This window comes from Polaribacter ponticola (assembly GCF_026191475.2).
Taxonomy (GTDB): domain Bacteria; phylum Bacteroidota; class Bacteroidia; order Flavobacteriales; family Flavobacteriaceae; genus Polaribacter; species Polaribacter ponticola.
Map to the genome: position 1 here is coordinate 1,524,728 of NZ_JAOSLC020000003.1, position 115,343 is coordinate 1,640,070.

The following is a 115,343-nucleotide window of genomic DNA, read 5'->3' on the forward strand; positions in this document are numbered from 1 at the left end:
TATGGAGAAAGAGACATTTTATATGTAAGTATTCATTCACTTCATAAAATTTCTAAATTCAATGGAAAAGATGGTAAAGCACCTAAAATATACAAATTAGGTTCTGGCGCTTGGAAAAAAATCAAACAAAAAACCAAGGCTAGAGTTAAACATATTGCGTTTAATTTAATTCAATTATACGCAAAAAGAAAGCTGCAAAAAGGATTTGCTTTTGGTCCAGACACACATATTCAGCATGAGTTAGAAGGTAGTTTTATGTATGAAGACACTCCAGATCAATTTACAGCAACACAAGATGTAAAATTAGACATGGAAAAAGAGCAACCAATGGATAGATTGGTTTGTGGTGATGTAGGTTTTGGTAAAACAGAAGTTGCTGTTAGAGCAGCTTTTAAAGCTGTAGATAACGGTAAACAAGTTGCCATTTTAGTACCAACAACTATTTTGGCTTTTCAGCACTATAAAACGTTTTCTGAGCGTTTAAAAGATTTCCCTGTACAAATAGATTATTTAAACAGATTTAGAACTGCTAAACAAAAAACCGCAGCTATTGATGGTGTAAATAAAGGAGAAGTTGATATTATTATTGGAACACATCAACTAACAAACAAACGTTTAGAATTTAAAGATTTAGGTTTATTAATTATTGATGAAGAACAAAAATTTGGTGTTGCAGTAAAAGACAAATTAAAAACTTTAAAAGAGAATGTTGATACGTTAACCTTAACAGCTACTCCAATTCCGAGAACTTTACAGTTTAGTTTAATGGCCGCAAGAGATTTATCGGTTATAAAAACACCACCTACAAACAGACATCCAATAGAAAGTAATGTTATTCGTTTTTCTGAAGAAGTAATTAGAGATGCTATTTCTTATGAAATTTCTAGAGGAGGACAGGTTTTCTTTATTCATAATAGAATAGAAAACATAAAAGAAGTTGCTGGTTTACTTCAAAGATTGGTTCCTTCTGCTAAAATTGGCATTGGTCATGGTCAAATGGAAGGCAAAAAACTAGAAGCTTTAATGCTTGGTTTTATGGATAATGATTTTGATGTTTTAGTTTCTACTACAATTATTGAAAGTGGTTTAGATGTACCTAACGCAAATACTATTTTTATAAATAATGCTAACAATTTTGGATTATCGGATTTACACCAAATGCGTGGAAGAGTTGGACGTTCTAACAAAAAAGCCTTCTGTTATTTCATTACTCCTCCTTATCATATGATGACAGATGATGCCAGAAAAAGAATTGAGGCTTTAGTTTTATTTTCTGATTTAGGAAGTGGAATTAACATTGCTATGAAAGATTTAGAAATTCGTGGTGCTGGAGATTTATTAGGTGGTGAACAAAGTGGTTTTATAAACGATATTGGGTTTGATACGTATCAAAAAATATTACAAGAAGCTATTGTAGAATTAAAAGAAAATGAGTTTAAAGAATTATATCCAACCGACACTTCTAAACCTAAAGAATATGTTAAAGAAGTAACTATTGATACTGATTTCGAAATTTTATTCCCAGATAACTATATAAATTCTATTACAGAAAGACTAGCTTTATACACAAAGTTAGGAGATTTAATTAAGGAAGATGAATTACAAATTTTTGAATCTGAAATAATTGATAGATTTGGGGAATTCCCAACTCAAGTTGAAGATTTATTAGATTCTGTTAGGATAAAATGGCTAGCTAAAGAACTTGGTTTAGAAAAGATTATTTTAAAGCAAAAAAGGATGATTGGTTATTTTGTTTCTGATCAGCAAAGCGATTTTTACCAAACAGAAGCTTTTTCTAAAATGTTAAAATACGTACAACAAAACGGAAAAAGCTGTGTAATGAAAGAGAAAGAAACTAAAAATGGTTTACGTTTACTAATTACTTTTATTAGAATTGATTCGGTAAAAATAGCTTTAGAAATATTAAAGAAAATTTAATGGAAAATTCGCATTTGAAAAATATTTTCGGCCTTTTAATTGCAACATTATTTATAAGTACATCTGGCGTTTTAGGTAAATATATTGCTATGCCAACAGAAGTTATTATTTGGTTTAGAGCATCATTAGCCATGGGTTTTCTTTACATTTACAGTAGATATAAAAAAATAAATTTAACCATAAAATCGTCAAAAGATTATAAACCTTTTCTAATAAGTGGTATTTTAATGGCTGCTCATTGGGTAACATATTTCTATGCTTTAAAGTTATCTAATGTTGCTTTAGGGGTTTTGTCTCTATATACTTTTCCTATTTTAATCACTTTATTAGAACCTTTATTTTTAAAAGTAAAATTTAATCCAATTTATATTCTTTTCGGAATAATGGTCTTAACAGGATTATACATTTTAACGCCAGAATTTAGCATTGAAAGCTCACAAGTAAAAGGAATTCTATTTGGTGTTTTATCTGCTTTTTGCTACGCTGTTAGAATTTTAATCCTAAAACAGCATGTAGCAAAATATAACGGGACAGCACTAATGTTTTATCAGACTTTAGTAACTACAGTTTTATTATTACCAGTATTATTTATTATGGATTTATCTGCATTAAAAAATCAGTTTCCATATCTACTGTTATTAGCGCTTTTAACTACTGCTATTGGTCATAGTTTAATGCTACATTCTCTAAAATTCTTTTCTGCATCAACAGCAAGTATAATTAGTAGTTTACAACCTGTTTTTGGCATTATATTAGCCTTCTTTTTTTTGAGTGAGACCCCAACAATAAACACTTTTTTGGGTGGTATTTTAATTCTACTAACTGTTGTTATTGAAAGTTTTAGAAGTAAAAAATAGACATTTTTACAACAAAAGTAGATGACAAAAAAAGCCAAAAAAACTACTTATAAAAATAGCATAACAGAAAGCAAATAAATAGTTTTAGCCCCGATTGAAACGGCATCCTTTTTATAACTTAAAGGTAATTCAATTTTTAATAAAGATATTGCCACATCATGCAAAAAAAGCTTGACCCGCAATGACAGTTATAAAAAGATATAGTGGAAAGCGGGAAATAGCTTCAAAAAAATTAAAACAACTCTTTATTACTAATATCTAAATAGTTACGTTTTACAAAAGCTAAAATAGTTTCTAAAATTTCACCCATATTTTTACAATCTTTAAACTTTACATCTCCAACATATTTTATTAGATGCGTTTTTAAAAGCTCTACATTTTCTGGAAAAGAGATTGTATCTGCTTTCATACATTTTATTAAACGTAAAGTTCTTTTTGGAGCTGTAATCATTCTTTTAGCCATAAAAGAACGTTCTTCTATTTTATATTGCTGTATAGAATCGTTTTGCAATTTTTTACCAACCATTTCTGTCATCTTAAAGTTCTCTTTCATAAACTGTAAGTTATATACTTTTAAGTTGCCTTCGAAAGACTGCTGATCGAAATCTATAGCTCTAATTTTATATACTATATGATCAAAATCGTGCGTTGGTGTTATTACATAATTGTAAGAACGCATATCTCCCAATAAACGAACCAAACAACGTTCTTTAAATTTTACAAACTCTTTGGCTATTTGTGCTTTTTCTAATTCTGTGCATTTTGGTAAAAAATCTCTAATAAAATCATCTCCTGGAATTCCTGCAATATGTTCTTCTATTAAAGTGTCTTTATAAACCAGAAAATTCATATTATGAGGAGATAATATATGCTCTAGTTCCAACCCATAAATACGAGATGCATCCGTTTTTTTCACATAAAAATATGTGTAATTATCATTTAAAATATTACGAATTTTAATTCTAAAAGGTTTGGAATTTCCGAAAGTACAATAATCAATTGCATCAACATTTAAAAAAGGAATACTTTGGTCATTACCATCGGAATGTAACATAGTATAAATCTTTTTTAGATTTCTATCTATTTCTTCTCTATCAAATTGAGAATAATACGTTCTTACCCACAAAGTATCTTCTTCATTTTTATCATAGACTGTAACAGAACCTTGAAAACGCAATAAATCATCATAATAAATTGAATTTTTAATATTTCTATTATAATTTTTTAAATAGGCATTTAACATTTCACTAACTGGAAAGGCTGGTTTCTTTTTTGACATTAATTTTTCTTCTGAAGCCATAAGATGTAATTGAATATTATCAAAAATAAGAATAAACTTTATACTATTTCGAACAATTTACCTGGTAATGGTTTTGTAATTCCTTTTAATTCCATTTGCAACAAAATGGATGAAAGTTGGTATAAAGGGATTTTGCAACTTAAAGCAATTTTATCTAACGATTGCTTACCTTTTAACTGTAAATAATCATGAACTTTTTGTTCATCTATAGACAACTGAACAAACAACTGTTTTTGTATTGGCTTTTTAACTCTCTCTTTTATGTCCCAGTTCAACATTTTTACAATATCTTCTGATGAAGTTAATAAAGTAGCTCTATTCTTTTTAATTAAACTATTACAACCTTTACTGTAAATATCTGTTGCTCTACCTGGTACAGCAAACACGTCTTTATCATAAGAGTTTGCAATATCTGCGGTTACTAAAGAACCTCCTTTTTCGGCACTTTCTATAACAATTGTAGCTTTAGATATACCAGCAACAATTCTATTTCTTTTTAAAAAATTTTCTCTTAAAGGTTGTTCATCGTGCCAAAACTCGGTTATAAAACCTCCATTTTCATTTACTTGATGTATATATTTTTTGTGAACTTTTGGGTAAATTAAATTAAAGCCATGCGCTAGAACTGCAATAGTTTGTAAATTATTTTTTATTGCTGCTTTATGAGCGCAAATATCTACACCATAAGCAAAACCACTTACAATAATAGGGTTATAAACAGCTAAGTTTTCGATTAAATTGTTGCAAAATTCGCGCCCGTATGCACTCATATTTCGAGTACCAACAATTGAAATTATTTTATCGTTTTGAAAATTAATCTTTCCATCTTTAAAAAACAATATAGGACTATCGATACAATTTTGAAGGTTTAAAGGATAATTGTCATCTAAAAAATATGAATACTCAATTTTATTACTTTTAATATTGGCTAGCTCTTGTTCTGCAAGAATTATATTCTCTTTATCTAACAAATGCTTTACAGCGTGACTTCCTATACCATTAATTTTTAATAATGTAGCTGCTTTTTCTTTAAATACTTGCTCAACATCACCAACTGTAACAATTAGTTTTTTAGCCAAAATATCTCCAATTGCTTTACACTTTTGCAAGCGCAAAACAGAAAGTAACTTCTCTTCTTTCAATCAATAACAATTTAAGTACCAATATATAAAATAATTGCTGAAAAAAATTCATCAATTTAGTTTTATAAAACATCTAATTCTTTATATTTGTTAATATGAATTTAGCTAGCTACATAAACGACTTACTTTATAGATACAATTGTGTAATTATTCCTAATTTTGGAGGTTTCGTTACTAACAGAATTGGTGCAACTATTGATAAAAATTCTCAAAAATTTTATCCTCCTGCTAAACAGGTTACATTTAATAGTCATTTAAAAAGTAACGACGGTTTATTAGCAAACTATATTTCTTCTTCTGAAAACATCTCTTTTGAAAATGCAAATAACGCTATTGCATTGACTGTAAATAAATGGAGAGAAGAGTTACAATCTAAGCCTATACAGATTAGTTCTGTAGGCTCTTTAATGTTAAATGAAAATGGTCAAATAATTTTTGAACCAAACAAAGAAATAAATCATTTAGCTGAATCTTTTGGCTTAACTTCTATAAACTCAAAATCTGTTATTAGAAATAATACTAGAGTAAAGCCTTTAGTAGCTATAGCTAAAAAAGAAGAGAAAAAAGGAATTCCTGCATTTATTAATGCTGCTGCTGCTGCTGCAATACTGTTAACTCTTGCTCTTGGCGGTAATAGTATTTATCAAAAAAATCAACAAAAAACATTTTTAGCTAGTCAGGAAAAAGCGGTTGAGAAGAAAATACAATCTGCGACGTTTGTAATCTCTAACCCTCTACCTACAATTGAGTTGAACGCTGTAAAAGAGAAAGCTAAAACCATAGCAATCGTTAAACCATTTCATATTGTTGCTGGAGCTTTTCAATTTCCAGAAAACGCTCAGAAAAAAGTAGACCAACTAATAGAAATTGGCTATGGTGCAAAAATTATTGGAGTTAATAAATGGGGTTTAACACAGGTTTCATTTAATAGCTTTTCAGATAGAACAGAAGCAATCAACAACTTAAGAAGTATTCAAAAAACGGTTTCTAAGGACGCTTGGTTATTAACAAAAAGTAATATTTATTTAGGCGCTATTCTTATCTTTGCAGAAATTTTTAATAAAAATGGAAGCAAAAACACCTAAAGATTCCTTAACAATTCTTACTGATTTAGTTTTACCTGGAGAAACTAATTATTTAGACAATCTTTTTGGAGGAGAACTGCTAGCAAGAATGGATAGAGCTTGTAGTATTGCTGCAAGACGTCATTCTAGAAGAATTGTAGTAACTGCTTCTGTTAACCATGTTGCATTTAACAAATCTGTACCAGTTGGTAGCGTAGTTACCGTAGAAGCTAAAGTATCGAGAGCTTTTAAATCTTCTATGGAAATTTATGTTGATGTTTGGATAGAAGACAGACAATCTGGACAAAGAACAAAAGTAAATGAGGGTATATATACATTTGTAGCAGTTGATGAAACAGGTAAACCAGTAACAATACCACAAATAACGCCAGAAACAGATTTAGAGAGAGAACGCTTTGATGGTGCTCTTAGACGTAAACAATTGAGCTTAATTTTAGCAGGTAAACTAAACCCTAATGAGGCTACTGCTTTAAAAGCTCTTTTTAAAGTATAAATTATGATTGAATTTTTTAGTGATTTCAAAATTTTATGGACTATTGCAATTTTAGTAATTGCTTTTTTTACGAGACTTTTTATTACACAATCTCTTAAAAAAATTCAATTAAAGTTTGGATTTCAACAAGTAAGAATAATAGTCACTAATAAAATAATTACAATATTAATTTACAGTTCTACAATTGTTATAGTAGCATTTATTTGGGGTGTAGATGAGAAACAGTTATTAATTTATGTATCTTCTTTTTTAACCATTTTAGGTATTGCTTTTTTTGCGCAATGGTCTATACTTTCTAATATTACAGCAGGTATTATTCTTTTTATTAATTACCCTGTTAAAATTGGCGACACTATTACTATACTAGAAAAAGATAATAATATTACAGGAGAAATTAGAGATATTGGTGCATTTTTTATAACCCTAAAAACTCCAGAGAAAGAACTTATTACAATGCCTAACTCTGTTATTCTTCAAAAAAATATTAAATACTTTCCTCAGCCCAATTAAGCTTTAACTAAAATTAAAGTATATTAAAAAAATCCTATCTTTTAAGCATCCATAATGCTGGATTTAATCGGGTAGTATTCTTAAATAATACAAAAATAAGTTTAGTTTCCTTAGATAGTTTATCTGTAAAAATTCTTCCTATTTTTTGTCCGGTAACAATTTTATCACCTTTTTTTACAAATGAATTTTCAAGATTATTATATGAGGTAATATAATTACCATGTCTTACTAAAACATTCTTTGTGCCACCAGAACCTATTAAAATATTTAAAACTTCTCCATTAAAAATAGCATTGGCAAAAGTACCATTATTGGTTACAATATGTAAACCTGTGCCATTTATTGTAATTCCTGGAAATGCAGGGTGAGGCTGTTTCCCAAATCTTCTAACAACTAAACCTTCTTTTATAGGCCAAGGTAACTTCCCTTTGTTTAATTCAAATTTTACTGCTAAAGCTTTTGCTTCTGGACTTAAAATAAACTCATTTTTCTTAACTTTTTTAGATTCCTTCTTTAGCTTAGCCTTTGCTAATCTATTAGCTCTTGCAATCTCTTCTTTTATGATTTTATCTATTTTGCCAGCTACAATTTTTTCTGCTTTTATTTGCTTTTGTAAATCGGTCTTATATTTTTTCTCTTTCCCCTTAATTTTTGCAATTAAACTTTCTTGATTTTTCTTATCAGTTTCAATTTCTTTTTTTCATTTTTTTCTGATAAAATTAATCTATCTTTTATTTCTTTCTTAAGCAATAAAGAATCTCTAGACTTCTTAATTAAATTTGTTTGAACCGTAATTTCTTCTCCTTGTTTTTTTCTAAACGATGTATACTGCTTCATATACTCTAAACGCTTATAAGCTTGATAAAAATTTTGAGAAGACAACAAAAACATTGTTCTACTTTGTTGCGATTTACTTTTATAAGATTTATAGATCATATCTCCATAATCTTTCTTTAAATCTGCTAAAATTTTATTCGCTTTTTTAATTTCATTCTCGTTTGTTTTTATCTCTTTTGATAAAATTTGAGACTCTAAATTTATTGTAGAAATTAGCTTATTTCTAACAGTTATTTTTCGTTTAATATCTCGTAAATCTTCTAAAGCACTTTTTCCTTTTTTCTGCTCATTAAAAAGTAATTTATTTAACTTTTTAATTTCAGAATTATATTTTTTACGCTGAGTTTCTAACTGTTTTCTAGTTTGACTTAAAGCAGATAAACTCAAAAGACAAACTGACAATAAAATGATATAAAACTTACTCTTGCTCATTAAAATTCTAATCGTTTATAGCCATTAGGTACATTAAATGACATCTTTACATCCGTATCGAAAAAAACTGATTTATAAGACAAATTAATATCTGTTATAGACTTTTCATTTTTGGCTTTAATATTTATTTCTGAAGGAAAAACCACTTTCTCAATTAAATTATAAGAAGGATATGTAACATCTAATCGTAGACCTTTACTAACGTTTACAATAGATTGTTTGTCTAATTTAAAATGGGAAGGATTAATAGTGAAGAAAATATCGAATAACTCTGCTTGTTTTTCTGGAAACAAAATATATCTATTATTTTCAATTTTAACTTCTTGTTTATTTTCTTTTACATTTAACAAAGATTGCCCCAGAAATAAGTTTTGCAATTGTTCAAAATTAATTTCTACCCCTAATAAATCTTCAATCATTGAAAAATCACCTTCAAAATAATTTTTAAAAACAGGCGAATAGTAACTAACTGATGTAGGAGTTATTTTGGCTTTAAAAACGGTAATAAACTTAGAACCTTTTAACCAAATAACTTCATCTTTAATAATTTTCATATTAACAGTTAAACTTTGTTTCGTCTTTCCATTATTAAAATTTACTTTCAACTTCGCATCAATCGTTTTATTATCAAAATTAGCTGCTATATGTTTTTTTGCTACTTTTTTTGCCGAAATTTCCTTGGCAACTGCATTGGCATCAATCATATTTTTTTTGTTTTACAAGAAGTTAAAACGATCGTAAAAAGGAGAATGTATTTTATAAACTTCATAACTAACTCTTCAGTTTTTTTGCTTTTTGAATATATTTCTGTTCTTCTTTAACTTTACCTAAACCTCTATATGCTTTAGCAATTTCTAAATAAAAACCAGCTTCCATTTCATCATCAATTACAAAATCTACACCACTTTGTAAAATAAGTAACGCTTTTTTATAGTTTTTCTTACTATTTAAAGTTTTTCCATTTATTAAGTACACATAAGGTTGTGCAGGAAAAAGTGTTATGCCTTCTTCACTAAATTTTAATAAATCGCTATTTTTAGAAGATTTATTTAAAATTTCCTCTAAAATTTTATAAGATTTATCTGTTTTAAATTGATTTATTAAGGTTAATAAATCTGAACCTTTTTTATTTTTAACTTTTGTTTTAATAACATTTCTTTTACCTAAATTAAGCTTTAATCTTTTAAGATAAGATGATAATAAATTCTCTTTTTCAAGAGTATTTATTAAAGTGAGTGATTCTTCGTATTGTCTATTATAAGCATAAAGTCTTGCTAAAAACTCTCTTTCTTTTGAATTTAAATTAACAATTTTTTTTGAATTTTAATAGCATCATTATAATTTCTATCCTTCTGATAAATTTTAACATAATGCTTTAGCATCCAAATATTGTTTGGATCTTTTACTAAAGATCTTTTTATATATTCTTTAGCTAACAAGGTATTATTTAAAAGTAAATAATTTTTTGAAAATTCAAAAAAAACAGAAACATCATTAGGTAGAATTTGATTACAACTTTCTAAATTTTCAATAGCTTTTTGGAAGTTTCCAATCGATTTTTCTGATAAAGCTTTAAAAAAAACTTTTGAAATTTAAGTTCAGATTCTTCAGTTAAATCTTTTTTTCTGGAATACTATCTTGTGAAAGAGTTTTATAACTATTAAGAAAAAAGAGAAAAGAGAAAAGAGCCAATTTAAAATAACTAAACTGCCTCTCTTTTTTAATTTTGTTTATCTTTTTTCTGTTCTTCATTTATGTTAACTCTGTATAATCTCCAATACTAACAGAAGTATATTTCCCATCATACTTTGCATGGTTTCCAATCATAGCATTATCTAAATTAGCATTAGATATTACTACATTAGTTTGTATTAAAGAGTTTACAATTATAGAATTTTCTACAACACTATTTTCCCCAATAGAAACATAAGGTCCTATTTTTGTGTTTTTCAAAACTACATTTGCCCCTACAAAACAAGGTTGAATAATCTCTGAATTTTCTAATATAACATCTGCAGAAACTAAATTGTTACCAGCAGCGTGTTCAAAGCTTAAAGTTTGTTTGTTTGTATCTACTGTTGGATCTTTTTTACCACAATCCATCCAAGTACTTACTGTACCAGGAATAAATTTAGCTCCTTGTTGTTTTAAAGATTCTAGAACATTTGTTAATTGATATTCGTCGTTTTCTTTTAAATCGTTATCAATTAAATATTGAATTTCTTCTAATAGCTTTTCTCCGCTTTTAAAATAATAAATTCCAATAATTGCTAAGTCAGAAACAAAATCTTTTGGTTTTTCTATAAAATCTGTTATAAAACCGTCTTGTAATTTAACAACACCAAAAGCACTTGGGTTTTCTACTTTACTTACCCAAATTGCTCCATCTGCATTAACATCTAAAGTAAAATCAGCTTTAAACAAAGTATCTGCATAAGCAACTACACACGGCCCACTTAAAGATTCTTTGGCACAATAAATTGCATGTGCTGTACCTAGTGCTACGTCTTGGATATATACTGAGCCTTTAGCCCCTAACTCTTCTGCAATTTTCAATAATTTTTCTTCTGTATCTGTTGGAAAACCTTTTGCTGTTGTACCAATTACAAATGCAATTTCATCAATTTCTTCATCAATTACAGAGGCAATATCTTCTACTAACCTTTGCACAATTGGCTTACCTGCAATTACTGTTAATGGTTTTGGTACTGTAAGCGTATGAGGTCTTAAACGAGATCCAATTCCCGCCATTGGTACTATAATTTTCATTTATTATTTTTTTCAATTATTTTATGCAAGATAGTATTAATTAAGAGATTTTAAAAATTGTTTTAACTTAATAACTTAGCCTTTTATTAATATAGAACAGTGTTTTTCCTCATCAAAAAAGGGGATATTTCTCCCTGTAAATAGGGAGATAAAAATTTCATTAAAAAAGGGGATTGACAAGTCTTTAAATTTCGTTTACATTTACTACAACCAAACAAACAATATTAGCCCCCAACTTATCATTCATAGAAATGATGCAAAAACCCAAGTTAACGCTTGGGTTTTTTGTTTCTTTGCAAAAAATAATACTTGTGAACTATTTATCTGTAGAAAATATTTCTAAATCTTATGGAGAACGTATCTTATTTGAAGATATCTCTTTTGGAATTAATAAAGATCAAAAAGTTGCTTTTGTAGCTAAAAACGGAAGTGGAAAAACTTCTATTTTAAATATTATAGCTGGTTTAGATGTTCCAGATTCTGGGCAAGTGGTAAGTAGAAAAGGAATTTCTATTGCTTATTTAGCTCAAAAGGATGACATAAATCCCGATTTAACCATTGAAGAAACCATTTTTGCTACAGATAATAAAATTCTTTCTATTGTTAATCAGTATGAAAAAGCATTATTAAACTTAGATGATACAGATGCATACCAAGCTGCTTTTGAACAAATGGAGCAATATAATGCTTGGGATTTTGAAACACAATACAGACAAATTTTATCTAAATTAAAATTAGATGATTTATCGTTAAAAGTTGGCGCACTTTCTGGAGGTCAAAGAAAAAGACTTTCTTTGGCAATCGTTTTAATTAATAAACCCGATTTATTAATTTTAGATGAACCAACAAATCATTTAGATTTAGAAATGATAGAATGGTTAGAATCGTTTTTTGCAAAAGAGAAAATAACATTATTTATGGTTACTCATGATCGTTATTTTTTAGAACGTGTTTGTAACGAAATCTTAGAGTTAGATGAAGGCAAGATTTATAAATACAAGGGTAATTACTCTTATTACCTACAAAATAAAGAAGAACGATTAGCACTAGAAGCTACTAATTTAGGTAAAGCGAAAAGTTTATTTAAAAAAGAATTAGAGTGGATGCGTAAGCAACCAAAAGCTAGAACTACAAAATCGAAATCTAGAACAGATGATTTTTATCAAATTAAAGAGAAAGCACATCAACGTAGAAAAGACCATCAAGTCCAATTAGAAATAAATATGGAACGTTTAGGGAGTAAAATTCTTGAGCTTCATAAAGTATATAAATCTTTTGGAGATAAAAAGATTTTAGATGGTTTCGATTACGTTTTTAAACGTGGAGAACGCGTTGGTATTATTGGTAAAAACGGTACAGGTAAATCGTCTTTTTTAAATATTATTACAGAAACAGCTCCGTTAGATAGCGGAAAAGTTGTTTTAGGTGAAACTGTAAAGTATGGTTATTACACACAAGTGGGTATAAATGTAAAAGAAGGACAAAAAGTAATAGAAGTTGTTAAAGAATTTGGAGAATTTATACCCTTATCTAAAGGACGAAAAATATCTGCTTCTCAACTTTTAGAACGTTTTTTGTTTGATAAAAAGAAACAATACGATTTTGTAGAAAAACTGTCTGGAGGAGAACAAAAGCGTCTGTATTTATGTGCTGTTTTAATACAAAATCCTAATTTCTTAATTCTTGATGAACCTACAAACGATTTAGATGTTGTAACTCTAAATGTACTAGAAAACTTTTTGCTAGATTATCCTGGAAACTTGTTAGTAGTTTCTCACGATAGATATTTTATGGATAAAATTGTAGATGCTCTTTTTGTTTTTAGAGGAGAAGGTGTTGTAGAAAACTTTCCTGGAAATTATTCAGATTTTAGAGCTTATGAAGCTTCTGCTCCTAAAGAAGCAAAACAAGAAAAAGTTATTGAAAAGGTTGAGAAAAAAACACTAAAAATGCTTTAAATTTTAACGAAAAAAGAGAGTTTGGTACTTTAGAGGCAGATATAGAAAGGCTACAAAGAAGAAAACTTGCTATTGAAACACAATTTTTAAATGTTGAAATTGCATCTGAAGATATTGCTAAAAAATCTGAAGAGCTGCAAGAAACAATAAAAAATCTAGAGCAAAAAGAAGAGCGTTGGCTCGAACTTTCTATGAAGTTAGAAGATTAATTAACTCTAATAATATTTTCATCTTTTAATAACATTTCGTTATTAAAACGCAGTAAAATTTGTGCAACTGCAATTGTATCTTTTTCACAATAAGTTACAATTCTTTGTAAATCTTTTTCTTTATAATAAACACTAGCAACTTCACTACCATCTATATCATCTTTTGGTGATGGAATGCCTAAGATATTTGTTAATAGTTTTAAAGAAGTATAATGTTTAAAATCGCCAAATTTCCACATTTCTAAAGTATCTAAATGCGGAACTTCCCAAGGTTTTTTACCAAATAAATTTAGCTTTTTTGGCAATTCTATTTGATGTACAATCATTCTTCTTGCAATAAAAGGAAAATCGAATTCTTTTCCGTTATGAGCACATAATACATTTGCTTTTCTTGCAAAATGCTTATCTAATAAATTTTTAAATTCAGTGAGTAATTTATGCTCATCATCACCAAAGAAAGAAGTAAGTCTTAATTGTTTTTTAGAATCTTCTAAAACAAAATACCCAACAGAAATACATATTATTTTACCAAATTCTGCCCAAATACCAGCTCGTTCATAAAACTCTTTAGCTGTAAATTCTTCTTTTCTTTGATAGTGTGTTTTTTGCTCAAAAAGATCTTGAGTTGTTTTAGAAAGCGATTCCCAATTTTCTTCTTGCGGTACTGTTTCAATATCTAAAAACAAGATATTGTTTAATTTATAGGTAAGATTCATAGTCTTAATTTTTCTTTTTCAGTTGAAAGATACTGAAAATAAAAAAGCTCCGAAATTAATTCGGAGCTTTAAATATTTAAAAAAAGAAAATTATCTAATTACCAATTTCTTAGTAGCAGTTTTTCCGTTTTCAGTTACTTTTAAAATATAAATTCCTGCAGAAACTGCAGAAACATCAATTGTAGACTTTACACCATTAAAACTAGATGAAAGTACTTTTTTACCGATAACGTTAAAAATTACTACTTCTTTTTTATCAGAATTAGAACTCGTAATTGTAAATCTGTTATTTGTTACAGGGTTTGGATATGTTGCAAAACCTTCAATTGAGTTTTTAGCAATGCTTAAAACAAAACTATTAGCTGCACCAGGTGTTCCTAAATCTCCACCAGAAGTAATTTCTTCTGTTGCTTCTGCCCAATTCTCACCAGAATCATTATCTGTTGTAGAATATTTATTTGTTGCTAACTCCATACTTTTACCATTAGGATCTGGAAAAGTAGCTCCATTATCCCAAGAAATAGAATCTACAATTGTAGAGCCACAGTCTAAAGCAATAGAGTCCGAACTATTTCCTAAGAAAAAATTAGATCCGTATTGGTAATCTACAGCTACTCCTCCATTTGCACCAGAATCAGAGTTTATACCTAACACAGCATAACCATTTGCAGGTACAATTAAACTACTTGCTATTACATGGTCTTTAGACGAAGTAGTTAAAGACTTAATCATCCAACCTTGCATATCAATTGCTGCTGCTGTTGTATTATAAACTTCAAAATACTCACCAGAATCATCATTTACAGACTTTGGATTTTGCATAACTTCAGTAACAATTATTGCTCCTACTGCAGGACAAGTTGGCGCAGGCACACAAGTTGGACTATTAAAAGTTCTAGATAAGTTACAAGAACTACTTGCATCTCCAACAATAGTTATATCGGCTGTTGAACCTTCTGAAATTCCTGAAAAAGTAATTGTCCCAGAAGCTGAAGTACTAGGATCATCACCTCCAACTGTTACACCAGATGGCGCAGTTATTGTATATACAGCACCTGCGCCTCCTGTATAGGTTATTGAACCTGTATAGGTATCAGTACCGTTTGTTAATGCATCACAAGTAGTAGTCATTTCATCTAAAACTAAATCACAAGGTAATTTAACAGAAAAAGTAACTGTTGCTTCTACTTTAGGTGATAATGATGCTCCTGAATTATCTACTAACTCAGCAGTTACAACATAAGTTACTCCAGGATTAATACTTTCTATCAATGAACTGTTAGAAAAAATATTTTGGGTACCGTCTGCAACACCATCTTTCATTAATGAACCTACAATATAACCATCACCTGCTCCATCAGTAGTTTCAGTATCGCCAACTTCACCAGAAAGAGTAAAGTTTGTAACTGAAAAATTGATAGGTATACTTGTTACTGTTGATTCAAATTCTTGGTTATTTGACGGAGAAGTGATTACTAAATTTGGAGTGCTAACAAAACCATCAACAACTCTAATATTATCTACTGCAATATCTTCATCACCTGCGCCTAAACCTACAAAAACTAATCTAACATCAACTAAATTTCCAGTACTTAAACCTACAGTAAACTCAGTAAAGACATCGCTTAAAGCATCACCATCTCCTATTCCATCTAAATCTGTATCTTGTAAAGGAGCAGATACATTAAATCCAGAAGTTGCAGATGTTGCAAATTGTAAAACCTTTGTAAAAGTACCAGAATTATCATAATCTACTTCTATATAAAATAAATCTCCACCGTCCCAATCAAATTTTCCATCTGAAGGTTGGTCTTCTGCTAATAATAAAGCAAGCGTAAGATTGGTTTTAGAAGATATGTCTATATCATCAAATGTAAGCGTTTGTGTTGCCATTGTACAAGGCGAACCATCTGTATCCATTGCTGCAAAGAAGTAGTCTCCATCTGCTCCAGAAACTTCATAAGAAGATGTTATATCTGTACCATTAGTTCTTGTAAAGAAATCTCCGCTATTATCGTTACAATCTTCAGATGTTGTTCCAGAATTTCCAGTTTCAAAAGATTCTTGAAATACTGTTGTTTGCCCAAAACCTAAAAAGGCAAAACAAATGGTTAAAAATAAAGTTAAAATGTAATTTTTTTCATACTTGATTTGAATTAAAAGTTGAACGTAAATATAAGAAATATAAATTTTATTAAAGAAAGTACATATTAATTAAACATTAACTAAATAAACCTCAAAGGAAGTCTTTAATGTTACCAAAAAGTAAAGGATTACATACTAGATTAAATGATTGTTAAGAACTTGTTCTGTTTTAAGATTTATCTGTATTTTTGATTCTTATCATATAAAAAATTATGAATAAAAAAGATATTAAGATTTTATTGGTTGATGACGAACCGGATATTTTAGAGATTGTTGGATACAATTTAAAAAACGAAGGCTACCAAATTTTTACTGCAGAGAACGGACAAGAAGCTATAAAATCGGCTAAAAAAAATACTCCACACTTAATTTTACTTGATATTATGATGCCAGAAATGGATGGTATTGAAGCTTGTGAAAAAATAAGAAAAATTAAATCTTTAGAAAACGTAATAATATCGTTTTTAACTGCAAGAGGAGAAGACTACTCTCAAGTTGCAGGTTTTGAAGCTGGAGCAGACGATTACATTACTAAACCAATTAAACCAAAAGTTTTAGTAAGTAAAGTAAAATCTTTATTAAGAAGATTAAAAACTGAAGAAGAAAGCGGAGAATCTCTTAAAATAGGTGATATTATAATTGATAGGGATGAATATGTAGTTTATAAAGCAGGAAAAAAGATTTCTCTACCTAGAAAAGAATTTGAACTGTTTTCTTTATTAACCTCTAAACCAGAAAAAGTATTTAAAAGAGAAGTAATTCTAGATACTGTTTGGGGAAATGAAGTTGTAGTTGGCGGTAGAACCATTGATGTACATATTAGAAAACTTAGAGAAAAAATTGGTGATGACCATTTTAAAACAGTAAAAGGAGTTGGTTATAAATTTGTTTTAGAAGATTCTGATAAATAATTAAGATTGAAACTAAAAAAAACATATTCTTACGCGCTATGGTCTGCAGTATATTTAACAATAGTATCTGTTGGTATTGCTGCTATATCATATTTTATCTTAAGTGAGCATTTAGGATATAGCATTATTATTATTTCTATAATAGCGCTATTTTTAACTTCTTTTTTATTATTCAATACAGAGCAGAACATTTTATATATAGAAGGCTAAAAAAAATATATGAAGAAGTTTCAATCTTAGATGTTAATGATCTTAAAAAAGAAACAACTACAACAGATATAGATAAGCTTTCTAAAAGAATGCAAAGATATGTTGAAGGTAAAAGACTCGAAATAAAAAGCTTAACAGAAAGAGATTCTTTTAGAAGAGATTTTTTAGGCAATGTAGCTCATGAACTGAAAACACCTCTTTTTACAGTACAAGGCTATATTTTAACTTTATTAGAAGGTGCAGTAAATGATAAGCAAATACGAATGAAATACCTAGACAGAGCTAATAAAGGTGTTGAACGTTTGGTTGCTGTTATAAAAGATTTAGATATGATTGCTAAATTGGAAAATGATGGAATGAAACTAAATGTTGATGTTTTTAATATTCTAGAGGTAATTCAAAATGTGATCGACTTATTCGAAATGAAAGCTAAAAAAAGAAACATAAAATTAAAATTCGATAAAATTTATGAGTTTCCAGTTTTTGTTAAAGGTGATGTTGAAAAAATAGAACAAGTTATTATTAATCTAGTTGTAAACTCTATTAAATATGGTAGCCCTAATGGCACAACTATAATTGGAGTTGAAGATTTTAATGACAAAAAATTTATACTTAAAGTTATAGATAACGGAGAAGGTATTAAGAAGGAGCATATTTCTCGTTTATTTGAACGTTTTTATAGAGTAGATCAAAGTAGATCTCGTGAACAAGGAGGATCGGGCTTAGGGCTTTCTATAGTAAAACACATAGTAGAAGCTCATGATGAGAATATCCTTTTAAAAAGTACTTACGGTAAAGGTTCTGAGTTTTCTTTTACAATAGAAAAAGCAAGATAATTTTTAAACTTACACTAAATCGAAGCCAATATCTTTTCTATAATTTATTTTTTCAAATTTAATTTTACCGATACTTCTATAACTTTTAGCTAAAGCCTCTTCGATAGTATCTCCAAAAGAAGTCACAGCCATAACTCTACCTCCATTGGTTACAACTTTATTGTCTTTAATTGTTGTACCTGCATGATATACAATAGATTCATCTATTGTATCAAAACCAGTAATTTCTTTATTCTTTTCATATGCTTCTGGATAACCGCCAGAAACTAACATAACTGTTGTTGCAGTTTTATTTGTAACAGAGAACGATTTTTCATTTAAAGTTTGATTTCCAACTCCCTCAAACAAATCAAATAAATCTGATTCAATTCTTGGTAATACAACTTCAGTCTCAGGATCTCCCATTCGTACATTGTACTCAACAACAGAAGGGTTTCCGTTATCATTCATCAATCCAATAAAAATAAAACCTCTATAATCAATACCGTCTTTCTGTAAACCAGCAATTGTAGGCTTTACAACCAATTCTTCTACTTTATCTAAAAATGCTTTATCTGCAAATGGTACAGGAGATATTGCTCCCATTCCACCAGTATTTAGACCTTTATCTCCTTCACCAATTCTTTTGTAATCTTTTGCGGATGGTAAAATTTTATAATTTATACCGTCTGTTAATACAAAAACTGACAATTCTATTCCTTTTAAAAATTCTTCTATAACAACGGTAGAAGATGCTTCTCCAAATTTTTGATTAGATACCATTTCTTCTAACTCAATTTTAGCTTCTTCTAATGAGTCTAAAATCAACACCCCTTTACCTGCTGCTAAACCATCTGCTTTTAATACAAAAGGCGGCTCTAATGTTTCTAAAAAGGCAAAACCATCTGTTAAATTATCTTTTGTAAATGATTTATATTTTGCAGTAGGTACGCCATGTTTTTGCATAAATTGTTTAGAAAAATCTTTACTACCTTCTAATAATGCTCCGTCTTTTTTAGGTCCAATTACAGGAATATGCTTTAAATCTTTATCAGCTAAAAAGAAATCGTGCACACCTTCTACCAAAGGTGCTTCTGGTCCTACAACAACCATTTTAATCTCGCTTTCTAAAACTAATTTTTTTACAGCTTTAAAATCAGTAGGATTTATATTAACATTTGTTCCTATTTTGTCTGTACCAGCATTTCCTGGAGCTACAAAAAGGTGGTTAATTTTATTACTTTCAGATAATTTTAAAGCAAAAGCGTGTTCTCTACCTCCAGAACCTAAAATAAGTACATTCATGTTTATTGTGTTGTGTTGTTGTAGCTGCAAATATATTTTTAAAAAATGTAAGAAACTAGAAACCCCACTTTAAAAAATATTTAATTGCAGATGAAAGGTGATAAAAAAATAATTTTATACTTTTTGAGGATCCTTTTTGATGCTGATGTGTAATTTCTACTTCAGGAAAGTAAAGTATTTTTTTATTTGTTACTTCTATTTTTCTACAAATATCTGCATCTTCCATATATAAGAAATAGCGTTCATCAAAACCTTTTATGTCTTTAAAATCTTTAGTTTTAAAAAGCATAAAACAGCCATGAATAAAATTAGGACAAAAGGATTTAGTTAAATCTTGATCTCTGTATTCATTGGTTATCGTCATATTTTTAGAAATCTTTAATTTTCTATTAATTAAATCTAAAAAAGTTGGATGTTTTCTGCAGATAAACTGTAAATCTCCATTAGGATATAATACTTTTGGGGTAATAAAAGAAACGTTCTCCTCACCTCTTAGTTTGTTTATTAAATTTGGTATAACATCACCTAAAAAGACAACATCAGGATTTAATATTAAGTGAAAATCAGAATCTAACCTTTCTAAAACTAAATTATGACCTCTACCAAACCCTAGATTATCATTTACAAAAATGTATTCAATTTCTTTATCTTTAAAAAGATTTTCTAGTTTATTAGTTGGTGAATTATCAATTAGAAATATTTTTTTTAATAGATAACTTTAAAAATGAATCAACGGTTTTTTTAAGTGTATCATACCTTTCATTATACAAAACTATCGAAGCAGTAATCATAATTAGTAGGCTTTTTCTTCTCCCTGAAAAACATTCAAGACAGTTCTAATTATAATTTTAAGATCTAACAAAAAAGACCAATTTTCTATATAAAAAATATCTAACCTGACTCTGTTTTTTATGTCTGCCTTAGTTTTAATTTCTCCTCTATAACCACTAATTTGAGCTAAACCAGTAATCCCAGGCTTAACTATATGTCTTTTTAAATAATCATCTACGTCTTTTTGATACTCCAAAGACAAACTTTCTAGGTGAGGTCTTGGACCAACTACACTCATATCTCCAAGAAGTACATTAAAAAACTGTGGCAATTCATCCATGCTTGTCTTTCTTAAAAAAGCACCTAATTTTGTTACTCTTGTATCGTTTTTAGTAGCATGCACTTTATTAGACAAATCATTTATTTTCATAGATCTAAATTTATAACAAACAAATTCACTACCATTTATACCCTCTCTCTCTTGTTTAAAAATTAAAGGCCCTTTAGATTCTAACTTAACCAATACCCATAGAATAGGTATTAACCAAGAAAGTAAAAAGATACAGACAAAAAGTGAGAAAAAAATATCAAAAATTCTTTTTACGTAAAAATTTTCTGCAAATTCAAAAGGGAGTTTATTTACATTTAAAACCATTAAAGTATCGTCGTAAAATTCTACACTCTGGTTTTTACTATATAACTCATTTGAATTAGGAATTAATTTTAAGAAAATATTTTTTTCTATTGCAAATTTATTTATTTCCTTGATCTGATTTGCTGTTAATTGTGTTAATGAACAATAAATTTCATCAACATTATTTAGAGAAACAAATTCAAACACACTTTCTATATTACCCAAATAATCCTTATTCTTATAAATTTTATTAGAAAAGAAACCCAAATACTTATACCCTAAGTTAGATTTGCTTTTAAATAATTTAATAATATTTTTAGAAGAGTCATCAAAACCAACAACAATCGTTGTTCTAAAGTTTTTACCAAAAGATCTATATTTTTTTAATAGAAAAAACCACAGGAACTTAAAAAAAGTAATACTTAAAAAAATAGAACTTAAAATTAGAAACTGATTGTTAACAATATCTCCTTCTCTAAATATGCCGAAATAAGCAAAATAACCTAAAATAAAAATTAAAAATTGTTTTGCTAAAAGAGTATATAACCTTAATGTTCTAGTATATCTATACACTTTATAAAACCCTAAAAAATAGGAAGTAATTAACCAAAAAAATGAGATATAAGATAAAAAATAAAAGTTTAGATATTCTTTATCATATATGAAGTAAACTATTGCGTTAATTAAAAATATATCGATTATTAATTGCAATGGTCTTATTAAATAAGAGTATCTTTTTTTCAAGTTTGGTGGTTTATTAAAACAAATATATTGTTTTAACGTAAAACTTTCTCTATCATTTTATCAATTGTAAAAAACTTTTTTGCAATAACTTTTTGATGCTTAAAATCAATCGATTTTTCTAAAAGAGCTTTCAAGGCTCTAATTAACTCATCTGTTTCCCATGTTGTAACTACATGGTGTAAATTATTGTTATTAAATAGTTTTTGAAGTTCGCTATTTAAATCTGTAATTAAAAATATTTTACAATTAGAAGCTAATAAATTAGGCAACTTAGAAGGCAATGATCCTTTAGAAGTTCCTTCTTTTTGTGGTACTATTTGAATATCACTTTTTTGATATAATTCTTCTAAATTTTCTTTTTTAACTAAATCGTGAAAACGAATATTAACGTTCTTGTTTAATTCTACTAGTTTATTAAACTCTTCTCCCTTAGAAAAAACATGAAACATAACGTTCTCTATTTCTAAAGAAGCTTCTTGAAAGAAATTTAATAATTTTTCTGGGCTTTGCTTTTCTCCTAAAGCACCTGAATACACAACATGTTTTTTATTTTTATCAAAAATGTGGCCTAAATCATTTGTAATATTACCCTTTACGGTTATAAACGGATATTGAACTTCCAATTTATTTTCCGCTAACCCGTATAACTCTTTCGCCTGATCTTTCATTTCTTTAGAAAGAAAAATTAATCTATTACAGCTGTTATAACATTTTTCTTCAATTTCATGAATAAAATAACGAACTACTTTATTCACAATGCCCTTTTTACCAATAGAATATACCTCTTGTAAATCGTGTACCATACCAACTTTTTTAAGATTACGATTTAAGAATGGTAAAATTGATAAGAAGGCAAAACTTGGTGGAAAAATAGGCATTATAATATCCTTATTCTTTTGGTGCTTTCTAATTTTGCTTAGAATAAAAAAAACAAAACTAAGTTCTAAAACTAGTCTTCTAACAATCGTTTTTTTGAAAAAAATAAATACTTTCCTCCTCTAATTATTTTAATTCCATTTAATTGCTCCTTGCTTTCTTTTATTTTCCATTCAGGATAAAAAGGATGATAACATAACATCGTTACATTATGTCCGTTATTTTTTAAAGCTAGAGCAAAATCTGTATTAAACTTTCCTGTTGATATAGGTTCAGGAAAAAAAAGGAGATATTATTAATATGTTTTGTTTATGACTCACGTATTCTTTCTCTAATTATTTTTGCCGGATTACCAATACAAACTTTATTTGAAGGTAAGTTTTTATAAACACTACTTCTAGAACCTACAACTGTACCATGTTCTATTGTAATACCTGGCGCAACAAAAACATCTGTAGCCAACCAACATTCGTCTTTAATGGTAATTTTTTTTGCAAAAATAGGGAAATTAGACTTTAAATAATCATGAGAACCTGTGCATAAATAAGATTTTTGAGAGATAACAACATTTTTACCAATTTCTATTTCACCTAATGAATATAAATCTACATCATCACCAATCCAAGAATAATCGCCGATAGAAACTTTCCAAGGATATGTAGTTTTTACAGATGGTCTAATAATTACATCTTTACCAATTTTAGCTCCAAATAAACGTAATAAAAAGCGTCTAAATGCATACATAAACTGTGGCGAATTTTTAAAAAGTATAGATTGAACAAGCCACCAAAGCTGAACTACAAAAGCATTTCTTCCTCTAAAATTTTCAGGAATCTTAGATGTGTTAAGTTTTTGCATTTGATTTTAAGATTTTTAATAACTGTTCACTAAAAGTAGTAATAGTAAAGTTCTCTGCAAAATACATTTTATTGTAATTACTTATTTCTAAAATCTTGGATTTATTATCATTTAAGAAAACAAATTTATTAGTAATACTTTCTGAGTTCTGTTTATCTACTAAAAAACCATTTTTATTATTTTCTATGATATCGATAATTCCTGCATGGTTAGTAGAAATTATTACGTTTTTAGTGGCTAATGCTTCTAAAATAGAAATTGGTTGTCCTTCCATTTTATAAAAAGTAGGCAAAACAAAAACATTACTCCAATTTAGTAATTGTTTCTTATCATCATTATAAACAACACCAACATAACTTGTGTTTTTAAGTTTATCAATTTTGTATAGAATATCATCTTTTAAACTAGCGTCTATATTACCTGCAATTTTAGCTTTATAGTTTATTTTTTTATTTTCTAAGTCTTTTAAAGAATCTAAAAGTTGAAAAATTCCTTTTTCTTCCATTAGATTACTTAAATATGATATTTTTAAAATACTATTATCAACTTTTAACTTATTATCAATTAAATAATTTTGAGCAAAATTATATAATACATATATGTTTTTCTCGTCTAAAAAAGGAGTCAAATTTTGTTTTAAAGAATCAGACAATACAATTCCTTTTGTGAATTTGGAAACTAAAAAAAAGAATAATTTCTTTTTAAAACCTATTAATTGTTGGTATTGTGCTCCTAAAAAATTACCATGAACATGAATGATTAATTCTTTTTTTAAAATTGAAGAAAGCAAAATAAATAAACTATATTTTGTAATTCCAAAAAAGTTTGACCTGGTGTTATATAAATAACATCATTTTTAAAAACTTTAAAAACACTAAAATTCATTTTTAAAAAGAAAATTAGTTTTTTAAATGAAAAGCTACCCACTGCATCTTCAAAAACTGTGTAAGAAGTATTTATAAAATCCGACTTAAAATCTGCAGAAGTATCTAAAACTTCTTTTACAACTTTGTTTGCTAGAGAAACACCAGATATCGGTTTTGGAAATGGCCCAATTGTTAATACTTTTTTCATTCTACTTTATTTATTTTGTTATAAAAAGAGAAATAATTTATAAAAATTGAAAAATAGATAATTCCGTTTTGTCTATCTAAAATATTTTCAATAAACATTAATGCTATAAATAATAATACAATAGATAATTGTTCGAAACTTCTAAAAACTATTAATTGTAAATTTTTGAGTAGAAAAAAATAAATAACAACAAGCCAATAATACCTGTTGCTAAAGTGGTATTTAAAAACTGATTATGAGTATTGTAATACTTGCCTTTAAAAAAAGAATTTTTGTCTTCTAAAGCGCTTAAAACATCTTTAGTATCTCCAATTCCATAACCAAACAAAGGTTTTTCATTAATAGCATTCAGAGTAGTATTTATTAAGTTTATTCTTAAATTAGTAGATGAAGCTTTGGTGTTATCAAATAAAACCGAAAAATCATTAAACCTATTTGATATATCTGGTATAAATTTGATTGTAATAAAAAACAACAATAAAACTAAAAAAACAAAGAATGTTTTTACTTTAATTTTGATTGCTTTATTAAAAATAATAAAAACAAAAAAAAGAACGCTCATAATTATAATTGCACTTTTTCTTGAAAGTAAAATTAAATTTAAAACTAAAAGAATGTTTCCTATAATTATTAACAACTTGTACTTTTTTATTTTAAATAGACTTATCGAAAAAATAATTGAAATAGAAGTAATTAACGAAGCATAAATTGGATGCATTGAGTACCTACCTAATTGCCCAATAATTCTGTAACTGTAATTAAGAAAATAATTTTCTGTTACAAAGCCTCTAAAGTAAAAGATAAAAAAAACTACTACAAACAAGATAAGGGTACTTATATAAAAATACAATTTTGCTTTTAAAAATAATTTTACAGAAAAGATAGTTTTGCTTTCCCTTAAAACAAAAAAAGCTATTGGAAATAAAAATAAAGGCAAAGATCTAAAAATATATTTTAAGCCAAAAGATGTATTGTTTGAGTACAATAAACTTACTACTAACATTAGAAAAACCGATGTATTAATTACTAAAAGGTTTTTAAATTTTATTGCAGAATTAAATACACAACTTCTCTTTTTTATTAGGGTATATATTGCTGTAATAAAAAACAATACAACAAATGTAGGTTTTACATTATCTGGATAAATTGGAAATAAAAAAAGATTTAAAAAAACAATTTCTGTAAATCTTTTAAAAGTTAATGTTTTAAAAGTTACCATAGTTTTATTCCTTTATAGAGGTAAAATATTACTTTTGGTATTACATAAATTCCAAAAGAAACTAAAATTAATTGAGAAAAACCATTTGTAAAATCTCCTCTTAAAAAATAAACCATATGAATTGCAATAAAAAAAGCAAGTGTTTTTTTTAAGTAATCATCAGATTTTAATAATTGTAATGCTTTTGTAAAAAAGTAAGCAAAAATAAAAGCGAATAAAATAACACCAAAAACTCCAAAATTTAAATATCCTTCAGAAATAAATGGATTTGATATATTATTAAACCAAAAATCATGCTTATCAATTAAATAATTACCAATATACTGACCCGATGTAATTGGTTTAGCCTCCCAAACAGATCTTGGTACAAAAAAGAAAATTGCACTTGTTAATTGTTCTCCAAAACTAAATCCATAATCTGAAACATTTTCTATAGTTGCCAAAAAATTAGCATACGCATCAAAATTAATAGTATTAAAATTACTTAGTAAAACATCTTCATTTATAGATTCTGTAATTAATTTAGGGTTAGAAATCACTTCGGAAAACGAAGCGTTTACATGCGTAAATACAGACAATATTGGCATTAATAATATGAGACTAAAATATAAAATTAATGTAGTTTTAATGTTAGTATTAAATAACTTAGGCCAAAAAAGAAACAAAATACAAAAATAAATAGGTCCTAATCCAGATCTTTTTTCCATAAATGGATTTTTAAAAACCACAATTAATAATAAGAAAATTAGAAGCGTAGAAACTACAACTATTAAGTTTATAGATTTCTTACCCTTTTTCTTAAAATACATTATACACAATGCTATACCTGCTAGTGGTACAGAAAACAAAACCTTAGAAATAACAATTTTAATTGATTTTGCACTATCTAACTGAAGTTTCCAAGTTGGTGTAGATAGTTTTTGCTGTATGTAATCTAAATTAAAAATTAAAATTATAATAGAAAGTAGAAGTATTACTAAGATATCAAACGGAATTTCTTTTCTTATTTGATAAGGTTTTACAAACTTATTTCTTTTTTTAAAAACAAGATAACTTATAAAAAAGACAACATTAAAAATTAAGATATAAAGATTTGCTGTTATCGTTTTTTGCCAATTATATGGTAAATTATTTACATGTATTTGTAGCTGCGGATCTATCTTAGAAATTTGCGCTAAAGGAGCAATTATAAAAAATAAAATATTAAATATTAAAAATGCTGATATAAATGGAGAAAATTCTTTTTCTAAAAAAAATGATAATACATAATTACCATTAAAACTAAATAGTTTAAAAAGAAAAAAGAAAGCACAAATAGATTAATATCAACCAAAAAAAACTGAATTCCTGTGACTATAAAAAACAATAAAAAAACAAAATTTTTCAAATTAGCTTAATTTATGTATAACTAATGTTTTTCTTTTAAATGAATAATATAGTCTTATAAACGCCATTAAAACATCTCCAAAAATTCTTAAATAAATTAAATTCCAAAAGTTTATAGTATCTGTAAAATATAAAATTACTAAAACTAAAATATAAACGACTGAAGTAAAAATTAATGAAAAATTATATTCTTTAAAATACCCAAATGCTACTAACGAACAGGTTCCTAAAATAAACGTTAATGCTACAAAAGGGCAAAGTATCGTTAATAATTTTAAAGTGGGAGAAAATTGAAGCATTTCTTCACCACCAAACCAAATCATAAAATAATCTGCCATTAGATATATTATAAAACCTATTATTGAGCCTATTATCAAAGACAAATAGACCAATTTTTGTAATAGTTTTTTATTTTTTGTTCTAGATATTGTTGGAAAAACTGCTTGTTGCAACATCTCGAACGGAATAACACCTAACATGATAACTTTTAAACTTGTATCAAAACCTGTAACTTGTTCAAAAAGGCAAAATTCGCCAATAAAAAATATTGTTCCAAAATTAAATACTAAAGATAAGAATCTACCAATAAAAAAAGGCAACGATTCTGTAAAATACATTTTAAGTTTTTTAATTGATAATAATGTAAATTTTATCTTATAATATTTAAAAAGATAAAAAACACCGAAAACTCCCATTAATACTGAGGAAATCACAAACAAAGAAATGTATGCTATTAGGTTCTGTTCAGTTGTTACAAAAATAATGGTACCTATTAACAGAAAAAGCCTTGTAAGAAAAACAATAATAGTTGCGGGTTTTAAGTTTTCTACACCTTGAAAAAACCAAACAGGAAAAAGCACCTCTCCAATACCGCAAAACATAAATAATAAAAGTAGTTGCTTGTAAGCCAGAAATGTTTCAAAATTTCCTAAAATAAGAATACAAATTATAGAAAAAATGAATAACAATCCTTTAATAATAAATATTGATGAAACAATTTCATTAATTTTAAGTGTGTTTTCCTTGTTTTCTACAATATACTTAGCTGCATAAATATTAAAACCGAAGTTAACAATCATTAAAAAATACTGAATTACAGAATCTAACCAAGTGACTAAGCCATATTTTTCGTTTCCTAAAACCCTAATTAAATAAGCTGCTAAAATTACTTTAATACCAATATTAAAAAACTTCATCAAAGTTAAATAGGAGAAGTTTTTAAGTATTATTTGAGTATTTGAATTAATGTTTTTAAGCATTACTTTTTTATAATTGTATTAAAAACGTTTTGGGAAAAATTATTTTTTGATTCGTGAAAAACCTCTGTAATTTTCTTTCTTTTTTCTTTGTATAAATCTTGTTTATCAATAAACGTTTTCTCTAAAAACGGAATTAAATCTTCTTGTTGTATAATTATCTCTCCAGGCATAAAATCTATAGGTTTATCAAATACAAATCCTCTTGAGTTTTTATATTGGTCAAAATCTGATACTAGAAACGCTATTGGTTTGTCTAATAATAAATAATCTATATAAATTGACGAAAAGTCTGTTAACAATAAATCCGTTTGATTTAACACTGAATATAATGAGATTCCTTTTTCTTCAAAAATACTATTTTCTAAAAAACACAAATTTGAATATTGATTAAAATCTTTAACTTTCATAAAATCCATAGGATGCAACTTTACAAAACATATAGAATTAATAGATTCAAAAAAAGTATTTAATTTTGATAGTTGTTCTTTTTCAAGGAAATTATTCGAATCACCTAATTCGCCATCAACTCTAACATCTCCTACTATAGACTTTCTATAAGTTGGCATCCATAAAATTACTTTTTCAAAATCTTTTTTCTGTTTGTTTATTAGATCTAATAAACTAAATTTATTAGAAAAAATGAAATCGTTTCTAGGTTGACCAGAATTTATAACATTCTCCAGATCTAAATCGAAAGCTTTACTCATAATTTCTTGAAACAATTTTGATGTTGAAATTACATAATTCGATTCTGGAACTCTCTTGTTGTTATCTAAATGACCAATATTTTTTAAAGGCATACCATGCCAAAGATTTACATTTACTTGTTTTTTTGATAAAGAGATATTATTAAAAATACCATGTGTATGAAAGATATACTTAGATTTCGAAAAATAATACAATCCTAATAATGATTTCTTTTTGTAAATTTTAAAATTTTTAGAAGTAGTATAATTTGATATTAATTTATAAAACCTCTCTTTATCATCATCATTTATTACCCAAATGTTTTGATATTCTGGATGATTATTTATTACATAACAAAAAAAGAAAAACTATTATCTGAAAAATCTGGAAAACTATGAAATAACAGCGTATTCTTTTGTGGCTTAATAAATAACCTAATAATTTTTATTAGTAGTTTTAATATCAAATTATTATTATTTATTATTCATAGCTACTTTTAATTTTGTTGTAGAAATATCAATTGTTCTAGGTAAGTATATAACTTCGCAAAATTCTTTTAAATCATCAAATTTACCTTCCCAATCATTTCCCATAACAAAAATATCTGCATTATGATTTTTAACATCTAAAACTTTTTGATCCCAATTAGATTCTGGGATAACCTCATCTACAAAGGCTATAGACTCTAATAATTCTTTCCTATTTTTATAAGAAATCTTACATTCTTTACCCTTAACTAAGTTAAACTCATCTGTAGATAAACCAACAACTAACCTTTTACCAAGTCTACTAGCTCTTTTAAGAATTTCTATATGTCCGTAATGAAGTAAATCAAAAGTTCCATAAGTTAAAACTGTTTTATTATCATTTTCTACATTCTTAGAAAACTCTTTAAAAGTTTTTAATCCTTTATCTTTTTCAGACAATATAATTTCTTCTTCTTTTAACTTCCAATCAATATTTAGTTGTGGATCATTATACAAAACACCTTGTTCAGAATCTACATTGTAATAATTATCACATTTATAAGATACAACTGTGTTATTTTCTAACACAGAAAAACCATGTAAGAATCCTCGAGGAACAAATAATTGTTTGTTATTTTCTTCTGATAAAATACAAGAAAAATGTTGCCCATAAGTAGGAGAATTTTTTCTAACATCTACAGTAACATCTAAAATTTTACCCTTTACAACTCTAACTAATTTTGCTTGTGCAAACTCTCCCCTTTGTAAATGCAAGCCTCTTAAAACACCAAATTGTGATGTAGATTGATTTCCTAAAACAAAATCAACATCTAATCCTGTTTTTTCTTTAAATTCGTTTTTATTATACTCTAATAAAAAACAACCTCTATTATCTTTAAAAAAGGTTGGTTCTATTACAAAACAATCTTTTAAATGTGTTTCTTTTACAATCATTTAATATCTAATAAATTTTTACCATAACCACTTTTTAACAAGGGTTCTGCTAATTCTTGTAATTGTTTTTTATTTATAAAACCACTAGCAAAAGCTGCTTCTTCTATAGAGCCTACTTTTAAACCCTGTCTTTCCTCAATAACCTCAACAAAATTACTTGCTTGCATTAACGATTTAAAAGTACCAGTATCTAACCAAGCAGTACCTCTATCTAGTATTCTAACAGAAAGATTACCTTCTTTTAAAAACACTTTATTAATATCTGTAATTTCTAATTCTCCTCTCTTACTTGGCACTAACTTCTTTGCTTTTGTTATCACAGAATTATCATAAAAATAAATTCCAGGAACTGCAAAATTAGATTTTGGTTTTTTAGGTTTTTCTTCAATTGAGATTGCGTTGTGTTGCGCATCAAACTCTACAACACCATATCTTTCTGGGTCATTTACATGATATGCATATACAATTCCGCCTTCTAAGTTCGTGTTTTCTCTTAATAAGAGAGACAAACCTGCGCCATAAAAAATATTGTCTCCTAAAATAAGTGCTACTTTATCATCTCCTATAAAATCTTCAGCAATTAAAAATGCTTCTGCTAAACCATTAGGGTTTTCTTGAACTTCATATTGAAAATTACAACCAATTTTATTTCCATTTCCTAATAACTTTTTAAAAAGAGGTAAATCTTGTGGAGTTGAAATAATTAAAATATCACTTATTCCAGCTGAAATTAAGGTTGATAACGGATAGTAAATCATCGGTTTATCATATATAGGCATTAATTGCTTACTTACAGATAAAGTAAGTGGATGTAACCTTGTTCCAGAACCTCCAGCTAAAACTATTCCTTTCATTACTTATATTTTTCTAAATACCAATTTATGGTTTTTGTTAAACCCGAATCAAAGCTTTCTTTAGCATTCCATTCTAATTCTTTTTCAATTTTTGATGCATCTATAGCATATCTAAAATCATGTCCTAATCTATCTTCTACAAATGTTATTTGTTTTTTGTAAGAGTAATTTTTGGGCAGAATATCATCTAATATTTCACAAATCTTAGTAGCAATATACAAATTATTATATTCGTTTTTACCGCCAATATTGTAAGTTTCACCGGCTTTTCCGTTTTTATAAGCTAGCTCAATTCCTTTACAATGATCCATTACAAATAACCAATCTCTAATATTTTTACCATCACCATAAATGGGAATATTTTCTCCTTCAATTGCTTTTCTAATAATAGTTGGTATTAGCTTCTCGTTATGCTGTTTAGGACCATAATTATTAGAACAGTTTGTAGTTACAACATTTAAACCATAAGTATGAAAATAACTTCGTACTAAAAAGTCTGATGATGCTTTTGATGCACTGTAAGGACTGTTTGGAGCATAAGATGTTTTTTCTGTAAACAACCCTGTTTCTCCTAAAGAACCGTAAACCTCGTCTGTAGAAATATGATGAAATCTTGCATTTTTAAACGCTGCTTTATATTGATTTGAATCATCAAGCCAATAATTTTTAGCGGCGTCTAATAAATTAAAAGTTCCAAAAACATTCGTTTTAACAAAAGCATCCGGATTTTTAATTGAATTATCTACATGAGATTCTGCTGCAAAATGTATAACACCAGAAAAGTTATACTGTTTAAAAAGTTTTTCTATTAAACTTCTTTTACAAATATCTCCCTTTACAAACGTATATCTTGGGTTGTTTTCAGCATCTTTTAAATTACCTAAATCACCAGCATACGTTAATAAATCTAGGTTTACTACATGTACTTTTTTATTATTCTCTAAATAATATGAAATAAAGTTTGAGCCAATAAAACCTGCTCCTCCAGTTATAAGAACTGTATGCATGTTTTATTTTTTATAGTTTTCTAAAAACTTATTTAATTTCATAAGAAGTAAGAAAACAATCATTAAAACCGATCCAACAATCCCTAATAAAAAAGCTTTATTTTTAGTAATCCCTTTTATCTCATAACCTACAGATTGAAAACTAGAAATAACATTAATAATTTTAAAATTAGTAGATTTTTCTGCTGCTAAACTCTTTAAGTCATAATTTAATCTTCTACTAGTTTCAAAAAGAGCCATCTCATTAGTCCCTTTCTTTTTATCTCCTAAATCTATACTTGTACCAGTATTAGATTTTTTAGCTTCTTCTAGCATTACTTTCATATAAACTCTTCTTAAAGAATCTATTTGAATTAAATTTTGTCGATATAAAGAATCTGTTCTATTTAAATTTTCGTTTGTTAATTCTTTAATTCTTTTAAAATAAGTATTATTAACCACTGATGAAATAATTACATCATCTAACTTATCAAAAACATTGTTCTTTTCTGCAATAACCGTAATCTTATGAACTTTGTAATCGTACTCTGTAAATGAGGTTTTAAAAACATCATACTCATAACTTTTAATAGCTAAAGTATCTATTGATAAAATCAATTCGTTATAAGCATTAATCTTATCACTATCTATAACTAAAGGTTCTATAGTAAACTTCTTTAAAGAAGCTGCCGATTCTTCATCTAAACTAAAAATAGTTTGTAAAGCAATAATGTCTTTCTGTTTTACTAAATCATTATAATAATTTACATTATCATATAGCTGCCTAGCACTTTTAAAATTTGGCTCTACTAACAGATCAGAACCATATTTTGAAGATGAATTAATTTCTAAAAATATACCAGCGATTAAACCAATAATACCAGTACCAACAATTTTTAAAAAATTTTCTTTTAAGAATAATAAAATGGAAATGATAAAATGGAACAACCCTTTAAAAATAGATCCAATAAAATGGAAAAAATTAGAAAATCCTTTTCCTATAATTACAAACAAAGAACCTAAATCTACTTCTTCTTCGTTATTTTTTTGATTTGTTGACATTATTTTAGTTTGGTTAAAAAAATCAGTCTGTTAATTAAAAAATTTGCTCTAATATTCTTTGAGTAATAGCGTATGTTGGTGTTACACCTGTCATACCTAAACCACCAGAAGCTAAAGTTGCACCTGTTTCTAAAGGATTATCAGAAGCATAATATGCATATCTTACTTTTACATTTTCAGAAATATTACCCCTAATTCTTGAGGCAGATTGTATTGCTTTTTGATAATGTGCACCTTCCATCTCAAGACCTATTACATTCCAAGTAGAATCATGAAAAAACTTTAATAAATCTTTATTTTGTAAAGACGTACCTAAAACAGAAACCATAGATCCATCAAAAGATTTTACTCCAAAACCATCTAAATCTTCTTTAGATAGTTCGTTTTTAAACGGATAATTATCCGCAGTTCCTTCAAAAATATGAGCATTAGGAATCATAATATCTCCTTTTCCTCCTTCTAAAATACCTGCTTTTCCCATTATAGAAACAGACTTTACGTCTAAGTGAATTTCATCTTTCTTATCTCCGTATGGTTTTAACAACTCATCCATCGTTTCAAAAGCTTGCTCACCAAAAGCATAATCCATTACAATAATAACAGCGTTTTCTTCTAGAGAATTTTCTCTCTTAAACGGTGAAACATCAAAATTTATTTTATTAGTGTCAATTATTTGTACATTAATATTCGTACCAGAAGTATCTTTTACGTAAATCAACCCATTTTCTGATGCATAATCTTTTACTTTTTTCTGTAATGGTTTGCTATCTGCATTACTTAATAATTGATATAACTCAAACCCAGCATACTTTTTAGTTTCTTCTGGCAAAGCTCCCTTTGCGTATATCGAATTTAAAACACTATGCATATTTGCACTTATAATATGAATTGGTCTTTTTAAAAGATCGTTATCATTTAAAATTGACTTAATATTATTTGCCCAAATATCACCATAAATATGATGTCCAATTTCTTCAATTAAAACAGTACTAAAAGTTACTGTTCTTTTCTTATTTTCAAAAACTTCATTTATTGCTAGTCTACCTAACCAATAAATTAAATTGAAAAATTTATGAGGATTTTCTTTTGAGCTAAAAACTTTATAAATTTCAGAAACCTCATTATAAGTTCTGCCTAAAATATTCCCTAAATGAACAATTAAAACTTCTTTGTCCTTATCAGAAATTACTTTCTTATTTAAAACAACATCTTCTAAATTTAACCATTCTCTAGTAAAATCTTCTCCATCATTTAAAGAAACACGTTCTTGAATTTTATGAGATTCTACAAATAAAAAGGTTAAATGCGTTAAAATATCATAAATTTCAGACCTTCCTCTTGTAATCTCTATATTCATTTGATCCTTATCTATCCGATAACAATTTCTCCTTCTTTTTGGTGGAATAATAGCTTTAAAATGTGAGTTTTTATACCCTTCATCTGCAGTTAAATTTATAAACTGACATTCTTCTATACCTTCTGGTAGCCTTTCAATAACATACACTAAACCGTCTAACTCTGTTCTATCTTCTGCAATAGAACCATAAATTTCTGGTCTTAAAAGCAACAAAGATTTACGTAAAGTTTCTCCTGAAACTCCCATTGGTTTGTAAAAACCTCTACTAAATAAATGACGCATAGAAATATATAATTTTTCTATGGCATTTGTAGACTCTTGTGCTCTTGTTCTTTCTATATTTTTAATTTGTGACATTTGTAATTTTAAAATGTAAAGGTAAAATTATTTACCCGATAAAATTTGCTTGTATTTACTTTCATTTTTAAGCAAGTTAACAGCTTCATAAATGGTTTTATCATTTTTTAAATGATGCTTATAAACACCTTCTTTGTAATAGAATTTTTCTAAAATCTCTTCTTCTAATAATATTTTTAAAATGTCTTTGTTTTTAGAAACATCCTTTATTTTAACTTCAATTAATTTTTCTTTAATTTCTTTATATTCTTCAGAAATGTTATTGTTTTTTGATGATAAATAAGCCTTTTTAAACAACTTTTCTTGTTCGGTAACAAAAGTTGTATCAACTTTTAAATAGTTTATAAAATCATTAAAATCTTTAGCAGAAAAATGATAGTCTTCTGCGTTTTCTAATTTCGAATTCTTGTAAGAATAATCTGTTGCAAAATTAAAAATTGCTTTAGATTGCAGTAACGTCTTAGTTGCTTCTGTTCTTTTAGATACTTTTATTTTTACATCTGGTGTAACTCCTCCTCCATCAAAAACTATTCTTCCGTTTTCTGTTTTAAACGTATTAATACCTTTATCAGAAAACTTTGGAACCTTACCTGTTTTTGCATCTCTATTTGTATAATCTAGTTCCTGAATACATCTACCACTTGGAGTATAATATTTAGATATCGTTAACTTTAATTGTGTGCCATAAGTTAATGTTCTATAGCGTTGCACTAATCCTTTTCCAAAAGAACGCTCTCCCATAATTACAGCTCTATCATAATCTTGTAAAGATCCACTTACAATCTCTGATGCAGATGCCGAACGGCCGTTAACTAACACAACAATAGGAATTTCTAAATCTAAAGGATCATTTGTACCTTTATAAGTATTACTCCATTTTTTAATTTTTGCTTTCGTAGTTACTATTACTTTACCTTTAGGTACAAAGAAATTAGAAATATTTATAGCTTCTAAAAGAGAACCTCCGGGATTGTATCTTAAATCGAAAACTAGTTTTTTCATCCCTTTTTTCTTTAAAGCTCTAAATGCTTTTTTTACTTCGGATGAGGCTTTATTATTAAAACGTGTTAATGTTATATAACCAGTTTCCTCATCAATCATTTCATAAAAAGGAACAGGATTTACTACTACTTTCTCCCTTGTTAATTGTTTTGTAATAATATTTCCTTGTCGTTCTACCTCAACAGATATTGTACTATTTGGTGCTCCTTTCAAAAACATAGAAAGTTGCTCTCTTTCCATATTTTTTAACGGTTGACCATTAACAGATATAATAATATCTCCAGCCTTTAAACCAGCTTTATCTCCAGAAAAACCTTTGTAAATTTCGCGAATCTGTATTCCTCTTTTGGTATAATAAACCGCAGTTCCAATACCAGAATACTCTCCTTCTCTTCTTATTTTTGCATCTTCAACAGCTTGTTCGTTATAAAAATTAGTATAAGGATCTAAATCTTTTAAAGTATTTTTTATTGCTTTGTTTGTAAATTCAGCCGGATTTATTTCATCTACATAATACATATTTAATTCCTTAAAAAGTGTATTGTAAATTTCAATTTGTTTAGCTACTTCAAAAAATTTAGATTTGAATGAAAACGATAAAAAAATCGTTCCAATTAAAAAAATTACAACCGTTTTCTTTTGTATTTTAAAGTGCTTCATTTTCATTTGTATTTACCTCGTCTATAAATAGATGTAAAAGTTTATTCATTTTTAAAGAAAGTTCCTCGTAAGATTTCTCTTCTTTCCCAATATACGAAATCATAAAAATATAGGGTTTTTCTATAGCGTCGTATATAATATTTTTTTGCAAACGATACGTTTCTCGCATTAATCTTTTTAACCGATTCCTATCTGGCGCTCTTTTAAAATTTCTTTTACCAACAGAAACCCCTACTTGTGCAGGAAAATTAGACGTATGTACTGTTTGCAAATAAACCATTCTAAACGGAAAAGCTTTAACAGAATTCCCTTCATTATAAAGCTTTTCTATTAATTTTTTACTTTTTAATCGTTCTTGTTTTCCTAAAGTAAACTTCATCTTTACAAACTTAAATGAAAACTATAACTTTTTAAAGCTTTACTACTATGAACTTTAAAAATTATGTATTTTTATTAAATCTTTATGTATTTAATTTTTGTTATAAAATTAAACAATAATTGATATATTTGTTAAAAACTATACAATTTAATAATTGATTTTTAATTATCAATTAAAAAAATAAGTACTATTATGAAACCAGATTTATTTCAAGCACCTGATTATTATAATTTAGATGATTTACTAACGGATGAGCACAAATTAGTTCGTGAAGCTGCTCGCGATTGGGTAAAAAGAGATGTTTCTCCTATTATTGAAGAATATGCTCAAAAAGCAGAGTTTCCAAAACAAATTATTGGTGGTTTAGCAGAAATTGGTGCTTTTGGCCCTTACATACCAGAAGAATATGGTGGCGCAGGTTTAGATCAAATTTCTTACGGATTAATTATGCAAGAAATTGAACGTGGAGATTCTGGAGTTCGCTCTACAGCTTCTGTACAATCTTCTTTAGTAATGTATCCTATTTATACGTATGGTAATGAAGCACAACGTAAAAAATATTTACCAAAATTAGCTTCTGGTGAATGGATGGGGTGTTTTGGTTTAACAGAGACCTAATCATGGCTCAAACCCTTCAGGTATGGAAACCAAATTTAAAGATATGGGAGAACATTATCTTTTAAATGGTGCAAAAATGTGGATTTCTAATGCTCCTTTTGCTCAAGTAGCAGTTGTTTGGGCAAAAAATGAAGAGGGTAGAATTCATGGATTAATTGTAGAACGCGGTATGGAAGGTTTCTCTACTCCAGAAACTCACAATAAATGGTCTTTAAGAGCTTCTTCTACTGGTGAGCTTATATTTGATAACGTAAAAGTGCCAAAAGAAAATTTATTACCAAACAAATCTGGACTTGGAGCTCCATTAGGCTGTTTAGATTCTGCGAGATATGGAATTTCTTGGGGTGCTATTGGTGCTGCAATGGATTGTTATGATACCGCATTGCGTTATTGTAAAGAACGTGAACAATTTGGAAAACCAATTGGTCAATTTCAACTACAGCAGAAAAAATTGGCAGAAATGATTACTGAAATAACAAAAGCACAATTATTGGCTTGGAGATTAGGTAATTTAAAGAACCAAGGTAAAGCTACTTCTGCACAAATTTCTATGGCAAAGCGTAACAATGTAGATATGGCAATTAAAATTGCAAGAGAAGCTAGACAAATGTTAGGAGGAATGGGAATTACAGGTGAATATTCTATAATGCGTCATTCTATGAATCTAGAAAGTGTAATTACCTATGAAGGCACACATGATATTCACTTACTTATAACAGGATTAGATGTTACGGGTTTAAATGCATTTAAATAAGTATAAAAAACTTATACATCTTATTGCTAAAGCAAATTTAAGATGCTTTTTGCAATAAAATATTAGGGCATCTCTTACAGTTGATGCCCTTTTTTTGTACTTATTACAACACTTATTTTTTGGTTTTATACAATTTGATGAACAAATACTATCGCAAATAGAAATACTTGTATTTGGTTTAGAGATTTGTATATCAGAATAAAAAACTATCATAATTAATATTTATGGCGCAAATATAAGCTTTTATTTAGAATAAATAAAAATAACAAATTAAAACTACGAGACCTATTAACACAAGTTTTTAAAATAAAAGGAATCTAAAAAAGTGAGGTCAATTAATTACTAATAAATAGTACTTTTTTATTGGTTTTAATAATCTCGAAAATTACTTTTGCAAAAGAAAATAGAAATCTTGTTCAAAAGAATAACTCCTTTACTATTTGTATTTTTATATATGCTAGCCATGTTAAGGCCAATAGCACCATTTGTTGAATATGCTATTAATCAAGATTACATTGCAAAGTTTTTATGTATAAATCAAGATAAGCCAGAAATGCAATGTAATGGTAAATGCCATTTATACAAAGAAGTAAAGAAACAACAAGAAGAAACGCCAGTATCACTACAAATTTCTTTAAAAGATTACCCAATTGGTTTTGTTAAAATCTTAAACATTAAAAAGAAAAAAGAAGTAAATTTTATTAAAAAAGAAAATTATACTTACTCTAAAAACTATAGCTATTTATTTTCTGAAGTTATATTTCATCCGCCTATATAATAAATAATTTACAATTAAAATTTATCAGAAATCTTTTCTGATGTAATCACTTACAAATTATTTAAACAAAAAATAAAATAGATGAAATCAATAAAAATAATTGGTTTAGGAATTGTTATGTTCCTATCTCAACAAATTACAGCGCAAGAAAAAGAAAATCAAAATTGGTCTAGTAACAGACCAGATGGTCATGCACCAATATCTGTTATGGCAGATCATTATCATGGTAAAGGTGGTTGGATGTTTTCTTATCGATTAATGAACATGAATATGGAAAGTTTACTTTCTGGTAAAGATGCAATTTCTAACACAGATGCTCATGATGCTGGTTACATGGTAACTCCTTTAAAAATGCCAATGCAAATGCACATGTTTGGAACAATGTATGCACCTTCTGATAGAATTACTTTATTAGCAATGGCTAGCGTTGTTAAAAATGATATGGATTTACAAATGAGAATGGCATCTGGAATGATTGTTCCTTTTTCTACTTCTTCTTCTGGTTTTGGTGATATAAAACTAGGAATGATTTATAAATTCATCAACAAAAACAAACAATCTTTACATGGTAATATAACTTTTTCTTTGCCTACAGGTAGTATCACAGAAACAGATGTTACACCAATGAGCTCACCAAACGAGGCTTTACTACCTTATCCTATGCAAATTGGTAGTGGTACTTTTGATACTAATTTAGGAATAACTTATTTAGGACAGAAAGAACAAGTTTCTTGGGGAAGTCAACTTACTACAACTTTACGTTTTGGCAAAAATTCTGATGATTATGCGCTTGGAAACAAGTTATCATTTAACAATTGGTTTGCTGTAAAAGCAAAAGATTGGTTAAGTTTTTCGGCAAGATTAGAAGGTAAATTTGTAAACAAAATTAGAGGAACAAATTCTAATTTAATGCCAATGATGGTTACAACTGCAGATACAGATAACTCTGGCGGAACTTACATGAATGGTGGTTTAGGGTTTAATTTATTAGCGCCAAAAGGTACATTTAAGGATTTACGTTTAGGTTTTGAATATACTACGCCTTTATATCGAAAACCAAATGGAATACAATTAAAAAACAAAGAAACAATTACAGTCGGTTTGCAATACGCTTTGTAAAACACATCTTGTTATTTTAAATCATTAAAAAAAGGAGTTATTTAAAATAGCTCCTTTTTTAAGAAAAAAAGACGATTTACATACTCTTAAAGTTGTCTTAAAGTTCTGTTAAATAGGCTTTATAATTATAGATTAAGTTAAACCTTTGCAAAAAAATTAGCTCAATAAAATCAACCAATAATATTTAGTCAATAATGAAAAAAATATTTTTTCTAACTAGTTTATTTTTTAGTTTAATATCATACTCACAAGTTAAAGACTTTGAAGTAAAAGGAATTATTAATTCTTCTGAAGATAAAGACTTACTTGAATCTGCAACAGTACATGCAGAAAGAATTAAAGATAGTAGTATTGTTTCATACACAATTACTAATGAAAAAGGTAAATTTAGCCTTGTAGGAAAAACATCTGATTCTAAAATTAAACTTGTAGTTTCTTTTATCGGTTTTACACCTTACACTAAAATAATTGATGTTAAGAATCAAAACGTAGGTACTTTATCTCTTAAAACAGCAAACGTTCTAGATGCAGTTGTAATAAGATCTAGTGCGCCAATAACTATAAAAAAAGATACCTTAGAATTTAATGTAAAATCTTTTAAAACAAAAGCAGATGCGAATGTAGAAGATTTATTAAAAAAATTGCCTGGTGTAGAAGTAGATGACGAAGGCGCAATTACAGTAAATGGTAAAGCTGTAAATAAAATATTAGTTAATGGTAAACCCTTTTTTGGTAACGATCCAACTATTACTACAAGAAACCTTACGAAAGATATCATCGAAAAAATTCAAATTACAGATACAAAAACGAATGCTCAGGCATTTTCTGGCGAAGATTCTGATGGAGAAAACAAAACCATAAACCTTACAATTAAAAAAGAAAATAATAAAGGTTATTTTGGAAAAGTAGCTGCTGGAGCTGGAACTGATGAAAGATACGAATATGCTGGTATGGTTACTCGTTTTAAACAAAGCGAAAGAATTGGCTTGTTAGCAGGTGGTAATAATATTAATTCTCCTGGTTTTAGTTTTGGTAATCAACGTTTACAGTTTGGCGGTAACAATAGAAGTTTTGGAGGCGGACAAGGTATCGTAACATCAAATAACTATGGTGTTAATTATATTAATGTTTTTAAGAAAATTTTCGAAGTTTCTGGAGATTACTTCTATAAAAACAGTGAATCTGATAATAAATCATCTTCAAATAGAGAAACTTTCTTATCTGACGGAACTAGCTTTTATAGAAATTCTGAAACTACTTCATTAAATGAAAGTGATAGCCATGATGCAAGTTTAGATTTCGAAATTGAAATCGATAGCACGTTTAGAATAGATATTGAAAGTGATTTTAATAAAAACTTAAATACCAATATTTTTAATAGTGACTCAGAAACATTAGACAATAGTAAAGTTCTAACAAATGATTCTAAAATAAACTCTATTGCAGATTTTGATAGAGAAAATTTTGAAAACGAAATTAACTTAACAAAGAAATTTGGTAGCAAAGGTGCTTTCTTAAGAGTTGAATTAACTGCCAACCTTAACAAAACTAACACAGATGATTATGTTAAGTCTGAAACGAATATTTATGGTACGAGTCCAGATCAAATAATTAGAGATCAATACTCAGACGGTATTACAGAGGTTAAAGAACTTGGTACAAAACTTACGTATAGATTACCTCTGAAAGCTAAAAAATTATTTTTAGATATTGCTTATAATGTTGGTAACACAAATACACAAAAAACAAGAAATACATTTGATTTTGATACAAACACAAATGATTATTCTAGTTTTAGCACTTTATTAAGTACAGATTTCGAATACTCTAACAAAACAAGTAAACCTAGTTTAGAGTTAGAATATAGAGATCAAAAATGGTCTGCTTCTGCAGAAATTGCATACATAAACAGAACTTTAGAGAATACAGATTTTCTAAGACCTCAAACAAATTTAGTTAGAGAGTTTAATAATGCGGAATATGGTTTTAGTGTTAGATTTAGAAAAAGCAGAACAAGTGGATATCGATTTAGATATAATTTTAAAAATTCTGCTCCTAGTTTATCTCAATTACAACCTTTTAGAGACGAATCTAACCCGTTAAATATTATTACTGGTAATCCTACACTTTCTCCTTCTAAAACTCATAATATAAGATTTGGAGCTTCCAACTTTAATTGGCAAAAAAGAACAGGTTTTTGGTCTTTTGCAAACATATCTTTAACAGATGATAGAGTTGTAGCTAATACTGTAATTAATCCTAATACATTAACAAGAGAAACTACTTATGCTAATGTAGATGGTTTTGTAAACATGCGTGCAGGAGGTAGTTACAGTAGTACTAAAAAGTGGGAAGATTTTGGTAGTTTAAGAACAGAATTTAGAATTTTTGGGACCTATAATAAGAACATCAACTTTAATAATGGAGTTCAATACTCTAGTAATATTACAGCACTTTCACCAAGAATTGGTTTCGATTTTTCTTGGGATAAAATATTATTAATAAGACCTACATACACTGTTAACTTTAGTAGAAACACTTATGACATTGCTAGTTTTAGTAATAAGAATTTCACAAGTCATGATGTAACCATTGCAACAACAGCAAACTTTTTAAAGAAATTTGAATGGCTTAATGATGTAAAATATAATTACAACCCAAATATTGCAGATGGTTTTCAAAAAAGTGCTTGGTTTTGGAATACTACCTTAAGATACTCTATCTTAAAGAATAACGGAGCAATAAGTTTAAAAATCTATGACGTTTTAGATCAAAACACCAATGCAAGAAGAGTAGCAACAGAAGACTATATTCAAGATTCTTCTAGTACCGTTTTAAACCAGTATGCAATGCTAAGTTTTACTTGGAAATTTAATAGTTTAGGAAAAGCTGGTAAAAAGTTTGAACCAAGATCGAGAAGATATCGTCATTAAGTTAAAACATGACAAAAATCATGTTAAATATCTATTATAAATCTTACTTTTATACTGTTGTTATAAATAAACACAAAAAATTAAACTTGAAACTAAAAGCTCTAAATATTATCTCCCCATTAATATTTAGAGCTTCACTATTTTTACTTTTTAACTCCTAATTTCACTAAAATAGATTCTAGTAAACACAATTTTGTAAATGCAGATTGAATCATATTTACACCAATAAAAACTCCAAACCACAACCAATTTAAACTTACATAATATGTAAGAAAAACGGTTAACAATACCATAAAACCTACAATTACTCTAAAATATTTATTTAACATCTTTTTGATTTTTACTTATTTATAATTTTTCTTCTCTATCATATAATACACCAAAGGCACAACCAATAAGGTTAATACTGTAGAAACAATTGTACCTCCCATTAAAGAGATTGCCAATCCTTGAAAAATTGGATCAAATAAAATAACAAATGCTCCAATTACAACTGTTCCTGCAGTTAATAAAATTGGCGTAGTTCTAACTGCTCCAGCTTCAATTGCAGCTTGTTTTAATGGCACTCCCTCTTCTAACCTAAGGTTGATAAAATCTATCAATAGAACTGAATTTCTTACCATAATTCCTGCTAAAGCAATCATTCCAATAAATGATGTTGCTGTAAAAAAAGCGCCCATAATCCAGTGTCCTAAAACAATTCCTATTAATGATAACGGAATTGCTACCATCATTACAATTGGTGCTTTAAAGTTTTGAAACCAACCAACAATTAAGATGTAGATTAAAATAATTGCTCCTAAAAATGCGATTCCTAAATCTCTAAAAACCTCTAAAGTAATTTGCCATTCTCCATCCCATTTTACAGTATAATCGTCTTCAAAATCTGGTTGACCTAAATACATTTCGTTTAATTTATAACCTTTTGGAAGCTCAATTTTATTAAGCTTTTCTTCCATTCCTAAAATTGCATACGCAGGACTCTCTAATTCTCCAGCCATATCTGCCATTACATAAACCACCCTTTTCTGATTTTTTCTGTAGATGCTTTTATCAGCAATTGTTTCTTTTATTTCCACTAAATCTGCAATCGGAACCATAGTTCCCATTTTAGATTTTACTTTTAATTGAGAAATATCAGAAATGGTAGATTTTTCTTTTTCATCTAAACTCAACACCAAACCAACTTGGTTTACAGCATTTTCATCATATAAAGTTGTAATTGCTCTATTTGAAAGAGCCATATTCATAGTGTAAGCAATTTGCTGTGGCGCAACTCCGTACAACATTGCTTTTTCTTTATCTATTTCAAATTGATACTCAGTTTGATCGTCTTCAACCATAAAATCAACATCTACAACATCATCAGTATTATTTAAAATATTCTGAACATCGTTTGCAATTCTAATTTGTTCTTTATAATCTGGTCCATAAACCTCAGCAACAATTGTAGATAATACTGGAGGTCCAGGTGGTACTTCTACCAACTTTACATTGGCATTATATTTTGCAGCAATTCGTTGTATTTCTGGTCTTAATAATTTTGCAATTCCATGACTTTGAATTTTACGTTCGCCTTTATCAACCAAATTTACCTGAATATCTGCCATATTAGATCCTCCACGTAAATCATAATGACGTACCAAACCATTAAATGTAATTGGTGCAGAAGTACCCACGTAATTTTGATAATTTACTACTTCTGGTCTTGTGGCTAAATACTGTGCAATTTCTTGCGTTACAACGCCTGTTCTTTCTAAGGTTGTACCTTCTGGCATATCAATTACCACCTGAAACTCGTTTTTGTTATCAAAAGGCAACATTTTAACAGCCACAGAATTCGTAAAAAACAACACCATTGTCGCCATTAAAACAAAGAATGTTCCTCCTAAAAACAACCATCTTTTAGTTCCGTTTTCTAATAATGGTCTTTCTAATTTACTATAAACTCTATAGATAAAAGTTTCTTCTAAAGGTTTCTCAGCTTTTTCCTCTACTCCTTTTTTATCCTTTTCTCTTAAGAAAATATAACCTAAATAAGGTGTAATCGTTAACGCTACAAATAATGATAAAATCATTGCAATTGAAGCTCCAATTGGCATTGGCGCCATATAAGGCCCCATTAAACCAGAAACAAAAGCCATTGGTAAAACAGAAGCTATTACTGTAAATGTTGCTAAAATTGTTGGGTTTCCAACTTCGTTAATTGCATACAAAGCAGCTTGTTTAAAAGGCAAGCGTTTCATCTTAAAATGTCGGTGCATATTTTCTGCAATAATTATAGAATCATCCACCACAATACCTGTAACAAAAACCAACGCAAAAAGTGTAATTCTGTTTAAGGTATAATCTAACATATAATAACTTAGCAATGTTAAAGCAAATGTAATTGGCACAGATAAAAACACTACCAAACCTCCTCGCCAGCCCATTGCTAACATTACAACCAATGTTACAGCAATGATAGAACCAATAAGGTGTAATAATAATTCTGACACTTTATGAGAAGCTGTTTCACCATAATTTCTGGTAACTTCTACATGTACATCATCAGGAATTAAAGTGGTACGTAAATGATCTACTTTATTTAAAACTACCTCAGCAATTTTCATTGCATCTGCTCCTTTTCTTTTCGCAACAGAAATTGTTACTGCAGGATATTCAGATTTATAGGTTTTTGATTTATCACTTGCTTGTCCAAAACCTAAAGACACATAATTTTGTGGAACTTCTGGTCCATCAACAATTGTAGCAATCTGTTTTAAATAGATTGGTTGATTTTGTTGCATACCAACCACCAAATTTTCTACATCTGTTACATAAGCTAAAAATTTACCTGTATTCACTAAAAACTCAGTATCATTTTTATCAAAACTACCAGAAGATAATTGTGTGTTATTGGCTTTTATCATTTCAGAAACCGATAAGAAATCCAATCCGCTTGCGGCTAATTTATCTTTATCTAAAACCACACGCAATTGACGGTTTCTTCCACCAATTTTATGGGTAATAGAAACATCATTTACCTTTTTAATCTCCGACTCTAACTCTTGTGCCATTTGGCTTAATTGATAATCGCTGTAGTTTTCACTCCACAACGTTAACCCCAACATAGGTACATCATCAATAGCACGCGTTTTAACTAACGGAAACGTAACACCTTGCGGCATTTGATCCATGTGTTTGTTAATTTCGTTATACAATTTTACAAATGAACGCTCAATATCTTCGCCCACATAAAACTGCACAATAACCATGGCTTTTTCGTTCATAGAAGTAGAATACACATACTCCACACCTTTAATATTCGAAATTAATTTCTCTAAAGGTTTTACAACTCTGCTTTCTACTTCGGTAGGACTTGCCCCTGGATATCCTACAAAAACATCTGCCATTGGCACATCAATTTGTGGTTCTTCTTCCCTCGGAATTAAAAACGAAGCATACACACCAACCACCATAAAAACGATCATTAGCAACACTGTCAATTTAGATCCAATAAAGACTTTTGCAATTTTTCCAGCTAAACCTTCTTTCATATTTTTTTATATTTTGGGCGTTTTAACAGGCTATCCATTTCAATCTTTTTTTGCCATTAATGGCAGTAAAAGGATTTCCATTGCTATCCTTAACGCTAAATTTTAGTTATTGAATTGTAATTTTCGCTCCGTTGAATAATTTTCCATCCGCAGAAACGATGTAAGATTCATCTGCATTTAAACCCGATAATACTTCAACATTATTTCCATACATTCTACCTAAACGTAACCAACGTAATAGTGCTGTATTACTTTGGCTTACAGTGTAAATTCCAGATAATTGCCCATTTTTTACAATTGCTTCTGTAGGAATTAAAACCAAATCCGATTTTACTTTTCTTTCTACCGGAAACTGAACGGTAGCAAACATTCCAGATAAAATAGCAACATCCGTATTCTCTAAATTTATTTTCACTAAATATTGTCCTCCAGTATTTTTAGCAGAAGTACTTACCTCAGCAACTTTCCCCTTAATAGTTTTATGTAAAGATTTCACCAATACATTTACAGATGTTCCTTTTTTAATTTGAGAAATTTCTGTTTCTGGCACCATTGCAACAACCTCAAACTCTTTAGGAGTTTCTATACTAATTAAAGGCATTCCTGGGTTTGCCATATCGCCAGTTTCTATATTTTTACTGGTAATTACACCGCTAAAAGGCGCTGTTATATTAGAATAAGCAAACTGAGCGTTAATCTCTTTTTTCATCTGGTTAGCCGACTCTAAACCTGCTTTTGCCATTTCGTAATTTGCAGTCATGTCATCCATTTCTTTTTGAGTAACACTTTTACTATCAAATAAATTTTTAAAACGATTGTAGTTTTTTTCAGCATTGTTAAAAGCAGTTTGTGCTTGTGCAATTCCTGCGTTTACTTGTCCTTTTTTAGCTTGTAAATCTGCATTATTAATAGATATCAGCAATTGGCCTTTTCTAACCTTATCGCCAACATTTACATGCACATTTTTAACAAACCCCATTATTCTAGTACTTAAATCTGCGCTATTAGATGCTTCAATTTTTCCGCTTACAGACAAAAATGGCGTGTTGTTATTTACAACCACCGCACTAACTTTTACTGCAATTGCTCGTGTAGTATCTACTGCTACTTTTTTGTCTTCACTTCCACAACTCGTTATTATTAATGAAGCTGCAAATAATGCTATTATGTGTATGTATTTTTTCATTTGAATTTGGTTTTTTTATTAGGTTTCGACTGCGGTCCACCTGACAATAAGATGTCTCCTCGAGCGCAATCGAGAGGTTTTATTTCTTCGTTAAAAACTCTAAATAAGCTTTTGTAAAATTATATAGATAAATGGTTTGATAATATTCTAATTGTTTCTGTGCAAACTGTGTTTCTGCTAGTAATAAATCAGACGTTTTTTCTAAACCTTCTTTAAATCTATTTTTTCTAATTCGTAAAGACTCTTCAGATTGTTGCACTGCTAAATCAGTTAATTCTAAACTGTTTTTTGCATCTACTAATTGACGTTTTACTTTGTTCAATTCTAAATTACTTTTAGACACATATTGTGTATATGCTAATTTCGATTTTTCCAACTCAGCTTTACTTTTTTGTACTTTCCCAAAACGTTTAGAACCTTGAAACAAATCCCAACTTAATTGCGCGCCAATTAAATAACCACTAGCATCACCTTTAAAAAATTTGTTATCATACATTTCATAACTTCCAAAGGCATTTAAACGCGGTAAAAATGCCATTTTATCTGCTTTATTCATAGTTTCGTAAGCCTTAGAAGCTAAATGCATCGCTTTAATATCTGCTCTGTTTTCAGAAATCTTTTTGCCATCAACATTAAAATTTGCTACTATTAATTCCTCTGTTGGTTTGTAAACAACATAGCTTTCATCATTCATTAAAAAGGATATATAATTAGAAGCATTTTGCACATTACTCTTTGCGGTTTGTAATTGATTTTTAACCTCTGTAACTCTTATTTCTACATTTAAAACATCAGCTTGCTGTAAAAAACCTTGTTTAAAGCTATTGTCTGCCATTTGTTTATTAGCATTTGCAGCGTTTAACGCCTTTTCTAAAACGGCAACCGCTTTATAAGCCAATTGCAATTGCATATATGCTTTTTCAACTTCAAAGGCTAAATAATCTTGTGTTCTTGCTGTTTTTAAAGACATGGCTTTCATTTTAGTTTTGGCAGCTTTTCTTTGATAAAAACCATCTAAATTAATTAGTGGTTGCTGAATTTCTATCTTCGTAGCAAAGTTTCTAGTAGCTGTAGGATCGTTTAATAAAGCAGGGTTAAAATCATTCTGAGTTAGTATTTCCTGATTTAATTTAGCCCCAAAAGCCGTTAACGGGTTTGTGGTTGAAATACCAGTATGACTTGCCGTAATGTTTGGTAAAAAAACTGCGTTTGTTTGTCTATAATCTGCTTTTGAAGCATTAAACTCTTCTTCAGAAATTTTAATAGTTGTGTTTTTTTCTTTTACTTTAAAAAGCACATTCTTTTTGGTTATTAAAACAATTTCTTGTGCATTTAAGAAAGAAATAAATAGTAATAATGACAGAATGAGGATTGTATTTTTCATCTTTAATCTTCAATTAATTTGAAGCAAAATTAAGGTGTTAAAAAGATGTGTTCGGTAACAAAAGTTACTTACAAAAAGAGATTAATCTTTAAATTACTTTGTTCTGTTTGCTTTACTTTTGAAAACTATATGGACTCATTAACACAAATTATTTTAGGGGCTGCAGTTGGAGAAGTTATTCTTGGAAAAAAATGGTAATAAAGCAATGCTTTATGGAGCAATTGCTGGAACAATTCCAGATTTAGATATCTTTTCCTCTCATTTTACAGATACCGTTTCTGCCTTAGAAATTCATAGAGGTTTTACACATTCTATCTTTTTTTCTGTGCTTTTTGCTCCCATTTTGGGTTGGCTTGTTTCTAAATATGAATCACATAAAGGTTTTAAAGATTGGTCTTGGCTTTTCTTTTGGGCATTTTTTACACATTCGCTTTTAGATGCGCACACAACTTGGGGAACACAACTCTTTTGGCCTTTTGATATTAGATTAGCTTTTAAAACAATTTTTGTAATAGACCCGCTTTATACTTTACCTTTTTTGGTATTTTTAATTTTTACAATGTTTCAAAAACGTACTTCTAAAAAACGAAGACTTTATATTAGTTCTGGGTTACTAATAAGCTCCCTTTATTTAGTACTTACTTTCTTTTTAAAATGGATAGCTTTAAATCAATTTAAAACGGCTTTAGAAAAACAAGAAATTGACTACTTAGAAATTGACACTAGACCTTCTCCGCTAAACACGATTCTTTGGAGTGCAAATGTGCAAACAGAAGATACTTTTTTATTAGCAAATTATTCATTTTTCGATTCGCAACCTATCACTTTTAAAAGTTATGCTAAGAATCATCATTTACTTGGTAATCTAATCCAAAATGAAAAAGTTAAACAAATGATAGCTATATCTAAAGGTTGGTTTACCATCAATAAAAAAGGTAAAAATCTTTATTTTAACGATTTACGTTTTGGACTTTTAAGTTTAGAACCAAAGGCTAAAAACTTTGTTTTTAAATATAAAATTAAAGTTGATCTTTTTGGTAAAGTAACTTTTACAGAAGAGCCTAAAGATAGGCGAGATGGCAAAAAATTAATATCTGATTTATGGGTTCGTTTAAAAGGAAATTAAATTTCTAAAATTACTTTTTCTTCATTTTTACAAAAAGTTCCATTCCTTGTCTATTAAAAAATGAATTATAACAAGGTTCCATTTTTTCTATATTAAAAAAAGCCTGAAAATAAGGTAAATACTCCTCTTTGTTTCCGCCAAAAGGCGGATGATCTTCGTTTAAAACAGCATCAAACATTAGTCCTACTAATTTACCTTTTTCTTTTAAAGTGCGATTCATTTTTTTAGCATATTTTGGTCTTAGGTCTGGATTTATTGCACAGAAAAAAGTTTGTTCTATTATTAAATCGAACTTATTTTCTATATCAAAAAAATTAGCATGAATTAAATGAGAATCAGGAAATTCTGGAACTCTCCTTTTTAAGTTTTCTAACGGAATTTTAGAAACATCAACCACATAAACATTTGTAAAACCTTGCTTAAAAAGAAATTCTGCTTCATGAGAGTTTCCTCCACCAGGAATTAATATTTTTATATCCTTATTTGTTAATTGATTAAAATATGTTTTTAAAGGAGGAGAGACTTCTCCTAAATCCCAACCAATTTTATTTGCTTTGTACTTGTTTTCCCAAAAATCTTCGGATAATTGTATCATTACAACTCTAAAACTTTAATACTATTTCTAAAAAGTTGAATTTTACCTTCGTTTTCTAATTTTTTTAAAAGTCTAGAAACTACAACTCTTGATGTATGAAGATCTTCTGATACTTGTTTGTGCGTAGTAATTAATTCATCATTATTATTTACCATTGCTTTGTCTTTTAAATGTTTAAAAATACGTTCATCCATTTTTAAAAAAGCAATTGTATCTACAGCTTCTAAAAGTTCGTTTACTCTGTTATGATAGCTTTCTAAAATAAAAGATTGCCAACTTTTAAAACTACTTAACCAATCTGTCATTTTTTCTTTAGGCAACATTATAAGCTCTACATCTGTTTCTGCAATTGCTCTTATTTTGCTTTTAGTTTGCCCCATACAACAAGATAATGTCATTGCACAAGTATCTCCTTTTTCTAAATAATACAAAACTAACTCATCTCCTTTTTCGTCTTCACGTAAAATTTTTATAGCACCTTTTAGTAATAAAGGCATCGACTTTATGTAATCACCAATTTCAATAATAGCAGTATCTGCTACAAATTTTTTGTGAATACCAACTTTATTTATTTCACTTATAAGTGCATCTTCAAATAAATATCCAAAATTTACAGTAAGCTGATTCATGAAGTTTATTATTATAATTATTTTATAAAAATAATAAAACAAAATCTAAGAATAAAGGTTATCTCAATTTAGAATAACTAATTAAGAAATAAGAATACATTAACTGAGCTACTTATCTTTTAAATAAGCTTCTTTTATTTATTTTTCAGTCTCTTTTCTTTTATAAAAATAACAATAGAATACAGCAAACCAATAACACCCAACACAAATACAAGTTTCATAAATGAATTAAATGTAAAAAGGGCTAAAACTATAGTTAAGAAACTCATAATCAACATTTTTTTCCAAAAATAAAATCTATTAAATTTCTAAACAATGATAAATATCATATAGTGTTCTTGTAAAAGTTTATACTTTTCCAGAATAATAATTTCCTTTTCACATAAGTTTATTTAATGTGAAAATTATTAAACTCCATAGATTGATAGGGGGCAATCTATGGAGTTATTATATCTTCTTTTCTATAGAATAAGTTAATATTAGCTTTTCTAAATATTTAATTAATTTACTAAATAATAGACAATTAAAACAACAACAAAAGCCCGAGATAAACTCGAGCTTTTATTAAACATAAAAAGAGGTTTTTATTTTACTTTTTTATCTGTACTCATTAAAAGATAAACAGCAACAACCAAACCAATAACAACCAATGCAAAAACACCTATCATAATTGTACCGTTTACCCAAGAAACAAGTGGTAAGTTTAATAATCTCATCTTTTATAATTTTAGGTAAAAATATAAAAGATCTAAAGTTTAAATTATGATAAAAATCAGTTTTTAAAAACTCACATTTAAAATATCTCCGCTAAGTTGTAAAAGTTGTAATTCTATTAATTTTGCATCAAATTTAGCGTTGTTTAATGCTGTTTTTAAAATAAAAAATCACCTAAAGTTTAATTTTTAGATGATTTTTAGTTGGTTTATAATTAACTTTTATTTTCTAATATAAACTTCTTTGTAAGTACCAGAACTATCTGTAGTAGTTATAGAAAAGGTATTACTTTCAAAAATAATTTTTACATCTTGAGTTTCTCCATCAAAAGTTACTCTGTAAACACTATTACTTATGTTTTCCCAAGTTCCATTTTCTGTCCCTCCTAAAACACAACTTCCAGTACTACCATCCATATAATAAATAGATACAGTATAAGTTCCATCAGAGTTTACAATAATGTCGTTTTTCAACTCACATTCATCTAATTGTTCTTCAACTCCATCTTCAAAAATCTGATGAGTTGTCCACTCTCCTATAAATTGGTCAATAGGTTCGGAATCTGGAGTACAAGACGAAAATGTTAAAGCAAAAATGCTTAAAAATAAAAATACTTTTTTCATAATAAAAATTTTAGGTTGATAATTAAGTTTTAACACTTATCAATGATTGTGCCGCTTCTTAAAAAAAGTCAATATTTTTTAGGTTATTTATAATTTGACAAGAAAAACCTATTTTAAATACGGAAAATTTCTAATAATTTTCTTATTTACATCATCTATTATATTTGGTATACTTTTAGATTTCCAATCAACTTCAAAAGTTTTAGAAATATTAAAAAGATTACTTCCATCATTTTCATTTATAATATTACTTGTTACAATAATATCATTTGTTTTATTTTTTACATTAACTCCTAATCCTTTTAGAATTGAGTTACCAAGTTCAATACCAACAGAAGCAAGGTCAGACATATATCTTTGTTTTTGAACTGTACTAGATACAACTGCATCTACTTTTAATATTTTTGCTAACTCAGAAGGATTTATATCCACAGCTTCAGAAATTGAATATCCATTTTCTTTTAAAATAGTATTTGTAGTTTCTTTAGATAGAACTTCTACTTTTAAATTTTTGCTCTTTCTTTGAGCATCTTTTCTTAATAATTGATTAATTAAAGATGTTTGAAAAAGTACAGCTTCTTCTTCTTGAATTTTTATAGTTTCTGCTTTTGATATTTTTTTTGGAAGGTTGCCTGTAGTTATAATTTTAAACGGTAAAACAGCAATTTTTGTGTGGTTTGCTGTTTTAGTATTAAAATCGTTATGTACATAAGCACTTTTACAGTTGAACAAAAACAAACTTAACGTAAGAATAAAAGTAATTTTTAATAATTTCATTTTTTAATAAATTTAAATTAATAGTTGACCAACCTAAACAAATGTTGTGCCAATAATTAAAAAATGAAACTATTATTTTTGAAAGTGAGTGCTTGTTGAATTAAAATTTTACATTCAAAATATCGCCACTTAATTGTAAGAGTTGTAATTCAATCAATTTAGCATCAAATTTTGCGTTGTTTAATGCTGTTTTAGAGTTGATGAAATTAATTTGCGCTTGTCTAAACTCTATAGAGGTTACTTGCCCAAGTTTATAACGTTCTTGTGTTCTATCAAAATTATTTTGAGTGGTTAAAACGTTTTTTTCTTGAGCTTTTAAAACAAACAATTGATTGTTATAATTCTCCCAAGTATTTTTAAGATTATTCTTTATCGTAACTTTTTGTTGCTCTAATAAAATTTGTTGATTCTCAAAGGCTATTTTGGCATTAGCAACATTTGTTTTTGTGCTTCCACCATCAAATATATTCCAAGACAAGCTTAAACCTGCATTTAAACCATTAGATGTTGTTGATTTTGGCTGAAAAGCATTCGCAAGATTTTCGTTATCATTCTGGTTCCAACCATAAGAAGTACTTAAACCCAAAGTTGGCAAATAGTTTGATTTATTTATTTTGATATTAAACTCACTAATAGCAAGGTTTTTTTCGTTTTGTTTTAAAGTAGCGTTATTTGCAATTGTCTTTTGTTGCAGCTCATCAAAACTCATCATATTCATAAATTCTACTTCTGTATCTACCACATAATTCACTTCTTTTTTAACACCTAAAATAATATTTAAACCACGCTTAACATTACTTAATTGTTGGTTTGCACTTATTAAAGTAATACTATCATTATTTACATCTACCTCTGCATTTAACAACTCTAACTTGGTAGATTGCCCATATTCATATTGGTATTTTGCTCGTTGTAACCTTTGTTTAGAAATTGATAAAGCTTCATTTAAATTTGCTTTATTTTCTGTTAATCTTGCAATTTGAAAATACGAAGTAAACAATTGCAAATACGTATTTTCTATCGTTTCTCTAGCCTGTAATTCTGTTAAATTATAGGTTTCTTTTAATTGCTGATAATTATATTTTCTACCCAAACCATCAAAAAGAGTGTAATTTAAACCAATACTTGCATTATAAGATTTGGTTACAGCACCTGTTGTAGATGTAGCATTTCCTGTTTGTGGTGTATTTGTTTGGTTATTTCTACTATAATTTGCACCAGAAGAAATAGCTGCAGTTGGCAAAAAACCTGTATTGTAAATACTTGTATTGTTTTTTGCTACCTCTAAATTATTGTTCGCTATTTTAATACCAAAGTTGTTTTCTAACGTAATTTCTAACGCTTGCTTCTTTGTTAAAATTTCTTGCGAAATCCCTTGTAAAGTCGATAAAAAAACGACTGCTACTATTGTATTTTTAATGATCTTCATTTTCATCAAATTTAGATTCTATGATTGCTCTTTCTACTTCTTCTTTTGTAACCTCTTCTCCTACTTTTAACCACTTAATTCCTACTTTTATAGAGTTAGAAACAGACAGTAATAATGGTAACATTATTAAGGTTAAAACGGTTGCAATTGCAATTCCGTAAGAAATTGAAATTGCCATCGGAATTAAAAATTGTGCTTGTCTACTTTTTTCTAGTAATAAAGGTGCTAAACCTGCAATTGTTGTTAATGAGGTTAAGAAAATAGCTCTAAAACGAGATTGACCTGCAGCTATAAGAGCTTCATCAAACTTCATTCCTTCTTTTAAGTAATTATTAAATTTACCTATTAAAACTAATCCGTCATTTACCATAATTCCTACTAAAGCAATGATTCCTAAAAAGGATAAAATCCCTATTGAAAAATCGTGAAAATAATGCCCCCAAACAACACCAATCATACTAAAAGGTATCATTATTATTAATAAAACTGGCTGACTGTAAGAACGAAATGTAAACGCAATTACAATGTAAATCAACAATAAAATTATTGGGCCTACCAAAGCAACTGAGTCTGTTGTTTTCTTTGCTTCTCTATTCTGACCTTCATAAAGTGGCGTTACAGAATGGTATTTAGAAGTAATTAAAGGCATTACTCTTGTTTTAATATCATCTAAAATTTCTGTTGCACTTGTTTCTAAATCTTTTAAATCTGCTGTAATCTGTATTTCTCTTTTTCCTTTTAAATGATTAATTGCAATGTCTCCTCTTTCTATGGTATAGTTTGCAATTTCAGAAAACGGAACTCTTGTTCCTGTTGGTGTTACAATACGCATATCGTCTAAGTCGTTTATAGAAGATCTGTCTTTTTTATCATAACGAACCCACACTTTAATTTCATCTTGTCCACGCTGAAAACGTTGTGCTTGTAGGCCGAAGAAACCATAACGCACTTGATTCATTATAGATTGTAAATTCAACCCTAATAAATATGCATTGTCTTTTAGAGTAATTTTAACCTCTTTAATTCCTGCTGGATCGTTGTCTGAAATATCTTTTAAAAGTGGATTATTTTCCAATTCCTCTTTTAATTCGTTTTTAGCTGCCTTAAGTTCTGTAATATTATTTCCTAATAAAGAAACTGCAACAGGACTTCCACCAAAATTACCTCCAGATCCAAAAACTAAACTTTCTACACCATACACTTTTCCAACTTTATCGCTAATTGCATTTGTTATCTCTGGTGATGAAAAATCTCTAGCTTCTCCTGGCAATAAGTTTACACTTAAAGTAGCATTTGCGCTTCCAGGACCTACTCGTTTTATAACGTTTTCTACAACATCTAAATCGCCTGTTTGTTTTTTTGAATATTCTTTATTTACCAACCAAACTTTTTCTTCTATTGATGAAATAATAGAATCTGTAATTTTCTCATTTGTACCTTGTGGCATTGTTAATGAAATTTTAACCTGATCACTAGCAACTCTTGGAAAGAAAGATTGTTTTACAATACCAGCATCCATTGCCAATTTGCTAAAAATTACCAAAGCTATTGGTATTGCAAAAGCAAATATTTTGTTTTGCAAACAGAATTTTAAAAATGGTACGTAAAAAGTATCTCTAAATTTAGACAACCATTTGTCTGCTGCTCTGTTTATTTTAGTAAAAAAAGTATCAATAAAATTGGTCTTTTTCTCTTTTCCGTTCTCTAACCTTTTTCTATCTAAAGCTTTAGAATGTGCAATATGCGCAGGTAAAATAACCAATGCTTCAATTAAAGAAACTGTTAAAGTTAATAATACAATTGTAGAAACTTCTCCAAAGAAACTTCCTATTCTACCATCCACAAAAAAGAAGGTAGAAAAAGCAATAATTGTAGTTAAAATTGCAGATACAATTGGCGGAATTACTTCCATTGTACCATCTATTGCTGCTTGAATTTTCGATTTTCCTAAATCGTAATAATGATGATAAATATTTTCTCCAATTACAATTCCATCATCAACCAAAATACCAATAACGATGATCATTCCAAAAAGTGATAATACATTAATAGTAACATTAAACTGTGCTGCAAAAATGAACATTCCGAAAAATGCAACTGGCAACCCAAAAGCAACCCATATTGCCAAACGGAGGTTTAAGAACAATGCTAAAAAGAATAAAACCAATAAAATACCAACAACACCGTTTTCTATTAACAATTGAGTTCTTCCGTTTAAGGTTAAACTTCTATCGCTAGTTACACTTAATTGTACATTTTGGTTTTCTTGATTGTATTGATGTATGTATTCTTTAATTTTATCTGCTGATGAAATTAAATCTTCATTATTAGTATTACTAACGGTAATATCTATTGCTAAATTTCCATTATAATACAATCTGTCTGGTGTTTCAGACCAAGTATCTCTAACTTCTGCAATATCTTTTAAACGAATTATTGTACCGTTTGTATCTGTTCTTACAATTAAATTCTGAAGCTCGATACCATAATAAGAACGATTACTTGCTCTAATTAAATAATCTTCTTCAATTGTTTTTATATTACCACCAGTAATTAATATGTTAGAATTTTTTATTGCGTTAGAAACCTCTGTAAACGTTAAATTATAAGCTCTTAAATCGTTTTCTCTTACGGCAATTTCTATTTCTTCGTCTGGGAATCCAGAAAGCGCAACTTGCGATATCCCTTCGATTCCTCTAATATCATTTTCTACATTTCTTGCATATTGTTTTATCGATTTTAAAGAAATATTATCTCCACTAACTGTAAAACTTATGGTTGGTCTTATGCTTTCTACTTTTGCTATAACTGCTGGTTCCATACCAGAAGGAAAAGACGGAACTCTATCTACCGCATTTTTTACATCTGATAAAACAACATCTATATTTTTTCCTTTTTCAACTTCGATATTTACCGTTGCAGAGTTTTCTCTAGAAACAGAAGTAACTCTTTCTACACCAACAATTCCTTTTAAATTATCTTCAATTTTAAGTACAACACCTTCTTCCATTTCTGCAGGTGAAGCACCAGGATATGCTAAAGAAATATTTATTAATTCTGAATCTACTAAAGGGAAGAAAGAAGATTTCATACTAAAAGCACCAACCGCACCAAACACTATAAATGCAATAATCATTACATTTACAGCTACAGGATACTTAATAAAATAAGTAATGATTTTTTTCATAGCTTATTTCTTTTTGTTGGTTTTTACAATCATACCATCAAAAGCTCCTGGTAATATTTGTGTTAATATTTTATCGTTATTTTTTAATCCTTTAATTACAACCGATTCTGCACCAAAGTAAACAGGGTTAATTGTTACCAAACTTAAAATACTATCCTTTTTAACAGTATACACAGCAACATTATCTACTAATAATTTTCTAGGAATTTCTATAGCATTTGTTTCTGATTTAGCTACTAGATTCGCTTCTAAAAACATGCCTTCTTTTAAATCTTGATGTTTTACATCTACAAAAGCTTTTATAGTTTGTGTAACTTGGTCTACTTTACCATTTACACGAACTACTTTACCAACATAGTTTTTTGTTTTATCTAAATTAGACAGAGACACAGCATTACCAACCTTTAATAAATCTGCAAAAGCTGCATTTATAGAAACTTCTAACTCATAAACTCTAGGATCTATATATTCTCCTAACTTTTGTCCTACTCTAACTAAAGAACCAGGACTAACTAATGCTTCTGTTAAAATTCCAGAAAAAGGAGCTCTAATTTTATATTTAGACAAACGAACCTCTAAATTCTTAACATTATAATATGCTGTTAAAATTCCTCTTCCAGAAATAAAATATTTTTCTTTATCTGTAGAAAATTTAGGCAGTTTTGGTGTGGTTTTATCCATATCAAAACCTTTTAAATACGTTTCCCACTTACTAAATTCTGTTGGGTAATCTAATCTTAAATCTGGTAGAATTGCAGTAATTAAATTATTTAAATTACTTTTTTGAGATTGTAAACTTGCATAAAATTCATCACTATTAATACTTAACAATATTTCTGAATTATTATATTTTGTTCCGGCTTTAAATAATTTGTTAGATGATTTTAAAATTCCAGAAACTTCAGAATACAATTCAATTTTGTTCTTAGCAGTTAAATTTCCGCTTGCAGAAAGTATTATAGGAATATCTGTATTTAATACATTTTCTATAAAAACAGTTTTTATTTGTTTTTTAAACTTAGGCTTCGGTTTTTGATTTTTATCAACTAAATAGTTACCTAAAAAAATTGCGCCTAATATGGTTAAAACACCTAAAATGGCAAGTATTATTTTTCTCATGAATTGTTTAATTAAATATGTTCTGCTTTAGAGCAAAAATTAGTTTGTATTTTTTTAAATATTTTAATTATTTGTTGTTTTTCTTCTGGAGAAATATTTTGCTCCATAGTGCTAATTAAATTTTGAATAACCGGTTTTGTTTTTTCAAATACTTCTTTACCAAAATCCGTTAAATACACATTTTTAATACGCTTATCTTCTTTACTCTGTTCTCTAAAAATATACTTTTTAGATTCCATTTTAGTAAGCAAACGTGTTAACGAAGATTTATTTCTTAACGTTAAAAAAGCCAATTCGTTTTGATTTAAACCATCTTGATCATTTAATTTTTTAAGAACAATCATTTGTTCTTTTGTAAGATCTAAGTAATTTGATTTAAACGATTCTTGAATAAAGTAATCAACTATTTTACCAGTTCTACCCAACCAAGGACCAATTGAATTCTCAAAATCGATATATATTTTCTCTTCTTTCACTTTTGCAAAAATAGTTAAATTCATTAATTAGTTGCATATGCAACTAATTAATATTTTGTTAAAAAAACAAATTTTATTCGTTCATATTTTTTACGCATCTTTATAATTCAATAAATATAAAAATGTCTTCTAACTTTAGAATTTCACGTGCTTTTAAAAACGCCAAAAGAATTTGTTTTAATGCAGATTCTAAATTTGTGCTTTTTAGCGATTCTCATAGAGGAGACAATGGTTTTGCAGATGATTTTGCACACAACCGCAGCATGTTTAAACATGCATTAGAGCATTATTATAAAAAAGATTTTACCTATATAGAATTGGGTGATGGAGATGAGCTTTGGGAAAATAGAAACTTCTCCAAAATATTTAAAGCTAATAAACACATCTATTTAGGACTTAAAAAATTTCATGATAAAGACCGATTACATTTTATTTGGGGAAATCATGACATGAAATACAAAAAACCATCGGCAATTCGTAAGAACTTGCATTATTATTACGACTCTGTAACAGAATCTAAAAAAGAACTACTAATAGGAGCATCTTTTTCTGAAGCTATTATTTTAGAAGACGAAAATAACGGAAAACAAATTTTTCTATTACATGGTCATCAAGCAGATTGGTTTAATTATGTCTGCTGGAGATTTAGTAGTTTTTTAGTAAAAATACTTTGGAAACCATTGCAAATATTAGGTTTTTCTGATCCAACAAGTCCTGCACAAAATTGGAAAGAAAGAATAAAAGTAGAACATAAATTAGAAAAATGGATTCAAGAAAACAATAATCAAATGATGATTACAGGTCATACACACAGACCACGTTTTCCTGATAAAAATGAAATTCCGTTTTTTAATGACGGAAGTTGTGTACATCCTAGATCTATAACAGGTATAGAAATTGAAAACAATGAAATTTGCCTAATAAAATGGCATATTATTACTTTAGAAAACGGAACTTTACAAATTAAAAGAACCATTTTAGAAGGACCAGAAAGTTTAACACATTATATGAATTAATTTGATTTGTTGCTCTAACACAAATACTGCATTATTTTTCTCTTCTATAGATGAGATTCCTTCCCAAATATGGGAAACTTTAAGTTGTACCAAAAATATTTATTTTCATCCACATTTTTTAAAATCACTAGAAAAAAATCACCCAGAAATTATCTTTTCTTACATTATTTTAGTTGATGAACAGCAACAACCAACAGCTTTTGCTAGTATAAAAGTTATCGATTTTCAATTAAATTCAATTAAAAACGATTTCGAATTTTTAAAAATATTGGTAGAAAACTGCATGTTTTCCCTGATAAAAAACCCTTAAAATTATTAATATGTGGTAACACATTTGTAAGTGGAGAACATGGAGTTTACATAAAGGAAAATCAAGATAAAAAAGCCATTTTAAAAGAACTCGCAGAAAGTATTCATCATTTTGTAAATTCTGATAAAAATTTAAAAATAGATGCTTTTCTAATAAAAGATTTTATCAATGAATCTTTATTTATTACTGATGAATTAAAGAAATTTAATTACCATCCTTTTTCTGTAGAACCAAATATGGTGCTTAAGGTTGATAAAAACTGGCAAAATTTTGATGATTATTTAGCTGCCATAAAAACGAAGTTTCGCGTAAAGGCAAAAAAGCTTTTAAGCAAAGTATAAATATTAAAATTGAAGAAGTTTCTGCTGTTAACTTAGCAAATCAATTACCAGAAATGACTAAATTATATAAAACTGTAGCATCTAATGCAGGTTTTAATTTGGGTAATTTTAACTTAGAAACCTATAAAGATTTAAAAGAAAAACTAGGCGAAAACTATGTTTTAAAAACCTATTGGTTAAACAATAAAATGGTAGGTTTTATTTCTGGTGTTATTAATAAAAACTCTTTAGACGCTCATTTTGTAGGCATTGATTATCAACTAAATAGAGAGTATGCAATCTATCAAAGAATGCTATACGATTATATAGAAACCGCTATAAGCAAAGGATTAAATAAAATTAATTTTGGAAGAACTGCTAGTGAAATTAAAAGTTCTGTAGGTGCTGTTCCGCAAGATTTAACCATGTATCTTCGACATAAAAAAAGTATTAAAAACAAAATTTTAAAGCTATTTTTGCAACGAATACAACCAACACCATTTCAACAGAAATTTCCGTTTAAAGCAATAAAAAACCTCCATGAAAAATAGTAAAGAACTTATAGATCTTTTAAGTTTAAAAGAAACTGAAAAAAACATTTTTTCTGGTGAAAGCGTAACTATTGGTAGTCCGAATGTTTTTGGAGGCCAAGTTATTGCACAAGCATTAAATGCTGCTTACAGAACTGTTAAAGAAAAACGTTTTGTAAACTCTTTACATGCTTACTTTTTAGAAGCTGGTAATTTATCTATTCCTATCGATTATCATGTGCAAGAAGTTAGAAACGGTGGTAGTTTTTCTACAAGAAGAGTTACTGCAAAACAAAAAGACAGAACAATCTTTATTTTAGCTGCTTCTTTTCATAAACAAGAAGAGGGTTTTGAGCATCAAGCAGAAATGACGAACAATCTAAAACAACCTGAAGAATTATTAAGTTGGGATGATATGATTGTACAATTTGGAGCATTCTTACCAAAATCTTTAAAAGAATTTTTAAGTATAGAACGTCCAATAGATTTTAAACCTGTTCGCGTACCAAATCCTTTAGAACCTAAAAACTTACCTGCAAAAGAAGAAATTTGGTTTAAGTTAAAAGGTGATGTTCCTAAAATGGACTTACAGATGAAGCATCAAATTTTAACTTATATTTCTGATTACAATGTATTAAATGCTGCTTTTAACCCAAATGCAAAAGAATATAATTTTGGAAATACACAAACAGCAAGTTTAGATCATTCTATGTGGTTTTTTAGAGATTTCGATTTTAATGATTGGATGTTATTTTCTGCAGATTCTCCTAATGCTTTTGGAGCAAGAGGTTTAAGCAGAGGTAATATATATACAAGAGATGGTAAATTAATAGCTTCATTTGCACAAGAAGGATTATTAAGACCTAAAAAATAGTAAGCACACATTAAAATTAGTAAAATAAATGGATTCTCTTATTTATGTTTTAACCACAAATGGTTTGTTGTTTTTATTAAGTATTATATTTTGGAAATTTCCACCAAAAAAAATAAATAATTTATACGGCTATAGAACTTTTAAAGCTATGCAAAATCAACAAATTTGGGATTTTGCAAATAATAATTTTAATAAAACCTTACTTGTTTATGCAGGATTATCTTTTTTAGGAGGCTTAGTACTTGCTAATTTTTCTGCGAAAGAAATTACTTGGGAACCTATGGTTTTAGTAATGTTATCTATTATTGTAAGCATTATTAAAACAGAACGTGCTTTATCTGATAACTTTACAGAAGAAGGTAAAAAAAATAACTCTACTTTTTAGCAATTCTAGTTTTTAGCAATTACAACTACATTATCCAACTCGTAAGTTCCATCAAAACTATCGTTTCCATTACCGGTATATTTAAATGCAATATAAACCGTTCCGGAATAATCTGATAAATTTATAAAGGTCGAATTTTTAAATGCATTAAAGTCGTCATTATTCTGTGCAATTCTTGCAGGTAAAGAAATCCAAGTAGCTGTAGAAATTGATGCTGTTAAACCATCCCAATTAGTAGAAATTAAAACTTCTAACTCACTACCATCTGCAAACGAAGTAGATGTTTCAAAAGATAAATACTCTTCGGTTGTGTTATTTAAATCAATTCCTTCAGTAATTAACCAAGAAACATTTTGGGCATCTCCAGATCTGTAAGAACTCATTCTAGCAGCTCTACTTAATGAATTGGCATCGTCGTAAGCTCTCCAAGATTTTGTACCAAACTCTTTATAATTCGTCCAATTTAAAATATTTATTTCACCAGAAGTAGCTTCAAAATCTTGGTTTAAAAGTGTTAAAGAATAATCTACTAAATCTACGGGGTCGCATCTAGCTTCTTCCATTACAAGATCATCAGCAGAATTTAAAACCAAAACAGTAAAATCTCCACCAAAATCTTTAGAAACTAAAGCATTAATAGTTCCGCCACCTTCTGGTAATGCTTTATTTGCAAAACTAGCAAAAGAACTTGTTTCTAAAAAAGTAGTAACATAACCTGGTCCTTGGCAAGTTTCTATAGTACGTTTAGTGTCAAAATCTTCGTTTGGATCTACAAAAGTTTTGTCTAATAAATTAACAGAAAAAAAGCATTCTCTATCGATATAAAAGTACCAATAATAGAAGCGTTATCTAAACCACCTAAAGTTATATTTTTGGGTATAATTTCTTCAGTTGTTAACGACCTAAATAAATGGTCTTCTTCTTGATTTAACGTAATACTCTCAACCTCTCTAGCATCTGTTAACTTTATTTTACCTGCAATTGTAGTAACACCATCTCCAGAATTTGTTTCTCCTAAGTATAAATCTTTAAGTTTGATATATACTTCTCTACCAAAGTTATATTTATTATAAATATTGTTTAAATTTAAAGCTACTTTAATACCAGAAGTCGGATTTTCGGGTGCGTCTTGCATATAAAATTCTCTAAAAAAATTCCCGGTTTTATCTGAAGAAACAACGTATCCTTTTACAACTATATTGGAAACTATTTTTAGAGGATCGCTTCCAGAAAGGTACAAGCTCTTTAAATCTTTAATGGATTTTAACTCTAATTGATTATTTTTAATACTATCTAATAATAAATTTAGATTTTCGTTTTCTTCAATCCCTAAGCTTTCTGGTACTTTAAAATCTCCATCTTCTACACAAGAGAAGAAGAAAATACTAGTTAAAAAAACTAAGGTTAGAATTACTATTTTATCACTTTTCATATTCCTTTTTTTATTTTTTTTAAAATCGTATGCTTATATTTAAAAAGTAAGTTGCACCTCTACCATACCAATATTTATTTCCGAAGACGGGTATATCTAAAGTTTTATCACTTTTTAACTCTCTATAATTTGCGTTTCTACCTTGTTCAAATCCACCAGATTTATACTCTTTACCTAGTAAATTATTTACCGTTGCAAAAACACTAATAAACTTGTCATTTACTTTCCAAGATTTACCTCCAATTAAATTTATCACTTTATACGCATCAAATTTTTCTTGGTTTAATAACTCTTTTGCTATTTCTAAATCATAATCTAAAAAAGGCAAACCATCAGAATCTGTAAAAAAATTACTAGATCTATTTAAAGGAGCAACATCAACATATGTATTGCTAAAAAAGTTTGCTGTAGCACCAATAAACCAATAACTTGGGTCTCTGTATTCGAAACCAATAGAATATGCATTTTGTGGACCAGCAGCTAATTTGTAGTTATTAAGGTTTGCGGTATAATCTCCAGAACGACCATTTTTATCGAAAACACCTTCGTTTGTTATATCTGAAGTTAGATATAAATTTGGATTGTTTGCATAGGTAAATTGCCCAATAGAAGCTGCTCCTTTTAATTTTATAGATGATGTTACTTGGGCCTCAACGCCTAATTCTATACCTAAATGTTTTTTCTGTATGCCAGATAAAATTTCTTGTACAAAAGCTGTGTTGTCTCCACCAATTCCATCACCAAAGTAAAAAGAAATTTCAGTTGCGTCTTTTACGCTAGTATAATAAGCAGTAAGTCTCGATGTAATTATTGGGCTTCTTACAATATAACTTAAATCTGTAGAAAACACTTTTTCGCTTGTAAGATTCTCTACAGTATTATTATTTTCTCTTGAGTTGGAAAATGAGTTTCTAATTGTTGGCGCATCAGTAAAAAAGGATGCATTTGCATTAATTAAATGTCTTCCGGTAATTTTATAAGTTGCTCCAGCTTTTAAACCATAGTTCGTAAATTGTAATTTCTTAGATTTACCAAGTGAATTATCTGTAAACCTTCCGTTTTGATACAAACCTTCTCTTTGATGTGAAGTTTTAGAGAGATTTGCAGCTACAAAGAAATCTAGTTTTTTGCTTTTAAACTGACTTTGTAAAAACGCACTTGCAACATCTGAATTTATATTATAATTGTATTTAAACGTATCTCCTTCTTTTGCAATAAAATTTGGATTCAATAAATTATTCTGTCGTTCAGATTCAGTATCTGCAAAATTATTAATATCTAAATAACCTATTCCACCTAATAAATCTATAATATTTGCAAAACTGTTAGAGCGTAATCGTTTATATTCAATTTTAGCGTTTAAGGTTATATTATTGTTTATTTCTGAGTTAAAAATCGTATTTACAGATAGTTGCTTATCTTCAACTCTATCTTCATAAATTACGTACGCATTCTCCACACCAAAATTAGCATTGGTTAAATTTGCCTCAAAAATTCGATTCCAATCTAATTGCCCGTCATTTTTAAAATTCTGAAGCGCTTCATAAGCACCTGCTAAATCACCATTTCTAAGTTGATAACTTGGTAAATATTGATAATAAGAAGGACTTGGATTTGCGCCACCATTAAAGTCTAAACGACTATTTCCTATGTTACCGAATTGATAAGCAACATTAGTTTGTAATGAAGTATTTTTTGATACATCCCAATAATGATTCAACATTAAAATTGGCTCTTTTACTTCTTTAATTCTTGAGTTTACTTTTTTACCATTTAAAAAACCCCAATATTCATTATACGTTATTCCTTTTATATCAAAGATTTCTTGTGTATTTGGTGATGATTTTCCTCGTCTATTCGGTGTAAAAATAGCAGTTAAGGCCAAACTATGTTTATCATTAAGTTTCTTTTCTACGGCTGCAAAAAGCGAGTATGCATTATAAGTTGTACCCTCATTAAAACCCTCATTACCAACTCTTCTACTCGTAGAAAAAGTCATAGACCAACCATTATTTATCATACCAGTAGCATGAGTTGCTATAAAACGGTGCTCATAACTTCTGTTGGATGAAGAGTACGAAATACTTGTTCCTGGTCTTTGTTGCGAAGCTCTTGTACTAATATTTGTAGACCCTAAAACACCACCAAAAGTATAGCTAGATGCCGATAAACCATTACTAAATTCTTGATTTCTTAACACATCATTTAAACCACCCCAATTGCTCCATTGTGCTCTACCATCAAATATTTTATTCATTTCTATACCATTAATAAGCACTTTACCGTTTCCAGAATCTAAGCCTTTAATTCTAAAAAAAGAAGAACTAAACTCAAATGCTGCGGTTCGTAAATAAATATCTTTTGATGCTTGTAAAAGTCCAGAAATATTATCAGCTGCACTAGTATCATCATTTAACTCATCATCCGTAAGTGTAATAATACTTAGATCTTCTTCAACCTGAAGGTTTTTATATAAAAATACAGTACCTAAATCTATCGTTTTGCCAGTAAGTTCGATAGGAAAGTTTTGAGTTTCATAACCATTAAATGAAATTTCTAAAATAGAACTCCGTTTTAATAGGTTTTCAAAATTAAAAACACCTTTAATATTCGTTAAAATACGCTGTTTAGTGTTCTTTAACTTAATTAAAACTCCAGAAAGTGGTTTTTCGGAATTACTGTCTACAACAATTCCTTTTACAATGTTTTGACCATTAACCTCTATAAATGAGATTAATAGCAAACATGTTGCCATAACAATTTTTTTCATAAATACTTTATACTCTAATTTTTCTTTTTCTCAGTCGCATCTAAATTTAGGTAAAAAAATTTAACATTTCTAAAAACATGCTAACTTCCTATTCAAAACAGTCTTAGTTTACTACCTTTAGACTAAAAAAAACATCATAAATATGAATAAGAAAATATTTTTAATTTTACTGTTTTCCTTATCTATTACTTCTGTTTTCTCTCAAAAGAAGAGTAAAGAATATACAATTAGAACTATCGCTTTTTATAATTTAGAAAATTTATTTGATACTATAAATGATGTAACTAAAAATGATGAAGCAAGCCCAATGATGGCTATAAAAATAAATAGGTCTAAAATTTATTGGGATAAAATTGATAAACTCGCAAGTACAATTGCACAAATTGGTGAAGAAAAAGCAAATACAAGTCCTGCTATTATTGGTATATCTGAAGTAGAGAATTTAAGTGTAATCGAAGATTTAGTAAAATCTAAACACTTAGTTCATAAAGATTATGGTATTATTCATTACAATTCTCCAGACAAACGTGGTATTGATGTTGCTTTGTTATATCAGAAAAGATATTTTAAGCCCATACATCATGAAGCTTTTAATCCCAGAATTTACAAAAACAATTTTAAAGTTTACACTAGAGATCAACTACTAGTTTCTGGTTATTTAGATGATGAATTGATTCATATAATTGTTAATCATTGGCCTTCTAGAAGTGGCGGAGAAGCTAAGAGTAGACCTTTACGAGAAAAAGCAGCCTTTCAAAACACAAAAATTATTGCTCAAATTAAAAAGAATGACCCTAATGCTAAAATTCTTAGCATGGGAGATTTTAATGATGATCCTATAAACAGTAGTTTTAAAAAGGTATTAAAAACGAAAAGTAAGAAAAAAACGTTGGTAAAAATGACATTTACAATCCTTATGAAAACATGTTTAGAAGAGGTTTTAACACTCTTGTTTACAGAGACAATATAAATCTTTTTGATATGATTTTAATTTCGTCTCCATTATTAGATAAAGGAAAAAAAGATTTTTCTACTTATAAAATGTATAAAGCTATGATTTTTAATAAAAAATTTTTAAATCATAAAAAAGGAAGATTTAAAGGCTATCCGTTTAGAAGTTTTTCTAATGGAGCTTATACTGGCGGATATTCAGATCATTATCCTGTATACATGTATTTAATTAAAGATAAAAAATAATTTATAAAACGCAAAAAACCCACAACTATTAAGTTGTGGGTTTTTTTGATAAAAAATTATTGCCTTGTTATATTTATAAATTAATCTTTTGCAGATACAAATCTATAATATAAGTATGTGTAAGCATCTCTAGGTATAATAGTAATCCACTTTTTGTGTTTTAAATACCATTTAAAACGAATTGAATTTACTCCTTTTGTTAAATATGCAGCAATAAAAGGATGCAAGTGTAATTGTATCTTTTTATTTTTTGATTTACTATTTTCTATTTTTAAAATATACTTTTCTAAATCTGCTTCAATTTTGTCTAACAAAACTATTGGAGCTTCTACTTGTCCGTTTATATTTGGGTTGGCTTCGGTAGTTTTTATACTTAACTCAGGTCTAACCCTTTGTCTTGTAATTTGTACCAATCCAAATTTACTTGGAGGTAAAATTTTGTGCTTTGTTCTATCTAAAGACATCGCCTCTTTTAAGTGTTGAAACAGTTTATTTCTGTTTTCAACTTTATGCATATCAATAAAATCTACAACTATAATTCCGCCCATATCACGCAATTGTAATTGACGTGCTATTTCGGTAGCCGAAATAAGATTTACTTCTAATGCAGTATCTTCTTGAGAGCCAGCTTTATTAGAACGGTTTCCGCTATTTACATCAATAACGTGTAAAGCTTCGGTATGCTCTATAACTAAATAGGCACCTTTGCTCATAGAAACTGTTTTTCCAAACGAAGTTTTAATTTGTCTTTCTATTCCATATTTTTCAAAAATAGGTACTTCAGACTTATGCAACTTTACAATTTTTTCCTTTTCAGGATAAATTTCTTGTAGATACTCTTTTATTTCTACTTTCAAAGTTTCATCATTTGTTACAATGTTTGTAAACGTTTCATTCATAACATCTCTTAAAATAGAAGATGCTCTATTTAACTCACTTAATATTTTAGTTGGTGTGTTTGTATTAGGTATACTTTTACACATTTTTTGCCAACGTTCTAATGAGTTTTGCAAATCTTTATCTAATTCTGCTACCTTTTTCCCTTCGGCAACAGTTCTTAAAATAACGCCAAAACCTTTTGGTCTTATGCTCTTTGCTAATCTTTTTAAACGTTCTTTTTCTTTTGGATCTTCTATCTTCTGCGATACAGAAACTCTGTTAGAAAAAGGAACTAAAACCAAATATCTACCTGCAATAGAAAGCTCTGAGCTTAATCTAGGGCCTTTTGTAGAAATTGGTTCTTTTACTATTTGTACTAATAGGTTTTGTCCTGTTTTTAGTACATCTTTAATACTACCGTCTTTGTTAATGTCTTTCTCGAACTGAAAGTTCTTTAAAGTGAATTCTTTATACTTACCTGTGCTTACTTTCTTAATGAATGCATTTAATGAGTTTACTTGCGCTCCTAAATCATGATAATGTAAAAAACCGTCTTTTGGGTAGCCTACATTTACAAAGGATGCATTTAAACCGGTTAACACTTTTCCTATTTTGGCTAAAAATATATCGCCAACAGAAAATTTGTTATCGGTTGTTTCATTATTTAATTCAATAAGTTTTCCATCTCTTAATAAGGCAAAATCAATATCAGATGAATTTGAACGAATTATCAATTCTGTTTTCATACTGAACTGGTTTTAACACTGCACATCGTTGTGCAGATGGATTAATATTGTCAGGTATTTGTAATACCAATGAGGTTAGTTTAACCTCGATGTCAATGAACTTTTTACTTGTTTTCGCTTAAACAATAAACGAAAAAGTAAGCGGATGCTTACTTTTTCTTCTTGTGTCTATTAGCTCTTGCTCTTTTCTTTCTTTTGTGTGTAGAGATCTTTGCTCTCTTTCTTTTTTTACCGCTTGGCATAATGTTCTGCTGTTTTTAAACCATTTAAGGTTTAGATTAATATTTTGTTACTTAACCGCTACTTTATTCTTTACTCCTTCTGTAAAAGTCTTTGCTGGCTTAAAAGCAGGAATGTTGTGAGCTGGAATCTTAATAGTTGTATTTTTAGAAATATTTCTACCAGTTTTTTCTGCTCTAGTTTTGATAATAAAACTACCAAAACCTCTTAAATAAACGTTATCTCCATTTTCTAATGCATCTTTAACTTCAGTCATAAATGCTTCAACTGTTGCTAAAACATCTGTTTTCTCTATACCAGATTTATCTGAAATTTTTGATACGATATCTGCTTTCGTCATGTCTCTATTTTTACTATTTTTTTATTAATATACTTTCAAAAATGCGGATGCAAATATATGATAATTAATCAATTCCAAGAAGATAAAGACTTAATTTTATCTTAATTTTAAAATGTAATATTGCAATTCTATTTTTTAACAATGAAATTTTCTAATTCTTTAATATACTGGTACTTACAAAACGATAGAGATTTACCTTGGCGTAGAACCAAGAATCCATATTTTATTTGGTTATCAGAAATTATGCTACAGCAAACAAGAGTTGCACAAGGAATGGCATATTATTTAAAATTTACCGATAATTTTCCTACTGTTTTCGACCTCGCTAAAGCAGATGAAAGTACCGTTTTAAAAATGTGGCAAGGTTTGGGTTATTATTCTAGAGCAAGAAATCTACATTATTCTGCAAAACAGATAGCAAACGAATTAAACGGCGAGTTCCCAACTACATATAAAGAGATTATTAAACTAAAAGGGATTGGAGATTATACTGCTTCTGCAATTGCTTCTATTTGCTTTAACGAACCTACTGCTGTGGTAGATGGTAACGTTTATAGAGTGCTTTCTCGCTACTTTGGCATTAAAACACCTATTAACTCATCCGCAGGAATTAAAGAGTTTAAAACATTAGCACAAACTTTAATAGACGAAGCGCAACCAGGAAACCACAACCAAGCAATTATGGATTTTGGCGCACTGCATTGCAAACCTCAAAATCCGCTATGTGATACTTGCCCTTTTGCAGATAGTTGCGTGGCTTTAGAAAAGAAACTTATTAAAGAATTACCTGTTAAAGAGAAAAAAATAAAAGTTAGAAATAGATATTTTAACTTCTTAGTTATTAAAACCGACGACAACAAAACAATTCTTACAGAAAGAACAGGAAAAGGAATTTGGCAAGGTTTATATCAATTTCCTTTAATAGAAAGTCACAAAAGCATCAATAAAAACGAACTAATAACATCAGAAGAGTTTATAAAAACCTTTCCTAAAGAAACTACTATCTCACTTTTTAACAAAAAAGAAATTGTACATAAATTATCTCATCAACATTTATACACCCAATTTTGGGTAGTAGAAACAAAAAAATCCTCAGAAGCAAAAATAGAATGGATTGATATTAAAAAATATCCTGTTCCTGTTTTAATCGCTAATTTTTTAGAAGAATATCAACCAAAAAAGTAATTGATATTTTTAGTACATTTGATATGTAAACATAAACATTATGGCTGGTACAATAAATAAGGTAATTTTAATAGGTAATTTAGGAGATGATGTAAAAATGCATTATTTCGAAGGAGGTAACTCTATTGGACGATTCCCTATTGCTACTAGCGATAACTATACAAATAAGCAAACAGGGGAAAAAGTTGTAAATACCGATTGGCATAATATTGTAGTTAGAAATAAACTAGCAGAAATTTGCGAAAAGTATTTATCTAAAGGGGATAAAGTATATGTTGAAGGGAAACTTAAAAACAGATCTTGGGAACAAGATGGTATAAAACGATACGCTACAGAAGTACATGTAAACGAAATGACCTTTTTATCTACCAAAAAAAGTTTAGATAATAATACTCCGCAGCAAAACAAACAACCTTCTGCTACGCCTAAAGCTGCTACACAAGAAGTAAACGACGATTTACCTTTTTAATTAATTAAATTTTTAACCTTTGGACCCAGATCCCATACACTTATTTATATCATTTATTTCAATTGATTTTTTAACAACAATTAATATAATTGCTTTAATTGCATTACTAATTGGTTCTGCATTAATATCTGGAACAGAAGTTGCCTTTTTCTCACTTACAAAAACAAATTTAAACGAACTATCTAACGATGGTAAAGAAGACAATATTATTGTTACTTTATTAGAAAAGCCAAGAAAGTTATTAGCTACCATATTAATATTAAATAATTTTATTAATATTTTAATCGTATTACTCTTTGCTGCTTTAGCAGAAAGCTTATTTGGCGGTTTCAATTACCAATTAAACTTACATTTTTTTACAGTTTCAGTTCGTTTTTTAATAGAAATTATTCTTGTAACTTTCTTAATTTTATTGTTTGGTGAAGTTTTACCAAAAGTTTATGCTTCTAGAAACGCGCTTCGCTTTACTAAAGTTATGGCAAAATTTATAAATGTAATTAATGTGTTTCTTACTCCGTTTAGTTTACCATTAATTACCTTAACAAAATATATTGAAAACAAGCTTGGTAACAAAAACTCTAATTTTTCTGTAGAAACTTTATCGCAAGCACTAGAGTTAACTTCTGACGGAGCAACAACAAAAGATGAACAAAAAATTTTAGAAGGCATTGTTAATTTCGGTAACACAGAAACCGTACAAATAATGAAACCTAGAATAGATATTTTTGCAATTTCTGATGATGAACCTTATGAAGATGTTTTAGCTAAAATTATAAAGAACGGATACTCTAGAAACCCAGTTTATAAAGAAAGTATAGATACTATTATTGGTGTTTTATACGCTAAAGATTTATTAGCACATTTAGATAAGAAAAACTTTAAATGGCAAGATTTAATTCGTGAAGCTTTTTTTGTGCCTGAAAACAAAAAGCTAGATGATTTATTAGATGATTTTAGAGCACGTAAAAATCACTTGGCAATTGTGGTAGATGAATATGGTGGCACAAGCGGATTAGTTACCTTAGAAGATGTTATTGAAGAAATTGTTGGTGATATTAATGATGAGTTTGATGATGATGATTTATCGTATTCTAAAATTGATGAAAACAACTATATTTTTGAAGGCAAAACAACAATAAAAGACTTTTGCAGAGTTTTAGATGATGAAGACGAAGAAATTTTTGAAGAAGAAAAAGGTGAAAGCGAAACACTAGCTGGTTTTATTTTAGAAATTTCTGGTAAATTCCCTAAAAAAGGAGAGAAAATAAACTTTAAGAACTATACGTTTACCATTGAAGCGCTAGATAAAAAGCGCATTAAACAAATTAAAGCTACCAGAAATGCGTAAAAAATTCTCTTTTCTCTACTCTATTTTCTCTATTCTATTTTCTATTTCTTCTATTCTCTTTCTACTAATTTCCTGCAACGAAGATGTATTACCAAAACCCAAAGCATATTTGAGTTTAGAATATCCTAAAAAATCTTATAAAGAACTAGAGATTATAAGACCTTATAGTTTTTCGATTTTAGAAAACACTACAATTATTAATGAAAAAAATAATTGGCTAAAAATTAAATATCCAAAACTAAAAGCGTCTATAGATATAACTTACAGACCAATAAAAAACAACTTAAAAGAACTTATAACAGAATCTGAGAAACTAGTTTTTAAACATACAGTTAAAGCAGAACAAATTATACCCAAAGACTTTGTAAATAGTAAAAAAAGAGTTTTTGGAAGTATGTACGAAATTACAGGTAACGCAGCTTCACATATCCAATTTCATATTACAGATAGCACTAATAATTTTATAAAAGGTTCTTTGTATTTTTATGCAAAACCTAATTACGATTCTATTTTACCTGCTGTTTCTTATATAAAAGAAGATATTTTACATTTAGTAGAAACTTTAAAATGGAAATAATTTTTTTATCATCATCTAAAAACTAGATTAAAAAAATGAATAAAATATTATTAATATTACTAATGAGTTCAACTGTTTTTTATTCACAAAAAAAAGAACACTTTAAATCTGGCACAGAAGTTTTAAAATTTAAGAAACTCTCAAGTTTTAAAATTCCTAAATCTATCTTATTCGAATTTTCAGGAGATACTCATCTAATTTATTACTACCTAGATTTATCGAAAAAAATAGAAAAAAGGTTTAATAAAGAAGAAATAAAAGTTGAATTTAATTATAACCTTACAGAAGGTACTTATGACGAAGATTTAAAGAAAATTCCAAAGAAAATCTCTAACCCTAAAAATTATGACGCATTTTGCAAAATGCAGATTAAAAGTTTTAAGAACTTAAAACGGAATAAAATTGGAGAAATGAAACAAGTTTACGATTTAGAATTAAATTTACTAGAAAATGAAAAAACTGTTTTAAAAGCTACGCTAAACATAAAAACATACAACACCATTTTAACCAAAAACAATCGGGTTAGTAAAGATTTATTGAAAATGATTACTAATTAACAAAACTAAACAATCTCCATTTTCTTTAAAAGAAAAGAAGCGTTCATGTTTTTACAAATTCCGTTTTTAAGCGTGTAATCAAAATGTAATTCGTTTTTAATTACTTCTGCATCAAAATAATAATTTTTAACATCAGAAAATTCATTTTCTAGTTCGCACAAACTAACATCGTGTGTTGCTATAATACCTGTAGACTTAGATTTAGTAAGCTTTTCTACAAACTTTTTAGAGCCAATTGCTTTGTCTTTACTGTTAGTTCCTTTTAAAATTTCATCTAAAATGATAAAATATTTTTCAGTATTAATCTCATCAACAATAAATTTTAAACGCTTTAACTCCGAATAAAAATAAGACTCATCTTCTGTTAAAGAATCTGTAGTTCTCATACTTGTAATCAGTTTTATTGGCGCATATAAAAAAGATTCTGCACAAACAGGCAAACCACAATTTGCCATTACAATAGATAAAGAAACCGTTCTTAAAAACGTACTTTTACCTGCCATATTTGCACCTGTTACTATAAAAAACTGCTCATCATCAATACTAAAATCATTATCAATTCTTTTATCAACTTTTAATAAAGGATGCCCTAGTTGTATCGATTTAATCGTTTCTTTTTTATCAGAAAGTTCTGGATAAATAAATTTTGGGTGATTAAATTTAAAATTACCCAATGAGTTTTGAGCATCGAAATACGCAACAACCTCAAACCATGCTGTAACAGTATGTTTGTGGTCTGAAATCCATTTTTCTACTTTACTTGCACTTTTAATTTCCCAAAGAAACAAACCATTTCCCAAAACTGCAATAACAATATTATTACGCTGATCGAAACCATCTAAAATCTTAGAAAATTCTTTAAATATAACAGATGCTTTTTTGCTTTCAGACTTAATAATTTCTTGTTTTTCAATTAGGTTTTTAGAAGTAAAATTTTCCGTTTCAATTTCATTTAATAATTGATGATATTGCTTAAACGTTTCTCTAACTGTATCTGTTTCTATATACAATTGTTGCGTCTTTTTTACAAACACACCAGAAATAGTTAGGCCTATAAAAAACCAAATAGCAACAATAGCTGCAGATATAAAGCCAAAAGAAGCAATAACTATTAAAGCTACAGATATCAACTGAAAAACTACAGACAAAACACCCAAAAAGCTTGGTAATTTATTTTTGTAACCCAACATCCAACCAACAATTGAACTTGTATCTTTTTTAACTGTAACTAAACTTGCCAATGCAGAAAAATGCTGACGCCATTTTACTTTCTCAGAAAGTTCTTTTATAGAATTTTGCTTTTCTAAAATACCATCTATCTTATTCTCGGTAAAAGTTAGCGCTAATTTTACTTTTCCGTCATTCGTTTTTGTTCTATTTGCATATTGAAAAAACGAACCTTTGCCAAACAAATCAATATCATTACTATAATAATGAGCCGGATTTACAAACTCCTTTCCAGATTCTAGTTGATGAAACTCTCTTTTTAAAACTTTAATTTCTGTTTTGTTAATCTGTAATTTGGCATCTACAATATCTTTTTCTCTTTTTAAGTTGATATATTTAAGAACTAAAAACGAAAATAAAGAAAAACCTAATGCAGCAATAATTAATACATCAGGAAAATTACCAAAAGTGAGATAAATTAAAAACACTGTTCCTAAAAAAACGAACAATCTAAAAATACCTAAATTAATTAATTTCTTTTTTAAAGAGGATAAATTATTTTCTAATTCAGCTTGTTGCTGAGTATAAAATTCTAAAGGATTATCTATCAAATTGTATTATTTAAAATTGGAAATTCCACCTGTCAAATTTAAAACATTTAAATCTGGATATCTCTTTTTCAATTTTTCTGTAGCCTTATAACTGTTAAATCCTCTTTGACAAACCATTACATACGTTTTACTTTTATCTACCACAATTTTATCTGCATCAAACGTACTTATATGAATCGTTTTTTGCACTTTAAAAGGTAATTTTAAATCATTTAAAACAGCAATAATTTCTAAATTTTCATCGCCTAACTTAGATTTTAATTCTTTGGCAGAAATTTGCCAATTTGGATTTTGCGTAGAACAAGCAATATCTACATATGTTTGTATTTTAAAAATTTTAGCAATTTTATCTTTTAAAACTGTAGGTTTTAACTTCATTTTTAATTGTGTGTTTTGGAGGGAATTATAAATTAATAATTCATTCGCTAACGGTTTTCCTATTTCTGTAATCAATTTTAAAACCTCGTTTACTTGTTGCATTGCAATGATACCAACAATAGAATTTAAAGTTCCTGCTTCTTCACAATTAGGAATATCTGTTGCCATTTTAGGAAAAGCATCTCGCAAATTAGCAGAGTAAGTTCCGTCTTTTTGCAATACATTAAAAGTAGATACATAACCATCAAACTTATACAAAGAACCATAAACCAAAGGCTTATTTTTAATTACACAAGCATCATTTAACAAATACTTAGTGGGTAAAGAATCTGTACCGTCAACTACAATATCTACATTTTCAATCAACTCAAAAACGTTCTCTTTAGTAATTGGTTTATTATTAAAATTCACCGCTGTAAAAGGAGCTCTTTTTTTATAAATGTTGATAAAACTGCTGCTTTGGGCTGATTTACATCTTCTAGAGAATAAAAAACTTGTCTATGTAAATTAGTTACATCAACCGTATCAAAATCCACTAAATGTATTTTTCCAATTCCGCTAGAAGCTAAATACACTGCAATTGGGCTTCCTAAACCGCCACAACCAACAACCAAAACAGAAGCGTTTTGCAATTTTTGTTGTCCAACTTTACCAATTTCTGATAAAGTAATTTGACGTTTAAAAAGTTGATTTTGATTCATTATTTAGTACTATTTATAAGTATTCTCGATACAAAATTTCTGAAAAATAAATTTCACTCGAAATGACAACTAGCTTATTAGCTCTAGAAATTTAGATTTTTATCGAAATTGTATCGAGAACATTTTTAATTATTTATTTCACTTTTAGCATTTTCAAACTCTTCTGGTGTATTAATATTTCTGATAAAAGCATCATCAATTTCTACAATTTCAACATCAGAATTAATTAACATTTTACGAGGACAAGAATATCCTTGAGTTAAATATTGTAACAAAATAGGATACGCTTTTGGCTCATAAATTGTAATTAAAGGCTCTACAAACTCTTTGTTTTTTCCTTTAATTGCTGTTGCAGCTTTACTTGGATTTCTATGTTTTAACAATTGCTGAATTACATCATTATTTACAAAAGGAACATCTGTCGCTAACACAAACCAAGCAGCATTTGGGTCTTTTTGAAACGCAGAACAAATTCCGCCAAAAGGACCTAAATTGATAAACTTATCTGAAATCTCATCTTTTTTTCTGATGAATTTTGCACAGAATAAAACGTATCTAGATTGTTATTTTCCAACAATTCTTTTACATATTCCTTTTGAGGTTTTCCATAGTAATTGAGTTGAGATTTATCTTGGCCCATTCTTGTACTTTTGCCACCAACCAAAACTAAACCTTTAACTGTCGCAGTTTTTTCTTGAATCAATTTATTTATATGATTTGAAATCACTTCAATTTCATTAATATGGTAACAAGGTATATTTTTTATCTGCGGATATTCTTCTTCCAAAAAAGAAAAATACTCAGTTTCAGATTTTAATTTTACAATAAACTGAATATTATCTAACTGTTTTAACCTTTTTAAAACCGAAGCTTCTTTTGTTTTATCTAAAATTAAAATTTGTTTTGAACCTTGGTAATGATTTCCGTTAATAAATACAAAATCATACTGTGCGAAATCTAAACGTTGCTTAAATTTATTTACAGCTCCCGAAGTTGTAATCTGTAAATTTCCTTCGTGATGAAATACATATTCAGACAAAATGTTTTTTTCAACTTCTTTTGCATGAGAAGCATCAAAATACCCTAATTTATAATTAAATAATTGTTGTGAAACTTTAGAAACCAAATCAGAAATATTACCGCAGTTTGTTCCTAAAATTGCAATTTCATTTGGGGCAAAATTATCGTTATTTCTTCTTTCTAACTTTGTGTGCTTACTGTGTTTTTTCAAAATTTTATTTTTTTATCTACTCGAACGGAGTGAAGCAAACTTTTAATTAAGAGATTACTTCGTCATTCTTCCTCGTAATGACATTTAATTCTTAATATCAGATTTTCCTCCTGTTTTTTCCAATAATTTTACTTCTTTAATCACCATTTTTTGACTGATACTTTTACACATATCATAAATAGTTAAGCAGGTTATATTTGCACCAGTTAACGCTTCCATTTCTACACCAGTTTTCCCAGTGATTGTAACTTCACACAGCACTTCTATGTTCTCATCATCTATAATATTAATATCAATATCTACACCATTAATTAATAATGGATGACACATTGGTATCAAATCTGAAGTCTTTTTCACACCCTGAATTCCGGCAATAATTGCAGTCTGAAAAACAGGTCCTTTTTTAGTAATTAATTCATCATTTGTAAAATGAGCAATCACTTCTTTTCCTAAAAACATGGTTGCTTTTGCAATAGCAGTTCTTTTGGTAATTTTCTTATCAGAAACATTTACCATTTTAGGGTTTCCTTTGGAATTTAAATGTGAAAAATTCATTTAAATAGTTTTTAGTGTTAAATGTTTAATTTTTAGTTAAGTTCTGTTGTGAAGTTTTAACTATTGAAGTTAAAATTCGAATTAGCTCTTCAATATCCAAAATTAATGAATTAACATCTAAATTAGTTAATTCGCTTTCCTTTAATAATCGTAACCAATATTTAGTTTCTCTTGCTTCTTTTGAAGAAATTGACATTTTTGCCGTAAAATCTCTTTTACTTTGACCAACAAGTGCTTCCTCAACATTAACGCCAATTGAAGTTCCACTTCTTAAAATTTGATTAGAAATTATAAACTCTCTTTCTAGTTGTAATTTTTTATAAAGTGATATAATTTTTAATGAAAACTGAAAACTTTTTTTGAACAATACTTTCTTTCATGTACTTAATTTAACTTATCACTCAAAACTAAACATTAAAAATTATAATTAGCGATAGCGAATTATACTAAAAACCTCTCCTTTTTTAAACTCAACTTTATGATTTGGTAACTGAATAAAAGCATCTGTTTTTACCAAACTTGCTAAGTCTCCAGATCCATTTCCTCTAACAGGAAATGCAATTAAATTACCATTTTTACTTTCTAATTTTACCTGTAAAAAATATACTAAATTAGGTTTAAAACTAATATCTTCAGCTAAAATTGCAGTTTCTCCTTCAGTTTCTAATCCCACAGATTTATAATACCAAGGATAAAAATAGGCCAAACAATTTACAAATGTAGAAATTGGATTTCCTGGAAATCCGAAAACAATAGTTTGCTTTTCATCTTTCTTACCTGAAGACGCTAAGCGTCCATAAAAAAAGGTTTCCCTGGTCTTTGTGCTACTTTATGGAATAATTTTTCAACACCTAATTCGTCGAAAACTTCTGGTAAAAAATCATACTTCCCTTTACTAACAGCTCCACTAAAAAGTAAAACATCATATTCTTGTAAATACCCTTCTATTTTTGCTTTAAGAATTGGTTTATCATCTGTAATATGAGTCGTTTCTGAAGGAATATTCAACTTTTCTAACAAAGACACTAATGTAAACACATTACTTCTTCTAATTTGATGTTCTAACGGAATCTCGTTAACTCCAACCAATTCATCACCGGTTGAAACAATCATTACTTTTGGCTGTTTCGCAACTTTTACTATTGATTTGCCAACGGTTGCTAAAACTCCAATTTCTGCAGCTGATATTTGTGTATTCCCTTCAATTAATACATCACCAATTTTTCCATCTTTTCCTTTTTTATGAACATTTTGCTTATCGTTTATTAAATCTATATTGATCGTTGCAATTCCGTTTTCTATTGTTACATCTTCATAACGAATAACAGTATTTGCATTGTTTGGCAAAACTGCACCTGTCATTACTTCAATACAATTTTCAGGATTCTGAAGTGTGATTTGCTTACTTCCTGCAGCTTGAATTCCCTCAATTTTAAAATCTAATTGTCTGTTCGAGCTCAATCGAGAACTAAACTCGTTAAAATCAATGGCAATTCCATCCATAGAAACCCTATTAAAAGGTGGGAAATCTCTATCTGCAACAATTGTTTCTTTTAAAACTCTGCCAACTGATTTTATAAACGGTATTTCTTCAACTCCAAAATCTTGCGTTGAATTTAAAACGATACTTTTTGCTTCTTCTACTGAAATCATTTTTAAAAACGTGTAATTGTTTTTTGTTAAACCGCGTAATTGTTAAACAATTACACGATTACACTTTTTTACCCACCAATTGTACTCATACTTTCAGAAGCACCACCATCTTTTCTATTTGCTTCTGCTATAAATCCGTTTTCTGGCTTATCTTTTACCAAACTTAAAAAAAGTTCTTTTAAATCGTCATTTGAAGCTCCTTTTCTAATAAAATCTCTAAGATTAAAAACACCATCATCAAACAAACAATTTTTAAATGTTCCGGTTGATGTAATTCTAATTCTATTACAATCGTTGCAAATAGTTCTTGTAAAAGCAGGAATAATTCCGAAAGTTCCTACATGATTATCCACTTTATAATTTCTAGATGTAGATGATTTTTCTGATTGAATTTCTAAAACATCAAACTCAGTCTTTACTTCGTTTAAAATCTTTTTAAAAGTCCAATTTTCTTGCATGTCTCGTTGCCCTTTTCCATTAAATGGCATCTCTTCAATAAAACGAACAGCAACATTTTTGTCTTTTGTCAATCTTACAAAATCTACAATTTCATCGGTATTAAAACCTGATTGAACAACTACATTCAGTTTTAAATTTAAACTACTTTTTTCAAGTTTTTCGAAGGTTTTATACACTTCTGGATAGACATCTCTTCTTGTAATTTTCGCAAATTTTTCTCTATGTAAACTATCAATACTTAAGTTGATGTTTTTTACTTTTTCTAATTGTTCAATTTTAGAAATATGTTTAGAAATCATTGCTCCATTTGTAGTTATGTTAATTACATCTAGCAAATCGTTAAAAGACAACATTTCTAAGAACCCAACAAAATCTTTACGTACAAAAGGTTCACCACCTGTTAAACGCACTTTATTAACGCCTAATTCTGTTAACACACGAATTAAACGATACATTTCTTTAAAAGATAGTAACTCTTGTCTTGGCACAATATCAATTCCATGAGCAGGCATACAGTATTGACAACGCAAATTACAGCGATCAGTAACTGCTAATCGAACATATTCCATTTGTCTTCCAAAACTGTCTATTAATTTACTCATTTAGTTTGGCAACTTTTTACTTAATAAGCCGTAAATAAAAGCACCAATAAGTGCACCAATCAATAAAATTAATGCTGGTATTAACTTAAAACCAAGAATTACAAAAATTGGTGCAGCACAAGCTCCAGATATTCCCCAACCTAAGCCAAAAAAAGTTCCACCTAAAATAGTTCTTATAAATCCTTTCTTCTTAGGTTTTGGAACAATTTTATTTCCGTTGATATCTTTTATTTTCCCACTTTTAAACAATTGCATAAATATTGCAGAAATTACAACTGCTCCTCCAATAATTCCAAACATATGAAAAGATTGAAATTTAAACATTTCGTAAAAACGGTACCATGAAATTGCTTGCGTTTTACTTAATACAATAGCAAAAAAGATTCCTAAAATTAAAAATTTGATGTTTTTCATTTAAATATATTTTAACCTTTCAATTTTCTTCTCGACTGCGCTCGAAGAGACAAAGTGAATTTTATTTTTTTATTTATTGCCAATTATTGACTAAAAAATTAAAGGAATTATAAACCAAGTAGCAATAATTCCGCCTATAAAAAAGCCAATTACCGCCAATAAAGATGGTAATTGCAAACTACTTAAACCTGTAATTGCGTGTCCTGAAGTACAACCTCCCGCATAACGAGTTCCGAAACCAATTAAAACCCCAGATAGAATTAATATTAAAAATCCTTTTAAAGAAAAAACAATATCCTCTCCAAAAATTTCATCTGGAAAATATTGGTTACCAACATTTTTAAAACCCAAATCTGTTAATTCTTGAACTGTTGTTGGATTCAAATCTATTTCTTGATTGGGAATTAAGTATGTCACAGAGATAAACCCTCCAATAATTAATCCAACTACAAACATTAGGGCAAAATCGCGATCTTTCCAATCTTTTTTAAAATAGTCTGAAACTTTACCAGCGCCTGCCATTGTGCAAAGTGTTTCGAAATTTGTAGATGCACCAAAATTTTTACCAAAATAAAAATACAACAACAAACAAATTGCTATTAATGGGCCACCAACATACCAAGCCCAAGGTTGTAATATAAAATCCATAATTTTTATAATTTGTTCTCGATACAATTTCAATAAATAATAGAAATCACTCGAACTAACATTCTTTAAATTTTATCTTTTAAATAATTCATAATTAAATTTGTTGCGCCAAGGTTTTCTTTAATGTATTTTTTATTTAGAAGACCAGTTAAACTCCTATCCTCTTCATCTGTTCTTAAAGAAATAAGCGCTTTTGTAAGCTCTTCTTTATTTTTAATTGAAATACAACCACCAATTTTAACCAAATCTACAGCTTCTTTAAATTTGTCGTATTTATTACCAATAATAACAGGTATTCCAAAAGTAGCTGGTTCTAAAATATTATGTAAACCCGTATTTAAACCTCCACCAACATATGCTACATCTGCGGCTGCATAAATTTTGGTTAAAATTCCAATAGTATCAATAATAAAAACCTGATAATTAGATAAATCCTTACCTTTTTTATCAGAAAATAAAACAACCTTTTTATTGATTGATTTTTGTAATTCTAAAATTGCTTCTTGCTTAATATTATGTGGTGCAATTATAAACTTTTCGTTTTCAGAAGCTTTATTATTAATATAATCTACCAACAATTCTTCATCTTCTTTCCAAGTACTACCAGCAACCAAAGTGTATTGCTCATTTTTAAACTTATTAATAAAACTTAAAGTGTTGTCTTGTCTTAAAATCTTAGTAACTCTATCAAAGCGAGTATCACCAGCAATTGTTACGTTTTTAAAATTGATTGAATTTAACAACTCTTCTGAAACTTTGTTTTGTACAAAAAAGTGATGAAAAGCCTCTAAAGACTTTCGCATAAAACCACCATAAGACTTAAAGAATATTTGCTTTTCTCTTAAAATACCAGAAACTAAAATTGTTGGAATTTCTTTCTTTTTAAGTTCATTTAAAAAATTTGGCCAAAATTCATATTTTATAAAAACTGCAAACTTAGGATTTACATTTTCTATAAATTTTCTAGCATTAGATTTAGAATCTAAAGGAAGATAACAAACTACGTCTGCTAAGTTATAATTTTTACGAATTTCATATCCAGAAGGAGAGAAAAAAGTAACTAAAATCTTAAAGGTCTTATTATTCTTTTTTAAAGCTTCAATAATTGGTATTGCTTGTTCAAATTCCCCCAAAGAAGCTGCATGAAACCATATAACATCTTCGTTTTTTAAATTAGAAATCTTAGAAAAAGTTTCTTTTTTACCATCAACAAAAAGTCTTAGTTTTTTACTAAAAAACTTTAACACGAAAAGTGTTATTGTCGCAACAAAAACAAGGATATTGTACAAGAAATTCATTCGGGTAAAAATACAAAATAGAAGTTACTTAGAGACTCAAATAGTAAGCATAAAAAAAGTTACTCTAAAAAAGAGTAACTTTAATCAAAATATAAATGTCCCCCAACATAATATTTAACAAGTAAATATACTTAAAGACATTAATAATTACATTTAAAAATGTTCTAAACGGTCTTTTTATTGTTCTTAAAGAAAGATTTACATTAATTTTAGACGACTTACTAAGTCTTGTTTAAAGGTTTTACCAATAGAAATTTCGTTTTTAAACACCATTACAGAAGAATTTTTGATTTCTGTAATATGCTTAATATTAACAACAAAGCTCCTATGAACTCTTATAAAGTTAGTATCTAAGTTTTTAAGAATACTATTTAAACTTCTTCTAACTAAAAATTTTTCATCATTTTTTAAAAACAACTCTACATAAACATGAGAACTTTTTAAATATAAAATATCTCTAAAATTAATCTTTAGAAAAGAACCTTTATTCTTAATAAAAATTGAATCATTAGTTATTTGCGAATCTTCTAATTTTTCTTGATTACTTTTATTATTTAATAAAAAATTTGACATTACAATCTCTATAGATGTATAAAGTTCTTCTTTAGAAAAAGGTTTAATTAAATATGCAGGCGGCAAAACCTCTTTAGCCAAATCTAATGTTAATGAATCTGCATTTGATGTTAAAAAAATAAATGGAAAATTAAAACTTTCTCGAATCTTTTTAGCGATATCTATTCCTGTTTTCCTTCCTGATAATTGAATATCTAAAATTGCAAAATCTGGTTTTTCTTCCTCTATTCTTATAATCGCCTCCGTATAACTTATTGCTGGTTCTAAAGATTCATAGCCCAAATCATCTAAAGCATCACAAATATTATCTGCAATAATCATTTCATCTTCTACTACTAATATTTTTAATTTATTCATTTCAAAACGATTTATAAAAATATTAATCTATTAATTGTCTTGCATGAAGATCTTTAAAAAGAATCTCAAAACGTGCTCCGTTTTCATTAGACAAACTTAAAGTACCATGTAATTGTTTTACCAATCTATTTATTAAACGAAGTCCTAAACTTTTAGCCTTTTTAATATCAAAATCACTAGAAATACCAGGTCCATTATCCTGTATTACTAGCTTAAAATTATCATTATCTTGTTTATTTATAGAAATTGACAATAGACTTTCTTTATTTTCATGAAACGCATATTTATATGAATTAGTAATTATTTCATTTATAATTAAACCTAATGGAATTGCAGTATCAACATCAAACTCCATGTTATTAGAAATAATTTCTGTTTTAATTTTATTGTCAGATTTATATAGTGATGAAAGTTCTTTTACCAGCAATTTTATATACTCATCAAAATCTACTAAACCACTTTTGTTTTGATATAGTTTCTGATGAATCAAAGCCATAGACTTAACTCTATTCTTCCCTTCTTCTGCTAATTCTAAAGCTTTTTCGTCTTCTATATTTTTACTCTGCAACTCTAATAAACTTGATACAATTTGAAAATTATTTTTAACTCTATGATGCATTTCTCCTACAAGTAACTCCTTCTCTTTTAAAGACTTATTAATTAAAATATTCTTTTCAGTTAGTTCTTTAGATTGTTTTCTTATTTTTCTTAAAACAAGCAAAGAAATCAGAAGAAAAACAATTGACAAGAGAGAAATTAAACCGTACAAAGTAATTTTTTCGTTTTGAAAAGCGATTTCCTTTTCTTTAACTTTTAATGCTTGTGCAGTTTTATAATTAGATAACGTTTCTGATAAATCTTTAGAATAAATACTTCTCGTTAAAAAAACACCTTCAGTTTTATAAGACATCGCTTCTTTAAAATAACCTTGAGCATGAAGAGCGTTTGCGCTTTCGTCCAATAATCTAAAATATTCGTTTGGTATTAAATCTTTACCTAAAAGTTTAAATTTAGTTACTAATTCTAGCGTATTTTTAACCTTAAACTTATTTAGTATTTCTTTTTTTGAGGGTGAATCTTTCTTTAATTTGGATATAAATTTAGCAAATAAATGATATGAGAATATTTTAGTGTTTTCATTTTCATATAATTCTTTAAGCAAATTTTTCACTCTTTTTTCATAACCGCCTTTAAAGATATATGCATCAATTAAATGTATTATATTGTTATAATGATAACTGCTTTTTTCATTTAATTTATTAGACAAGGCTAAAGACTCCTCACTAACATCTATATATTCTTGTAACTTTCTTTCTAGAATTAAGAAATCTGACAAATGGTATAAAAAAATACTTTGTAACTCTAGATCATTTATTTTTTTTGCAACATCAATTCCTTTTAAACAAAGACTTTTTCCTTCTTCTACATTTTCTTGAATTTGACGCATAACAATACAATGCGTAGTAATTTTGGTTTTTGCCCTTAAAACGGCTATATTTTTTACATTAAACCTACTTATATATAGTTCTAATTTATTTTGTTTTATCCTCGATTCTTCAAGAGTTAAAGCATCACCTACTAAATTAGAAATTTGATGCCACTTTATATCAACATAATCAAGGTTTATCTTTTTTGCCTTTAAAGGCTCTTTTACATGCTTATCAATAAAAGTTGATATTAAGTTATATTTATTAGAAGGTCTTTCACTTACTTTAATTGTAAAAATTTTATAATCAGAATAAGTAACTCCCTTTTCTTTTATAATCTTTTCTAAAATATTTACATAATCGTTTTTATTAAGTTGATGGTGATAAACCGAATCAACACAAAAAGTTGTGGAGCATTCAAAAAAAGAAGAACTTTGTTTTTCTAAATTAGATTCATTTTGAGTAGACTATTAGATATTGCTAAATTATTATTGCCAGAAGTTCTTGTTGATAATTTTAAACTCACAAAACACGAGATTAAACAAGATGAGCTTCATTTTTATTTCACAGAACTAAATAATGTTCCAATAGAATATAAAGCAGTTAAGTTAAGCTCTAAAGGCTTTTTTCCAGAAGCTACTGTTCAAGATTTTCCTATACGTGGTAAGAATGTTTACTTACACATAATAAGACGACGTTGGCTAAATGAATCTACAAAGAAAGTCATTACTCGAGATTGGCAATTAGTAGCAAAAGGCACTAGAATCACTAGTGAGTTTGCTACTTTTTTAAAAGATATCAGTTAGTAACAATCCTAGCAGTACTACAATTATAGCGAACTTTTACGGAGTGAATTCAAGAAACCTGCAAAGACAATATAAGGATCATTTAAGTGATTTTAAACAATGGAATCAAAAATCACATGCTAAACAATGGCTATTGTTTCCAAAAAATATTGGAAAATATATTTCAATAGATGAAACTGCTTTTTCAAATGGAGACTTATACACTATTGTTACCAATAAAAATGCGAAAGGCAAGAAAGGTGCTTTAATTGCTATGATTAAAGGAACTAAGGCAGAAACAGTTATAAAAATACTTCAAAAAATAGCTTTAATAGAAAGACAAAAGGTAACCGAAGTAACCTTAGATATGGCTGGAAATATGGGGCTAATTGTTAAAAAGTCATTCCCACAAGCTGCTTTAGTTATAGATAGGTTTCATGTGCAAAAATTAGCTTTGGACGCTTTACAAGAAATTAGGATTAAACATCGTTGGGATGCTATAGATACAGAAAATGATGCTATAGAAAAAGCAAGAAATCAATCTTTGAAATATACACCAAAATTATTATCAAATGGAGACACTTTGAAACAATTATTAGCAAGAAGCAGATATTTACTATACAAATCGACAAATAAATGGACTCAAAATCAATCTGATAGAGCTAAAATACTTTTTGAACAATATCCTGATATAGAAAAAGCATACAGATTATGCCAAAATTTATCATGGATATATAATCAAACAAAAGATAAAACTTACGCCTTAATAAGACTTGCTAAATGGGGTGAAAAAGTCAGACAAGCACAGTTTAAAAGTTTTAATAGCATCTCTAGAACAATGTCTATACATTATAAAAACATACTAAACTATTTTGATAATAGAAGCACAAATGCTTCGGCGGAATCTTTTAATGCAAAAATTAAAGCTTTTAGAACGCAATTTAGAGGCATTAGAAATATAGAGTTTTTCCTTTTTAGACTCTCAAATATTTATGCATGATTCCTAAATCCCACAACTTTTTGTGTTGATCCGATAAACCTTAGCAGAATCTATCTTTTTAGATAATATAAAACCTTCAACTTTATGAATAATTTTCTCTTGATTAATCTCTTCAGTTTGAGAAAATGTATTTACAAAAAAGAGAAAGAAAGTAATTTTTAATAGAGATTTCATTTTATAGCTTTTATAAGTAAACTTATGAAAAACTTTCTTAAAAACGAAAAACGCTCAAACATTAAAATGTTTGAGCGTTTAAATAATTTAAAAAACTTAATTTCTTAAGCTTCAAATGGAGTTATAGATACGTAAGATCTATTATCCTTTTTCTTTCTAAACTCAACAACTCCATCAACTTTTGCATGTAAAGTATGATCTTTACCCATGTAAACGTTTTCTCCTGGATTGTGAGTAGTTCCTCTTTGACGAACAATAATATTTCCTGCAATTGCAGCTTGTCCTCCAAAAATCTTAACTCCTAGACGTTTCGATTCTGATTCTCTACCATTCTTCGAACTACCTACTCCTTTTTTATGTGCCATGATATTATGGTTTTAAAATTGAAATTTTTATTTAGTTAAAGCTTCGATTAATTCAGCTTTCTTTAAAGAAGTATATCCTGTGATACCTTTATCTTTAGCAGCAGCTTTTAATTCTGCAACAGTCATAGAACTATAATCTGTTGTAGCTTCTTTTACTTCAGCCTTAGGAGCAGACTCCTTTTTTGCTGATTTTTTAGCACCAGTAGCAGCAATAGATTCAATTTGAATCTCGCTTAAATACTGTCTGTGTCCATTTTTCTTGATATAACCTTTTCTTCGTTTCTTCTTAAAAACGATTACTTTGTTACCTTTTAAATGCCTTAGAATTTGAGCTGATACTGAAGCTCCTTCTATAGCTGGGGCGCCAACTGTTACATTACCTTCATTATCAAGTAAAAGAACGTTATCAAAAGTAACTTTTGATCCTTCTTCTCCTGGTAAACGGTGAACGTATACTTTTTGGTCTTTTGCAACTTTAAATTGCTGCCCTGCTATCTCTACGATTGCGTACATACTTTTAGTTTTGCGTATTAATACTTAAAATTAAACACTTCCTTACTGAAAATGCGGGTGCAAATATATGCTTTTTTCAAATATAAACAATACAACTAATTAAAAATAACATCTTTAAAGTAGCTTTTTTCACTTATCTACTTTTTTAGTTACTAATAAATAACTTAAAATTACTTCTTTCTATTTAGTAAATACACTCCAAACAAGATAATTAAACCTGCAAACAATTGTAGCAAACTTAGTTTTTCCTCATCTAAAACACCCCAAAAAACAGCAACAATAGGTATAATATACGTTACGGAAGATGCAAATATAGGCGTTGCTAAATGCACCATTTTATTGTAAATAATTTTTGCTATTCCTGTTCCTAAAACCGCTAAAATAGTAACATACCCTAAAGATATTAATTTAGTTTCTGTAAATTCTAAAGCATTAAAAAAACCAGTAAACAACAAAACAATAAAGGAAGGAATTACTAATAAAAGAAAATTACCAGTTACGATGCTTAATGCACTAATATCAGACAGATTCTTCTTTACTATATTTACATTAAACGCATAACCAATAGAAGCAATTACAACTAATACAGCATACCAATAGTTTTGATTTGGGTTTAAATCTGCCCCTTCTATAATTAACAAAACAGTACCTATTAATCCAACAACAATACCTAATAATTGCTGCTTTTTAAAGGTAAACCCAAAAGCCAAAACACCTACTATTAAAGTATTAAATGGTGTTAATGAATTTAAAATAGAAGCTATAGAACTATCTATTCCTTGAACAGTAAAAGCAAATAAGAAAACCGGAAAAAAAGTACCTAAAAAAGCAGTAGAAATAATATGCTTATAATGCTTTTTCTTAATCTCTTTTAAACTTTTAAAACCTATTAGTAACAAAAATAAACCAGCAATTAAAATTCGTAAGGCTCCTAATTGAATTGCTGTTAAACCAATAAGTGCTTTTTTCATTAAAATAAATGAACTTCCCCAAACAAGAGAAAGTACGATTAAAAAAAGCCACTTTTTTTGATTCGTTTTCATAAGGCCAACTAATTTTAAAACAAAAATCTGACAATTATTTATAATCAAAGCTAATTATTGATAAATTTGCACAATAATTAAATCATAAAATCTGATGAAAGTTCAAAAAGTAATATACTCTATAGCAATAGCTTGCTTTATCTTAACAGGATGTAAAACCGAAGTGAAAAAAGAAGTAAAAAAAGAAAATGTTTCTTTAGCTATTTCTGGTATGACTTGTGAAATTGGTTGTGCTAAAACAATACAATCTAAGCTATCTAAAAAAGAAGGAGTTTTAAATGCTAAAGTTGTTTTTACAGATAGTATAGCAAACATAGAATTTGATGCAAACAAAACTTCTAAGAAAGATTTAATTGCTTTTGTAAGCGGTATTGCTGGTGGAGAATTATACAAAGCTTCTGAAACTACTAACAAAGTTAATTCTTCTAAAAAAGCAAGTTCTTGTTCTGATGCATGTAAAGAAAAATGCGACATGAAGGCAGACAAAATGGAATGCAAAAAGGATTGTGAAATGGCTTGTTCTAAAGATAAAAAAGCTTAAACAAAACTATTTTTTAACGTAAAAAGCAGGCTAACAGCCTGCTTTTTTTATATATAAAATTCAACTACTATAACCCTTTACTTTTCCAAGACCAAGTGCTAACATCTACTTTAGTTCCTGTTTTATAATCTGCAGTTGTAGAAGCATCTGCTCCATCTATCTGAACATTAGATAAATCTCCACCATCTTTCATGTCAATATTATCAGTATAACCTTCTAACCAAATATTTGTAATTGTACCTCCAGAAGTTTTCTTAAACTGTAATCCTGTACCACCAACAGTAGAAATTGCAGTTAAATTTACAAACTTAGGATTCCCGTTTGCTTTATCACCTTCAAAAGCAGTTGAAAAACCTGCTACTGTATGAGAAATATACGTATTTGTTAAAGTACCATTCCAACCTTCTGTCCAATCTACAGAATCATCTTCGTTGTTTTCTAAGTACAAGTTACTTGCAGAAACTGTTCCTCCAAAAAACTCAACTCCATCATCTGCTCCATCAATTACCGAAATATTTTCTACTGTAGTTCCAGACCCAACAGCATAAAAAGAGATTCCGTTATATTGAGACTCTGAGTTAATTTGAGCACCAGTTCCTCTAATAACCAAATATTTAATAGAACCCGAATTGTCTGCATCATTTGTTCCTCCATAAATGAAACCTCCTACTTCTGCTTCTGCATCTACTCCTGCTGTAGTAGTTGCATCTCCACAAATAGTTAATCCACCCCAATCTCCAGCATTTGCTGATGCAGAAGAAATTACTACAGGGTTAGCTTCTGTTCCTTGAATATCTATTTTACCACCTTTTAATACAGCTATATAAACACCAGTTCCACCATTTCTAGCTTCAATTTTTGTTCCTGCAGGAATTACTAATTCTCCTCCGTCTTGAACTATATACGAAGAATTTAACTTATAACTTACAGAAGCATCTAAAGTTACTTTTGTTGTAACTGCACCTTGTAAAACACTACTATCAAAAGATAAATTAGATTCTACCCAATCAAAATCTGAAGCATTTACTGAAGGCACTACAGTTGTATTTAATGTGTAAAAGTAGTTTCCAGAAACTGTCATTTCATCATCAGTTGCTAATGCAACAAGGTTATAACCGTCAGAAAAAACTACGTTAGATGTTTCTCCACCATCTTTCATATCTAAATCTACATCATATCCACTTAAAGATAAGCCAGATATAGTTGCTCCAGATTGCAATTTAAATTGTAATGCTTTACCACCTACAGTAGATATTGCTGTAACATTATTAAATTTAGGATTTCCATTTTCTTTATCACCTTCAAAAACAGTAGAAAAACCAGATTTAGTGTGAGAAATATAAGCAGTATTTACTGTACCATTCCATCCTTCTGTCCAATCTATAGAATCATCTTCATTGTTTTCTAAATATAAGTTAGAAACAGATACTGTACCTCCAAAAAACTCTACACCATCATCAGAACCGTTAATTACAGCTACATTATTTATACTAGTACCAGAACCAACAGCATATAAAGAAACACCGTTGTATTGAGATGTTAAACTAATTTGAGCTCCAGTTCCTTTAATTACAAGGTAGTTTATAGATCCAGAATTGTCTGTATCATTTGTACCTCCATAAATAAAACCTCCAACTTCTGCCTCTGCATCTACACCCGCTGTAGTTGTTGCATTACCACAAATTGTTAAACCTCCCCAATCTCCTGGATTACCAGAGGCAGACGACATAACTACTGGATTAGAAGAAGTACCTTCAATATTAATTTTACCACCTCTTAAGACCGCAATATAAACACTTGTTCCTCCATTTGTTGCTTGAATTTTTGTTCCTGCAGGAATCGTTAAAGTTGCTCCAGACTCTACAATAAAAGAAGAGTTTAAGTTATAAATTGCATTTGCGTTTAAAGTAAAATCCTCCTCTAAACTACCATTCATTACACCTGCTTTAAGGTTTTCTATTACCTCAGATTGCGGCTCATCAATTATAATAGACGGCTCTTCATTTCCGCAATTAGTAAGCAATAAAGTAGCAAAAGAAAAAGCTACTACATTTAAAAATTTAAAAACTGATTTTTTCATTTTATTTTAATATGGTTGTTAATTTTCTACAAAGAAATGGTCTTATCCTTTAGTTTTCTTTATCTAAATATTAATAGTATGTTAGGATTTATATTAATTTAGTGGTTTTGTTAAGTAATCGTTAATTGACTAAAAAGTGTATTTAAAGCTTACAGATAATTGACTTCCTTTTTTGTAAGAAAGTACAGTTTCATTAGTCACAGCACCAGTTATTATGTTTCTAACATTTTGAGTTTGTTTCACATCTGGATTTAATAAATTACGCCCTACAAGTTTAACTTGTAAATTATCTGTTAAATCTTTACTCATTACTAAATCTAATGTTACAAAACCTTTTTCTATAATCTCATCGTTATATTCTGTAGCTCTATTTACATAACCCTCTGCTCCTCCTAAAGAATATATTTTATCTGAAGAATAATTACCAGTTAACGTAGCTACAAATTCTTTCTCCTTTTTATTTCCATAACTTAAAGAACCATTTACAATTAAATCTGACGCTCCCTGTAAACTAGATTCTGTAATATCTTTATATTGAAAGTTTTCAAACAAATCTTGATTTAACCACATTTTAGTAATGTTTGCTGTCATATTTAAAACTCCTTGGTCATCAGTGTTTTTAATTAAATCTGTTTTAGCTTCTACTTCAAAACCATAAACAGTTGCTTTTTCTCCTGTATTAGCATAAAAAAAGTAACCAGAAGAACCTCTTGTTAATGCTAAGTTTATAGGATTATTAATTTGTTTATAAAAAGCAGTTGCAGAAAATAGTTGGCCTCTTTGGGGAAACATTTCATATTTTAAATCTAAATTATAAATTTCAGATTTTTCTAGATCTGGATTTCCTTTTGTTACACGACCTGTAGGAGAAACATACTCAAATGGAGCCAATTCTTTAAATTCTGGTAAAGTTTGTGTAATACTAGAAGCAAAACGCAAATATTTATTTTCCGCTAACTCATACTTTAAGTTTACACTTGGATATATACTTTGGTATGTTTTATTTAAAGAACCTGTTCTACCAACATAATTTCCAACATCCCAAATAACGTTTATATCGTCTTTTTCGAAACGCAGACCTAAATTACCAGATAACTTTTTATCTAATTTAAAGTCAAAATTTACATAAGTTGCTAAAAAATTTAAATCAGCCTCATATCTATCTGCTGGTTGTAACGTTAATTTTAAACCGTTATTAAAACCATTTGAAGTAAAAGTGGTTGAGATTTGATCTATAGAAGGTGCTGTAAAATCTTTAGCTTTTACACCAACAAATACAGACTTAAACGTTCGTTCTTTATATCTATAATTAAGACCATAGTTTAATGAATAAGGTTTGTTATCATCTTCGTCTTTTAGTCCTAAAGCCCATTTATTTTCTACAAATGCGTTGTACTCTGTGTCTTGGATTTTTTGACTAGATTTTCTTTGTTGAAAATCGCCAACATGTGCGTACTGAATTTCTGGTGAAGTAGTAATATCTAATATATTAACTTCATTTCTAATTCTATTTGGTTCTTCTGCTAAAACAAAATTATAACCACCTGCCCAATTTAAAGTGTTATTTTCATTCCATTTATGCTCACCTAAAAGCTGGTTGATAAACAATGTTGTTTGTTTAAAGTTTTGATCTCTTACAAAAGCTCCGTCTTCTTGTGGATCTTGATCAAACACATAACCTAGTCCATTTCTACCTTGTTCATATAAAATATCCGACCCTTTATTTACAAATAAAGTATTGTATTTAATTTTATTAGTATCATTTAAAGCTAAACCTACATTTATGTAACCAGTAGTATTTGAGTTTGAACCATATTGTGTAGCATCTGTAAAACTTGTGTTTAAAATATTTAATCTATAAGAATTAAATACTCCTTCTGTAAACTCAAAAGATTTAGAATGAGAACCTGTTAAGAAAAGTGAAACATCTTTTCCAAAAATTTCATATTTTTTTCCAAGAGAGAAAGAACCACTAAAATTTATTGGGTTTGACAAAGATTCTGTATCCCAACCTTGATATGTAATTGCATTTTGTAATGCATATTTTTTTGAATGAAACCCTAAAGTAACATCATTACTAATTACTGTTCTTCTAAAATTATTTGCAACATCTAAAACATTAGTATTAGATCCCCCAGAAATAGACACTGATAATAATTTTTTAGAATATTCTTTAGAATTTACATCTACATTACCAGAACCTTGATCTGCATAATTATTAGTTACGTACGTTTTACTAATTCCAACATTTTCTATAATGTTGGTAGAAAACAAGTCTAAATTAATGTTTTTATTATTTACATCATCAGAAGGTATAGGTAAACCATTCATAGTTGTAGACAAATATCTATCTCCTAAACCTCTAATATAAATATTACCAGAACCTTCACTTTTAGTAACTCCAGATATTTTTGTAGTAGCACCAGAAGCGTCTGAAACACCAATTTTAGACAATGTTTGCGCTCCAATACTCTCTTTTATAATTACTGCTTTCTTTTGTTCTACTAAAAGTGCCGTAGCAGATTCTCTATTAGCCTTAGATTTTACAACTATTTCATCTAAAGAAACACCTTCTTCTGCAGACATTATTTGATTAATAGTTAAAGTTTCTCCTTCCTTAATAGAAAAAGGTTTTTCAATTGTTTTATATCCTAAAAAACTAAAAACTACAATATGATTTCCTGCTGGCACTTTAATCTCGTATTTTCCATCAAAATCTGTAGTTGTTCCAATATTAGTACCCTTAACAAGAACATTTGCAAAAGGTAAAGACTCATTATCTACTTCTTTATCGGTTAATAATCCCTTAAGAGTGGCGCTACTTTGAGCTGTTAAAATATGACTTGATATTAATAAGACAATAAATAAAATTTTCTTCATTTTAGTGTATAATTTACACTTGCAAAAGTCTACTAGAATTGTAAAGCTTATGTTATTTGTAAATTAAAAATACATTACAGAATTATTAATTAAAAGTTAAATCGAAAAATTAGTTAACTTTTTTTAATTTTAAAAACACATTAATTTTAAGTTTCAATTGCATATTTGTAAGACTCTTTAGAGAATCTTAAGTCATCATAAATTAATTAGTTTTTGTCGACTATTTTATATGACGAACTGCCTTTAGCTAAGGCAGTTTTTTTTATTTTTTAATCTACGGTTAACATTTAATTAACATAACTATCAGTTCTTTGCAGCGACAAAAACTAATAATTATGAAATTATCTTTGCTGCAAAAAGTAGTAACAGTAATCTGCATCTGTGTTTTATTTAATACAAATGCACAAGAAAGTAATGCTCCTAAATTTGGGAAAGGACTTTTTAATCTTGTTGGAAAAGACAATACCTTTTCTATGAATATTAGTGCTAGAATGCAATTTCTAGGAACTACACAATGGGAAGCTAGCAGTGGTCTTTCTAACCCAGAATCTAACATGCTTGTTAGAAGAGCTCGTTTAAAGTTTAGTGGTTTTGCTTACTCTCCTAAATTAAAATATAAATTAGAATTAGGTTTATCTAATAGAGATATAGGGAAAGCATCTTCATTTACTAATGAAGCACCTAAATATATTTTAGATGCAGTTGTAAAATGGAATTTTTCTGGAAACTGGGTTCTTTGGTTTGGTCAAACAAAATTACCAGGAAACAGAGAACGTGTAATTTCATCAGCAAATCTACAACAAGTAGATCGTTCTTTATTAAATAGTAGATTTAATATTGATCGTGATATGGGTATTCAATTAAGGCATAAATTTAATCTTTCTGATAACTTTTTAGTTAAAGAAGCTTTTTCTATTGCACAAGGTGAAGGAAGAAATGTTACTACAGGAAACTTAGGTGGTCATCAATATACAGCCAGAGTTGAGTTTTTACCTTTCGGAGACTTTGCAAGTAAAGGAGATTATAAAGGAAGTGATTTAAAGTTTGAAGAAAAACCAAAATTAGCTCTTGGTTTTACATATGACTTTAATAACGATGCTGTAAAAAACAGATCTAATCAAGGTTCTTATATGGCAAATGATATTGGTTTCTATTCAACAAATATCTCAACCGTATTTATAGATGCTATGTATAAACACAAAGGTTTTTCTTTAATGGCAGAATATTCAAATAGAGATGCTAAAGATGCATTAGCAAAAAACTCAGACGGAAGTTTAACAGGAGACGAAGTACAAGTTGGTAATGGTTTAAACTTACAAACAGGATATATGCTTTCTAAAACAGTTGAATTATCTGGTCGTTACACTAATATCTCGTTAGACAAAAATATAACGGGTAAAGGAGCAGAAAATCAATATACTTTAGGTTTATCTAAATACATTGTAGGTCATAAATTAAAAGTACAAACCGATTTAAGCTATACAGACATTGGGTTTACAACAAACCAATTAATGTATAGATTACAAGTAGATATTCATTTTTAAAACATAACATTTACATAACATATTAGCAAAAAACTCTTTTGATATTTGCAAAAAATTTAAAATAAAATTATGGATAATATTTATTTATTAATGTTAATCGCTATTATAGTATTAGCTGTAGCCGACATTATTGTTGGTGTAAGTAACGATGCTATTAACTTTTTAAATTCTGCGATAGGATCTAAAGCAATTTCTTTACGAACTATTATGATAGTAGCTAGTTTAGGTATATTTATTGGTGCTGTTTTTTCTAGTGGAATGATGGAAGTTGCAAGAAAAGGTATTTTTGTTCCTGCTCAATTTCAGTTTGGAGAAATAATGCTCATCTTTATGGCGGTAATGATTACCGATATTTTGCTGTTAGACTTCTTTAACACATTAGGTATGCCAACATCTACAACTGTTTCTATTGTTTTTAATCTATTAGGAGCTGCAGTTGTAATGTCTTTAATTAAAATTAGTCATTCAGAAACTGAAACTTTATCAGACTTAACAAACTATATTAATACTGCTAAAGCAATTGAAATTATATCAGGTATTTTACTTTCTGTTGTAATTGCATTCTCTGTAGGGGCCTTTGTTCAATGGATATCAAGAGTACTATTTACTTTTAATTATGAGAAAAGAGTTAAGAACTTTGGTGTTATATTTGGTGGTGTTGCATTAACAGCCATTACTTATTTTATCTTTTTAAAAGGATTAAAAGGAACTCCTTACTATAAAGAATTAAAAAGTGTTTTAGTAGGTAATGAAATTTATATAATTGCTATTAGTTTTGCTTTTTGGGTTTTATTCTCTTTTATTTTTGAAAAACTAACTAAAAAAACAGTTTTACTTGTTGTTATAGCAGTAGGTACTTTTGGGTTAGCTTTAGCTTTTTCTGGTAATGATTTGGTTAACTTCATTGGAGTACCAATGGCAGCTTATCACTCATACGAAGCATGGGTAGCTGGTGGTATGGATGCTACAATGTCTATGGCTGTTTTAGAGAAAAAAGTACCAGCAGAACCTGTTTTATTATTTATTGCAGGTACAATAATGGTATTAACATTATGGTTTTCTAAAAAAGCAAAAACAGTTGCTGAAACAGAAATTAGTCTTTCTCGTCAAGGAGAAACTCATGAAAAATTTGAACCTAACAATATTTCTAGATCAATAGTAAAAGGTACAACAAGATTATCTAGTTATTTTTCTGCAATTTTACCAAGTTCTTTAAGCAACACTATTGGTAAAAGTTTTGAAAAACCAAACTTTACAATGAGTAAAGATCAAAGTATAGAGGCTCCTGCATTTGATATGATTCGTGCTTCTGTAAATTTAATGGTTGCAGGTGTATTAATTGCTATTGCAACATCAATGAAACTTCCTTTATCTACAACTTATGTAACTTTTATGGTAGCAATGGGTACTTCTTTAGCAGATAAAGCTTGGGGTAGAGAAAGTGCAGTTTATAGAGTTGCTGGTGTATTAAATGTTATTGGTGGATGGTTTGGAACTGCTATTGGTGCATTTATTGCTGCTGGTATTGTTGTTTTCTTAATTAGCTTTAACCCTAGAGTTATCATTCCTATATTACTTTTATTAACGGTAATTTTATTATACAGAAACTATAAATCTCACAAAAACAAATCTACAAAAGCTAATGATGAAGATAGTTTAAGTGAAGCAGAAAGTAGTTCTGTACAAGGTGTAATTCATGAAAGTGCTAAAAACATTTCTAAAGTAGTAAAACGTACAAATAATATCTACTCTAATTCAATTTCTGGTTTAGCTAAAGAGAAATTACCTTTATTAAAAAAGAGTAAAACTCAAGTTGTTAAATTAACAGATGAAATTGATGATTTAAGAGACAATATTACTTATTTCATTAAAAACTTAGATGCATCTAGTTTAGAAGCAAGTGGTTTTTACATTAATATATTAGGTCATATACAAGACATGTCTCAATCTCTTGAGTATATTTCTAAGATTAGTTATAAGCATATTAACAATAATCATAAAAATTTAAAATCTACTCAAATAAATGAACTTTTAGAAGTAGATGGTAAATTGGAAATTTTATTTAAGAATATTGAAAAAGCATTTAAATCTGAATCTTTTGAAGAAATAGGTGTAATCTTAAATGATAAAAATGCCGTTTATGAATTGGTAAATGAAAAAATTGCTAAACAAATAGAAAGAACTAGAACAGAAGAATCTAGTCCAAAAAATACAACTTTGTATTTTGGAATTCTAATTGAAACTAAAGATTTATTAGATGCAACTATGAGTTTATTAGAAGAGTATCACAAATCTTTTGATGGGTCTGTAGAACCTGCAACTATTAGTACTCCTGAATAAACAACAAGAGTAATAACTTTAAAAAAACCATGAATTATTTCATGGTTTTTTTTATGCTTAAAATTAACTATCTCTTTTTATCAATAAAAAAGTTTCATTTTCCAAAGCCAAATACCCTTCATCATAAATATAAAAATAAGTGTTTCCTGTTTTTGTTTTATATATTGATGTAAAGAACTGAAAATCGAAACCTTTATCATATAACCTAGTTCTTGTTACCTTGGTTTTACCAGAAATATTTAATTCGGATAAAATTTTATGATTTTTTCGCAAGCGATTGTTAATGTTTCTTATTAAGTTTTTACTGTCTTTATTTACTTTATTATTGTAAGAATTTCTACAATAGTCAGAACAAAATTTCTTGTCTACTCTACCTTTAACTATCTCACCACATTCTAAACACTCTTTATTTTCCATATTACAAAAGTAACACAATTATTCGTTTACAAACGACTACAAGTATTTACAACCGAAAGTAATTGCTTTATAACCGAATATAATTTTGTTTGTATTACATCTTTGCAGTGTTGAAAATGCTGAACTTGATTCAGTATCACTTTAAAAAAAATAAATTATAAACCTGCGTAAAAATTAAAACGCACAAAAACTTATCTTATGAGTACGTTAAGAAACAAAGTACAGTTAATTGGAAACTTAGGAAACAACCCAGAAATCATCACTTTAGATTCTGGAAAAAAATTGGCAAAATTTTCTATTGCAACAAATGAAAGTTATAAAAATTCGCAAGGAGAAAGAATAACCGATACACAATGGCACAATATAGTAGCTTGGAACAAAACTGCAGAAATCATAGAAAAGTATCTAGAAAAAGGAAATGAAGTTGCTATTGAAGGTAAATTAACCTCTAGAAGCTACGAAACGAAAGAAGGAGAGAAAAGATACATAACAGAAATAGTTTGTAACGAATTATTAATGTTGGGAGGTAAATAACCTTAAAGATTTAAAAACTGAAAACACCACTAAATAGTGGTGTTTTTTTGTTAAATAAATCTCAAATTTCTTATAACTTTAAAATCAGGATATTTTTTTCGTAACTTACAACATCAAATTCTAAATCAGCTATCTATGCCAAATTACACTTTAAATATTAACGGAAAAGAACGCGCTGTTACTGCAGATGCAGATACACCTTTGTTATGGATTTTAAGAGACGAACTTAATTTAGTAGGCACAAAATTTGGTTGCGGTATTGCTCAATGTGGAGCATGCACAGTTCACATAGATGGTGTTGCAACTAGAAGTTGCCAAATGCAAGTTTCTATATTAGATGATGTAAAGATAACTACAATAGAAGGTTTATCTCAAGACGGTAAACATCCTGTACAAGAAGCTTGGAAAGAAATTGATGTTCCGCAATGCGGATATTGTCAAGCAGGACAAATAATGACAGCAACCGCTTTTTTAGAAGAAAATAAAAATCCTTCCGAAGAAGAAATTAGACAAGCAATGCATGGTAATATATGTAGATGTGCCTCTTATAATAGAATTGAAAAAGCAGTAAAAGTTGCTGCAGAAAAAATGTCTTAATCATAAAATTACTTCAGAAAATGGAATTTATAAAAAAGAATAATTTTAGCAGAAGAAACTTTTTAAAGACATCAATGTTAGCAAGTGGAGGTCTTTTGGTTGGTTTTAACTTGTTATCTGCTTGTAAAGCAGATGCAGTAATGCCTGTGGATATTGAGAGTTTAAACTTTAATGATTTTAATGCCTTTATTAAAATTTCTGATGAAGGTTATGTAACGTTGTTTTCTCCAAACCCTGAAATAGGCCAAGGTGTAAAAACATCAATGCCAATGATAATAGCTGAGGAACTAGATGTAGATTGGAATAAGGTAAACGTTGTACAAGGTGCTTTAGATACTAAACATTTTACCAGACAAGTTGCTGGTGGAAGTCAATCTATACGTTTTGGATGGGATGCTTTAAGGCAAACAGGAGCAACTACAAAACAAATGTTGATAAATGCTGCTGCCATAAAATGGAATGTAGATGCAGCAACATGTAAAGCCTCTAAAGGGATTATAACAAATGCAAATGGCGATACATTTGGTTATGGAGAAGTTGTAAAAGAAGCAGCATTATTAGAAGTGCCAGAAAACGTACAGTTAAAAGAAATAAAAGATTTTACAATAATTGGTAAAGAGATTGTAAATGTAGATATCGATAAAATTATTACTGGTAAACCTTTATTTGGATTAGATTATAAAGCGGAAGGAATGATGTATGCATCAGTTTTAAGACCTCCTGCTTTTGGGCAAAAATTAGACAGTTTTGATGATACAAAAACAAAAGCTGTAAATGGAGTTAGTGAGATCATAAAATTTGGAGATAAAATTGCTGTTTTAGCTAGTTCTACTTGGGCAGCAATGAAAGGTAAAAAAGCACTTTCTGCTAAATGGGAAAAAGGCACAAATTTAGAATCTACAGAAGATCATGATAAAATTTTAACCAAAATTTTAGATGGAAATAAATTTGATACTAGACGTGAAGATGGTAATATTAAAAAAGCATTTGCAAATGCAGATAAAGTAATTGAGAGAACCTATCATTCTCCTTTTTTACCACACAATTGTTTAGAACCAATGAATTTTTATGCAGAAGTTACTGCAGAAAAAGTACATTTAGTTGGGCCAATACAAACTCCGCAATGGACGGTAAATAGAGTTTCTAAACTTCTAGATAGAAAAGTTGAAGAAATACATTGTGAAATGACAAGAATGGGCGGTGGTTTTGGTAGAAGATTATATGGCGATTTTGCTTTAGAAGCTGCCGAAATATCTAGCTTATCAAAAAAACCGATTCAAGTTATTTTCTCTAGAGAAGATGATATGACCGCAGGAACTTATAGACCTGCTATAAAATACAGAATTAAAGCAGCTTTAAAAGACGGAAAAGTAACTGGTTATCATTTAAAAGAAGCTGCCATAGATCAAAACATGTATGGTAGTCAAACTCACTTCTTTCCTGCAGGTTGTATCCCTAATTTTAAACTAGACACTGCAAATCATAAAAGTAATATTACAACAGGTGCTTGGAGAGCGCCTTATACAAACTTCTTAGCTTTTGCAGAACAAAGTTTCTTTGATGAATTGGCTATTGAACTAAATGTAGATAAACTTCAATTAAGAATTGATTTATTACAAAATGTAAAAGGCACTACAGATAAAACGATAGAGTATTCTGGTCAAAGAATGGAAGACACAATTAATCTGGTTAAAGAGAAAGCAAATTGGGGCAAAACAGAAGAAGGAGTTTATCAAGGTTTCGCGGCTTATTACAGCCATAATACACACGTAGCAGAAATTGCAGACATTGTTTTAAAGGATGGTTTTCCTGTTATTAAAAAAGTAACCGCTGCTGTAGATTGTGGTATTGTTGTAAATCCAACTGGAGCAAGAAACCAAGTTGAAGGCGGTGTTTTAGATGGAATAGGACATGCAATGTATGCAGATTTTTCTTTTAAAGAAGGTAAGCCTAATCACAAAAATTTTGATACGTATAGAATGATTAGAATGCAAGATACACCAAAAGTTAATGTACACTTTTTGCAAAACGAAAAGTCTCCAACAGGTTTAGGTGAACCAGGTTTACCACCAGCAGGAGCAGCTGTTGCAAATGCAATTAACGCTGCTTTAAATAAAAGAATTTATAGCCAACCTTTTGTAAAAGAATTAAAAAAGAGTGCAATTTTAGGATAGTTTAATTATTTACTATTAAAGAATTGCCAAAAACGATTAAGCTTTAAGCAATTCTAAATAGAAAACTTAGGGACTATTGATTTTTTGTTAGAAATTGTTCCTCGTTAGAAAGAAACAATACTCAAAAGTACTATAAAAACAAAGTTCCTTTTATCAAAATACGATAAAAGGAACTTTAAACTCTTTAAAATGAACTCATTAATAGATTAATAAGTTTTTAAAAATACAATTAACTAACTTGTTGTCCGTTTTTAACAGCTTGTGTAGGTTCTACAAAAGCTAGTTTTCCATCAGGAGTATCCGTCATTAAAATCATACCTTGGCTTTCTACACCTCTAATTTTTCTTGGCGCAAGATTTACTAAAACAGAAACCTGCTGTCCAATAATATCTTCTGGAGAAAAACTTTCTGCAATACCAGAAACTATCGTTCTTGTATCGATACCAACATCAACCTTTAACTTTAAAAGCTTCTTTGTTTTTGCAACTTTTTCTGCTTCTAAAATTGTACCTATTCTAATATCTAATTTTGTAAAATCGTCAAATTCAATAGTTTCTTTTTGAGGCTCTACCACTTTATTTTCTTGCTCATTCGCTAATTTTGTAGCTTGTAACTTTTCAATTTGAGCTTCAATAGTTTTGTCTTCAATTTTAGAAAACAATAATTCTGCTTTGTTAATTTGATGTGCAGCAGAAATTAAAACATCCTTTTCGGTTACATCTTCCCAAGAAAGGCTATCGCTTAAATTTAAAATCCCTTTTAGTTTAGTTGAAGTAAATGGTAAAAAAGGTTCAGAAAGTACTGCTAAAGCAGCAGAAATCTGCAAAGCAACATACATAATTGTTTGTACTCTTTCTGCATCAACTTTTATCACTTTCCAAGGTTCTTCATCTGCTAAATACTTGTTTCCAAGTCTTGCTAAACTCATTAATTCTTGACTAGCTTCTCTAAATCTGTATCTTTCAATTGATTTTGCAATAACATTAGGAAACTCTTTTACTGCAGTTAAAACATCTTCATCAACTTCTGTAAAATCATTAGGTTCAGGCATTACTCCTGAATAATATTTATTTGTTAAAACAACAACTCTATTGATAAAATTACCAAAAATGGCAACTAACTCATTATTATTTTTTGCCTGAAAATCTTTCCAAGTAAAATCGTTGTCTTTACTTTCTGGCGCATTTGCAGTTAACGTGTAACGCAACACATCTTGCTGATTTGGAAATTCTTCTAAATACTCATGTAACCAAACCGCCCAATTTTTAGACGTAGATAACTTATTACCTTCTAGGTTTAAAAACTCGTTTGCTGGTACATTTTCTGGTAAAATATAATCGCCATGTGCTTTTAACATTGATGGAAAAATAATACAATGAAAAACAATATTGTCTTTACCAATAAAGTGAACCAATTTTGTATCGTCTTTTTTCCAATAATCTTCCCAATTCTTACCTTCTCTTGCTGCCCATTCTTTTGTAGAAGAAATGTAACCAATTGGTGCATCGAACCAAACGTATAACACTTTACCTTCTGCTCCTTCTACAGGTACTGGAATTCCCCAATCTAAATCTCTAGTTACAGCTCTTGGTCTTAAACCATCTTCTACCCAACTTTTTACTTGTCCGTAAACATTAGGTTTCCAATCTTTTTTATGACCTTCTAAAATCCATTCGCGTAAAAAGGCTTCATGTTTATCTAAAGGTAAAAACCAGTGTTTTGTTTCCTTTAAACTTGGTACATTACCGGTAATTGAAGATTTAGGATTAATTAAATCTGTTGCGTTATGAGAAGTACCGCAGTTTTCACATTGATCTCCATAACTTTCTTCGAAGCCACATTTAGGACAAGTACCCACAACAAATCTGTCTGCTAAAAACTGATTTGCTTCTGCATCATACAATTGTGCTGAAACTTCTTCTATAAATTCACCATCATTATACATTTTTGTAAAAAAATCAGAAGCAGTTTCATGATGTATTTTAGATGAAGTACGAGAATAATTATCAAACGAAATACCAAAATCTGCAAACGATTGTTTTATAATTCCGTGGTATTTATCAATAATAACTTGCGGAGAAACACCTTCTTTCTTTGCTCTCATTGGTATCGCAACACCATGTTCATCAGAACCACAAATGTAGGCTACATCTTTACCTGTTAAACGCAAGTAACGCGCGTAAATATCTGCAGGAACATAAACACCTGCTAAATGACCAATATGAATAGGTCCATTTGTATAAGGTAAAGCTGCTGTAATTGTATATCTTTTTGGAGTATTCATCGAATTTTCCTTGATTTAATTTGTGTATTGATTTTTGCGTGACAAAAGTACAAAAAACGGAGTTTTAAAATCCATTGAAAATGGATACATTTACATAGAATATACATTTAAGCTATTAAAAAAAGAAATTAAAATCGTTTTGAAGAAAAAAATAACATTTACAGTCGTTTTATTGATGATATTTTCATCAATATATTCTCAAGAAAAATTAATCACACCTACTTACTTAAAAAAAGGAGATACTATTGCAATTGTTGCTCCTGCCGGAATTTTAAAAAATAGACAAGCAACCATACAAAAAGCTAAAAAATTAGCTGAAAAATGGGGTTTAAATGTTGTTTTAGGTAAAAATATATTTAATAATGGCCAACATTTTGCAGGAACTGATAGCGAACGTTGTCAAGATTTCCAAGATGCATTAGATAATAAAAATATAAAAGCAATTTGGTCTGCAAGAGGTGGTTATGGTTCTGTAAGAATTTTAGATAAACTCGATTTTACAAAATTTAAAGAAAACCCGAAATGGGTAATTGGTTATTCTGATATTACTGCGTTTCATAATCATATTCATAATTTAGGGTTTGAAACCATTCATGGTATGATGGCAACTAGTTTAGAAGAAAAGCCAGAAGAAATTACAGCAACTATTTCATCATTTAAAAAAGCGCTTTTTGGCACTGAAATTTCTTATCAAATTCCATCGGCAAAACACAATAGAAAAGGTGTAGTAAAAGGTGAAATTATTGGTGGTAATCTAGCCATTTTAGCATCTATGTTAGGTTCCAAAAGTCAATTAAATACAAATGGGAAGATTTTATTTATAGAAGAAATAGGCGAATATAAATACTCGATAGACAGAATGTTACAGAGTTTAAAAAGAGCTGGCTATTTTACAAAAGTGAAAGCCGTTATTATTGGTAACATGACTTCTATAAAAAAGAATTCTACAAAGTGGGGAAGTTCTATTGAGCAACTAATTCTAGATGTTATACCAGAAGATATTCCTGTCTTATTTAATTTTCCTGCAGGTCATGAAGCAGATAATAGAGCAATGATTTTTGGTAGAAATATTAAATTAACGATAAACAGAAGCGCTAAAAAATCTATTGTCACTTTTACTAAAGATTAAAAAATGGCACATCATAATGAACTTGGAAAAAAAGGAGAAAAATTAGCAATCGATTATTTATTAAAAAACGATTTTAAAATTCTTGAAACAAATTACCGTTATCTTAAGGCAGAAGTAGATATTATTGCACAAAAAAAAGATATACTAGCCGTTGTTGAAGTAAAAACAAGAAGTACAGATTATTTTGGAAATCCGCAAGATTTTGTGAATCCGAAGAAAATAAAACTACTACTTTCTGCTATTGATTATTATGTAGTTGAAAAAGATTTAGATGTTGAAGTTCGTTTTGATATTATTGCGATTATACATCAACAAAACAATACAAAAATTGAACATTTAGAAGATGCTTTTCTTCATTTTTAACAAGTTTCTGTCATTCTTAATTTGTTTTCAGAATTCTATAATTAACAACACATTTCCTTTTCTGAACATCGTAAACTAATTACAATAAAACTTATTTTTAAAACAGTTAGTACTACATTCGTTGTATGGTAGCAAAAAATTTTTGGTTGGGTATTTTACTGGGAGTTTTGGCAGTAATTCTTTTTTCTTCAAAAGCTGTAATGATAAAACTTGCCTATAATTATGATGTAGATGCAATTACCATGTTGCTTTTAAGAATGCTTTTTTCATTTCCTTTTTACGTAGTTATAGCTTACTTGTACAGAAACAAAAATAACGATATTAAAAACACCAAAAAAGAGTATTATTGGGTTGTTTTTTTGGTTTGGTTGGTTACTATTTAGCAAGTTATTTCGACTTTGTTGGTTTAACTTATATAAAAGCTAGTTTAGAGCGTATTATTTTATTTATCTATCCGACGATTGTAATTTTATTAAACAGACTTTTTTTAAGCAAAAGATTACTAAAGTACAATCCATAGCCATTTTTCTATCCTATTTAGGAATCTTAATTGCTTTTTCTGATGAAGTTGATATTTCTGGAGGCAGAGTTTATTTAGGTGGTTTTTTTATATTGTTAAGTGCCATTACTTATGCATCTTATTTAGTAGGAAGCGGATGGCTAATTCCAAAATTTGGTGTTGTAAAATTTACCGCTTATGCAATGTTGGTTTCTTGTTTTTGCGTGTTTATACATTTTAGTCTTATTGGAGACACAGATTTATTTTCATTACCGTGGCAAGTATATGGTTTAGGTTTTCTAATTGCAGTTTTTGCAACTGTAATACCTTCTTTTATGGTGAGTGCTTCTATTAAAATAATAAGCTCTTCTAACTTTGCAATTGTTGCAGGTATTGGCCCAATATCTACTATCGTTTTAGCTTCCTTTTTTTAAACGAAAGACTTACTTTAGTTCAGTTTTTTGGTGCTTTATTGGTTATAATTGGTATTGTAATTACTTCCTTAAAAAAAACGAAAAAAGAGTAGTTGAAATTACTATTTTAAGGCTTTAATTACTGCTTTTCTTAATTCTTTAAATTCAGAAATTTTATTACCATTATCTATATAAGAAAATTTACCTTTTTTATCAATAATAAAATAAGAAGGATACACTTGTTTTTGATTAAAAACAGCACTTACATCTATAGAGTTGTATGCTATTCTAAAATTAAATGGAAACTTTTCTATCACAGGTTTTGAATCTAAAGCAGGTGCAATAAATAAAATATCATCTCTTTTATCAAACTCTTTTACAAGCGAATTTAATTGTGGAATATCGCTAATACAAGGCGTACAAGATGTAAACCAAAACTTAAAAACAACAACTTTGTTTTTAGTGTTTTCTTTTGTTATAATTTTATCATCTAAAAGCCAAAGTTTAAAATCTGGAATACTATCATTTAGCTTAAATTTTTGCTGACCATAAAGCACGTTACAAACTAAAAGTAAGAAGAAAAAAATGCGTTTCTATACATTAGTTCTTTTCAAAATACGCTTTAACATCCTTTACTTCATAGGGTTTTGCAATAATTTTTTTATTTTTATCTAATACTAAATAAGTTGGTGTAGAATAAACTTGATAAGTTCTAGCTATTTTATTTTGCCACTTATTTAACCCAAGAACATTATGCCAACCGTTTAAATTAGTTTTTGAATAATTTTCCCAAACAAAAGAATCGTTTTCCAATGCAAAGGCAATTACTTTTACATCTTTTTTATTTTCCATAAAAGTGTGTAATAATGGTATTTCTTTTAAACAATGAGAACAACTTGTACTCCAAAAAACTAAAACATATTTTTCGGCATCAATTAAAGTAGATAGCTTTAATGATTTGCCATTTTCTTTCCATGAAAAATCGGGTGCAGTTCTACCAACTTCTGTAACTAACAATGCTATTTTTTCTGATATAAATTCCTGACTTTGTAGACTTAATGGTAATTTATAATAATGTTTTTCAAATAAATAATCTATTATTTGTAAATTTTTAGAAGTTTCTAACTGTGTAATTAAAAACTCAATAACATCCTTTTTATAAGGTAGATATTTAATTTTTGAAAGCACTGTTTCTATAGACTGTTTAAATAGTTTTTGTTGGGTTTCTTCAACATCAGAATAATTAATGTAAAACACATACTCTAAAATTTTATTGGTTAAAAAAGAAGAATTGATTAATGTTTTATTAGTAAAGTTTAAACGATCAAAATAAGTACTTTTAATCGCAGACATATATTCTTTAACATTTGTTAAAATTTCTTTAGGATTACTTCTAGAACTTGCTTTAATTATAGGTAAAACATACATCTTTTTTGCGTCTTCTTCATATTTTTTTTGAATTGTAGTTACTTTAGAAAAAGCATCTTTATACTGTTCTCCTAGTTCTAAATTACGATTTTGCAAAACAGCTACTTGTATAGAATCTAATTTTTGTTGTGCTAAGGAAATAGACTCTAGATACTCTTTATATAATTTATTTTCTGATGATTCAGAAAAGGTAATCGTCTGCTCTGGATAATCTGGATTAAAAACAAAAGAAACATCTTCTTTATTATAAAAAAAATCTACAAAACTTTCTCCTTCTAATCTATAATTAATTCTATAAGCTCCAGGTTTTGCATTAGCTGGCAACTTAAACTCAAAATGTCCAACAGCCTGTTTTACACCATTTACATCTATAGAATCTACCCTTACATTGGTATTATTTACAAAAACTTGTTTTGTGCCTTCAACTTTGTATAAAATAATCCAATCACTCTTTTTAATTTTCGGGCTTAAAACTCCTTTAACAGTATTTTGTGCTGTAATAAATGAAGAAACAAAGAGTAGAAGTGCAAAAATATTTTTCATCTTTTTAAGTGTTGATTTAGTTCTTGATAGATCAAATTTCAAGAAGTATACCAAAAATACTATTTCTGTATTTAAATAGGTATATTGTAACGTTAAAAATAATATTATGAATTTTTCTGATAAAATAGTTTGGATTACTGGCGCTTCTTCTGGAATAGGCAAAGCATTAGCTATAGAATTATCTAAACTAAATACAAAAATTATTTTATCATCTAGAAAAAAAGAAGATTTAGAATTAGTAAAACTCCAATGTAAAAATATAAATGATGTAAAAATTATTACACTAGATTTAGAAGACTATACTAATTTACAACCAAAAGTTGATGAAGCAATTTCACTATTTGGTAAGATTGATATTTTAGTAAATAATGGAGGAATTAGTCAGCGTTCATTTGTTAAAGACACATTAATTTCTGTTGACAAGCGAATTATGGATATTAATTACTTAGGCACAGTAGCTTTGTCTAAAGCAATGTTACCTCATTTTATTGAAAATAAAAAAGGGCATTTTGTTGTAACTACAAGTATTGTTGGTAAAATTGGTACTCCTTTACGCTCTAGTTATGCAGCAAGTAAACATGCTTTACATGGTTTTTTTGATAGTTTAAGAGCAGAACTTTTTAAGGATAATATTGCAGTAACTTTAGTTTGTCCTGGTTTTGTAAATACCAATGTTTCTAAAAATGCTTTAACGGGTAATGGAACACCACAAGAAAAAATGGATGTAGCTACAGAAAACGGAATTGATCCAGAACATTTTGCAAAACTGATGATAAAAGTCATTAAAAATAAAAAAGAAGAGGTATATATTGCGGGTGCAAAAGAGAAGTTAGCTGTTTTTGCTAAACGCTTTTATCCGAAATTATTATCTATAATGATTCGTAAATTAAGTGTTACCTAATTATTTAATCGAATTAATTTTTTATAGTTTGAAAACAATAGAAACCAGAAAAGATGTAAGTATTCTTGTAAATACTTTTTATGTTAAAGTTAGAAAAGACGAATTACTAGGCCCTATTTTTAATAGCCATATAACCGAAGATAAATGGCCAGAACACCTAGAAAAACTTACTGATTTTTGGGAAACAAATTTGTTTGGAATCCCTAAATTTAAAGGTAATCCTTCACAAAAACATCTTAATGTTGATAAAAACTTAGCGTATAAAGTAGATCAAAATCATTTTGGTAAATGGCTAGAAATTTGGTTTCAAACAATAAATAGCCTTTTTGAAGGAGAACTAGCAGATAGAGCGAAAGAAGCATCAAGAAGAATTGCACATGCACAATTTATCATGATGTGGAATCGTAGACCTCAAGTTTAATTTATTCAAAATACTCTAAAGTTTCAAAATAAGAAACAATAGCTTCTTTCATTAAAACAGTTTGTTCACCAGGTTTTAAATTTGGCAACTCTGTAAGTGTTTTGTAATGTGGCCAACCATCATCATCAAAAAAATCGAATTCATAATAACCATAAGGTTCTAACAATTTACAAATTGCAATATGCATAAGATTCATTTTTTCGTCTTTTTTAAACGCTCTATGACCTTGTCCTAGTTCCTGAACACCAATTAAATAAAGAATACCATCTACATTTAACTCATCTCCTTCAGAAAAATCATTGGTTAATTTATCAACCAAAAACTTCCATTTTTCTTTTAAATCGTTAACTTTTGTCATAAAAACAGTTTAAGCTACAAAGATACAATGTCCATTTTTAAATTGTAAAAAAAAGATGTAGGTTTGACAAAAATATTTACAATGAATGTAATAGATATTATAATTGCTGTTATACTAATTTTTGCTGCTGTTAGAGGCTTTATGACAGGGCTTTTTTCTTCTATTGCTTCTTTAGTAGCTATTGTTGCTGGTGTATTTTGTGCAATTCATTTTTCTTATTATATAGAAAACATGCTTAATGATTCGGTTTTAGAATGGTCTCATCAAACCTATAAAATTGTAGCATTTGGAGTTACTTTTTTAATCGTTGTACTCACAATTATTTTTATTGGAAAATTACTAACTAAATTAGCAGACATAACGGCTCTTGGTTTATTAAATAAAATTCTAGGGGCAATATTTGGAGCTTTAAAATGGTCTTTAATATTAAGTGTAATCTTCTTATTTTTTGATAAATTTAATAAAACAATTCCGTTTATTGAAAAAGATACATTAGACAAATCTATCCTTTATTCTCCAGTAAAATCGGTGATTCCAACGCTATTTCCTGCTATTTTAAATGAAGACAACCCATCATTAAAATTTATTAAATAATTTTTTTACAAAAAAAGCCTGAGAAAATTTCTCAAGCTTTTTGTTTATCAATAATTAGGAATAAAATAATTTATTGTAGTGTAACTTTACCTGTACTAATATGGTACACACCACCAACTATTTTAATTTCTCCATTGTCTTCCATTTCTTTTAGAATAGGACTTTTTTCTCTAATACGTTTTATAGTTAAATTAACATTATTTTCTATCGTCTTGTCAACAAACTCATTATTAGAAGAGTCATGTTTCCCTTTTACTTGGCTTTCAGATAATTTAACTGCAGGTTGAATGTTATCTAATAAAGAAGTAATATTACCTAGCTCTACATGATCGCAAGCTGCTTTAATAGCACCACAACTTTCATGACCTAGTACTAATACTAATTTACTTCCTGCTACTTTACAAGAATACTCCATACTTCCTAAAATGTCTGTATTTTCGAAATTACCAGCAACTCTGGCTACAAAAACATCTCCAATTGATTGATCGAATATTAACTCTACAGGTACTCTAGAATCGATACAAGAAAGTACAATTGCTTTTGGATGCTGACCATCTGTTGTTTGAGAAATTAATGCTTTATGATCTATAGTATGTACTTCATCTCTAATAAAACGCGAATTTCCTTCAATAAAATCTTGTAAAACTTTTAAAGGTGTTAATTGGTCTTGTGCTTCTTTTGTAATTGCTTGATCTCTATGTGGCATAATAAAGTGTGTGTTTTTTAATTAATAAGTGTCTTTTACATTTTGTTTAATCCAATCTGTACATTTATCAAATGACTTGAAAATATGCTCATTAGGAATAAAATCTGGAATAATATCAATACGTTCCATCATGTATCTTGGTTGTTTTAATAAATTTACAAATAATACATCTATATTTTTCTTTTTTAAATCTTGCAACATATCTTCCATTGCATATAAACCAGATTGATCCATATATTGCATTCTACCCAAACGCATAATTACTGTCTTTGCAGTTTCTGGAATTTGAAGAGAAAGTGCTTGAAAATCACTTGTAGAACCAAAAAACAAAGGACCTTTTATATGTTTTATAAATACCTCTTCTTTTAATTTTTCTGGAAACTCAGCTTCATCTGCCCAAGATTCTTCTTTTAAGGTTTTAACATCACTTCTTTCTGCTGTTAAATCCCCTATTTTTTTCATAAACATTAACGATGCAATTACCAAACCAATACCAACTGCGTAAACTAAATTCCAGAAAGTAGATAATAATAATACAACTATCATAATTAAAACCTCAGAACTCAATTTAAAAGGTCCAAGTTTTATATCTCTAGGTAAACTAGGTATTGCTTTTAAACCTTTATAATCCATAACTCCAATACCAACAGTAATTAAAATACCTGCTAAAACTGCAGCTGGTATTTTAGATGCTACAGGTCCTAAACCTAGCATAACAACTAAAAGCATAATACCAGCAATCATACCAGAAAGCTTTGTTTTACCTCCAGCATTTATATTAACTACAGTTCTAATAGTTGCACCAGCACCTGGTATTCCTCCAAACAAAGCGGCAATACTATTTCCTATACCTTGCCCTACAAGCTCTTTATTTGGCTTGTGTTTTGTTTTAGTCATATTATCAGCAACTACACTTGTTAAAAGAGAATCTATAGCTCCTAAAAGTGATAGAGTTAAAGCTGTAAAAATGTATGGAGTAACACTACTTAATGAAAATCCTGAAAAAATTTCCCATTTAATGGTTGGTATTCCACTAGGTATTTCTTGAATTGTTCTATAATCTAAACCAAAACCTACTGCTATACCAGAAACAACAACTAATGCTACAAGTGTACTTGGAACTTTTGTTGTAATCCGTTTAAACCCATAAATAATAAAAATAGTACCTAAAGCTAATAAAAACTCTAACCAATTTATATTTTGTATGGCTCTTGGAAAAGCTTTAATAGCACCTAATGCTCCAGAAGTTTCTTTAGCTGCTAAA

106 protein-coding genes and 7 pseudogenes (2 of these 113 running past the window's edge) are annotated in these 115,343 nt (G+C 28.5%); 41 read left to right on the forward strand and 72 right to left on the reverse strand.

All coding sequences use genetic code 11. The annotated features are described in order from the left end of the window. Both mfd and N5A56_RS12045 read left to right on the forward strand, forming a co-directional pair. Positions 1 to 1,938: the 3' portion of a transcription-repair coupling factor gene (gene mfd / locus N5A56_RS12040; RefSeq protein WP_265725673.1), read on the forward strand. 1,434 nt of this gene lie to the left of the window's left edge; only the last 1,938 of its 3,372 coding nucleotides appear in the window; its start codon lies off the left edge, out of view; the stop codon is at positions 1,936 to 1,938. After that, positions 1,938 to 2,795, forward strand: a complete 858-nt coding sequence (locus tag N5A56_RS12045; RefSeq protein WP_274270435.1) for a DMT family transporter — start codon at positions 1,938 to 1,940, stop codon at positions 2,793 to 2,795. Before mfd ends, N5A56_RS12045 begins: the two co-directional genes overlap by 1 nt. Positions 2,796 to 3,027: 232 nt before the next feature. Here the strand turns inward: N5A56_RS12045 and N5A56_RS12050 are convergent, their stop codons facing one another. Next, the gene (locus N5A56_RS12050) at positions 3,028 to 4,095 is read right to left on the reverse strand and encodes a hypothetical protein (protein WP_265725674.1); all 1,068 of its coding nucleotides are present in this window, start codon (positions 4,093 to 4,095) and stop codon (positions 3,028 to 3,030) included. Positions 4,096 to 4,133: 38 nt separating this feature from the next. Further along, positions 4,134 to 5,237: a DNA-processing protein DprA gene (dprA, locus tag N5A56_RS12055; protein ID WP_265725675.1), complete on the reverse strand. Its 1,104-nt coding sequence runs from the start codon at positions 5,235 to 5,237 to the stop codon at positions 4,134 to 4,136. 95 nt (positions 5,238 to 5,332) lie between these two features. On the opposite strand from dprA, the gene N5A56_RS12060 reads away from it, so the two are divergent. Genes N5A56_RS12060 through N5A56_RS12070 form a run of 3 tightly spaced genes read left to right on the forward strand, consistent with a single transcriptional unit; the run spans position 5,333 to position 7,325 of the window. Continuing rightward, positions 5,333 to 6,322 carry an HU domain-containing protein gene (locus N5A56_RS12060; protein ID WP_274270436.1) on the forward strand — a complete coding sequence of 330 codons (990 nt, stop codon included), beginning with the start codon at positions 5,333 to 5,335 and terminating at the stop codon, positions 6,320 to 6,322. Then, positions 6,303 to 6,815: an acyl-CoA thioesterase gene (locus tag N5A56_RS12065; protein ID WP_265725677.1), complete on the forward strand. Its 513-nt coding sequence runs from the start codon at positions 6,303 to 6,305 to the stop codon at positions 6,813 to 6,815. The genes N5A56_RS12060 and N5A56_RS12065 overlap by 20 nt, the downstream gene beginning before the upstream one ends. 3 nt (positions 6,816 to 6,818) lie before the next feature. After that, positions 6,819 to 7,325, forward strand: coding sequence for a mechanosensitive ion channel domain-containing protein (locus tag N5A56_RS12070; RefSeq protein WP_265725678.1), 507 nt, complete (start codon positions 6,819 to 6,821; stop codon positions 7,323 to 7,325). A gap of 34 nt (positions 7,326 to 7,359) precedes the next feature. On the opposite strand, the gene N5A56_RS12075 is transcribed toward N5A56_RS12070, so the two are convergent. Further along, complete coding sequence (locus N5A56_RS12075; protein WP_274270582.1) at positions 7,360 to 7,614, reverse strand: M23 family metallopeptidase; 255 nt, start codon at positions 7,612 to 7,614, stop codon at positions 7,360 to 7,362. Here N5A56_RS12075 and N5A56_RS12080 point away from each other — a divergent pair. Continuing rightward, positions 7,568 to 7,693, forward strand: coding sequence for a hypothetical protein (locus tag N5A56_RS12080; RefSeq protein ID WP_274270437.1), 126 nt, complete (start codon positions 7,568 to 7,570; stop codon positions 7,691 to 7,693). The genes N5A56_RS12075 and N5A56_RS12080 overlap by 47 nt on opposite strands. A 289-nt stretch (positions 7,694 to 7,982) precedes the next feature. Here the strand turns inward: N5A56_RS12080 and N5A56_RS12085 are convergent, their stop codons facing one another. From N5A56_RS12085 to N5A56_RS12100, 4 genes are all read right to left on the reverse strand, one after another. After that, positions 7,983 to 8,549, reverse strand: coding sequence for a murein hydrolase activator EnvC family protein (locus tag N5A56_RS12085; RefSeq protein ID WP_274270438.1), 567 nt, complete (start codon positions 8,547 to 8,549; stop codon positions 7,983 to 7,985). Positions 8,550 to 8,593: 44 nt separating this feature from the next. Further along, on the reverse strand, positions 8,594 to 9,298 hold the full coding sequence (gene lolB1, locus N5A56_RS12090; RefSeq protein WP_274270439.1) for a lipoprotein insertase outer membrane protein LolB1: 705 nt from the start codon (positions 9,296 to 9,298) through the stop codon (positions 8,594 to 8,596). Between the two features lie 67 nt (positions 9,299 to 9,365). After that, positions 9,366 to 9,569 carry a hypothetical protein gene (locus tag N5A56_RS12095; RefSeq protein ID WP_265725682.1) on the reverse strand — a complete coding sequence of 68 codons (204 nt, stop codon included), beginning with the start codon at positions 9,567 to 9,569 and terminating at the stop codon, positions 9,366 to 9,368. A gap of 777 nt (positions 9,570 to 10,346) precedes the next feature. Continuing rightward, positions 10,347 to 11,363, reverse strand: a complete 1,017-nt coding sequence (locus tag N5A56_RS12100) for a sugar nucleotidyltransferase (RefSeq protein WP_265725684.1) — start codon at positions 11,361 to 11,363, stop codon at positions 10,347 to 10,349. A gap of 311 nt (positions 11,364 to 11,674) precedes the next feature. Here N5A56_RS12100 and N5A56_RS12105 point away from each other — a divergent pair. After that, positions 11,675 to 13,530, forward strand: a pseudogene (locus tag N5A56_RS12105) (ABC-F family ATP-binding cassette domain-containing protein). On the opposite strand, the gene N5A56_RS12110 reads toward N5A56_RS12105, so the two are convergent. Next, positions 13,527 to 14,246: a 3'-5' exonuclease gene (locus tag N5A56_RS12110; protein WP_274270440.1), complete on the reverse strand. Its 720-nt coding sequence runs from the start codon at positions 14,244 to 14,246 to the stop codon at positions 13,527 to 13,529. The pseudogene N5A56_RS12105 and the gene N5A56_RS12110 overlap by 4 nt on opposite strands. A gap of 90 nt (positions 14,247 to 14,336) precedes the next feature. Next, positions 14,337 to 16,166 carry a T9SS type A sorting domain-containing protein gene (locus N5A56_RS12115; RefSeq protein WP_265725685.1) on the reverse strand — a complete coding sequence of 610 codons (1,830 nt, stop codon included), beginning with the start codon at positions 16,164 to 16,166 and terminating at the stop codon, positions 14,337 to 14,339. A gap of 437 nt (positions 16,167 to 16,603) precedes the next feature. Here N5A56_RS12115 and N5A56_RS12120 point away from each other — a divergent pair, with 437 nt between their 5' ends. Next, positions 16,604 to 17,302: a response regulator gene (locus N5A56_RS12120; RefSeq protein ID WP_274270441.1), complete on the forward strand. Its 699-nt coding sequence runs from the start codon at positions 16,604 to 16,606 to the stop codon at positions 17,300 to 17,302. Positions 17,303 to 17,308: 6 nt separating this feature from the next. Beyond that, positions 17,309 to 18,348: pseudogene (locus N5A56_RS12130) on the forward strand (sensor histidine kinase). 9 nt (positions 18,349 to 18,357) lie between these two features. Here the strand turns inward: N5A56_RS12130 and purD are convergent. The 8 genes from purD to N5A56_RS12170 form a co-directional block, all read right to left on the reverse strand. Beyond that, positions 18,358 to 19,632, reverse strand: coding sequence for a phosphoribosylamine--glycine ligase (gene purD / locus N5A56_RS12135; RefSeq protein WP_265725687.1), 1,275 nt, complete (start codon positions 19,630 to 19,632; stop codon positions 18,358 to 18,360). Between the two features lie 55 nt (positions 19,633 to 19,687). After that, a complete protein-coding gene (locus N5A56_RS12140; RefSeq protein WP_337994846.1) occupies positions 19,688 to 20,332 on the reverse strand; it encodes a glycosyltransferase in 645 nt (214 codons plus the stop codon). 93 nt (positions 20,333 to 20,425) lie between these two features. Further along, a complete protein-coding gene (locus N5A56_RS12145) occupies positions 20,426 to 21,781 on the reverse strand; it encodes an exopolysaccharide biosynthesis polyprenyl glycosylphosphotransferase (protein ID WP_265725688.1) in 1,356 nt (451 codons plus the stop codon). 32 nt (positions 21,782 to 21,813) lie between these two features. After that, positions 21,814 to 22,764, reverse strand: coding sequence for a glycosyltransferase (locus N5A56_RS12150; RefSeq protein WP_337994847.1), 951 nt, complete (start codon positions 22,762 to 22,764; stop codon positions 21,814 to 21,816). 202 nt (positions 22,765 to 22,966) lie between these two features. Further along, positions 22,967 to 23,515 (reverse strand): putative colanic acid biosynthesis acetyltransferase, encoded by a 549-nt coding sequence (locus N5A56_RS12155; RefSeq protein ID WP_265725690.1) that lies wholly within the window; start codon positions 23,513 to 23,515, stop codon positions 22,967 to 22,969. Next, positions 23,502 to 24,305 carry a glycosyltransferase family 4 protein gene (locus N5A56_RS12160; RefSeq protein WP_274270444.1) on the reverse strand — a complete coding sequence of 268 codons (804 nt, stop codon included), beginning with the start codon at positions 24,303 to 24,305 and terminating at the stop codon, positions 23,502 to 23,504. Before N5A56_RS12160 ends, N5A56_RS12155 begins: the two co-directional genes overlap by 14 nt. Then, a complete protein-coding gene (locus tag N5A56_RS12165; protein WP_274270445.1) occupies positions 24,287 to 24,589 on the reverse strand; it encodes a hypothetical protein in 303 nt (100 codons plus the stop codon). Before N5A56_RS12165 ends, N5A56_RS12160 begins: the two co-directional genes overlap by 19 nt. A gap of 151 nt (positions 24,590 to 24,740) precedes the next feature. Beyond that, positions 24,741 to 25,592 (reverse strand): O-antigen ligase family protein, encoded by an 852-nt coding sequence (locus N5A56_RS12170; protein ID WP_337994848.1) that lies wholly within the window; start codon positions 25,590 to 25,592, stop codon positions 24,741 to 24,743. Here N5A56_RS12170 and N5A56_RS12175 point away from each other — a divergent pair. Beyond that, positions 25,477 to 25,734, forward strand: coding sequence for a hypothetical protein (locus N5A56_RS12175; protein WP_265725692.1), 258 nt, complete (start codon positions 25,477 to 25,479; stop codon positions 25,732 to 25,734). The two genes, N5A56_RS12170 and N5A56_RS12175, sit on opposite strands and share 116 nt — an antisense overlap. A 67-nt stretch (positions 25,735 to 25,801) precedes the next feature. Here N5A56_RS12175 and N5A56_RS17740 read toward each other — a convergent pair whose 3' ends face one another. The 10 genes from N5A56_RS17740 to rnpA all read right to left on the reverse strand — a co-directional run bounded on the left by N5A56_RS17740 (position 25,802) and on the right by rnpA (position 37,218). Next, complete coding sequence (locus N5A56_RS17740) at positions 25,802 to 26,515, reverse strand: O-antigen polymerase (RefSeq protein ID WP_420793192.1); 714 nt, start codon at positions 26,513 to 26,515, stop codon at positions 25,802 to 25,804. A gap of 681 nt (positions 26,516 to 27,196) precedes the next feature. After that, a complete protein-coding gene (locus N5A56_RS12185) occupies positions 27,197 to 28,453 on the reverse strand; it encodes an oligosaccharide flippase family protein (protein ID WP_265725694.1) in 1,257 nt (418 codons plus the stop codon). Further along, complete coding sequence (locus N5A56_RS12190; RefSeq protein ID WP_274270586.1) at positions 28,453 to 29,487, reverse strand: CDP-glycerol glycerophosphotransferase family protein; 1,035 nt, start codon at positions 29,485 to 29,487, stop codon at positions 28,453 to 28,455. Before N5A56_RS12190 ends, N5A56_RS12185 begins: the two co-directional genes overlap by 1 nt. Before the next feature lie 126 nt (positions 29,488 to 29,613). Further along, on the reverse strand, positions 29,614 to 30,561 hold the full coding sequence (gene rfbC / locus N5A56_RS17490) for a dTDP-4-dehydrorhamnose 3,5-epimerase (protein ID WP_337994801.1): 948 nt from the start codon (positions 30,559 to 30,561) through the stop codon (positions 29,614 to 29,616). After that, positions 30,558 to 31,415 carry a glucose-1-phosphate thymidylyltransferase RfbA gene (rfbA, locus tag N5A56_RS12205; protein ID WP_265725696.1) on the reverse strand — a complete coding sequence of 286 codons (858 nt, stop codon included), beginning with the start codon at positions 31,413 to 31,415 and terminating at the stop codon, positions 30,558 to 30,560. Before rfbA ends, rfbC begins: the two co-directional genes overlap by 4 nt. After that, positions 31,415 to 32,422, reverse strand: coding sequence for a dTDP-glucose 4,6-dehydratase (rfbB, locus tag N5A56_RS12210; protein ID WP_265725697.1), 1,008 nt, complete (start codon positions 32,420 to 32,422; stop codon positions 31,415 to 31,417). Before rfbB ends, rfbA begins: the two co-directional genes overlap by 1 nt. A gap of 3 nt (positions 32,423 to 32,425) precedes the next feature. Beyond that, entirely contained in the window at positions 32,426 to 33,463 is a 1,038-nt protein-coding gene (locus tag N5A56_RS12215) for a hypothetical protein (protein WP_265725698.1), read from the reverse strand. Between the two features lie 34 nt (positions 33,464 to 33,497). After that, entirely contained in the window at positions 33,498 to 35,177 is a 1,680-nt protein-coding gene (locus tag N5A56_RS12220) for a DUF6909 family protein (RefSeq protein ID WP_265725699.1), read from the reverse strand. A 27-nt stretch (positions 35,178 to 35,204) separates the two neighbouring features. After that, the gene (locus N5A56_RS12225; protein ID WP_265725700.1) at positions 35,205 to 36,839 is read right to left on the reverse strand and encodes a S41 family peptidase; all 1,635 of its coding nucleotides are present in this window, start codon (positions 36,837 to 36,839) and stop codon (positions 35,205 to 35,207) included. Further along, the gene (rnpA, locus tag N5A56_RS12230) at positions 36,826 to 37,218 is read right to left on the reverse strand and encodes a ribonuclease P protein component (RefSeq protein ID WP_265725701.1); all 393 of its coding nucleotides are present in this window, start codon (positions 37,216 to 37,218) and stop codon (positions 36,826 to 36,828) included. Before rnpA ends, N5A56_RS12225 begins: the two co-directional genes overlap by 14 nt. Before the next feature lie 192 nt (positions 37,219 to 37,410). Here rnpA and N5A56_RS12235 point away from each other — a divergent pair. From N5A56_RS12235 to N5A56_RS12250, 4 genes and pseudogenes are all read left to right on the forward strand, one after another. Further along, positions 37,411 to 38,590, forward strand: a pseudogene (locus tag N5A56_RS12235) (acyl-CoA dehydrogenase family protein). Positions 38,591 to 39,002: 412 nt separating this feature from the next. Next, entirely contained in the window at positions 39,003 to 39,368 is a 366-nt protein-coding gene (locus N5A56_RS12240) for a hypothetical protein (RefSeq protein WP_265725703.1), read from the forward strand. An 81-nt stretch (positions 39,369 to 39,449) separates the two neighbouring features. Further along, entirely contained in the window at positions 39,450 to 40,487 is a 1,038-nt protein-coding gene (locus N5A56_RS12245; protein ID WP_265725704.1) for a transporter family protein, read from the forward strand. A gap of 194 nt (positions 40,488 to 40,681) precedes the next feature. After that, positions 40,682 to 43,420, forward strand: coding sequence for an outer membrane beta-barrel protein (locus N5A56_RS12250; protein WP_265725705.1), 2,739 nt, complete (start codon positions 40,682 to 40,684; stop codon positions 43,418 to 43,420). A gap of 143 nt (positions 43,421 to 43,563) precedes the next feature. On the opposite strand, the gene N5A56_RS12255 is transcribed toward N5A56_RS12250, so the two are convergent. The 4 genes from N5A56_RS12255 to N5A56_RS12270 form a co-directional block, all read right to left on the reverse strand. Continuing rightward, positions 43,564 to 43,749 (reverse strand): YgaP family membrane protein, encoded by a 186-nt coding sequence (locus N5A56_RS12255; protein ID WP_265725706.1) that lies wholly within the window; start codon positions 43,747 to 43,749, stop codon positions 43,564 to 43,566. Positions 43,750 to 43,764: 15 nt separating this feature from the next. Further along, a complete protein-coding gene (locus tag N5A56_RS12260; protein WP_265725707.1) occupies positions 43,765 to 46,959 on the reverse strand; it encodes an efflux RND transporter permease subunit in 3,195 nt (1,064 codons plus the stop codon). A gap of 106 nt (positions 46,960 to 47,065) precedes the next feature. Further along, entirely contained in the window at positions 47,066 to 48,145 is a 1,080-nt protein-coding gene (locus N5A56_RS12265) for an efflux RND transporter periplasmic adaptor subunit (RefSeq protein WP_265725708.1), read from the reverse strand. A gap of 79 nt (positions 48,146 to 48,224) precedes the next feature. After that, positions 48,225 to 49,529, reverse strand: coding sequence for a TolC family protein (locus N5A56_RS12270; protein ID WP_265725709.1), 1,305 nt, complete (start codon positions 49,527 to 49,529; stop codon positions 48,225 to 48,227). Positions 49,530 to 49,658: 129 nt separating this feature from the next. Here N5A56_RS12270 and N5A56_RS12275 point away from each other — a divergent pair. Next, positions 49,659 to 50,655 (forward strand): annotated as a pseudogene (locus N5A56_RS12275) (metal-dependent hydrolase). Positions 50,656 to 50,665: 10 nt separating this feature from the next. Here N5A56_RS12275 and N5A56_RS12280 read toward each other — a convergent pair. From N5A56_RS12280 to N5A56_RS12320, 9 genes are all read right to left on the reverse strand, one after another. Next, complete coding sequence (locus tag N5A56_RS12280; protein ID WP_265726145.1) at positions 50,666 to 51,247, reverse strand: methyltransferase domain-containing protein; 582 nt, start codon at positions 51,245 to 51,247, stop codon at positions 50,666 to 50,668. 2 nt (positions 51,248 to 51,249) lie between these two features. Further along, positions 51,250 to 51,879: a Crp/Fnr family transcriptional regulator gene (locus N5A56_RS12285; RefSeq protein WP_265725710.1), complete on the reverse strand. Its 630-nt coding sequence runs from the start codon at positions 51,877 to 51,879 to the stop codon at positions 51,250 to 51,252. Between the two features lie 584 nt (positions 51,880 to 52,463). After that, positions 52,464 to 52,595: a hypothetical protein gene (locus N5A56_RS12290; RefSeq protein WP_265725711.1), complete on the reverse strand. Its 132-nt coding sequence runs from the start codon at positions 52,593 to 52,595 to the stop codon at positions 52,464 to 52,466. 219 nt (positions 52,596 to 52,814) lie between these two features. Then, on the reverse strand, positions 52,815 to 53,216 hold the full coding sequence (locus tag N5A56_RS12295) for a lipocalin-like domain-containing protein (RefSeq protein WP_265725712.1): 402 nt from the start codon (positions 53,214 to 53,216) through the stop codon (positions 52,815 to 52,817). A gap of 108 nt (positions 53,217 to 53,324) precedes the next feature. Then, positions 53,325 to 53,993: a hypothetical protein gene (locus N5A56_RS12300; RefSeq protein ID WP_265725713.1), complete on the reverse strand. Its 669-nt coding sequence runs from the start codon at positions 53,991 to 53,993 to the stop codon at positions 53,325 to 53,327. 100 nt (positions 53,994 to 54,093) lie between these two features. Next, complete coding sequence (locus tag N5A56_RS12305) at positions 54,094 to 55,422, reverse strand: TolC family protein (protein WP_265725714.1); 1,329 nt, start codon at positions 55,420 to 55,422, stop codon at positions 54,094 to 54,096. Continuing rightward, entirely contained in the window at positions 55,409 to 58,609 is a 3,201-nt protein-coding gene (locus N5A56_RS12310; RefSeq protein ID WP_265725715.1) for an efflux RND transporter permease subunit, read from the reverse strand. The genes N5A56_RS12305 and N5A56_RS12310 overlap by 14 nt, the downstream gene beginning before the upstream one ends. A 3-nt stretch (positions 58,610 to 58,612) precedes the next feature. After that, complete coding sequence (locus tag N5A56_RS12315; protein WP_265725716.1) at positions 58,613 to 59,728, reverse strand: efflux RND transporter periplasmic adaptor subunit; 1,116 nt, start codon at positions 59,726 to 59,728, stop codon at positions 58,613 to 58,615. 11 nt (positions 59,729 to 59,739) lie between these two features. Then, the gene (locus N5A56_RS12320; protein ID WP_265725717.1) at positions 59,740 to 60,228 is read right to left on the reverse strand and encodes a MarR family winged helix-turn-helix transcriptional regulator; all 489 of its coding nucleotides are present in this window, start codon (positions 60,226 to 60,228) and stop codon (positions 59,740 to 59,742) included. A 98-nt stretch (positions 60,229 to 60,326) separates the two neighbouring features. Here N5A56_RS12320 and N5A56_RS12325 point away from each other — a divergent pair, with 98 nt between their 5' ends. The 5 genes from N5A56_RS12325 (at position 60,327) to N5A56_RS12345 (ending at position 63,639) form a co-directional block, all read left to right on the forward strand. Then, complete coding sequence (locus N5A56_RS12325) at positions 60,327 to 61,220, forward strand: metallophosphoesterase family protein (RefSeq protein ID WP_265725718.1); 894 nt, start codon at positions 60,327 to 60,329, stop codon at positions 61,218 to 61,220. A gap of 1 nt (position 61,221) precedes the next feature. Beyond that, entirely contained in the window at positions 61,222 to 61,530 is a 309-nt protein-coding gene (locus N5A56_RS12330; RefSeq protein WP_274270446.1) for a hypothetical protein, read from the forward strand. Positions 61,531 to 61,924: 394 nt separating this feature from the next. Beyond that, positions 61,925 to 62,401: a GNAT family N-acetyltransferase gene (locus N5A56_RS12335; protein ID WP_265725720.1), complete on the forward strand. Its 477-nt coding sequence runs from the start codon at positions 61,925 to 61,927 to the stop codon at positions 62,399 to 62,401. Continuing rightward, on the forward strand, positions 62,391 to 63,254 hold the full coding sequence (locus N5A56_RS12340) for an acyl-CoA thioesterase (RefSeq protein WP_265725721.1): 864 nt from the start codon (positions 62,391 to 62,393) through the stop codon (positions 63,252 to 63,254). The genes N5A56_RS12335 and N5A56_RS12340 overlap by 11 nt, the downstream gene beginning before the upstream one ends. 28 nt (positions 63,255 to 63,282) lie before the next feature. Continuing rightward, complete coding sequence (locus N5A56_RS12345) at positions 63,283 to 63,639, forward strand: SdpI family protein (protein WP_274270447.1); 357 nt, start codon at positions 63,283 to 63,285, stop codon at positions 63,637 to 63,639. Between the two features lie 5 nt (positions 63,640 to 63,644). Here the strand turns inward: N5A56_RS12345 and N5A56_RS12350 are convergent, their stop codons facing one another. The 3 genes and pseudogenes from N5A56_RS12350 to N5A56_RS12365 all read right to left on the reverse strand — a co-directional run bounded on the left by N5A56_RS12350 (position 63,645) and on the right by N5A56_RS12365 (position 67,841). Next, positions 63,645 to 64,202, reverse strand: a complete 558-nt coding sequence (locus N5A56_RS12350) for a choice-of-anchor J domain-containing protein (protein WP_274270448.1) — start codon at positions 64,200 to 64,202, stop codon at positions 63,645 to 63,647. Positions 64,203 to 64,268: 66 nt separating this feature from the next. Next, positions 64,269 to 65,071 (reverse strand): annotated as a pseudogene (locus tag N5A56_RS12360) (DUF5689 domain-containing protein); the annotation flags it as partial. A 19-nt stretch (positions 65,072 to 65,090) separates the two neighbouring features. Then, positions 65,091 to 67,841, reverse strand: a complete 2,751-nt coding sequence (locus tag N5A56_RS12365; RefSeq protein WP_265725725.1) for a carboxypeptidase-like regulatory domain-containing protein — start codon at positions 67,839 to 67,841, stop codon at positions 65,091 to 65,093. A gap of 142 nt (positions 67,842 to 67,983) precedes the next feature. Between N5A56_RS12365 and N5A56_RS12370 the strand changes: the two are divergent. Beyond that, positions 67,984 to 69,038, forward strand: a pseudogene (locus tag N5A56_RS12370) (endonuclease/exonuclease/phosphatase family protein). A gap of 80 nt (positions 69,039 to 69,118) precedes the next feature. On the opposite strand, the gene N5A56_RS12375 reads toward N5A56_RS12370, so the two are convergent. Then, positions 69,119 to 70,663 (reverse strand): Rne/Rng family ribonuclease, encoded by a 1,545-nt coding sequence (locus N5A56_RS12375; RefSeq protein WP_265725726.1) that lies wholly within the window; start codon positions 70,661 to 70,663, stop codon positions 69,119 to 69,121. A 289-nt stretch (positions 70,664 to 70,952) separates the two neighbouring features. Then, positions 70,953 to 71,243 carry an HU family DNA-binding protein gene (locus N5A56_RS12380; RefSeq protein WP_015481675.1) on the reverse strand — a complete coding sequence of 97 codons (291 nt, stop codon included), beginning with the start codon at positions 71,241 to 71,243 and terminating at the stop codon, positions 70,953 to 70,955. A 141-nt stretch (positions 71,244 to 71,384) separates the two neighbouring features. Between N5A56_RS12380 and mutY the strand changes: the two genes are divergently transcribed. From mutY to N5A56_RS12405, 5 genes are read left to right on the forward strand one after another with little or no spacing between them, the layout of a single operon-like run. Then, positions 71,385 to 72,428 (forward strand): A/G-specific adenine glycosylase, encoded by a 1,044-nt coding sequence (gene mutY, locus N5A56_RS12385; RefSeq protein WP_274270449.1) that lies wholly within the window; start codon positions 71,385 to 71,387, stop codon positions 72,426 to 72,428. 40 nt (positions 72,429 to 72,468) lie between these two features. Further along, a complete protein-coding gene (locus N5A56_RS12390) occupies positions 72,469 to 72,897 on the forward strand; it encodes a single-stranded DNA-binding protein (protein ID WP_265725728.1) in 429 nt (142 codons plus the stop codon). A 19-nt stretch (positions 72,898 to 72,916) separates the two neighbouring features. Then, entirely contained in the window at positions 72,917 to 74,245 is a 1,329-nt protein-coding gene (gene gldE / locus N5A56_RS12395) for a gliding motility-associated protein GldE (protein WP_265725729.1), read from the forward strand. After that, entirely contained in the window at positions 74,238 to 74,822 is a 585-nt protein-coding gene (gene gldD, locus N5A56_RS12400) for a gliding motility lipoprotein GldD (RefSeq protein ID WP_265725730.1), read from the forward strand. The genes gldE and gldD overlap by 8 nt, the downstream gene beginning before the upstream one ends. Positions 74,823 to 74,857: 35 nt before the next feature. Next, positions 74,858 to 75,379 (forward strand): hypothetical protein, encoded by a 522-nt coding sequence (locus tag N5A56_RS12405; RefSeq protein WP_265725731.1) that lies wholly within the window; start codon positions 74,858 to 74,860, stop codon positions 75,377 to 75,379. Positions 75,380 to 75,384: 5 nt separating this feature from the next. Here N5A56_RS12405 and N5A56_RS12410 read toward each other — a convergent pair whose 3' ends face one another. From N5A56_RS12410 to N5A56_RS12480, 14 genes and pseudogenes are all read right to left on the reverse strand, one after another. After that, complete coding sequence (locus N5A56_RS12410) at positions 75,385 to 77,154, reverse strand: MutS-related protein (protein ID WP_265726146.1); 1,770 nt, start codon at positions 77,152 to 77,154, stop codon at positions 75,385 to 75,387. A 9-nt stretch (positions 77,155 to 77,163) separates the two neighbouring features. Next, positions 77,164 to 78,236, reverse strand: a pseudogene (locus N5A56_RS12415) (ThiF family adenylyltransferase). A 125-nt stretch (positions 78,237 to 78,361) separates the two neighbouring features. Then, positions 78,362 to 78,766 carry a molybdenum cofactor guanylyltransferase gene (gene mobA / locus N5A56_RS12425; RefSeq protein WP_337994849.1) on the reverse strand — a complete coding sequence of 135 codons (405 nt, stop codon included), beginning with the start codon at positions 78,764 to 78,766 and terminating at the stop codon, positions 78,362 to 78,364. Continuing rightward, positions 78,724 to 79,467: an NTP transferase domain-containing protein gene (locus N5A56_RS12430; protein WP_265725733.1), complete on the reverse strand. Its 744-nt coding sequence runs from the start codon at positions 79,465 to 79,467 to the stop codon at positions 78,724 to 78,726. Before N5A56_RS12430 ends, mobA begins: the two co-directional genes overlap by 43 nt. Positions 79,468 to 79,551: 84 nt before the next feature. Beyond that, a complete protein-coding gene (moaC, locus tag N5A56_RS12435; protein ID WP_265725734.1) occupies positions 79,552 to 80,022 on the reverse strand; it encodes a cyclic pyranopterin monophosphate synthase MoaC in 471 nt (156 codons plus the stop codon). Between the two features lie 25 nt (positions 80,023 to 80,047). Continuing rightward, positions 80,048 to 80,389 carry a four helix bundle protein gene (locus tag N5A56_RS12440; RefSeq protein WP_265725735.1) on the reverse strand — a complete coding sequence of 114 codons (342 nt, stop codon included), beginning with the start codon at positions 80,387 to 80,389 and terminating at the stop codon, positions 80,048 to 80,050. 60 nt (positions 80,390 to 80,449) lie between these two features. Further along, positions 80,450 to 80,728: a MoeA family protein gene (locus N5A56_RS12445; protein WP_265725736.1), complete on the reverse strand. Its 279-nt coding sequence runs from the start codon at positions 80,726 to 80,728 to the stop codon at positions 80,450 to 80,452. An 80-nt stretch (positions 80,729 to 80,808) separates the two neighbouring features. After that, positions 80,809 to 81,675, reverse strand: coding sequence for a molybdopterin molybdotransferase MoeA (locus N5A56_RS12450; protein ID WP_265725737.1), 867 nt, complete (start codon positions 81,673 to 81,675; stop codon positions 80,809 to 80,811). Positions 81,676 to 81,743: 68 nt separating this feature from the next. Then, a complete protein-coding gene (gene moaA, locus N5A56_RS12455; RefSeq protein WP_265725738.1) occupies positions 81,744 to 82,736 on the reverse strand; it encodes a GTP 3',8-cyclase MoaA in 993 nt (330 codons plus the stop codon). Continuing rightward, on the reverse strand, positions 82,737 to 83,150 hold the full coding sequence (locus N5A56_RS12460) for a YeeE/YedE thiosulfate transporter family protein (RefSeq protein WP_265725739.1): 414 nt from the start codon (positions 83,148 to 83,150) through the stop codon (positions 82,737 to 82,739). A gap of 90 nt (positions 83,151 to 83,240) precedes the next feature. After that, positions 83,241 to 83,798 (reverse strand): YeeE/YedE family protein, encoded by a 558-nt coding sequence (locus N5A56_RS12465; protein WP_265725740.1) that lies wholly within the window; start codon positions 83,796 to 83,798, stop codon positions 83,241 to 83,243. 65 nt (positions 83,799 to 83,863) lie between these two features. Continuing rightward, complete coding sequence (locus N5A56_RS12470; protein WP_265725741.1) at positions 83,864 to 85,096, reverse strand: 3-deoxy-D-manno-octulosonic acid transferase; 1,233 nt, start codon at positions 85,094 to 85,096, stop codon at positions 83,864 to 83,866. Positions 85,097 to 85,294: 198 nt separating this feature from the next. Next, on the reverse strand, positions 85,295 to 86,026 hold the full coding sequence (locus N5A56_RS12475) for a LytR/AlgR family response regulator transcription factor (RefSeq protein WP_265725742.1): 732 nt from the start codon (positions 86,024 to 86,026) through the stop codon (positions 85,295 to 85,297). A gap of 22 nt (positions 86,027 to 86,048) precedes the next feature. Beyond that, positions 86,049 to 87,473 (reverse strand): sensor histidine kinase, encoded by a 1,425-nt coding sequence (locus N5A56_RS12480; RefSeq protein WP_265725743.1) that lies wholly within the window; start codon positions 87,471 to 87,473, stop codon positions 86,049 to 86,051. A 438-nt stretch (positions 87,474 to 87,911) separates the two neighbouring features. Between N5A56_RS12480 and N5A56_RS12485 the strand changes: the two genes are divergently transcribed. Then, positions 87,912 to 88,259, forward strand: coding sequence for an ISAon1 family transposase N-terminal region protein (locus N5A56_RS12485; RefSeq protein WP_265725062.1), 348 nt, complete (start codon positions 87,912 to 87,914; stop codon positions 88,257 to 88,259). Positions 88,260 to 88,302: 43 nt separating this feature from the next. Beyond that, a complete protein-coding gene (locus N5A56_RS12490) occupies positions 88,303 to 89,238 on the forward strand; it encodes an ISAon1 family transposase (RefSeq protein ID WP_420793184.1) in 936 nt (311 codons plus the stop codon). A 3-nt stretch (positions 89,239 to 89,241) separates the two neighbouring features. Here N5A56_RS12490 and N5A56_RS12495 read toward each other — a convergent pair whose 3' ends face one another. The 4 genes from N5A56_RS12495 to N5A56_RS12510 form a co-directional block, all read right to left on the reverse strand. Next, entirely contained in the window at positions 89,242 to 89,412 is a 171-nt protein-coding gene (locus N5A56_RS12495; protein WP_265725744.1) for a hypothetical protein, read from the reverse strand. Positions 89,413 to 89,516: 104 nt separating this feature from the next. Then, complete coding sequence (gene rpmA / locus N5A56_RS12500; protein ID WP_036782547.1) at positions 89,517 to 89,777, reverse strand: 50S ribosomal protein L27; 261 nt, start codon at positions 89,775 to 89,777, stop codon at positions 89,517 to 89,519. Positions 89,778 to 89,804: 27 nt separating this feature from the next. Continuing rightward, on the reverse strand, positions 89,805 to 90,290 hold the full coding sequence (gene rplU, locus N5A56_RS12505; RefSeq protein WP_265725745.1) for a 50S ribosomal protein L21: 486 nt from the start codon (positions 90,288 to 90,290) through the stop codon (positions 89,805 to 89,807). 170 nt (positions 90,291 to 90,460) lie between these two features. Then, positions 90,461 to 91,333 carry a DMT family transporter gene (locus N5A56_RS12510; protein ID WP_265725746.1) on the reverse strand — a complete coding sequence of 291 codons (873 nt, stop codon included), beginning with the start codon at positions 91,331 to 91,333 and terminating at the stop codon, positions 90,461 to 90,463. A gap of 94 nt (positions 91,334 to 91,427) precedes the next feature. On the opposite strand from N5A56_RS12510, the gene N5A56_RS12515 reads away from it, so the two are divergent. Next, on the forward strand, positions 91,428 to 91,874 hold the full coding sequence (locus N5A56_RS12515; protein ID WP_265725747.1) for a cation transporter: 447 nt from the start codon (positions 91,428 to 91,430) through the stop codon (positions 91,872 to 91,874). A 67-nt stretch (positions 91,875 to 91,941) separates the two neighbouring features. Here N5A56_RS12515 and N5A56_RS12520 read toward each other — a convergent pair whose 3' ends face one another. Both N5A56_RS12520 and N5A56_RS12525 read right to left on the reverse strand, forming a co-directional pair. Further along, a complete protein-coding gene (locus tag N5A56_RS12520; protein ID WP_265725748.1) occupies positions 91,942 to 93,954 on the reverse strand; it encodes a hypothetical protein in 2,013 nt (670 codons plus the stop codon). A gap of 129 nt (positions 93,955 to 94,083) precedes the next feature. Beyond that, a complete protein-coding gene (locus N5A56_RS12525) occupies positions 94,084 to 96,834 on the reverse strand; it encodes a TonB-dependent receptor (protein WP_265725749.1) in 2,751 nt (916 codons plus the stop codon). Positions 96,835 to 97,169: 335 nt separating this feature from the next. Between N5A56_RS12525 and N5A56_RS12530 the strand changes: the two genes are divergently transcribed. After that, positions 97,170 to 98,378 carry a porin gene (locus N5A56_RS12530; protein ID WP_265725750.1) on the forward strand — a complete coding sequence of 403 codons (1,209 nt, stop codon included), beginning with the start codon at positions 97,170 to 97,172 and terminating at the stop codon, positions 98,376 to 98,378. 69 nt (positions 98,379 to 98,447) lie between these two features. Next, positions 98,448 to 100,718 carry an inorganic phosphate transporter gene (locus tag N5A56_RS12535; RefSeq protein WP_265725751.1) on the forward strand — a complete coding sequence of 757 codons (2,271 nt, stop codon included), beginning with the start codon at positions 98,448 to 98,450 and terminating at the stop codon, positions 100,716 to 100,718. Positions 100,719 to 100,781: 63 nt separating this feature from the next. Here N5A56_RS12535 and N5A56_RS12540 read toward each other — a convergent pair whose 3' ends face one another. Further along, on the reverse strand, positions 100,782 to 101,135 hold the full coding sequence (locus N5A56_RS12540; protein WP_265725752.1) for a hypothetical protein: 354 nt from the start codon (positions 101,133 to 101,135) through the stop codon (positions 100,782 to 100,784). 198 nt (positions 101,136 to 101,333) lie between these two features. On the opposite strand from N5A56_RS12540, the gene N5A56_RS12545 reads away from it, so the two are divergent. The 3 genes from N5A56_RS12545 (at position 101,334) to N5A56_RS12555 (ending at position 104,440) form a co-directional block, all read left to right on the forward strand. Further along, complete coding sequence (locus N5A56_RS12545) at positions 101,334 to 101,669, forward strand: single-stranded DNA-binding protein (RefSeq protein ID WP_274270452.1); 336 nt, start codon at positions 101,334 to 101,336, stop codon at positions 101,667 to 101,669. Between the two features lie 135 nt (positions 101,670 to 101,804). Next, positions 101,805 to 102,266 carry a (2Fe-2S)-binding protein gene (locus N5A56_RS12550; protein ID WP_265725753.1) on the forward strand — a complete coding sequence of 154 codons (462 nt, stop codon included), beginning with the start codon at positions 101,805 to 101,807 and terminating at the stop codon, positions 102,264 to 102,266. Positions 102,267 to 102,286: 20 nt separating this feature from the next. Beyond that, entirely contained in the window at positions 102,287 to 104,440 is a 2,154-nt protein-coding gene (locus N5A56_RS12555; protein ID WP_265725754.1) for a xanthine dehydrogenase family protein molybdopterin-binding subunit, read from the forward strand. A gap of 229 nt (positions 104,441 to 104,669) precedes the next feature. Here the strand turns inward: N5A56_RS12555 and metG are convergent, their stop codons facing one another. Next, positions 104,670 to 106,724 carry a methionine--tRNA ligase gene (gene metG / locus N5A56_RS12560; RefSeq protein ID WP_265725755.1) on the reverse strand — a complete coding sequence of 685 codons (2,055 nt, stop codon included), beginning with the start codon at positions 106,722 to 106,724 and terminating at the stop codon, positions 104,670 to 104,672. A gap of 139 nt (positions 106,725 to 106,863) precedes the next feature. On the opposite strand from metG, the gene N5A56_RS12565 reads away from it, so the two are divergent. From N5A56_RS12565 to N5A56_RS17500, 4 genes are all read left to right on the forward strand, one after another. Next, positions 106,864 to 107,853: a S66 peptidase family protein gene (locus N5A56_RS12565; RefSeq protein WP_337994802.1), complete on the forward strand. Its 990-nt coding sequence runs from the start codon at positions 106,864 to 106,866 to the stop codon at positions 107,851 to 107,853. Between the two features lie 3 nt (positions 107,854 to 107,856). Continuing rightward, a complete protein-coding gene (locus tag N5A56_RS12570; protein WP_265725756.1) occupies positions 107,857 to 108,216 on the forward strand; it encodes a YraN family protein in 360 nt (119 codons plus the stop codon). Positions 108,217 to 108,362: 146 nt separating this feature from the next. After that, entirely contained in the window at positions 108,363 to 108,599 is a 237-nt protein-coding gene (locus N5A56_RS17495) for an EamA family transporter (RefSeq protein WP_337994803.1), read from the forward strand. Positions 108,600 to 108,828: 229 nt separating this feature from the next. Next, complete coding sequence (locus tag N5A56_RS17500) at positions 108,829 to 109,149, forward strand: EamA family transporter (protein WP_476445306.1); 321 nt, start codon at positions 108,829 to 108,831, stop codon at positions 109,147 to 109,149. A gap of 101 nt (positions 109,150 to 109,250) precedes the next feature. Here the strand turns inward: N5A56_RS17500 and N5A56_RS12580 are convergent, their stop codons facing one another. Together N5A56_RS12580 and N5A56_RS12585 are read right to left on the reverse strand one after the other, a co-directional pair. Beyond that, positions 109,251 to 109,685, reverse strand: coding sequence for a TlpA family protein disulfide reductase (locus tag N5A56_RS12580; protein ID WP_265725757.1), 435 nt, complete (start codon positions 109,683 to 109,685; stop codon positions 109,251 to 109,253). 43 nt (positions 109,686 to 109,728) lie between these two features. Continuing rightward, positions 109,729 to 111,099, reverse strand: a complete 1,371-nt coding sequence (locus N5A56_RS12585; RefSeq protein ID WP_265725758.1) for a TlpA family protein disulfide reductase — start codon at positions 111,097 to 111,099, stop codon at positions 109,729 to 109,731. 106 nt (positions 111,100 to 111,205) lie between these two features. On the opposite strand from N5A56_RS12585, the gene N5A56_RS12590 reads away from it, so the two are divergent. Both N5A56_RS12590 and N5A56_RS12595 read left to right on the forward strand, forming a co-directional pair. Next, positions 111,206 to 112,000: an SDR family oxidoreductase gene (locus tag N5A56_RS12590; RefSeq protein WP_265725759.1), complete on the forward strand. Its 795-nt coding sequence runs from the start codon at positions 111,206 to 111,208 to the stop codon at positions 111,998 to 112,000. A 28-nt stretch (positions 112,001 to 112,028) separates the two neighbouring features. After that, positions 112,029 to 112,421, forward strand: coding sequence for a group III truncated hemoglobin (locus tag N5A56_RS12595; RefSeq protein ID WP_265725760.1), 393 nt, complete (start codon positions 112,029 to 112,031; stop codon positions 112,419 to 112,421). 1 nt (position 112,422) lies between these two features. On the opposite strand, the gene N5A56_RS12600 is transcribed toward N5A56_RS12595, so the two are convergent. Continuing rightward, a complete protein-coding gene (locus N5A56_RS12600) occupies positions 112,423 to 112,779 on the reverse strand; it encodes a hypothetical protein (RefSeq protein WP_265725761.1) in 357 nt (118 codons plus the stop codon). Between the two features lie 81 nt (positions 112,780 to 112,860). Between N5A56_RS12600 and N5A56_RS12605 the strand changes: the two genes are divergently transcribed. Beyond that, positions 112,861 to 113,373: a CvpA family protein gene (locus N5A56_RS12605; RefSeq protein ID WP_265725762.1), complete on the forward strand. Its 513-nt coding sequence runs from the start codon at positions 112,861 to 112,863 to the stop codon at positions 113,371 to 113,373. A 70-nt stretch (positions 113,374 to 113,443) separates the two neighbouring features. On the opposite strand, the gene N5A56_RS12610 is transcribed toward N5A56_RS12605, so the two are convergent. Both N5A56_RS12610 and N5A56_RS12615 read right to left on the reverse strand, forming a co-directional pair. Continuing rightward, complete coding sequence (locus N5A56_RS12610) at positions 113,444 to 114,079, reverse strand: carbonic anhydrase family protein (protein ID WP_265725763.1); 636 nt, start codon at positions 114,077 to 114,079, stop codon at positions 113,444 to 113,446. 21 nt (positions 114,080 to 114,100) lie between these two features. Beyond that, positions 114,101 to 115,343, reverse strand: the 3' portion of a protein-coding gene (locus N5A56_RS12615) for a SulP family inorganic anion transporter (protein WP_274270587.1). The gene runs 623 nt beyond the window's last position; only the last 1,243 of its 1,866 coding nucleotides appear in the window; its start codon lies off the right edge, out of view — the gene reads right to left on this strand; the stop codon is at positions 114,101 to 114,103.

Excerpts from the sequence above, each read along its gene's own strand:
- N5A56_RS12325 (WP_265725718.1), top strand. The coding sequence starts at position 60,327 with ATGTCTTCTAACTTTAGAATTTCACGTGCTTTTAAAAACGCCAAAAGA.
- N5A56_RS12070 (WP_265725678.1), top strand. The coding sequence starts at position 6,819 with ATGATTGAATTTTTTAGTGATTTCAAAATTTTATGGACTATTGCAATT.
- N5A56_RS12365 (WP_265725725.1), bottom strand. The coding sequence starts at position 67,841 with ATGAAAAAAATTGTTATGGCAACATGTTTGCTATTAATCTCATTTATA.
- N5A56_RS12310 (WP_265725715.1), bottom strand. The coding sequence starts at position 58,609 with ATGAAAAAAATCATTACTTATTTTATTAAGTATCCTGTAGCTGTAAAT.
- N5A56_RS12570 (WP_265725756.1), top strand. The coding sequence starts at position 107,857 with ATGGCACATCATAATGAACTTGGAAAAAAAGGAGAAAAATTAGCAATC.
- N5A56_RS12530 (WP_265725750.1), top strand. The coding sequence starts at position 97,170 with ATGAAATTATCTTTGCTGCAAAAAGTAGTAACAGTAATCTGCATCTGT.
- N5A56_RS12600 (WP_265725761.1), bottom strand. The coding sequence starts at position 112,779 with ATGACAAAAGTTAACGATTTAAAAGAAAAATGGAAGTTTTTGGTTGAT.
- N5A56_RS12390 (WP_265725728.1), top strand. The coding sequence starts at position 72,469 with ATGGCTGGTACAATAAATAAGGTAATTTTAATAGGTAATTTAGGAGAT.
- N5A56_RS17740 (WP_420793192.1), bottom strand. The coding sequence starts at position 26,515 with ATGGAAAAAAGATCTGGATTAGGACCTATTTATTTTTGTATTTTGTTT.
- N5A56_RS12340 (WP_265725721.1), top strand. The coding sequence starts at position 62,391 with ATGAAAAATAGTAAAGAACTTATAGATCTTTTAAGTTTAAAAGAAACT.
- mutY (WP_274270449.1), top strand. The coding sequence starts at position 71,385 with ATGAAATTTTCTAATTCTTTAATATACTGGTACTTACAAAACGATAGA.
- N5A56_RS12465 (WP_265725740.1), bottom strand. The coding sequence starts at position 83,798 with ATGGATTTTATATTACAACCTTGGGCTTGGTATGTTGGTGGCCCATTA.
- N5A56_RS12285 (WP_265725710.1), bottom strand. The coding sequence starts at position 51,879 with ATGAATCAGCTTACTGTAAATTTTGGATATTTATTTGAAGATGCACTT.
- N5A56_RS12470 (WP_265725741.1), bottom strand. The coding sequence starts at position 85,096 with ATGAATTTCTTGTACAATATCCTTGTTTTTGTTGCGACAATAACACTT.
- N5A56_RS12260 (WP_265725707.1), bottom strand. The coding sequence starts at position 46,959 with ATGAAAGAAGGTTTAGCTGGAAAAATTGCAAAAGTCTTTATTGGATCT.
- N5A56_RS12380 (WP_015481675.1), bottom strand. The coding sequence starts at position 71,243 with ATGACGAAAGCAGATATCGTATCAAAAATTTCAGATAAATCTGGTATA.
- N5A56_RS12525 (WP_265725749.1), bottom strand. The coding sequence starts at position 96,834 with ATGAAGAAAATTTTATTTATTGTCTTATTAATATCAAGTCATATTTTA.
- N5A56_RS12270 (WP_265725709.1), bottom strand. The coding sequence starts at position 49,529 with ATGAAAAATACAATCCTCATTCTGTCATTATTACTATTTATTTCTTTC.
- N5A56_RS12295 (WP_265725712.1), bottom strand. The coding sequence starts at position 53,216 with ATGAAAAAAGTATTTTTATTTTTAAGCATTTTTGCTTTAACATTTTCG.
- N5A56_RS12405 (WP_265725731.1), top strand. The coding sequence starts at position 74,858 with ATGAATAAAATATTATTAATATTACTAATGAGTTCAACTGTTTTTTAT.
- N5A56_RS12255 (WP_265725706.1), bottom strand. The coding sequence starts at position 43,749 with ATGTTAAATAAATATTTTAGAGTAATTGTAGGTTTTATGGTATTGTTA.
- rplU (WP_265725745.1), bottom strand. The coding sequence starts at position 90,290 with ATGTACGCAATCGTAGAGATAGCAGGGCAGCAATTTAAAGTTGCAAAA.
- N5A56_RS12110 (WP_274270440.1), bottom strand. The coding sequence starts at position 14,246 with ATGAATCTTACCTATAAATTAAACAATATCTTGTTTTTAGATATTGAA.
- N5A56_RS12460 (WP_265725739.1), bottom strand. The coding sequence starts at position 83,150 with ATGAAAAACATCAAATTTTTAATTTTAGGAATCTTTTTTGCTATTGTA.
- N5A56_RS12170 (WP_337994848.1), bottom strand. The coding sequence starts at position 25,592 with ATGTTAGTAGTAAGTTTATTGTACTCAAACAATACATCTTTTGGCTTA.
- N5A56_RS12155 (WP_265725690.1), bottom strand. The coding sequence starts at position 23,515 with ATGCAAAAACTTAACACATCTAAGATTCCTGAAAATTTTAGAGGAAGA.
- N5A56_RS12510 (WP_265725746.1), bottom strand. The coding sequence starts at position 91,333 with ATGAAAACGAATCAAAAAAAGTGGCTTTTTTTAATCGTACTTTCTCTT.
- N5A56_RS12065 (WP_265725677.1), top strand. The coding sequence starts at position 6,303 with ATGGAAGCAAAAACACCTAAAGATTCCTTAACAATTCTTACTGATTTA.
- gldD (WP_265725730.1), top strand. The coding sequence starts at position 74,238 with ATGCGTAAAAAATTCTCTTTTCTCTACTCTATTTTCTCTATTCTATTT.
- N5A56_RS12550 (WP_265725753.1), top strand. The coding sequence starts at position 101,805 with ATGCCAAATTACACTTTAAATATTAACGGAAAAGAACGCGCTGTTACT.
- N5A56_RS12320 (WP_265725717.1), bottom strand. The coding sequence starts at position 60,228 with ATGAATTTAACTATTTTTGCAAAAGTGAAAGAAGAGAAAATATATATC.
- N5A56_RS12350 (WP_274270448.1), bottom strand. The coding sequence starts at position 64,202 with ATGGAAGAAGCTAGATGCGACCCCGTAGATTTAGTAGATTATTCTTTA.
- N5A56_RS12610 (WP_265725763.1), bottom strand. The coding sequence starts at position 114,079 with ATGCCACATAGAGATCAAGCAATTACAAAAGAAGCACAAGACCAATTA.
- moaA (WP_265725738.1), bottom strand. The coding sequence starts at position 82,736 with ATGAGTAAATTAATAGACAGTTTTGGAAGACAAATGGAATATGTTCGA.
- N5A56_RS12375 (WP_265725726.1), bottom strand. The coding sequence starts at position 70,663 with ATGAAAACAGAATTGATAATTCGTTCAAATTCATCTGATATTGATTTT.
- rfbC (WP_337994801.1), bottom strand. The coding sequence starts at position 30,561 with ATGATTGTAAAAGAAACACATTTAAAAGATTGTTTTGTAATAGAACCA.
- N5A56_RS12215 (WP_265725698.1), bottom strand. The coding sequence starts at position 33,463 with ATGTCAACAAATCAAAAAAATAACGAAGAAGAAGTAGATTTAGGTTCT.
- N5A56_RS12060 (WP_274270436.1), top strand. The coding sequence starts at position 5,333 with ATGAATTTAGCTAGCTACATAAACGACTTACTTTATAGATACAATTGT.
- N5A56_RS12045 (WP_274270435.1), top strand. The coding sequence starts at position 1,938 with ATGGAAAATTCGCATTTGAAAAATATTTTCGGCCTTTTAATTGCAACA.
- N5A56_RS12250 (WP_265725705.1), top strand. The coding sequence starts at position 40,682 with ATGAAAAAAATATTTTTTCTAACTAGTTTATTTTTTAGTTTAATATCA.
- rfbA (WP_265725696.1), bottom strand. The coding sequence starts at position 31,415 with ATGAAAGGAATAGTTTTAGCTGGAGGTTCTGGAACAAGGTTACATCCA.
- N5A56_RS12535 (WP_265725751.1), top strand. The coding sequence starts at position 98,448 with ATGGATAATATTTATTTATTAATGTTAATCGCTATTATAGTATTAGCT.
- N5A56_RS12245 (WP_265725704.1), top strand. The coding sequence starts at position 39,450 with ATGAAATCAATAAAAATAATTGGTTTAGGAATTGTTATGTTCCTATCT.
- rpmA (WP_036782547.1), bottom strand. The coding sequence starts at position 89,777 with ATGGCACATAAAAAAGGAGTAGGTAGTTCGAAGAATGGTAGAGAATCA.
- N5A56_RS12545 (WP_274270452.1), top strand. The coding sequence starts at position 101,334 with ATGAGTACGTTAAGAAACAAAGTACAGTTAATTGGAAACTTAGGAAAC.
- N5A56_RS12305 (WP_265725714.1), bottom strand. The coding sequence starts at position 55,422 with ATGAAGATCATTAAAAATACAATAGTAGCAGTCGTTTTTTTATCGACT.
- N5A56_RS12335 (WP_265725720.1), top strand. The coding sequence starts at position 61,925 with ATGACTAAATTATATAAAACTGTAGCATCTAATGCAGGTTTTAATTTG.
- lolB1 (WP_274270439.1), bottom strand. The coding sequence starts at position 9,298 with ATGATTGATGCCAATGCAGTTGCCAAGGAAATTTCGGCAAAAAAAGTA.
- N5A56_RS12515 (WP_265725747.1), top strand. The coding sequence starts at position 91,428 with ATGAAAGTTCAAAAAGTAATATACTCTATAGCAATAGCTTGCTTTATC.
- moaC (WP_265725734.1), bottom strand. The coding sequence starts at position 80,022 with ATGAATTTTTCACATTTAAATTCCAAAGGAAACCCTAAAATGGTAAAT.
- N5A56_RS12120 (WP_274270441.1), top strand. The coding sequence starts at position 16,604 with ATGAATAAAAAAGATATTAAGATTTTATTGGTTGATGACGAACCGGAT.
- N5A56_RS12315 (WP_265725716.1), bottom strand. The coding sequence starts at position 59,728 with ATGAGAAAAATAATACTTGCCATTTTAGGTGTTTTAACCATATTAGGC.
- N5A56_RS12345 (WP_274270447.1), top strand. The coding sequence starts at position 63,283 with ATGGATTCTCTTATTTATGTTTTAACCACAAATGGTTTGTTGTTTTTA.
- N5A56_RS12540 (WP_265725752.1), bottom strand. The coding sequence starts at position 101,135 with ATGGAAAATAAAGAGTGTTTAGAATGTGGTGAGATAGTTAAAGGTAGA.
- purD (WP_265725687.1), bottom strand. The coding sequence starts at position 19,632 with ATGAATGTACTTATTTTAGGTTCTGGAGGTAGAGAACACGCTTTTGCT.
- N5A56_RS12585 (WP_265725758.1), bottom strand. The coding sequence starts at position 111,099 with ATGAAAAATATTTTTGCACTTCTACTCTTTGTTTCTTCATTTATTACA.
- N5A56_RS12165 (WP_274270445.1), bottom strand. The coding sequence starts at position 24,589 with ATGAAAAAAGTATTAACAATTGGGCCATTTCCAAAACCGATATCTGGT.
- N5A56_RS12290 (WP_265725711.1), bottom strand. The coding sequence starts at position 52,595 with ATGAGATTATTAAACTTACCACTTGTTTCTTGGGTAAACGGTACAATT.
- N5A56_RS12265 (WP_265725708.1), bottom strand. The coding sequence starts at position 48,145 with ATGAAAAAATACATACACATAATAGCATTATTTGCAGCTTCATTAATA.
- N5A56_RS12480 (WP_265725743.1), bottom strand. The coding sequence starts at position 87,473 with ATGCGTCAAATTCAAGAAAATGTAGAAGAAGGAAAAAGTCTTTGTTTA.
- N5A56_RS12450 (WP_265725737.1), bottom strand. The coding sequence starts at position 81,675 with ATGATTTCAGTAGAAGAAGCAAAAAGTATCGTTTTAAATTCAACGCAA.
- N5A56_RS12475 (WP_265725742.1), bottom strand. The coding sequence starts at position 86,026 with ATGAATAAATTAAAAATATTAGTAGTAGAAGATGAAATGATTATTGCA.
- N5A56_RS12050 (WP_265725674.1), bottom strand. The coding sequence starts at position 4,095 with ATGGCTTCAGAAGAAAAATTAATGTCAAAAAAGAAACCAGCCTTTCCA.
- N5A56_RS12185 (WP_265725694.1), bottom strand. The coding sequence starts at position 28,453 with ATGCTTAAAAACATTAATTCAAATACTCAAATAATACTTAAAAACTTC.
- N5A56_RS12495 (WP_265725744.1), bottom strand. The coding sequence starts at position 89,412 with ATGAAATCTCTATTAAAAATTACTTTCTTTCTCTTTTTTGTAAATACA.
- N5A56_RS12555 (WP_265725754.1), top strand. The coding sequence starts at position 102,287 with ATGGAATTTATAAAAAAGAATAATTTTAGCAGAAGAAACTTTTTAAAG.
- N5A56_RS12605 (WP_265725762.1), top strand. The coding sequence starts at position 112,861 with ATGAATGTAATAGATATTATAATTGCTGTTATACTAATTTTTGCTGCT.
- N5A56_RS12100 (WP_265725684.1), bottom strand. The coding sequence starts at position 11,363 with ATGAAAATTATAGTACCAATGGCGGGAATTGGATCTCGTTTAAGACCT.
- N5A56_RS12300 (WP_265725713.1), bottom strand. The coding sequence starts at position 53,993 with ATGAAATTATTAAAAATTACTTTTATTCTTACGTTAAGTTTGTTTTTG.
- N5A56_RS12520 (WP_265725748.1), bottom strand. The coding sequence starts at position 93,954 with ATGAAAAAATCAGTTTTTAAATTTTTAAATGTAGTAGCTTTTTCTTTT.
- metG (WP_265725755.1), bottom strand. The coding sequence starts at position 106,724 with ATGAATACTCCAAAAAGATATACAATTACAGCAGCTTTACCTTATACA.
- rnpA (WP_265725701.1), bottom strand. The coding sequence starts at position 37,218 with ATGAAGTTTACTTTAGGAAAACAAGAACGATTAAAAAGTAAAAAATTA.
- rfbB (WP_265725697.1), bottom strand. The coding sequence starts at position 32,422 with ATGCATACAGTTCTTATAACTGGAGGAGCAGGTTTTATTGGCTCAAAC.
- N5A56_RS12115 (WP_265725685.1), bottom strand. The coding sequence starts at position 16,166 with ATGGATACAGATGGTTCGCCTTGTACAATGGCAACACAAACGCTTACA.
- N5A56_RS12220 (WP_265725699.1), bottom strand. The coding sequence starts at position 35,177 with ATGTCACAAATTAAAAATATAGAAAGAACAAGAGCACAAGAGTCTACA.
- N5A56_RS12225 (WP_265725700.1), bottom strand. The coding sequence starts at position 36,839 with ATGAAGCACTTTAAAATACAAAAGAAAACGGTTGTAATTTTTTTAATT.
- N5A56_RS12590 (WP_265725759.1), top strand. The coding sequence starts at position 111,206 with ATGAATTTTTCTGATAAAATAGTTTGGATTACTGGCGCTTCTTCTGGA.